The 98,667-nt window shown below is 59.5% G+C and carries 94 protein-coding genes and 1 pseudogene (1 of these 95 cut by a window edge); 48 read left to right on the forward strand and 47 right to left on the reverse strand.

Features of this window, described 5'->3' with window-relative positions; all coding sequences use genetic code 11:
- Window positions 1-960, forward strand: the 3' portion of a protein-coding gene (locus N4A58_RS03110; protein ID WP_293707745.1) for a trimethylamine methyltransferase family protein. The gene continues 585 nt to the left of window position 1, outside the view; the window shows 960 of its 1,545 coding nt (coding positions 586-1,545); its start codon lies off the left edge, out of view; it ends in the stop codon at window positions 958-960.
- On the opposite strand, the gene N4A58_RS03115 is transcribed toward N4A58_RS03110, so the two are convergent.
- Window positions 870-1,250, reverse strand: coding sequence for a DUF6477 family protein (locus tag N4A58_RS03115; protein WP_293707747.1), 381 nt, complete (start codon window positions 1,248-1,250; stop codon window positions 870-872). The two genes, N4A58_RS03110 and N4A58_RS03115, sit on opposite strands and share 91 nt — an antisense overlap.
- 230 nt (window positions 1,251-1,480) lie before the next feature.
- On the opposite strand from N4A58_RS03115, the gene N4A58_RS03120 reads away from it, so the two are divergent.
- Window positions 1,481-2,590 carry a DUF6456 domain-containing protein gene (locus N4A58_RS03120; RefSeq protein WP_293707749.1) on the forward strand — a complete coding sequence of 370 codons (1,110 nt, stop codon included), beginning with the start codon at window positions 1,481-1,483 and terminating at the stop codon, window positions 2,588-2,590.
- Here the strand turns inward: N4A58_RS03120 and N4A58_RS03125 are convergent.
- Complete coding sequence (locus N4A58_RS03125; protein ID WP_293707751.1) at window positions 2,587-3,294, reverse strand: VIT1/CCC1 transporter family protein; 708 nt, start codon at window positions 3,292-3,294, stop codon at window positions 2,587-2,589. The two genes, N4A58_RS03120 and N4A58_RS03125, sit on opposite strands and share 4 nt — an antisense overlap.
- A gap of 101 nt (window positions 3,295-3,395) precedes the next feature.
- Between N4A58_RS03125 and N4A58_RS03130 the strand changes: the two genes are divergently transcribed.
- Window positions 3,396-4,319 carry a LysR substrate-binding domain-containing protein gene (locus N4A58_RS03130; RefSeq protein WP_293707753.1) on the forward strand — a complete coding sequence of 308 codons (924 nt, stop codon included), beginning with the start codon at window positions 3,396-3,398 and terminating at the stop codon, window positions 4,317-4,319.
- Window positions 4,320-4,402: 83 nt separating this feature from the next.
- On the opposite strand, the gene N4A58_RS03135 is transcribed toward N4A58_RS03130, so the two are convergent.
- A complete protein-coding gene (locus tag N4A58_RS03135) occupies window positions 4,403-4,954 on the reverse strand; it encodes a peroxiredoxin (protein WP_072706506.1) in 552 nt (183 codons plus the stop codon).
- Window positions 4,955-5,274: 320 nt separating this feature from the next.
- Between N4A58_RS03135 and lipA the strand changes: the two genes are divergently transcribed.
- Window positions 5,275-6,225, forward strand: coding sequence for a lipoyl synthase (gene lipA, locus N4A58_RS03140; RefSeq protein WP_072706505.1), 951 nt, complete (start codon window positions 5,275-5,277; stop codon window positions 6,223-6,225).
- A gap of 58 nt (window positions 6,226-6,283) precedes the next feature.
- Here the strand turns inward: lipA and N4A58_RS03145 are convergent, their stop codons facing one another.
- From N4A58_RS03145 to hpt, 4 genes are all read right to left on the reverse strand, one after another.
- Window positions 6,284-7,159: a cytochrome c gene (locus N4A58_RS03145; RefSeq protein ID WP_293707757.1), complete on the reverse strand. Its 876-nt coding sequence runs from the start codon at window positions 7,157-7,159 to the stop codon at window positions 6,284-6,286.
- Window positions 7,160-7,165: 6 nt separating this feature from the next.
- Entirely contained in the window at window positions 7,166-7,618 is a 453-nt protein-coding gene (locus N4A58_RS03150) for a cytochrome c (protein ID WP_293707759.1), read from the reverse strand.
- 84 nt (window positions 7,619-7,702) lie between these two features.
- A complete protein-coding gene (locus tag N4A58_RS03155; RefSeq protein ID WP_293707761.1) occupies window positions 7,703-7,888 on the reverse strand; it encodes a hypothetical protein in 186 nt (61 codons plus the stop codon).
- Window positions 7,885-8,394, reverse strand: coding sequence for a hypoxanthine phosphoribosyltransferase (gene hpt / locus N4A58_RS03160; RefSeq protein WP_072706705.1), 510 nt, complete (start codon window positions 8,392-8,394; stop codon window positions 7,885-7,887). Before hpt ends, N4A58_RS03155 begins: the two co-directional genes overlap by 4 nt.
- 100 nt (window positions 8,395-8,494) lie before the next feature.
- Here hpt and N4A58_RS03165 point away from each other — a divergent pair, with 100 nt between their 5' ends.
- Window positions 8,495-8,962: a type II toxin-antitoxin system RatA family toxin gene (locus N4A58_RS03165; RefSeq protein ID WP_072706501.1), complete on the forward strand. Its 468-nt coding sequence runs from the start codon at window positions 8,495-8,497 to the stop codon at window positions 8,960-8,962.
- Here N4A58_RS03165 and N4A58_RS03170 read toward each other — a convergent pair.
- The 3 genes from N4A58_RS03170 to N4A58_RS03180 are packed head-to-tail and all read right to left on the reverse strand — an operon-like array spanning window position 8,929 to window position 11,008.
- Window positions 8,929-9,396: a CinA family protein gene (locus N4A58_RS03170; protein ID WP_293707763.1), complete on the reverse strand. Its 468-nt coding sequence runs from the start codon at window positions 9,394-9,396 to the stop codon at window positions 8,929-8,931. The genes N4A58_RS03165 and N4A58_RS03170 overlap by 34 nt on opposite strands.
- Entirely contained in the window at window positions 9,393-9,884 is a 492-nt protein-coding gene (locus N4A58_RS03175; protein ID WP_293707765.1) for a phosphatidylglycerophosphatase A, read from the reverse strand. The genes N4A58_RS03170 and N4A58_RS03175 overlap by 4 nt, the downstream gene beginning before the upstream one ends.
- Window positions 9,881-11,008 (reverse strand): bifunctional 2-C-methyl-D-erythritol 4-phosphate cytidylyltransferase/2-C-methyl-D-erythritol 2,4-cyclodiphosphate synthase, encoded by a 1,128-nt coding sequence (locus N4A58_RS03180; protein ID WP_293707767.1) that lies wholly within the window; start codon window positions 11,006-11,008, stop codon window positions 9,881-9,883. Before N4A58_RS03180 ends, N4A58_RS03175 begins: the two co-directional genes overlap by 4 nt.
- A 179-nt stretch (window positions 11,009-11,187) precedes the next feature.
- Between N4A58_RS03180 and dusB the strand changes: the two genes are divergently transcribed.
- The 9 genes from dusB to hflX all read left to right on the forward strand — a co-directional run bounded on the left by dusB (window position 11,188) and on the right by hflX (window position 23,010).
- Window positions 11,188-12,171, forward strand: a complete 984-nt coding sequence (gene dusB / locus N4A58_RS03185) for a tRNA dihydrouridine synthase DusB (protein WP_293707769.1) — start codon at window positions 11,188-11,190, stop codon at window positions 12,169-12,171.
- A complete protein-coding gene (locus N4A58_RS03190) occupies window positions 12,168-13,268 on the forward strand; it encodes an ATP-binding protein (RefSeq protein ID WP_293707771.1) in 1,101 nt (366 codons plus the stop codon). The genes dusB and N4A58_RS03190 overlap by 4 nt, the downstream gene beginning before the upstream one ends.
- 12 nt (window positions 13,269-13,280) lie before the next feature.
- Window positions 13,281-14,645: a response regulator gene (locus tag N4A58_RS03195; protein ID WP_293707773.1), complete on the forward strand. Its 1,365-nt coding sequence runs from the start codon at window positions 13,281-13,283 to the stop codon at window positions 14,643-14,645.
- Between the two features lie 99 nt (window positions 14,646-14,744).
- Entirely contained in the window at window positions 14,745-17,006 is a 2,262-nt protein-coding gene (locus N4A58_RS03200; RefSeq protein ID WP_293707775.1) for a PAS domain-containing sensor histidine kinase, read from the forward strand.
- 1 nt (window position 17,007) lies between these two features.
- The gene (locus N4A58_RS03205; protein WP_072706493.1) at window positions 17,008-18,402 is read left to right on the forward strand and encodes a sigma-54 dependent transcriptional regulator; all 1,395 of its coding nucleotides are present in this window, start codon (window positions 17,008-17,010) and stop codon (window positions 18,400-18,402) included.
- A 70-nt stretch (window positions 18,403-18,472) separates the two neighbouring features.
- Window positions 18,473-19,849, forward strand: a complete 1,377-nt coding sequence (gene trkA, locus N4A58_RS03210) for a Trk system potassium transporter TrkA (RefSeq protein ID WP_072706492.1) — start codon at window positions 18,473-18,475, stop codon at window positions 19,847-19,849.
- 4 nt (window positions 19,850-19,853) lie between these two features.
- The gene (locus tag N4A58_RS03215; protein ID WP_293707778.1) at window positions 19,854-21,371 is read left to right on the forward strand and encodes a TrkH family potassium uptake protein; all 1,518 of its coding nucleotides are present in this window, start codon (window positions 19,854-19,856) and stop codon (window positions 21,369-21,371) included.
- 128 nt (window positions 21,372-21,499) lie between these two features.
- Entirely contained in the window at window positions 21,500-21,739 is a 240-nt protein-coding gene (hfq, locus tag N4A58_RS03220; RefSeq protein WP_072706490.1) for an RNA chaperone Hfq, read from the forward strand.
- Between the two features lie 17 nt (window positions 21,740-21,756).
- The gene (gene hflX, locus N4A58_RS03225) at window positions 21,757-23,010 is read left to right on the forward strand and encodes a GTPase HflX (protein ID WP_293707915.1); all 1,254 of its coding nucleotides are present in this window, start codon (window positions 21,757-21,759) and stop codon (window positions 23,008-23,010) included.
- 27 nt (window positions 23,011-23,037) lie between these two features.
- On the opposite strand, the gene N4A58_RS03230 is transcribed toward hflX, so the two are convergent.
- The 4 genes from N4A58_RS03230 to N4A58_RS03245 all read right to left on the reverse strand — a co-directional run bounded on the left by N4A58_RS03230 (window position 23,038) and on the right by N4A58_RS03245 (window position 26,675).
- On the reverse strand, window positions 23,038-23,877 hold the full coding sequence (locus N4A58_RS03230; RefSeq protein WP_293707782.1) for an NAD(P)-dependent oxidoreductase: 840 nt from the start codon (window positions 23,875-23,877) through the stop codon (window positions 23,038-23,040).
- A complete protein-coding gene (locus tag N4A58_RS03235; protein WP_293707784.1) occupies window positions 23,874-24,710 on the reverse strand; it encodes a glycosyltransferase in 837 nt (278 codons plus the stop codon). Before N4A58_RS03235 ends, N4A58_RS03230 begins: the two co-directional genes overlap by 4 nt.
- Before the next feature lie 2 nt (window positions 24,711-24,712).
- Window positions 24,713-25,933 (reverse strand): NAD-dependent epimerase/dehydratase family protein, encoded by a 1,221-nt coding sequence (locus N4A58_RS03240; RefSeq protein WP_072706486.1) that lies wholly within the window; start codon window positions 25,931-25,933, stop codon window positions 24,713-24,715.
- 181 nt (window positions 25,934-26,114) lie between these two features.
- Entirely contained in the window at window positions 26,115-26,675 is a 561-nt protein-coding gene (locus N4A58_RS03245) for a DUF882 domain-containing protein (protein ID WP_293707787.1), read from the reverse strand.
- Between the two features lie 319 nt (window positions 26,676-26,994).
- On the opposite strand from N4A58_RS03245, the gene N4A58_RS03250 reads away from it, so the two are divergent.
- From N4A58_RS03250 to N4A58_RS03265, 4 genes are read left to right on the forward strand one after another with little or no spacing between them, the layout of a single operon-like run.
- A complete protein-coding gene (locus tag N4A58_RS03250; protein ID WP_092464402.1) occupies window positions 26,995-28,575 on the forward strand; it encodes a L,D-transpeptidase family protein in 1,581 nt (526 codons plus the stop codon).
- A gap of 32 nt (window positions 28,576-28,607) precedes the next feature.
- On the forward strand, window positions 28,608-29,702 hold the full coding sequence (locus N4A58_RS03255) for a UDP-3-O-(3-hydroxymyristoyl)glucosamine N-acyltransferase (RefSeq protein ID WP_293707789.1): 1,095 nt from the start codon (window positions 28,608-28,610) through the stop codon (window positions 29,700-29,702).
- A 32-nt stretch (window positions 29,703-29,734) separates the two neighbouring features.
- On the forward strand, window positions 29,735-29,992 hold the full coding sequence (locus tag N4A58_RS03260; protein WP_072706483.1) for an acyl carrier protein: 258 nt from the start codon (window positions 29,735-29,737) through the stop codon (window positions 29,990-29,992).
- Window positions 29,989-31,197 carry a beta-ketoacyl synthase gene (locus N4A58_RS03265; protein ID WP_293707793.1) on the forward strand — a complete coding sequence of 403 codons (1,209 nt, stop codon included), beginning with the start codon at window positions 29,989-29,991 and terminating at the stop codon, window positions 31,195-31,197. The genes N4A58_RS03260 and N4A58_RS03265 overlap by 4 nt, the downstream gene beginning before the upstream one ends.
- A 71-nt stretch (window positions 31,198-31,268) precedes the next feature.
- Here N4A58_RS03265 and N4A58_RS03270 read toward each other — a convergent pair whose 3' ends face one another.
- Window positions 31,269-31,847, reverse strand: a complete 579-nt coding sequence (locus N4A58_RS03270; RefSeq protein ID WP_072706481.1) for an invasion associated locus B family protein — start codon at window positions 31,845-31,847, stop codon at window positions 31,269-31,271.
- 422 nt (window positions 31,848-32,269) lie between these two features.
- Between N4A58_RS03270 and N4A58_RS03275 the strand changes: the two genes are divergently transcribed.
- Window positions 32,270-33,808 (forward strand): helicase HerA-like domain-containing protein, encoded by a 1,539-nt coding sequence (locus N4A58_RS03275; RefSeq protein WP_293707796.1) that lies wholly within the window; start codon window positions 32,270-32,272, stop codon window positions 33,806-33,808.
- A gap of 52 nt (window positions 33,809-33,860) precedes the next feature.
- Here N4A58_RS03275 and N4A58_RS03280 read toward each other — a convergent pair whose 3' ends face one another.
- From N4A58_RS03280 to N4A58_RS03300, 5 genes are all read right to left on the reverse strand, one after another.
- Entirely contained in the window at window positions 33,861-35,165 is a 1,305-nt protein-coding gene (locus N4A58_RS03280) for a branched-chain amino acid ABC transporter permease (protein ID WP_293707798.1), read from the reverse strand.
- Window positions 35,162-36,172 carry a branched-chain amino acid ABC transporter permease gene (locus N4A58_RS03285; protein ID WP_293707800.1) on the reverse strand — a complete coding sequence of 337 codons (1,011 nt, stop codon included), beginning with the start codon at window positions 36,170-36,172 and terminating at the stop codon, window positions 35,162-35,164. The genes N4A58_RS03280 and N4A58_RS03285 overlap by 4 nt, the downstream gene beginning before the upstream one ends.
- A gap of 1 nt (window position 36,173) precedes the next feature.
- Window positions 36,174-36,857 carry an ABC transporter ATP-binding protein gene (locus N4A58_RS03290; RefSeq protein WP_293707919.1) on the reverse strand — a complete coding sequence of 228 codons (684 nt, stop codon included), beginning with the start codon at window positions 36,855-36,857 and terminating at the stop codon, window positions 36,174-36,176.
- Window positions 36,858-36,981: 124 nt separating this feature from the next.
- Entirely contained in the window at window positions 36,982-37,764 is a 783-nt protein-coding gene (locus N4A58_RS03295) for an ABC transporter ATP-binding protein (protein ID WP_293707802.1), read from the reverse strand.
- A 98-nt stretch (window positions 37,765-37,862) separates the two neighbouring features.
- On the reverse strand, window positions 37,863-39,059 hold the full coding sequence (locus N4A58_RS03300) for an ABC transporter substrate-binding protein (protein ID WP_293707804.1): 1,197 nt from the start codon (window positions 39,057-39,059) through the stop codon (window positions 37,863-37,865).
- Window positions 39,060-39,222: 163 nt separating this feature from the next.
- On the opposite strand from N4A58_RS03300, the gene N4A58_RS03305 reads away from it, so the two are divergent.
- Window positions 39,223-40,287 carry a PQQ-dependent sugar dehydrogenase gene (locus tag N4A58_RS03305; RefSeq protein ID WP_293707806.1) on the forward strand — a complete coding sequence of 355 codons (1,065 nt, stop codon included), beginning with the start codon at window positions 39,223-39,225 and terminating at the stop codon, window positions 40,285-40,287.
- 3 nt (window positions 40,288-40,290) lie between these two features.
- On the opposite strand, the gene N4A58_RS03310 is transcribed toward N4A58_RS03305, so the two are convergent.
- The gene (locus N4A58_RS03310; protein ID WP_293707808.1) at window positions 40,291-41,316 is read right to left on the reverse strand and encodes a GlxA family transcriptional regulator; all 1,026 of its coding nucleotides are present in this window, start codon (window positions 41,314-41,316) and stop codon (window positions 40,291-40,293) included.
- A 173-nt stretch (window positions 41,317-41,489) separates the two neighbouring features.
- On the opposite strand from N4A58_RS03310, the gene N4A58_RS03315 reads away from it, so the two are divergent.
- Entirely contained in the window at window positions 41,490-42,863 is a 1,374-nt protein-coding gene (locus N4A58_RS03315) for a class II 3-deoxy-7-phosphoheptulonate synthase (protein ID WP_293707810.1), read from the forward strand.
- A 14-nt stretch (window positions 42,864-42,877) separates the two neighbouring features.
- Here the strand turns inward: N4A58_RS03315 and N4A58_RS03320 are convergent, their stop codons facing one another.
- Window positions 42,878-43,468, reverse strand: a complete 591-nt coding sequence (locus N4A58_RS03320; RefSeq protein ID WP_293707812.1) for a PAS domain-containing protein — start codon at window positions 43,466-43,468, stop codon at window positions 42,878-42,880.
- A 214-nt stretch (window positions 43,469-43,682) separates the two neighbouring features.
- Here N4A58_RS03320 and N4A58_RS03325 point away from each other — a divergent pair, with 214 nt between their 5' ends.
- From N4A58_RS03325 to phoB, 10 genes are all read left to right on the forward strand, one after another.
- A complete protein-coding gene (locus tag N4A58_RS03325; protein WP_293707814.1) occupies window positions 43,683-44,570 on the forward strand; it encodes a YicC/YloC family endoribonuclease in 888 nt (295 codons plus the stop codon).
- Window positions 44,570-45,220 carry a guanylate kinase gene (gene gmk, locus N4A58_RS03330; RefSeq protein WP_072706469.1) on the forward strand — a complete coding sequence of 217 codons (651 nt, stop codon included), beginning with the start codon at window positions 44,570-44,572 and terminating at the stop codon, window positions 45,218-45,220. Before N4A58_RS03325 ends, gmk begins: the two co-directional genes overlap by 1 nt.
- Window positions 45,217-45,741 carry a gamma carbonic anhydrase family protein gene (locus tag N4A58_RS03335; protein WP_293707817.1) on the forward strand — a complete coding sequence of 175 codons (525 nt, stop codon included), beginning with the start codon at window positions 45,217-45,219 and terminating at the stop codon, window positions 45,739-45,741. The genes gmk and N4A58_RS03335 overlap by 4 nt, the downstream gene beginning before the upstream one ends.
- A gap of 126 nt (window positions 45,742-45,867) precedes the next feature.
- Entirely contained in the window at window positions 45,868-46,908 is a 1,041-nt protein-coding gene (locus tag N4A58_RS03340) for an ATP-binding protein (RefSeq protein WP_293707819.1), read from the forward strand.
- Between the two features lie 233 nt (window positions 46,909-47,141).
- On the forward strand, window positions 47,142-48,170 hold the full coding sequence (locus N4A58_RS03345; protein WP_293707821.1) for a substrate-binding domain-containing protein: 1,029 nt from the start codon (window positions 47,142-47,144) through the stop codon (window positions 48,168-48,170).
- A gap of 96 nt (window positions 48,171-48,266) precedes the next feature.
- Window positions 48,267-49,739, forward strand: a complete 1,473-nt coding sequence (pstC, locus tag N4A58_RS03350; RefSeq protein WP_293707823.1) for a phosphate ABC transporter permease subunit PstC — start codon at window positions 48,267-48,269, stop codon at window positions 49,737-49,739.
- Window positions 49,739-51,079, forward strand: a complete 1,341-nt coding sequence (gene pstA, locus N4A58_RS03355; RefSeq protein WP_293707825.1) for a phosphate ABC transporter permease PstA — start codon at window positions 49,739-49,741, stop codon at window positions 51,077-51,079. The genes pstC and pstA overlap by 1 nt, the downstream gene beginning before the upstream one ends.
- A gap of 15 nt (window positions 51,080-51,094) precedes the next feature.
- On the forward strand, window positions 51,095-51,892 hold the full coding sequence (gene pstB / locus N4A58_RS03360; protein ID WP_072706463.1) for a phosphate ABC transporter ATP-binding protein PstB: 798 nt from the start codon (window positions 51,095-51,097) through the stop codon (window positions 51,890-51,892).
- Between the two features lie 12 nt (window positions 51,893-51,904).
- Entirely contained in the window at window positions 51,905-52,636 is a 732-nt protein-coding gene (gene phoU / locus N4A58_RS03365) for a phosphate signaling complex protein PhoU (protein WP_293707829.1), read from the forward strand.
- Window positions 52,637-52,647: 11 nt separating this feature from the next.
- Window positions 52,648-53,337, forward strand: coding sequence for a phosphate regulon transcriptional regulator PhoB (phoB, locus tag N4A58_RS03370; RefSeq protein ID WP_293707830.1), 690 nt, complete (start codon window positions 52,648-52,650; stop codon window positions 53,335-53,337).
- 165 nt (window positions 53,338-53,502) lie between these two features.
- Here phoB and N4A58_RS03375 read toward each other — a convergent pair whose 3' ends face one another.
- Window positions 53,503-54,495, reverse strand: a complete 993-nt coding sequence (locus N4A58_RS03375; RefSeq protein ID WP_092465548.1) for an IS30 family transposase — start codon at window positions 54,493-54,495, stop codon at window positions 53,503-53,505.
- A gap of 497 nt (window positions 54,496-54,992) precedes the next feature.
- Here N4A58_RS03375 and N4A58_RS03380 point away from each other — a divergent pair, with 497 nt between their 5' ends.
- A complete protein-coding gene (locus tag N4A58_RS03380; protein ID WP_293707835.1) occupies window positions 54,993-55,748 on the forward strand; it encodes a LuxR family transcriptional regulator in 756 nt (251 codons plus the stop codon).
- Between the two features lie 408 nt (window positions 55,749-56,156).
- Here the strand turns inward: N4A58_RS03380 and tsf are convergent, their stop codons facing one another.
- From tsf to N4A58_RS03395, 3 genes are all read right to left on the reverse strand, one after another.
- Window positions 56,157-57,032 (reverse strand): translation elongation factor Ts, encoded by an 876-nt coding sequence (gene tsf, locus N4A58_RS03385; protein ID WP_293707837.1) that lies wholly within the window; start codon window positions 57,030-57,032, stop codon window positions 56,157-56,159.
- 90 nt (window positions 57,033-57,122) lie between these two features.
- Window positions 57,123-57,881 carry a 30S ribosomal protein S2 gene (rpsB, locus tag N4A58_RS03390; protein ID WP_293707839.1) on the reverse strand — a complete coding sequence of 253 codons (759 nt, stop codon included), beginning with the start codon at window positions 57,879-57,881 and terminating at the stop codon, window positions 57,123-57,125.
- A gap of 189 nt (window positions 57,882-58,070) precedes the next feature.
- The gene (locus N4A58_RS03395; RefSeq protein ID WP_293707841.1) at window positions 58,071-59,222 is read right to left on the reverse strand and encodes a HupE/UreJ family protein; all 1,152 of its coding nucleotides are present in this window, start codon (window positions 59,220-59,222) and stop codon (window positions 58,071-58,073) included.
- Between N4A58_RS03395 and N4A58_RS03400 the strand changes: the two genes are divergently transcribed.
- The 4 genes from N4A58_RS03400 (at window position 59,212) to N4A58_RS03415 (ending at window position 62,692) form a co-directional block, all read left to right on the forward strand.
- The gene (locus N4A58_RS03400; RefSeq protein WP_293707843.1) at window positions 59,212-60,018 is read left to right on the forward strand and encodes a DUF4198 domain-containing protein; all 807 of its coding nucleotides are present in this window, start codon (window positions 59,212-59,214) and stop codon (window positions 60,016-60,018) included. The genes N4A58_RS03395 and N4A58_RS03400 overlap by 11 nt on opposite strands.
- Before the next feature lie 42 nt (window positions 60,019-60,060).
- The gene (locus N4A58_RS03405; RefSeq protein ID WP_293707845.1) at window positions 60,061-60,957 is read left to right on the forward strand and encodes a PfkB family carbohydrate kinase; all 897 of its coding nucleotides are present in this window, start codon (window positions 60,061-60,063) and stop codon (window positions 60,955-60,957) included.
- Window positions 60,950-61,855, forward strand: coding sequence for a pseudouridine-5'-phosphate glycosidase (locus N4A58_RS03410; protein WP_293707847.1), 906 nt, complete (start codon window positions 60,950-60,952; stop codon window positions 61,853-61,855). Before N4A58_RS03405 ends, N4A58_RS03410 begins: the two co-directional genes overlap by 8 nt.
- Before the next feature lie 93 nt (window positions 61,856-61,948).
- Window positions 61,949-62,692 carry a DUF502 domain-containing protein gene (locus tag N4A58_RS03415; RefSeq protein ID WP_072706452.1) on the forward strand — a complete coding sequence of 248 codons (744 nt, stop codon included), beginning with the start codon at window positions 61,949-61,951 and terminating at the stop codon, window positions 62,690-62,692.
- Here the strand turns inward: N4A58_RS03415 and N4A58_RS03420 are convergent.
- On the reverse strand, window positions 62,678-63,709 hold the full coding sequence (locus tag N4A58_RS03420; RefSeq protein ID WP_245780556.1) for a patatin-like phospholipase family protein: 1,032 nt from the start codon (window positions 63,707-63,709) through the stop codon (window positions 62,678-62,680). The genes N4A58_RS03415 and N4A58_RS03420 overlap by 15 nt on opposite strands.
- A gap of 111 nt (window positions 63,710-63,820) precedes the next feature.
- Window positions 63,821-64,594: a 3-hydroxybutyrate dehydrogenase gene (locus N4A58_RS03425; RefSeq protein WP_072706450.1), complete on the reverse strand. Its 774-nt coding sequence runs from the start codon at window positions 64,592-64,594 to the stop codon at window positions 63,821-63,823.
- Window positions 64,595-64,979: 385 nt separating this feature from the next.
- On the opposite strand from N4A58_RS03425, the gene N4A58_RS03430 reads away from it, so the two are divergent.
- The 3 genes from N4A58_RS03430 to N4A58_RS03440 all read left to right on the forward strand — a co-directional run bounded on the left by N4A58_RS03430 (window position 64,980) and on the right by N4A58_RS03440 (window position 67,410).
- Entirely contained in the window at window positions 64,980-66,761 is a 1,782-nt protein-coding gene (locus tag N4A58_RS03430; protein ID WP_293707921.1) for an extracellular solute-binding protein, read from the forward strand.
- An 11-nt stretch (window positions 66,762-66,772) separates the two neighbouring features.
- Window positions 66,773-66,886: an entericidin, EcnA/B family gene (locus tag N4A58_RS03435; RefSeq protein WP_072706448.1), complete on the forward strand. Its 114-nt coding sequence runs from the start codon at window positions 66,773-66,775 to the stop codon at window positions 66,884-66,886.
- A gap of 68 nt (window positions 66,887-66,954) precedes the next feature.
- Window positions 66,955-67,410, forward strand: coding sequence for an arsenate reductase ArsC (locus tag N4A58_RS03440; protein WP_293707852.1), 456 nt, complete (start codon window positions 66,955-66,957; stop codon window positions 67,408-67,410).
- Between the two features lie 3 nt (window positions 67,411-67,413).
- Here the strand turns inward: N4A58_RS03440 and N4A58_RS03445 are convergent, their stop codons facing one another.
- The gene (locus tag N4A58_RS03445) at window positions 67,414-68,037 is read right to left on the reverse strand and encodes an XRE family transcriptional regulator (protein WP_293707854.1); all 624 of its coding nucleotides are present in this window, start codon (window positions 68,035-68,037) and stop codon (window positions 67,414-67,416) included.
- Window positions 68,038-68,101: 64 nt separating this feature from the next.
- Between N4A58_RS03445 and N4A58_RS03450 the strand changes: the two genes are divergently transcribed.
- Genes N4A58_RS03450 through N4A58_RS03460 form a run of 3 tightly spaced genes read left to right on the forward strand, consistent with a single transcriptional unit; the run spans window position 68,102 to window position 71,483 of the window.
- Complete coding sequence (locus N4A58_RS03450) at window positions 68,102-69,607, forward strand: class I adenylate-forming enzyme family protein (RefSeq protein WP_293707856.1); 1,506 nt, start codon at window positions 68,102-68,104, stop codon at window positions 69,605-69,607.
- Between the two features lie 18 nt (window positions 69,608-69,625).
- On the forward strand, window positions 69,626-70,255 hold the full coding sequence (locus tag N4A58_RS03455) for a DsbA family oxidoreductase (protein WP_293707858.1): 630 nt from the start codon (window positions 69,626-69,628) through the stop codon (window positions 70,253-70,255).
- Between the two features lie 4 nt (window positions 70,256-70,259).
- On the forward strand, window positions 70,260-71,483 hold the full coding sequence (locus tag N4A58_RS03460) for a multidrug effflux MFS transporter (protein WP_293707860.1): 1,224 nt from the start codon (window positions 70,260-70,262) through the stop codon (window positions 71,481-71,483).
- Window positions 71,484-71,516: 33 nt separating this feature from the next.
- Here N4A58_RS03460 and mfd read toward each other — a convergent pair whose 3' ends face one another.
- The gene (mfd, locus tag N4A58_RS03465; protein ID WP_293707862.1) at window positions 71,517-74,999 is read right to left on the reverse strand and encodes a transcription-repair coupling factor; all 3,483 of its coding nucleotides are present in this window, start codon (window positions 74,997-74,999) and stop codon (window positions 71,517-71,519) included.
- 3 nt (window positions 75,000-75,002) lie between these two features.
- The gene (locus N4A58_RS03470) at window positions 75,003-75,527 is read right to left on the reverse strand and encodes a component of SufBCD complex (RefSeq protein WP_293707864.1); all 525 of its coding nucleotides are present in this window, start codon (window positions 75,525-75,527) and stop codon (window positions 75,003-75,005) included.
- A 117-nt stretch (window positions 75,528-75,644) separates the two neighbouring features.
- On the opposite strand from N4A58_RS03470, the gene hemB reads away from it, so the two are divergent.
- From hemB to rocF, 3 genes are all read left to right on the forward strand, one after another.
- On the forward strand, window positions 75,645-76,643 hold the full coding sequence (hemB, locus tag N4A58_RS03475) for a porphobilinogen synthase (RefSeq protein WP_293707866.1): 999 nt from the start codon (window positions 75,645-75,647) through the stop codon (window positions 76,641-76,643).
- 108 nt (window positions 76,644-76,751) lie between these two features.
- The gene (locus N4A58_RS03480) at window positions 76,752-77,312 is read left to right on the forward strand and encodes a YSC84-related protein (RefSeq protein WP_072706439.1); all 561 of its coding nucleotides are present in this window, start codon (window positions 76,752-76,754) and stop codon (window positions 77,310-77,312) included.
- Window positions 77,313-77,514: 202 nt separating this feature from the next.
- Complete coding sequence (gene rocF / locus N4A58_RS03485) at window positions 77,515-78,432, forward strand: arginase (protein WP_293707871.1); 918 nt, start codon at window positions 77,515-77,517, stop codon at window positions 78,430-78,432.
- On the opposite strand, the gene N4A58_RS03490 is transcribed toward rocF, so the two are convergent.
- The 3 genes from N4A58_RS03490 to N4A58_RS03500 form a co-directional block, all read right to left on the reverse strand.
- Window positions 78,429-79,013 (reverse strand): HNH endonuclease, encoded by a 585-nt coding sequence (locus N4A58_RS03490; RefSeq protein WP_072706437.1) that lies wholly within the window; start codon window positions 79,011-79,013, stop codon window positions 78,429-78,431. The genes rocF and N4A58_RS03490 overlap by 4 nt on opposite strands.
- 189 nt (window positions 79,014-79,202) lie before the next feature.
- Entirely contained in the window at window positions 79,203-79,868 is a 666-nt protein-coding gene (locus N4A58_RS03495; RefSeq protein WP_072706436.1) for an alpha/beta fold hydrolase, read from the reverse strand.
- On the reverse strand, window positions 79,865-80,494 hold the full coding sequence (locus N4A58_RS03500; protein ID WP_293707874.1) for a DNA-3-methyladenine glycosylase 2 family protein: 630 nt from the start codon (window positions 80,492-80,494) through the stop codon (window positions 79,865-79,867). Before N4A58_RS03500 ends, N4A58_RS03495 begins: the two co-directional genes overlap by 4 nt.
- Before the next feature lie 63 nt (window positions 80,495-80,557).
- Here N4A58_RS03500 and N4A58_RS03505 point away from each other — a divergent pair, with 63 nt between their 5' ends.
- A complete protein-coding gene (locus N4A58_RS03505) occupies window positions 80,558-81,775 on the forward strand; it encodes an MFS transporter (protein ID WP_293707876.1) in 1,218 nt (405 codons plus the stop codon).
- 17 nt (window positions 81,776-81,792) lie between these two features.
- Here the strand turns inward: N4A58_RS03505 and N4A58_RS03510 are convergent, their stop codons facing one another.
- The 3 genes from N4A58_RS03510 to cysS form a co-directional block, all read right to left on the reverse strand.
- The gene (locus N4A58_RS03510; protein WP_293707878.1) at window positions 81,793-82,533 is read right to left on the reverse strand and encodes a squalene/phytoene synthase family protein; all 741 of its coding nucleotides are present in this window, start codon (window positions 82,531-82,533) and stop codon (window positions 81,793-81,795) included.
- Window positions 82,533-84,152 carry a citramalate synthase gene (gene cimA / locus N4A58_RS03515; protein WP_293707880.1) on the reverse strand — a complete coding sequence of 540 codons (1,620 nt, stop codon included), beginning with the start codon at window positions 84,150-84,152 and terminating at the stop codon, window positions 82,533-82,535. Before cimA ends, N4A58_RS03510 begins: the two co-directional genes overlap by 1 nt.
- 90 nt (window positions 84,153-84,242) lie before the next feature.
- Window positions 84,243-85,619, reverse strand: coding sequence for a cysteine--tRNA ligase (gene cysS / locus N4A58_RS03520; protein WP_293707882.1), 1,377 nt, complete (start codon window positions 85,617-85,619; stop codon window positions 84,243-84,245).
- A gap of 218 nt (window positions 85,620-85,837) precedes the next feature.
- Between cysS and N4A58_RS03525 the strand changes: the two genes are divergently transcribed.
- Window positions 85,838-86,308 (forward strand): thioesterase family protein, encoded by a 471-nt coding sequence (locus N4A58_RS03525; RefSeq protein ID WP_293707884.1) that lies wholly within the window; start codon window positions 85,838-85,840, stop codon window positions 86,306-86,308.
- 130 nt (window positions 86,309-86,438) lie between these two features.
- On the opposite strand, the gene pgi is transcribed toward N4A58_RS03525, so the two are convergent.
- From pgi to N4A58_RS03545, 4 genes are all read right to left on the reverse strand, one after another.
- Window positions 86,439-88,037 (reverse strand): glucose-6-phosphate isomerase, encoded by a 1,599-nt coding sequence (gene pgi / locus N4A58_RS03530; RefSeq protein ID WP_293707886.1) that lies wholly within the window; start codon window positions 88,035-88,037, stop codon window positions 86,439-86,441.
- Between the two features lie 6 nt (window positions 88,038-88,043).
- Entirely contained in the window at window positions 88,044-88,715 is a 672-nt protein-coding gene (gene pgl / locus N4A58_RS03535; protein ID WP_293707888.1) for a 6-phosphogluconolactonase, read from the reverse strand.
- Window positions 88,712-90,166 (reverse strand): glucose-6-phosphate dehydrogenase, encoded by a 1,455-nt coding sequence (zwf, locus tag N4A58_RS03540; RefSeq protein WP_293707890.1) that lies wholly within the window; start codon window positions 90,164-90,166, stop codon window positions 88,712-88,714. The genes pgl and zwf overlap by 4 nt, the downstream gene beginning before the upstream one ends.
- A gap of 136 nt (window positions 90,167-90,302) precedes the next feature.
- A complete protein-coding gene (locus N4A58_RS03545; protein ID WP_293707892.1) occupies window positions 90,303-91,175 on the reverse strand; it encodes an NAD(P)-dependent oxidoreductase in 873 nt (290 codons plus the stop codon).
- 84 nt (window positions 91,176-91,259) lie between these two features.
- On the opposite strand from N4A58_RS03545, the gene N4A58_RS03550 reads away from it, so the two are divergent.
- On the forward strand, window positions 91,260-93,725 hold the full coding sequence (locus N4A58_RS03550) for a penicillin acylase family protein (protein ID WP_293707894.1): 2,466 nt from the start codon (window positions 91,260-91,262) through the stop codon (window positions 93,723-93,725).
- Window positions 93,726-93,760: 35 nt separating this feature from the next.
- On the opposite strand, the gene N4A58_RS03555 is transcribed toward N4A58_RS03550, so the two are convergent.
- The 6 genes and pseudogenes from N4A58_RS03555 to N4A58_RS03580 all read right to left on the reverse strand — a co-directional run.
- Window positions 93,761-94,801, reverse strand: coding sequence for an aldose epimerase family protein (locus N4A58_RS03555; protein WP_293707896.1), 1,041 nt, complete (start codon window positions 94,799-94,801; stop codon window positions 93,761-93,763).
- The gene (locus N4A58_RS03560) at window positions 94,794-95,720 is read right to left on the reverse strand and encodes a Gfo/Idh/MocA family oxidoreductase (protein ID WP_293707898.1); all 927 of its coding nucleotides are present in this window, start codon (window positions 95,718-95,720) and stop codon (window positions 94,794-94,796) included. The genes N4A58_RS03555 and N4A58_RS03560 overlap by 8 nt, the downstream gene beginning before the upstream one ends.
- A 22-nt stretch (window positions 95,721-95,742) precedes the next feature.
- A complete protein-coding gene (locus N4A58_RS03565) occupies window positions 95,743-96,600 on the reverse strand; it encodes an SMP-30/gluconolactonase/LRE family protein (protein ID WP_293707900.1) in 858 nt (285 codons plus the stop codon).
- A 1-nt stretch (window position 96,601) separates the two neighbouring features.
- Entirely contained in the window at window positions 96,602-97,219 is a 618-nt protein-coding gene (locus tag N4A58_RS03570; RefSeq protein ID WP_293707902.1) for a 2-dehydro-3-deoxy-6-phosphogalactonate aldolase, read from the reverse strand.
- Window positions 97,216-98,106: a 2-dehydro-3-deoxygalactonokinase gene (locus tag N4A58_RS03575; protein WP_293707904.1), complete on the reverse strand. Its 891-nt coding sequence runs from the start codon at window positions 98,104-98,106 to the stop codon at window positions 97,216-97,218. The genes N4A58_RS03570 and N4A58_RS03575 overlap by 4 nt, the downstream gene beginning before the upstream one ends.
- Before the next feature lie 5 nt (window positions 98,107-98,111).
- Window positions 98,112-98,667: pseudogene (locus tag N4A58_RS03580) on the reverse strand (aldehyde dehydrogenase (NADP(+))); the annotation flags it as partial.

Consider the following 98,667-nt stretch of genomic DNA (forward strand, 5'->3'; position numbering starts at 1 on the left):
CCGTACATGGGCTCTGTGACCGAACCCAGCCGTGCGCGCGACTCGGTCGAGATGTCGGAAATCCTGTTCGGCAAAGAGTTCGTGCAGAACAACGCTGTTATGACGTCGCTCATCAACATCAACTCGCCGATGACCTTCGACGACGTGATGATGGGTGCGCTGGAAGTCTACGCCGAAGCTGGTCAAGGCTGCATCATTTCGCCGTTCATCGTGGGCGGTGCGATGGCGCCTGTCTCCGTGGCTGGCACGCTGACACAGGTTCTGGCAGAGGTTCTGGCTGGCATCGCCTACAGCCAGTTGATCCGTCAGGGCGCCCCTGTGATCTTTGGCACTTTTGTGTCGTCGATCGACATGAACTCTGGTGCACCGACCTTCGGCACCCCCGAAGCGAGCCTGATCCTGTATGGTGCAGGCCAGTTGGCGCGCCGTCTGGGTCTGCCGTTCCGTTCGGGTGGTAGCCTTTGTGGCTCCAAGCTGCCTGATGCGCAGGCTGCGTATGAAACCGCGAACACCCTGAACGCGGCCCTGATGGGGGGCGTGAACTTCATGCTGCACTCGTGCGGTTGGCTCGAAGGCGGCCTGGTGTCATCCTACGAGAAATTCGTGATGGATGCCGACCAGCTTGGCGTGCTGCACCGCATCGCCGAGGGCGTGAAGTTCGACGAGAACGCCCAAGCGATGGACGCTATTCGCGAAGTTGGCCCGGGTGGTCACTATCTTGGGTGTGCCCACACACAGGCGAACTTCAAAGACGCGTTCTGGCGCACCAATGTTCTGGACTACAAGCCCTTCGAGACATGGTACGAAGAAGGTGCGCGTGACACCCAGACGCTCGCCAGCATCAAGGTCAAGAAGATGCTGTCCGACTATCAGCAGCCCGCGCTTGATCCCGCCATCAACGAGGCACTGGCCGCATATGTGGCCGAGAAGAAAGCCTCCATGCCGGACGCCTTTACCTGATCTTCGTCCTGCGCGGCCTCTCGTTGAGCGGCCTCGCACCTTAGGGCAATCAGCACCTCTACATGACGGGTAGCGCGATATTCCGCGTTGCCCGTTTTGCGTTGCGATTCCAGTTCTTGTTCTCGGATTAGCAACAATTTCAGAATGACCTCATGTTTTTGGGGGATATCTGCACCCAAAATTCGGGACAGATGACGACTCCGATCATACATTGCGGCCCCTGCGCGGGCGGCACGAGCCAGCAGCTTGGGGCGGCGCAGGTTCTGTAGTTCTTGCGTAATATCAGTCATTTCGCGCTCTCTTTGATGTCTGGGGTCAGATCATCACAGCACGACTTCCGAGGTGTTGCGTCACCGTACGGAGGGGCGCACGGTGCCTTTAAGACTGTTTTCCATATGGAAACAAAAAATGGCTTTGCAAAGGATTTTTAACGCATCGGTAACAGCTGTTCCAATACGTTAACCATGATCCCGCAGCCAGGTTGCCCTGCGCTCTCGACGAGACACACAAGGAGGTTCACATGCATTCGTCGCGCCCGTCCGGCTCTCTGGCCAACACGTTGCCCCAATGGGTGCCCAGTGGCGCACGTCGCTATTTGGCCCACACCGAAGAAGGGCTCTCGATCCGTGAACTGGCGCGAGCGGCGGGGTGTCATGCCTCGACCATTCTGCGCCAGGTCCAAAAGGTCGAAACGCGGCGCGACGATCCTCTGGTTGACGAAGTGCTCTTGCAGTTGGGCCATGCGCTGTCCGGCGCCAAAGACCCACACCCAGAGGAGGACACTGCCATGTCCCAAACCGCTTATCAGCCCGCTGTTCAACCAGACCCCGACACCCTGCGCCGCGAAGGCAAACGCATCCTGCGCCATCTGGCCGAGCGGGGCGCTGTGCTTGCCGTGGCAGAGGGAATGGAGAAAGCCGTCGTTGTGCGCAGCACGAATGGCGAGGCCCAGAACACCGCCGTCACTGATCGGGCGATTGCCCGCGCTCTGGCGCTCAAGGACTGGTTGGAATGCACGGATCCGGGCCGCATCTCTAAATATTGCATCACGCCCGAGGGCCGCGCCGCGCTCAAACGCATGTTGGCCGAGGACGAGAACCGTGCCAGCGGTTTTGCCGAAGCGCAGACGCCCTTTATGGCGCAGGCCGCTGGTGTTGCAGGCCCCACCGAAGGGTCCGAACGGCGCATGCGCTTTACCAGTTACGAGACGCCGTTGGCCGTGCTGGCGCGGCGCCGCGACAAAGACGGCTCGCTCTTCCTCGAAGAGGATCTGGTTCGCGCCGGTGAGCGCCTGCGAGAGGATTTCGAGCTGGCTCAGATGGGTAGGTCCGGCGATCAAAACTGGGAAAATGTTCTGAGCGGTGCAGCACAGACCTCGTACCAAGGGGACGATATGGTCGGCTACAGCCCCGAAGCGGCCCGCGCCCGCGTCGCAGCAGCCCTGCGCGATCTGGGGCCCGGCCTTGGCGATGTGGTGCTGCGCTGTTGCTGCTTGCTCGAAGGGTTGGAGAATGCCGAAAAGCAGCTCGGTTGGTCGGCTCGGTCTGGCAAAATCGTGCTTCGGATCGCGCTTCAAAGGCTCAAGCGCTATTACGAACTCTTTGAGAGCTCGGGTCAGTTGATCGGCTAGCCGCCGACGACCCAGCCCACCCCGTAAGCCACCCCTGCGCAAATGGCCCCAACGAGCACAGTCTCGCCCACCGCGCGCAGGGCAGGGTCCTCTGTCACCCGCCAACGCAGCAGCCCCAAAGCGATTAGGGCGCTCGCGGTGGTGGCCACCGACCATCCAAGTGCCGCGTCGCCCACGCCTCCCACAAAATAGGGCAGCAAGGGCAGGGAGCCGAATGCGACAAAGGCCAGGAAGGTCACTAGCCCACTGACCCAAGGGCTTTCCTGATCGGGATCGGTCATGCCGTGCTCAAAGGTCATGGCCAGATCCGCCAGTACATCAGGATGACTTTCCAGAACTTCGGTCACCTGCGCGGCATTCTGATCTGCCACACCGCGCGCCAGTAAAAACCGGCGCACTGCCGCGGCAGACCGCGTCCCTTCGAACTGGCTGCGGCGCGTACGATACATGGCGTGACGCGATCGCAGGGACAGAAATTCGCCCAAGCCCATGCTGACCGCATCCGCAAACAGGTTCGCCAAACCAAACACCAGCACGCCGATCCCGCCGATCTGTGCCGTCCCGTCCGCTTGCGCCCCCGCAAATCCCGCGACGATGGCAAAGGTTGTGACAATTCCATCGTTCCCGCCAAACACGATTTGCTTTAGAAAGTCCCGCGTCCGCGCGATGCTTCTGCTTTCTGGTTTCTGTGGCGCTGTCTGCATTCGGGCTGTCCCTTTGGATGGCCTGCCCACAGTAAACTCATCCCCTGCAACCACAAGCGCGCGCTCTGGCACACCCCGTCAAAGAGCGATAATCTGTTCCTATGAAACTTACCCTTCGACAGCTAGAATACTTCATCGCTCTGGCCGAGATGCGCCACTTTGGTCATGCAGCGGCAAAGGTCCATATCAGCCAGCCTGCCTTGTCCGTGCAGATCAAGGAACTGGAGGCGACCCTTGGCGGCCCCTTGGTAGAGCGGCACGCCCGCGACCTGACCCTGACGCCCTTCGGGCGCCTCGCGCTGGAACAAGCCAAAGAGATTGTGGCGCAGGTGCGCGCTCTGGAGCATTCTGCCCGGTGGCGCGACGGCTTAGCCGGCAAACTGGTGATTGGAATGATTCCTACCGTCGCGCCCTATCTCTTGCCCTCGGCGCTGGCAGAGCTGCGCGCGCGCGACCTGAGCCTTGATGTCCAAGTCCAAGAGGCCAAGACGGCGCGCCTTCTGACGGCGCTTCAACAGGGGGAGCTCGATGCTGCTGTGATCGCTCTCCCAGCCGAGGCGAATGGTTTGGTCGAACGACCGCTGTTCGAGGACCGATTCCTTCTCGCAGGCTCTCACGCACGGATCGCGAACCTTGGCCAAAGCCTCGAAGAGTTGCGGCCGGTCTCCCTAGACCCAGACCAACTCCTCCTGCTCGAAGACGGCCACTGCCTCACGGATCAAGCGCTCGAAGTCTGCGGCCGCTCGAACCATCAAATCAACATGGGTGCGTCATCTCTCGCGACTCTGTCCAGAATGGTGGCAGCTGGGTTTGGCCTGACGCTCTTGCCTGAAATTGCGGCTGTAACCGAATGCCGCGCCGCGCCGGACATGGCGCTCTCGCGTTTTCATGGGCCCGAGCCAAATCGAACCATCGGCCTTGTGCGTCGTGATGTGGCCGGGGACGACGGCTGGTTCACGGAACTCGGCGATATCCTGACCCGCGTGGGCGAAGAGCTGGTCCAAGACGCCCGCGCTGCCTTCTAGGCTTCTTTGTGCTTTAAAGACTCAAATGCCCTGCGCTCCGATCAGGAGCGCAGGGCGCAAACGCGAATAATCAGGAACGCCGATTACTCAGCTGCGACGGGCTTCGACGCGTTTTCCAGATAAGCCAGCAGGGTCTCGGGCGAGCTCTCGCCATAGGGATCCTCGCCAAAGTTGTCGCAACGGCCGGGCTCTTCGAACCATGCTTCGATGATGCCGTCGTTCACGACAGCGGCATAGCGCCACGAACGCATGCCAAAGCCCAGGTTCTCTTTGGCGACCAGCATGCCGATCTTGCGGGTGAATTCGCCCGAGCCATCGGGGATGACTTTGACGTTTTTGATGTCCTGCATCTGGGCCCACTTGTTCATGACAAAGCTGTCATTCACGGACATGCAGTAGATCTCATCGACACCCAGGTCCTGGAACTTGGCAAAGTTCTCTTCAAAACCGGGCAGCTGGTAGGTCGAGCAGGTGGGGGTGAACGCGCCGGGCAGCGAGAACAGGATCACGCGCTTGCCAGCGAAGTAGTCGGCAGTGGTCTTGTCTTCCCAGCGGAAGGGGTTGGGGCCACCAACAGCTTCGTCGCGCACGCGGGTGTGGAAGGTGACTTCGGGCAGACGGATGCCAGGCTTCATGTCGGTCTCTCCGTAGAGTTGGGGAAGGGAGGTATGCTGCGACGCAGTACTGCGCCTGCAGCAAGAAATAGAATCGTTCCAAGTCGGGTGCAATCCCGTCTGTGGCAATTTCGAGCCACACCCCAATTCTCACGCAAAAGCGAAGGGTTATGCCCGCGAGACTTCGGGATTTTGCCATAAAAACATGCAGCTTCGGGCAGCTATTCGCCCAACGCAAACGCGCGATGCGTCACATGCAAACCACGTGGACAGAACTGGAACTTTCATCAAACGCACACTAAAGTAGGACAACGCAACAAAACCCCGTCTGGAGTCACCCCGTGCGAGACCTCAAGATCCCCAGCCAGCGCCACCCCGAAAAGGCGCACCGCCCTGACAACGCTCAGCCCAAGAAGCCAGAGTGGATCCGCGTCAAGGCACCCACGAGCGAGGGATACCGCGAGACCCACAAAATCATGCGCGATCATGGACTGGTCACCGTCTGCGAGGAGGCGGGTTGCCCGAACGTCGGGGAATGCTGGTCTCAGGGTCACGCAACCATGATGATCATGGGTGACATCTGTACCCGTGGTTGTTCGTTCTGCAACATCGCGACAGGCCGTCCCGATGCGCTGGACGTGTTCGAACCGGGCCGCGTCGCAGATGCAGTTCAGAAGCTGGGGCTCAACCACGTGGTCATCACCTCGGTGGACCGTGACGATCTGGAAGACGGCGGGGCAGAGCATTTTGCCCAAACCATCCGCGCCGTGCGCCACCGCAGCCCGACAACCACCATCGAAATTCTAACGCCGGACTTCCTGAAATGTGATCCGTCGGTGCTCGAGGCGGTCGTTGCCGCAAAGCCCGACGTGTTCAACCACAACCTTGAAACTGTTCCCGGTCAGTACCCCACCGTGCGCCCCGGCGCGCGCTACTTCCATTCTTTGCGCCTGCTCCAACGCGTCAAAGAGATCGACCCGACTATCTTTACTAAGTCGGGCATTATGGTCGGCCTTGGCGAAACCAACGAACAGGTCCGTCAGGTCATGGATGACATGCGCGCCGCTGACGTGGATTTCCTGACCATCGGCCAGTACTTGCAGCCGACGCCCAAGCACCACGCTGTAGACCGTTTTGTGACCCCAGAGGAATTCGCAGCCTACGAGAAAGCTGCGTGGGCCAAGAACTTCCTGATGGTGTCTGCGACACCGCTGACCCGTTCAAGCTACCATGCGGGTGACGACTTTGCGCGCCTGCGCGAAAACCGCCTGAAAAAATTGGCCGAGGCCTGATTTTCAGAAAGATCGACATTCAAACGGGGCCCGCTGTGGCCCCGTTTTGCATTTCCCCTCAGGGCAAGGCCAGCAAGTAGGCAGCGATCGCGTCGCGGTCTTCGTCGGGCAACTTTGATGTGTTCTCGATCACCAAGGCCATGTGGCCGCCCGCGCTGTCATAATCAGGGGTGAAGCCAGATGACAGATAGTACGCGATATCATCTTTGCTCCAGTTCAGTATGCCGCGGGTGATGCCGGGAATTTCGCCTTTGCCCGAAGGGTTGGGTGCGCCCTGCAGCCACGCAGACCGGTCCAGCCCGCCGAACTGGTCACGCGGAGTGTGACATTCGCCGCAATGGCCCATCGCCTCGACCAGATAGCGTCCGCGCTCAATTTCACTGCCCGGGGTGTTTGTCACCACGTAACTGTCCTTGAGATACAGCTGCTTCCACAGGCCCAGACTGCGCCGAATGTTAAAGGGGAACGGCATATCGTGGTCTGCGTTTTCCTGCGCCGAGGCGGGCAGGGTGTCCATATATGCCTTGAGGTCGACGATGTCTTGCGCGACCATGTGTGTGTAGGACGTGTAGGGGAAAGCCGGATAGTAATGCTGGCCCTCTGGTGACACGCCCTTTTGCAGCGCAGTCGCGAATTCGGTTACCGTCCATCCGCCAATGCCATGCTCCGGGTCGGTCGAGATGTTCGGCACCACAAAGGATCCAAAGGGCGACGGCAATTCCATGCCGCCAGTCAAGACAGTCTTTTCCTTGGTCTCTTCGTTCATGTGGCACGAGGCGCAACCCGCGGCCAAAAAGACTTGCTCGCCATGGGTGGCGTCGCCGGTCAGGCCCTCAAAATCAGAGGGGTCGGCGTGAATTGGACGAGAGAGCCACCAAGCGGTGCCTCCCCCGAGGATGGCCAGAACTGCGGCCGTTTTGAGTAGTTTGGACATCGGTCTTTACTGCGGTGCGCGGTAGGTCTCGTGGCAGGATTTGCAGGCCCCGCCCAATGCGCCCATCGCAGGCCCCATTGCGTCGGTGCCAGTGGCGGCAGCGGTCTGCATTTGCGCCGCAGCCTCGCCAAAGGCGGCCCACTTCGCGGCAAAATCATCGGGGTTTTCCCAAATGGCGGGCAGAGCACGGGTGCCATCGACGCTCATCTCGTCGGACCCTTCGGCAAAGAGCGTGGGCTGGTGCACCATGGATATCCCCACCAGACTGTCCGCTGCGGCTTGCGCGGCGGTCGCGTCATAGTCTGTGGCGCCTTTGACCATGTCCCCCAGAACCCCGAGGTTCAAGGCCATGATCCGGAATTGGCCTTGGCGTGCCTTGAGCTGGGCCGACATGTCCTGCGCGGCGGCAGGCAAGGCGAGGGTCGCGGTGAGTGCAATCGTGGTCAGTAAAGTCTTCATGAAAATCTCCTCTTCTGACCAGAATGCTAGCACAGAGGAGCGGCAATCCGGCCCGCGAACTCTGTGATGTTTTTCACAGTCGCGTTAGAATTTTGGCGCGCCGCCCTGCAGGTTTCCGTTGGTGGTGAGCCATTCGGGCCAGCCGAAAAAAAATTCGATTCCGACAATGATCAAGCACAGGGCAATGATGCCAAGCACCAGTTTGACCCGTTGGGGCGACGGAGGGTTCCGCGCCCATTTCGACATGCGGACCAGCCAGATCAGGTTCATTCGGGGAACCTGACTTTGCCGATATACCCAAGGTTCCGGTTCCGCTGCGCGTAGTCGATCCCGTAGCCGACCACGAATTCGTCGGGGATTTCAAAGCCGATATAGTCCGCCTTGAAATCCACCTCACGTCGCGACGGCTTGTCCAAAAGGGCTATTGTTTTCAGTCGCTTGGGTTTGCGCGATTTCAGCAGAGAGATAACATGGGACAGGGTGTAGCCCGTATCCACAATATCCTCGACCACCAGCACATCGCGCCCTTCGATCTGGCCGCGCAGGTCCTTGAGGATTCGCACTTCCCGCGAGCTGACCATCTCGTTGCCATAAGAGCTGACCTCCATGAAATCGACCTCGACCGGCAGGTCCAGCTCTCGGGCTAGGTCCGCAATAAACACGAAACTGCCGCGCAACAGACCGATAACCACGACCTGTTCGGTGTCTGCGTATTCCTGTGAAATTTCCTTGGCCAGCTCTTCGATCCGGGCGGCAATCGCCTTGGCCGAGATCATTTCATCGATGACATATGGACGCGACACGGGAGATCCCCCTTGAAGTTTCGGGCGTATACTACGAAATGCTGCACCACTGTCACGAATAATCCTTGGTGCTATGCCGACCCATTCTGAAAACCGCTTTATGCCGTACACCGCCCAACAGATGTATGATCTGGTGGCGGATGTGAACAGCTATCCCAAGTTCCTGCCGTGGTGTGCCGCTGCCCGTGTGCGCAAGACCACCGAACAGGGCGAGGCGACCGTCATGGACGCCGATCTGGTGATCAGCTTCAAGGTGTTCCGCGAACGGTTCGGCAGCCGCGTGACCCTGTGGCCGAACGACAAGAAGATCGACACCGAATATCTGGATGGTCCCTTCAAGTACATGAAGTCCAACTGGTCGTTCACAGATGTCGAAGGGGGCTGCGAAGTGGCGTTCTTTGTGGATTTCGAATTCAAGAACGCCATGCTTCAGCGGATCATCGGCCTCGTGTTCAACGAAGCGATGCAGCGGATTGTCCGCGCGTTTCTAGAACGCGCAAACACCCTTTATGGCGCAGACAGCAAGAGCGCGAGCGCGTGATCCCGCGCCGCGGCACGAACCATGTCGCGGCCCAAGGCACCGAACTCAATCGTCTCGGTATGGAGATATCCAGCCTCGGTCGCGATGCCAAAGCAGACGCGGCCTTCGGGCTTATGATCTGACCCGCCAGGACCAGCAATTCCGGTGATGCTGACAGCGACCTGCGCAGCGGAATTAGCCAAGGCGCCGCTCGCCATTTCGCGCGCGACCTCCTCGGACACAGCGCCCACAGCCTCTAGCGTTGTGGCTTTCACACCCAGCATCTGCTGTTTCGCCAGATTGGTGTAGGTGACAAAGCCACGCTCGACCACAGCGCTAGACCCAGCGATGTCGGTCAGGGCGGCGCTGACCATGCCGCCCGTGCAGCTTTCGGCGGTGGCGATCATGCGCCCCTCCGCCTTGTAGCGGTCCAGAATTTCGACGGCCAAGCTCATACGCCAAGTAACCCGTGGCTGATCCCTGCGCCGATCATAACACAGATCGCTGCGATGATCCCTGCGAAAACATCGTCCAGCATCACGCCAAGCGCGTCGCCGCGGCGGTCTGCCCAACCCACAGGCCCGGGCTTCCAGATGTCAAACAGGCGGAAGCCGACAAAAGCCACAACCCAGCCCGGCCAAAGGGCCAGCATATCCGCGCCCGCATGGGTCGCGCCAAGCGATACGGGCAGCAGGGCAATCCACTGACCCGCGACTTCGTCGATGACGATCTCGCTGGGATCGTGGTTGTCGCTGCCCTTGGTCGCCGCAGAAGTCGCCCACCAGCCGATGATGAACACGGCCACAGTGGCAATGGCGAACCCGTAAAAACCAACGGTTTCATGCAGCACATAACCGACGGGCAGGGCGGCCAGAGACCCCCATGTGCCCGGTGCCTTGGGCAGGTTTCCAACGCCAAAGAAGGTTGCGATAAACTTGCTCATAGCTTCACCAATGTTGCTGTTGCGATCGAGGCGATACCCTCTTCACGGCCTGTGAAACCCAGACGCTCGCTGGTGGTCGCCTTGACCGAGATGCGGTCTTTGGCGATGCCCATGATCGCCGACAGGGCCTCCATCATGGCATCCGCGTGGGGGCCGACCTTGGGGCGCTCGCAGATCAGGGTGCAATCGACGTTGCTGATGGTGAAGCCTTTGGATGTCGCCAGATCCACTGCGTGCTTGAGGAAAATCTCTGACGCGGCCCCCTTCCACTGCGGGTCAGACGGGGGGAAGTGGCGGCCGATGTCGCCCTCGGCCAAAGCGCCATAGATCGCGTCGGTGATGGCGTGCATGCCCACATCCGCGTCCGAATGACCCTTGAGCGCCTTGGTGTGCGGCACATTCACGCCGCAGAGGATAACGTGATCGCCCTCTTCAAACGCGTGCACGTCGTAGCCATTGCCTAGTCTGATATCCATACCTGTCTCCAACAGTCGCGCCGCGCGGGCAAAGTCCTGCGGGTGCGTAATCTTGAAATTGTCTTCGGACCCTGCGGTGATCGCGACGGTCATGCCCGCGGCACGGGCGACCTCCACGTCATCGGCGGCGTCCTGTCCGTGGGCGCGATGGGCGTTCAGGATCGCATCGTAGTGAAACCCTTGGGGTGTCTGAGCGCGATATAGCCCGTCTCGGGGCTGCGTTCCGTTCACATTCCCGTCTGCGCCGATCCATAGGGCATCGACAACGGGCAGGGCGGGCGCAGCCCCCTGATGAGTGTCGAGCGCCGCGATCACATCGTCGATCACTTGATCGGTCAGCCCGGGACGCGCGATGTCGTGGATCAGCACCTTGGTCACGCCCTTGCCCGCCAGAGCCTCTAGCCCGTTCACCACCGAATCCCGACGGCTGGCGCCACCCGTGACGCAGCTCCATCCCAAGGCTTCGGCCCGCGCCAGATCATCTGGGTGCACGACCACGACCACATGCGCCACATCGGGGTGCGCCGTCAGCGTCGCGACACTGTATTCGCCCACCAGACGCGTGCCCAAAGACCGCCATTGCTTGGGAATATCGCCGCCTGCGCGGGTGCCGCGGCCTGCGGCGACAATGACTGCTGCTGTGGTCATAGCCCTCGTCCTGTAATTCCCGCCCTGCTTAGGCTGTCCAAACAGCGCTGGCAATCCACCCCTCGGTTGTGATTAAAAAATGTGCGTTCGCTCAATTGCGGGCGCTAAATCAGCATCGTGCCGTTGAAAGAAAGGCGCATGCTGGGTAACACATTACCAATTGCACAAGGATTAATCATTTGTCCATTCGCGTGGCAAACCTCTCGATCGAGCCCCCAGTTCTCTTGGCCCCGTTAGCGGGGATCACCGATTTGCCCTTCCGCAATCTGGTGTCGCGCTTTGGTGCCGGACTGGTGGTCAGTGAAATGGTCGCCAGCCAAGAGATGATCCAGTCCAAACCCGGTGTGCGGGCCAAGGCTGAATTAGGGCTTGGTGTGGACAGGACCAGTGTGCAGATTGCGGGCAAGGACGCCTACTGGATGGCCGAGGCTGCGAAGCGCGTGGCGGGTGATGGTGCGCGTGTCATCGACATCAATATGGGGTGCCCCGCCAAGAAGGTGACCAACGGCTATTCCGGCTCGGCTTTGATGCGGGATCTGGATCATGCACTGACCTTGATCGATGCTGTGGTGGCCGCCGTGGATGTGCCGGTGACGCTGAAGTGTCGCCTTGGTTGGGATGATGACTGCCTGAACGCACCGGAATTGGCGCAGCGCGCCGAAGCAGCGGGCGTGCAGATGATGACCATTCATGGCCGCACGCGCTGTCAGTTTTACAAAGGGTCTGCCGATTGGGCTGCGATTGCCAACGTCAAACAGGCGGTCAGCATTCCGGTCATAGCAAATGGCGATATTGTGGATGCGGACACGGCCCGCAAGGCGCTGGATCAGTCCGGTGCGGACGGGGTGATGATTGGACGCGGGGCACAGGGGCGCCCTTGGGTGCTGGCAGAAATTGCACATGAGCTTTTTGGAACCCCCGCACCGGACATCCCCGAGGGGCAGGCTCTCGTGGATATGGTCGCCGGACATTATGACGAAATGCTTTCTTTTTATGGCGGCGAGCTTGGCCTCAAGGTCGCACGCAAACATCTGGGTTGGTATATGGACAACGCACAAACGAACGCCGCAACACGGCGTCGCATCCTGACGGCAAAAGAGCCGTCCGCTGTTTTCGAGCATCTGGAAGAGGCGCTGCTGAACCCGTTGGGAGAGGCTGCATGACCCTCGATACCCTGTGGAATTCATTGCCAGTTCCCGGCTTGTTGGTCGATGAAGAGAGCAAGATTTGTGACATGAATCCTGCGGCTGAGGGGTTCCTGAACCACTCGACCCGTTCGATGATCGGCTATCCGGTATTCGACGTTTTGGCCGTGGACGCGCCGATCGAAGAAGCGTTTGGCCGCGCCCGCAAAGATAACTCGGTCCTGATCGTCAATGATGTGGATATCGGGACGGGCGACCGAGCGCCGTTGCAGTGCACATTGCAAATCGCGCCGCTGATCGGATCGCCGGGCAAGTTCCTGTTTCTGCTGTCGACTCGCGAGTTTGCGGGCCGGATCACCCAAGGGCAAACCGTTAAGTCTGCGGCGAAATCCGCAATTGGCATGGCGCAAATGCTGGCGCACGAGATTAAGAACCCGCTCGCAGGGATCGCAGGCGCAGCGCAGCTCTTGTCTATGAGCCTGCCCAAGCAGGACCTAGAACTGACCGATTTGATCGTTGGCGAAACCCGCCGGATCGCGGCGCTCTTGGATCAGGTCGAACAGTTCGGCAACCAGCGCCCGCCCAAGCTGGCGGCGGTGAATTTGCACGACATTCTGGACCGTGCGCGCCGTTCGGCCATCCTAGGCTTTGGCGCGAACATGACCTTTGTCGAGGATTTCGACCCCTCGCTGCCCGAGGCATGGGTGGATGCGGACCAGCTGCTTCAGGTGATCCTGAACTTGCTGAAAAACGCTTCGCAAGCTGCGGGCAATGGGGGCGGCACGATCAAGATGCGCACCTACTACGAATACTCGCTGCGTCTGCGTCGCAAGGATGGGGGCGGCAAGGCGCTGCCCCTGCAGATCGAGATTCAGGATGACGGTCCCGGCCTGCCGCCGGAAATCGCCGATGATGTGTTCGATCCTTTCGTCTCGGGTCGGGAGAACGGGACTGGACTGGGGCTCGCCTTGGTCAGCAAGATTATCTCGGAACATGACGGCTGGATTTCGGTGGACTCGGTCCCCGGCAAGACAACTTTTCGCATTTCGCTGCCCCAGGTGCCCCGTGCTGTGCGCCAAGAGATGAAGGCAGCCCAAGAACAGAATTCGCAGTAAGGAGAACGGGTTATGGACGGAACTGTATTGGTCGCAGATGATGATCGCACCATTCGCACGGTGTTGACCCAAGCCCTGACCCGCGCTGGCTGCAAAGTCCACGCGACCAGCTCGCTCACCACGCTGATGCGTTGGGTCAGCGAGGGCAAGGGCGACGTGGTGATCAGCGACGTGATGATGCCTGACGGCAATGGTCTGGAGATGCTGCCGAAGATCGGCGAAGAGCGTCCGAACCTGCCTGTCATTGTGATCTCGGCCCAGAATACCATCATGACCGCCATTCAGGCGGCTGAAGCCAAGGCCTATGATTACCTGCCCAAACCGTTCGATCTGCCTGATTTGATGAAGCGGACTGCGCGTGCATTGGAAAGCAGTGCCCGCAGTGCGCCCCGTGCGATCGAAGAGCCCGAGCGTCCAGACGAGTTGCCCCTCGTAGGCCGCACCCCCGCGATGCAAGCGCTGTATCGTCTGGTGGCACGTGTCATGAACACCGAGCTTCCTGTCCTGATTTCCGGTGAAAGTGGGTCTGGTAAGTCTCTGATCGCCAAGGCTATTCACGACTTCAGTGACCGCCGGACGCTGCCGTTCGTGACCGTGAATTCCAACGACCTGGAGACACTGGAGGGCCCGGCGCAGGCACTGGCCAAGGCGCGTGGCGGCTCGCTCTTGTTCGACGAGGTCGGTGATCTGAGCGCCGAGGCGCAGGCCCGTGTGGTTCGGATGCTCGATAGCCTGACCGACAACGCGCCACGGATAATGGCGACCAGCCAGACCGATCTGACCAATCGCATGGAAGCCGGTGAATTCCGTCAAGATCTGTTCTACCGCCTTGGCGGTGTGACGATCCAAGTGCCTGCTTTGCGGGAGCGCGTGGACGATATTCCGCTGCTCGCAGCGCACTTCCTGTCCAAATCCGAGCAAGACGGCGCCCCCGCGCGACAGCTCTCGGAAGAGGCGGAGAAGATGGTGCGCGCCTACAGCTGGCCCGGCAACGTGCGCCAGCTGGAAAACGCGATGAAGCGTCTGGTGGTGACCTCTCGCGAGCCGAGCATCACCCAGACCGAGGTGGAATCCGTGCTTGGCAACCAGCCCAGCATCGAACCCATGGTCAGCGGCGCGCCCCAAGAAAAGCTCTCGGCCGCCGTGGCCCGCCACCTGCGCCGTTACTTTGACCTACACGGTGGCGTCTTGCCGCCCCCCGGCCTGTATCAGCGGATCCTGCACGAGATTGAGCTGCCTTTGATAGAGATTGCGCTGGATGCGACGGGTGGCAATCAGGCCAAATGCGCGGATTTGTTGGGGATCAACCGGAATACGTTGCGGAAAAAAATCACCGATCTCGATATTCAGGTGACACGGCGCCGCAAGTTGATGTAATTACGCAACAGTAGGCTGGCATTTCGGGATCAGTTCTGGTGTATTGCGGCCTATATTGCGTCGGTGGCCATCATGGCCCCCATCACTTGAGGTAGGTCCGTGGTAACAGGGGCACAGCGGCTTGGCCGCGCTCTGACTTGGGAACGCGTCAATCAGCTGCGTTTCCAGCGAAAGGTCCAGAATGTCGCCGCCCTTGGGTTGGTGATCCTGGGGCCGTTGTTGGCGCTTGCGACCTTCCTTGTGCTGGGTCCGCTGGATCAGGGCATGTCATCGACCCATTTGCGCGGCGTGCTCTTGGCAGACTTTGTCTATGTCCTGCTGGTGGCTGCATTGGTCTTGGGCCGCGTTGCGCAGATGATTGCAGCGCGCCGCGCGCGGTCCGCTGGGTCGCGATTGCACCTGCGTCTGACCGGCGTGTTCGTGATGCTGGCGCTGGTGCCGACCGTGTGCGTGGCCGTATTCGCGACGCTAACCGTGAATTTCGGTCTTGAAGGCTGGTTCTCTGATCGTGTTCAGCGCGTATTGGGCAGCTCGCTCGCGGCGGCGCAGGCGTATGAGCAAGAGCATCGTCAAGACTTGTCCGAGGATGCCCGCGCTCTGGCCAGCTTCTTGGAACTCAATCGCCGTGCCGCAGGCTATCTGACTGACGGGGATGTGCGCAAACTGTTGGCCGAAGGGCAAAGCCAAATCCAGCGCGGCCTTAGCGAGGCGTTCGTTGTGAACTCCGCGGGTGAGATCAAGGCGCGGGGGGAAAGCTCTTACCTCTTTAACTACGAGGCGCCTTCGACTGAACAGCTGGATGCGGCCCGTTTGAATGGGCTCGAGGTGATCGAAGACTGGGATCTGGATGAATTCCGCGCCCTCGTGAACCTGCCCGGATTTGTGGACCGGTTCTTGTATGTCAGTCGCCGCGTGGATGGCGATATTCTGCGGCTCTTGGATGACACGCAGCAGACCGTAAAGCTCTACCAGCAATTGGAAAATGATCGCGGCAAGCTCTTGTTCGAGTTCGGGCTGCTCTACTTGGGCTTTGCGCTGATCCTGATTTTGGCTGCGATCTGGCTTGGGTTGTATTTCGCCGAGCGTCTGGCGCGGCCGATTGGGCGATTGGCTGGCGCGGCGCAGCGTGTGGGTTCTGGCGATCTGAACATCCAAGTCCGCGAGGAAAAGGGCGATGACGAGATCGCCATGCTGGGGCGCTACTTTAACCAGATGACACGGCAGCTCAAGGTGCAGCGCGACACCTTGCTGGACAATACGGATCAGATCGAGCGTCGGCGCCGACTGTTTGACTCGATCCTGAGTTCCGTGACCTCTGCGGTGGTCGCGCTTGACCGCGAAGGGCAGATCACGCTTGCGAACCGCTCCGCCATGTCTCTGCTTGGGCTGGAGGGCGACGAAGAAGGCCAAGCGCTGAGCCTGATCGTCCCCGAATTCATCCCAGTGTTCGAACGCCTGAGCCATGATCCCAATGATGCGGCCCAAGAGCAGGTGCGCCTGACCCGTGATGGGCGGACAGAAACCCTGCTGGTGCGTATGTCGGCGCGGATGAACCACGAAGGCATGCTCGAAGGATACGTGCTGGCCTTTGACGATGTCAGCGATCTGGTCTCTGCGCAGCGTATGGCAGCATGGGGCGACGTGGCGCGCCGGATCGCCCATGAGATCAAAAACCCGCTGACGCCGATCCGGCTGTCCGCAGAACGCATTCGCCGAAAGTTCGTCAAGGTGGCGGGGGACGACGCCGAAAAGCTAGAGCAGCTCACCGATGTGATCGTCCGCCAGACCGAAGATCTGCGCCGGATTGTGGATGAATTCTCCAAGTTCGCACGGATGCCGCAGCCCCAACGCCGCCCCGTGGATCTGTCCAAAATCCTGCGCGATGCAGTTGTTTTGCAGGACATCGGCCAGACCGGTGTACGTTTTGACGCGCATATTCCGGAAGAGGAAGTCACCTCGCTTCTGGACGAAACCATGATTTCCCAAGCGCTGATAAATTTGATCAAGAACGCAGGGGAAGCTATTGAAAGTTTGCAGGAAAATGGTGTTCCAGATGGGTTTAAGCCCGAAATCAGGATCGCCATGACCCATGATGACACCCGCGCACGGATCACAATCTCGGACAACGGGATCGGACTACCCGAGGATCGCGCGCGCTTGTTTGAACCGTATGTGACCACCCGCGACAAAGGCACCGGCCTTGGTCTGCCGATTGTTAAAAAGATTATCGAAGAACATGGCGGTCTTCTGACCCTAGAGGACGCCGAACCTTTTGCCCCCGGGGCACATCGCGGCGCCCGCGCCGAGATTGTTCTGCCGCTGGACGAAGGTAAAACGCCAAAAAACGAGGCTTCTGAGTAAGATGAGCGACATTCTTATCGTTGACGACGAGCGCGACATCCGAGAGCTGATCGGAGACATTCTGGAAGACGAGGGATATGCCGTCCGTCTTGCGGGGTCTTCGGACGAATGTATGCAGCAGCTGAATGCCACGCCGCCAGCGCTGATGATCCTCGATATCTGGCTCAAGGACAGCCAGATGGATGGGATCGACATTCTGAAAGTCGTGAAGCGCGACAATCCTGGCATTCCGGTGGTGATCATCTCGGGGCATGGGAACATCGAGATTGCGGTCGCTGCGATCAAGCAGGGCGCTTACGACTTCATCGAAAAGCCGTTTAACATCGACCAGCTTTTGGTGGTGATCCGCCGCGCGATGGAAACAAGCCTCTTGCGCCGTGAAAACCAGAGCCTGAAGCGGGTGGACCAGAAGCCGCTGGTCATGCTGGGAGAGAGCGCCGTGTTCCGCGCGCTGATCGGGCAACTCGACAAAGTCACGCGCTCGAATGGACGGGTGATGCTGACGGGCCCCGCAGGAAGCGGCAAGGAAGTGGCGGCCCGTTATATTCACCAGCATTCGAACCGCGCAACGGCGCCGTTTGTGACCGTGAGTTGTGCCTCGATCCAGCCCGACCAAATGGAGACGGTTCTGTTTGGCCGCGAAAACGCAGAGCGCGGCGTCGAGAAGGGCATGCTGGAACAAGCGAACGGTGGCATCCTTTATCTGGACGAAGTTGCCGACATGCCGCTCGGCACCCAGTCTAAGATGCTGCGCGTGCTGGTGGATCAGACGTTTCAAAGGGTTGGCGGCACTGACAAGGTGCGCGTTGATCTGCGCGTGATTTCGTCAACGGGGCGCGATTTGAAAGACGAGATTGCACAAGGCAATTTCCGCGAAGAGCTGTACCACCGCCTGAACGTGGTACCCGTGGCAGTGCCCGCGCTGTCGGACCGCCGCGAGGATCTGCCGCTGCTGGTGGACCATTTCATTGACGAGTTGCACACGCAGCAGGGCCTGCCCAAGCGAACCCTGAGCGAAGAGGCGGCGGCTGTGCTGCAGTCTCATGTTTGGCCGGGCAACGTGCGTCAGTTGCGCAATCTGATTGAGCGCGTCTTGATCCTTGGGGACGGAGACGGTCCGATCACCGCTGCTGAAGTGTCTGGAACAGATACGCCATCAGACGCGGGCGGCGATCGCGTGGTTCTGTCCGGCGCTTTGGCTGCGCTGCCCCTGCGCGAGGCCCGCGAGGCGTTCGAGCGGGAATACCTGATGACGCAGATCAATCGCTTTGGCGGGAACATTAGCCGGACGGCACAGTTTGTTGGCATGGAGCGCAGCGCGCTGCATAGAAAACTGAAATCTCTGGGAATTGGTGCCAAAACAGGCAGCAAGTCCGACGGCAGCGAAGAAGAGTGATCGTGCCCCCGATTGACGGGGCACTGACAAACTGCCAAGGAAAAGGCCCAAGAGCAGGAGGCTTCCGGCGATGAAAGTGATCATCTGCGGTGCAGGTCAGGTCGGCTGGCAGATTGCCCGGCACCTGTCCGGCGAGTTGAACGATGTGACGGTCGTGGACAGCAACCCCGAATTGGTGCGCCGTGCGACGGACTCGTTGGATGTTCAGGGGATCGCGGGCTTTGCCAGCTATCCAGACGTGCTGGAACGGGCAGGGGCGCGAGACGCCGATATGATCATCGCGGCGACCTATTCCGACGAGGTGAACATGGTCACCTGTCAGGTCGCGCACTCGGTTTTCGACATTCCGCGCAAGATCGCGCGCCTTCGGGCCCAGAGTTATCTGACCGCTATTTATTCGGACCTGTATCGCCGCGAACACTTGCCGATTGACGTGGTGATCAGCCCCGAACGCGAGGTGGCCGCGGCCGCTTTGCAGCGACTGTCAGCCCCTGATGCCTTTGACACGGATGTGTTTTTTGACGGGCGTGGGCGTTTGCTTGGGATCGTAGCCGAAGAAGACTGCCCCGTTCTGAACACACCGCTGCGTCAGTTGACCGACCTGTTCTCGACCCTGCGGGCGACTGTAGTGGGCATCCGCCGCGAGGGGACCTTGTATGCCCCCGAGGCAGGCGACCAGATATTCGCGGGTGACCAGATTTACCTCTTTGCCTACGAAGAGGACGTGAATCGCTGCATGGAGATTTTCGGTAAGAACCCCCGCAAACAAGAGCGGGTGGTGCTGGTCGGTGGCGGGAACGTCGGTTTGGCGGTGGCCAAAGAATTGGAAAGCCAGAAAAACCGCGTGCGCCTGAAGGTGATCGAAAAGAACCGCAAGGTCGCCGAGAAGGCTGCCGATGCGCTGGAGCGGACGATCGTTCTGCACGGCGATGGTCTGGACGCCGAAATTCTGCAAGAAGCGAACATCCAGCGCGCTGACGCCGTCCTTTGCGTGACGGACGACGATAAAACGAACATGCTGGCCGCGACCCGCGCGAAGTCGTTGGGGTGCCCGATGTCGATTGCCTTGATCAACGACCCGACGCTGCTGCCCATGATTGAACCGCTGGGCATCGATGCCTTCATCAATCCGCGCGCCACAACGGTGAGTTCGATCCTGCGCCACATCCGCCATGGCCGTGTGCGCAATGTCTACTCCATTGGCGATGCCGAGGCTGAGGTGATCGAAGCGCAGGTCCTATCCACCAGCCCGATGTCCGGCACCGCGGTCGGGGACATCGACTTCCCCGAAGGTGTGCTGCTTGGCGGGATCATGCGCGATGACAAATTCATTCGGCCCCGTGGCAAAACAATCGTCGAAGAAGGCGATATCGTTGCCCTCTTTGCCCTGACCAAAGACGTCCCCGAAGTCGAGCGCCTGCTTCAGGTCTCGATCGATTACTTCTAGGCCGATGCTCAGCGCGCTCGCCAAACTGCCGCTTCTGTTGCACCTGTGCTTGATCGCAGGGGCGGCCATGCTGGTGCCTGCGGCCCATGCCTTGGTTATCGAAGAATTCCACGTGGCGCGCACCTTCTTTTACGCGGGCATTCTGGTGTTCGTGATCACCACCTTTATCGGGATCGCCATCTCTGGACGGACCAAGCATTACAGCCAGCGCGACCAACTGCTGACCCTTGTGGTGTCCTTTGTCTTCTTGCCCGTGATCATGGCGGTGCCATTCCAAGAGGCCACGCGCACCATCGGATTTCTGAGCGCGTATTTCGAGATGGTCTCAAGCTTTACGACGACCGGAGCGACCCTGTTTGACAAGGCAGGCAGCCTATCGCCAAGCCTGCATTTGTGGCGCTCGATTGTTGGGTGGATGGGCGGTCTGCTGATCTGGATTGTCGCGGCGGCGACCCTCGCGCCGATGAACTTGGGCGGGTTTGAAATCACCGGCGCGGGTACGGTGAGTGGCGATCAATCCGTGGTCCATCGCGGCATGGGGAAAAAGACCCAAGCTGGCCGGGTATGGCAAACCGCCGGTGTGTTGGCCCCGCTCTATGCCGCGCTCACGCTCGGTCTTTGGGTGCTGTTGCTTATCGCCGGGGACCGCCCCTTGGTCGCGCTGTGCCACGCGATGGGTGTGCTATCGACCTCTGGCATTTCACCGGTCGGAGGCACCGAGTACGCGTCGAGCGGTGTTGGCGGCGAGGTTGTGCTGTTCCTGTTCCTGATTCCCGCCTTGTCGCGCATGACCTTCTCGCGCGAGGTGCTGCTGAACCCAGAGCGCGTCTTGATCGACCCAGAATTCAAGGTCGGCATGCTGATTGTGGTGTGCGTTCCGTCGCTGCTTTTCCTGCGCCATTGGATTGGTGCGATCGAGGTGAACGAACAGGCCAACTGGGTCGCGGGCATCAATGCCTTCTGGGGCTCGATGTTTACTGTGATGTCGTTCCTGACGACAACTGGGTACGAGTCGATGCACTGGGAGGCCGCGCGCGGATGGTCTGGGCTGCCCGCGCCGGGTGTGGTGCTGATCGGGCTCGCGATTATCGGGGGCGGCGTGGCGACGACAACCGGCGGTGTGAAATTGCTGCGGGTCTACGCGCTCTATATGCATGGCCTACGCGAGATGGAAAAGCTGGTCCACCCGTCCTCGGTCCGCGCGATCGGCGGCCCGGGTCGGCGGATCCACCAGCAGGGTGCCTATCTGGCGTGGCTGTTTTTTATGATCTTCGCCCTGTCGATTGCGGCGATTATGGCGATGCTAACGGCTGTCGGCGTCACCTTCGAAGAGGCGATGGTGGTTGCGGTTGCGGCGCTTTCGACCACGGGTCCGCTGGCCCATGCAGCGGCCGAGACGTCTTTTAGCTATGCCGCTTTGGGACCTGGGGCCAAGCTGATCTTGTGTTTCGCGATGGTTCTTGGCCGGTTAGAGGCGCTTGCGCTTATCGCGGTCTTCAACCCAAATTTCTGGCGAAACTGACACATCTTTGCCGATTTTCGCCCACTCAATCAAAATTCGGACTGGAAACTCATAATTTCCGTCTCCATACTGCATGAGCAGCGCGGGGTTTCCCGAGCAGCATTGGCAAGAATAAAGGCAAAAATACAATGGCTTCCGATAAGCAAAACCTGCAGGACGCATTTTTAAACCACGTCCGGAAGACCAAGATCCCGGTCACGATTTTCCTGATCAACGGGGTTAAATTGCAGGGCGTAATTACTTGGTTCGACAATTTCTGTGTGCTTCTGCGCCGCGATGGCCAATCTCAGCTTGTGTACAAGCATGCGATTTCGACGATCATGCCGGCGCAACCGCTGAATCTCTATGACGGTGACGGCGACAATTGACCGAAACAAAAACCGAACTGACTCGCGCGTTAGTTCTGCATCCGGACATCCGTAGCGATAGTCAACGGCGCGACGCTGGTCCCGCCCTAGAAGAGGCAGTATCACTGGCCGCAGCCCTGCCGCATCTCGAGGTGGTGGGGTCATCTGTTGTGCGCTTGCCGCGCCCGCATCCCGGGATGTTGTTCGGCTCTGGCAAAATCCAAGAGCTGAAAGAGCAGATCCATGACATGGAAGCAGAGCTGGTGCTGATCGACGGCCCAGTGAGCCCGATCCAACAGCGCAACCTTGAAAAAGAGTGGAAATGCAAGGTCTTGGACCGGACAGGTCTGATCCTTGAAATCTTCTCTGACCGAGCTGCCACCCGCGAAGGTGTGCTGCAGGTCGAGATGGCGGCACTGTCTTATCAGCGGACGCGACTGGTGCGGGCTTGGACCCACCTTGAACGTCAGCGGGGCGGATTGGGCTTTGTCGGCGGTCCCGGCGAAACCCAGATCGAGGCTGACCGCCGCGCCATTGATGAACAACTGGTGCGCCTACGTCGCCAGTTGGAAAAGGTCGTAAAGACCCGCAACCTGCACCGCGCTGCACGGGCCAAGGTCCCATTTCCGATCGTGGCGCTGGTTGGCTACACAAATGCTGGCAAATCAACCCTGTTTAATCGCCTGACCGGCGCGGACGTTTTGGCCAAAGACATGCTCTTTGCGACGCTCGATCCGACCATGCGCGGGGTGAAGCTGCCGGACGGCCCAGAGGTCATTCTATCTGATACCGTGGGTTTCATCAGCGATCTGCCTACGGAACTTGTTGCGGCCTTCCGCGCCACCTTGGAAGAGGTGCTGAGCGCCAATTTGATCCTGCACGTGCGGGACATCAGCCACGCCGAAACCAAAGAGCAAGCCGCCGACGTGCGCGAGATTTTGGAAACCTTGGGCGTGAACGATTCGACGCCAATGATCGAGGTTTGGAACAAAATCGACCGCGTGGACGAGGAAAGCCGGATCGCGCTGGAAAATATGGCAGACCGGTCTGACGACGTAATGGTCCTGTCCGCGCTCGAAGGCACGGGGATGGATCAGCTATTGGAACTGGTCTCCGATCGGCTCGAAGGCGGACGCTGGGAAGAAACACTTTACCTGACCTTTGCCCAAGGCAAAGAGCGGGCTTGGCTGTTCCAGCGCGGGGTTGTTCTGGAGGAAACGCAAACAGACACCGGATACGATATTGATGTCCGGTGGAGCGCCAAAGACGCCAAACGGTTCCGAGAAATCTAGGAAAGCGCCCTGCGGGGCACTTTGTCGTTAAAGGCTCTGTAAAAAGGCCGTCAGCCGTTCGCGCCCGCCGGGGCGCCAACCAAGTTCCTTGAGGACGTCACATGTCATGACGTTCGGCGAGGACGCGGCAGCATTGGGCAGGGACCGATTGGCACTGCGCAAGGCCGCATACTCTGCCAGCAAATCGCGCCGATCCAGTAGGATGTCCGAGACATTTGCAATCTGTGGCGGCTTCGCAGCGCCTAGGATCAGGTTCACCGCATCGGCGAAATCCTCGCCATGGACCTCGGTGCCTTGGCGCGGGGGCAACTCTGCGCCTTGCTCGAATTCCTCGAAGAGTCCGCGCCATTTGTGCCAGCCTTGGGGATACGCTGCACCGTAAATCCCCGTCGCACGCAGGGTGGTTGGATGAAACCCAGCGTCAGCCAGCGCAAGAAGAGCGACCTCCGCCTCCCATTTGACCTGCCCATAGAGCGTGTCGGGCGCACAGGGGGTGTGTTCCGCAAGCGTCATACCATTGGGGTGCGTCCCATAGACGGCCCGAGACGACAGGAAAATCAGACGGTTGATGCCTTGGGCCTTGGCTGCCTTGAACAGGGTGATCGACCCGTCCACGTTCAGCATGCGGAAACCCTCGGGATCGTCCCCTTCGCCGCCACGGTATTTCCCGTGGACGTGACTGAAGGCACAGTGTACCACGGCATCAACGCCAGCCATGTCGGGCGCATCACCCAATTGGTACTCTACATGGTCATGAGAGGCACAAGGCTGGCGGCTCAGTGCCAATACATCGTGTCCCGCGCGCTTTAGGCCGTTCATCACAAAGTGACCAAGGTAGCCAGAAGCGCCGGTGACAGCTATTTTCATGCGGGGTTCTCCAAAACATCCAGATCAGGCGCCGCCTTGCCGTCCAGATACCGGTGCCACAGAGTGATGAGTGGCGCCAGTTCCGCGGCTTTGGGGTGCGGGTCCTGCCATGGCTTTTCATACTGGTAATGCAACACCTTGACCGAAGACCAGCGCCAGAGTTGCGGCATATTAAACCACACATATTGGAGCATGTTGTAAGTCACTGGTAAACCATGCCAATCGGGAAAGTAATGTTCCAGAAATGTCTGGTCTGTGCGGCGCCAAAAGACATCAGGTTGGTCGAGTTGGGTCAGCATAGAGTCGTAGGTTTGCAGCGATGGCCGCGCGGTAAAGACGCCGCTGTTCATGCGGTGAAAATCGCCGAGGCTTTCGTAGACATTCGGGGCCGCGCAGAATTGGGGATAGTCGAACAGCGTGTCGATGTTGCGCAAAACCAGCGTATCCGCGTCCAGAAAGACGACCGAACCGTAGTCAACCATCTGCCAGAGACGAAGTTTGGCAAAGTTGTCCAAAGGCGTATGAAAGCTGGGTTTTTCGCCCTTGGCAAACGGGGCCGCGCCATGCAGGTTTCGCCGCGCGTGCCGTTCGTTGAAAGCGTCGGACGTCGGTAACAGTGCGACTTGGATCAGCCGCGCTCCAAGCGCTTTGAGCGGTTTAAGGTCCTCGGGTGCGACCCCGCCGGTGTACATGACCACCAGATCGGCCTGCGTTCCGGTCCAAACCAGAGACTTCATCAAAGCCGTCGCGCCCATGGCGTAGTCAGCGTTCGTCACCAGTGTTACATACGCTGTTTGCGCGCGGGCAGGGCGCGAGGCCGTCAGTCCTTCCATTCTCAGCCGACCGACTTCAACGCTTTGCCTTCGGGATCGTGGTTTACCGTCGGGGCAATGTCCTTGGTCCATGCGGAAACCGCGGGCACGCGGCTGCGGTCGATCCTATGGGCGTACTTCTTGGCCACCTCAACGACTTCGGCCAACAGACCGTTTTCGAGGGTGGTCGGGTTCAAGCCCAGCGCGAGGAACTGCTCGTTCTTCACGATGAGATCATTCTCGGCAGCCTCTTTGCGTGGGTTTGGCAGGTTCATGACCTCGGCGCCGGTCAGCTTCGAGATCAGCGCGGCCAGATCGCGGACGCGGTGTGTCTCTGTCATTTGATTGAAAATTTTGACCCTGTCGCCGCGTTCGGGGGCGTCTGACAATGCCAGCTCGATGCAACGCACGGAGTCCTGAATGTGGATAAAGGCGCGGGTTTGCCCGCCCGTGCCATGGACGGTCAGCGGATATCCAATGGCCGCTTGGATTAGGAACCGGTTGAGAACCGTGCCGTAATCGCCGTCGTAGTCAAAGCGATTGATCAATTGCTCGTCGCGGCGCGTCTGTTCGGTGTGTGTGCCCCAGACGATGCCCTGATGCAGGTCGGTAATCCGCAGCCCGTCATTCTGCGCGTAGAACTGAAACAGGATCTGATCGAGCGACTTCGTCATGTGATAGACTGAGCCGGGCTTCGTCGGATACAGGATTTCCAGTTCCTTTTTCTCGCCCTCTAGGTTCTCGATCTCGACGTCCAGATACCCCTCGGGGATTGCGGCGCCGACACTCGAATAGCCGTACACACCCATGGTGCCAAGGTGAACGATATGTGGGTCTATTCCGGATTCTACAACTGCCGCCAATAGGTTATGGGTTGCGCTTACGTTATTGTTGACCGTGTAGACCTTGTGACGATCGGTTTTCATCGAATAGGGTGCGGCGCGCTGTTCGGCAAAGTGGATGATCGCGTCAGGCTTGTTTTCGACCAGCCAGGATTTCAGGCGCTCGTATTCTTTGGCCAGATCCAGAAGGTGGAAGCGCAGAGTCTTGCCTGTGACTTCTTTCCAAATCCGGCAGCGCTCTTGGATCGAGTCCATGGGTGTCAGCGACTGGACCCCGAGCTCTGTGTCGATCCAGCGGCGCGACAGGTTGTCGATGATGTGCACTTCGTGCCCCAAATCGGACAGATGCAGCACTGTGGGCCATCCTACGAAACCGTCTCCGCCTAGAACCGCGATTTTCATATGAACCTCATTTCGGACGTAATTATCAGATTTCAAATCATTATCTGAGGTAAGCCTAGCATTTGTGACGCAAAGACAAAGCTATTGTGACAGTGCAAAAGAGAGGGTCACAGAAAAATGAAAAAAGCCGCCTCAAAGGGCGGCTTCATCTCTTGGCAGAGTCTTGATTTGAGAGGCGCGATTAGCTGCCCCAGCTGCGCACTTGACCGCAATCCATGTGAACGAAGTTGGAGCGGCTGTATTTGCCAACACCGCCTGCATTACAGGCTGCCGCAGCTTTGGCCATCTGGCTGACCGAGCGCGAGGCAAGACGCAGGTCAGCAGCCTGACCGCGCATGTGCAGCGAATTTTTTGCCACGCCAGAGGAGCGCGACCGCAGCATGTTGTTGGTCTTCGGGCTGCGGTAGCCCGACAGCATCATGTAGGGCTCGCTCACGTCCATCAGACGGTGCGCCGCAGACATGATGTCTACTGTACGTGCATCGATGGTCTTGACCTGATTGGTCCGCCAATCGCGCATGAAATAGTTAATCTCGTCGAGGGCTTCGGGAATATACTCCCCATCGACCCAGTAGATCGTATTGATCTTCTCGCCAGTGCGGCCAGAATACATTTGAACACGACGTACGTCGCCCGACCCACGAAGGAAGCCGAAAGCGTTAGAGTAGGTAGGGGCGGCGGCCACAGCAGTCGCAGCGAAAGCCTGTAGCAACCCACGTCGAGTCACATTCGTGATCGTCATTATGCCTGTCCCATTCGTCTTGTTCCGCAGTTTCGCGGATTTTTGATCCATCCCCAGATGTGCGCACTTTATGACATATCTGCCGAAACACACCAAGGCTCGAATCCAATTGGTTCCATACTGATATCACCAATTGGCATTTTTCCGCTCAACACCCCCCGATTGTGACCCAAAGTATACAAAGCTTGGTTAATTCCATTCCCCAGTATTGATTGGTTCTTTTGTGAATGGACAAAGCCTGTCAGGACACGATGATTGATGTGAACATTTTCAGAACTGCAAAGGACGTGCCATGCTTTCCTTAATGGCTAAAAAACTAATGCGGATACAGCTTATCGTTGTTGTGATCGCTTTTGTCTTTGCGAGTGTCGGGGCACCTGCGCAGGCGCAGAGTGCAGCAATAAAACAAGCTATTGCCGAGGCCTCTGTCGGGGACGAGGACATCGCATCCTTTTATCGTGAAACGGATTTTGAGCCGATCTGGCTTGGCCGTGGTAAGAACAAGCGCCGGCTTCAGGCTCTGTTCGAAGCGCTGGAAACCAGTGGGAACCACGGGCTCCCGACTGCCAGCTATAAAGTTGATGCGCTGCGCAACGACATCGCCAATGCGACGACTGCGCGGCAAGCAGGTGCGGTCGAAGTCGCAATCAGCGAGACGTTTTTGAAGTATGCGCGCGATCTGCAGACCGGTGTTCTGGTCCCGCAGCGGATCGATTCCCTGATTGTGCGGGAAATCCCGTACCGCGCGCGCGTGTCATACCTGACCTCGCTGGTGAAATCGTCGCCGCGTCCGTTCTTCCGCGCTTTGGCGCCTCAAACCCAAGAGTATAACCGCTTGTTCGGTGTCAAAGCCGATCTGGAGCGTCAGGTGGGCTTGGGCGATTGGGGCCAGAAGGTCCCTGGCGCGCTGAAACCGGGCGCGACTGGCAACAGCGTGGCCATCCTGCGCAACCGTCTGCAAGCCATGGGCTATTTGGGGCGCAGCGCGACCAGCACCTATGATCCCTCCATTCAGCAGGCGGTTCAGGTGTTCCAAATGGATCATGGCTTGACCGCTGACGGTGTGGCAGGACCCGCCACCATCGAAGAGATTAACAAGTCAGCTGCAGAGCGTTTGGCCTCGGTCATCGTTGCGATGGAGCGAGAGCGTTGGCTGAACAAAGAACGCGGCAAACGCCATGTTCTGGTGAACCTGACTGACTTCACGGCCAAGATCATCGACAACGACAAAATCACGTTCGAGACCCGCTCGGTGATCGGTGCGAAATCCCTTGACCGCCGGACGCCCGAGTTCAGCGATGTGATGGAGCATATGGTCATCAATCCGACCTGGAACGTGCCGCGCTCGATCACAGTCAAAGAATACCTGCCGATGCTGCAGAAGAACCCCAACGCCGTCGGTCACCTGAACCTGATCGACAGCCGCGGCCGCGTTGTTCCGCGCTCGGCGGTGAACTTTGCCCAGTACTCGGGCAAGACCTTTCCCTTCCGCTTGAAAGAGCCGCCGAGCCAAGGCAACGCGCTGGGTTTGGTGAAATTCATGTTCCCGAACCCCTATAATATCTATCTTCATGATACTCCGGCCAAGAGCCTGTTTGGGCGCGAAGTGCGGGCCTATTCCCATGGCTGCGTGCGTCTGCACAAGCCCTTTGACTTCGCCTACGCCTTGCTGGCCAAGCAGGAAGCCGACCCGCAGGGCTACTTCCAGAGCGTTCTGAGCACGGGCCGCGAGACCACGGTTCCGTTGAAGGAACCTGTGCCGGTACACATTATATACAGGACCGCATTCACGTCGGCCAAAGGACACGTGCAATACCGCCGCGATGTCTATGGGCGTGACGCCGCGATCTGGCGCGCGTTGGAGCAGCGGGGGGTGGTACTGCGCGGCATTCAGGGCTAGATCAAATCCCGGACTAGGCCGGGAGGCACTGAATGACGACCTTTACTCTTGCCGAAATCGCCGCCGCCTTGGGCGTGGATGCTCAGGGCGACGGCTCTTTGACCATTACGCGGGTTGCCGAACCTGCGTCGGCCACGAGCGCTGATCTGGCGTTGGCCATGAAACCCGAATTTGCGGATCAGATATCAGCGGGCGCTGCTCAGGCGGCGTTGCTGTGGCAAGGTGCAGATTGGCAAAGCTATGGTCTGAAGGGCGCGATCCTCATGGACCGACCGCGCTATGGCATGTCCAAGCTGTCCGCCATGATGGACGCGGGGCAGGGCTATGCACCCGGCATTCACCACACAGCCATCATTGACCCGACTGCACAGATCGGCGCGGATGCCAGCGTGGGGCCGTTCTCTATTATTGGTGCGGGTTCGGTGATCGGCGACAACGCCGTCATCGCCAGCCACGTAACCATTGCACCGCGTGTGTCGATCGGAGCTGACGCCCTGATCCATCCCGGTGTCCGCATCATGGCCGATACGCGGATCGGCGAACGTGTGATCCTGCACGGGAACGTGGTGATCGGGGGCGACGGCTTCTCCTTTGTCACGCCCGAGAAGTCGGCGGTCGAACAGGTTCGCGATACCCTTGGCGACAGCAGTGGGACCCGAGCGCAGGCGTGGGCGCGGATCCATTCCCTTGGTGGGGTCGAAATCGGCGACGACGTTGAGGTTGGCGCGAACTCGACCATCGACCAAGGGTCCGTGCGGGCAACCCGCGTGGGCAGCGGTACCAAGATCGATAACCTTGTTCAGGTGGGCCACAACGTCGTCATTGGCACAGACTGTCTGCTCTGCGCGCAGGCAGCGGTGGCGGGGTCGACCGTGATCGGGAACAACTGTGTGCTTGGCGGCAAATCCGGCGTCGCGGACAACATCAAGATCGGCGACAACGTGGTGATCGGCGCGGCTTCGGCAGTTTTGTCGAACGTTCCTGCGGGTCGTGCTATGCTCGGCTATCCGGCGGTCAAGATGGACACCCATGTCGAGACATACAAAGCCCTGCGTAGATTGCCGCGCCTCTTGCGCGAATTTGCAGAGCTTAAGAAAACTGTTTCAAAAGACGGGTTAAGTGGCTAAATCGCCATAATGCCAACGAGAAGGGTAAACCCATGACCGTGAAGGATAAAGTTATCGCAATCATCGCCGAGCAGGCCGTTTTGGAGCCGTCGGACGTGACCATGGATAGCACCCTAGAGGACCTTGGGATCGACAGCATGGGTCTGGTCGAGAGCATTTTTGCCATCGAAGAAGCCTTTGATATCTCGGTTCCGTTCAACGCCAACGATCCCTCGGAAAGCGACTTTGACATCAGTTCTGTCCAGGCAATCGTGGACGCAGTTGAAAAATTGGTTGCGGAGCAGTCGTGAGACGCGTCGTCATCACCGGCGCGGGCACGATTAACCCGCTTGGCGCGGACGTGCCCAAGACTATGGAAGCCATGCGCGAAGGCCAGTGTGGCATCGCAGAGCTGGACATCCGCGATCTGGATCGGCTGGCCATCCGCATTGGCGGCCAAATTTTAGACTACCACCCCGAGGATCGCTGGAACCGCCAGCAGATCGCGCTGTACGACCGCTACACCCAATTCGCGATGATCGCGGCGGAAGAGGCGCTGAAGCAGTCAGGTCTGACCTTTACCGGTGATCTGGCCGCGCGATCTGGCGTGGTGCTAGGGACGGCAGGCGGCGGCTTGCAGACTTCGGACGAGAATTACCGCACCGTCTACGAAGAGGGCAAAAACCGCGTTCACCCCTTTGTCGTGCCCAAGTTGATGAACAATGCTGCGGCCAGCCACATTTCGATGGCCCATAACCTAAAGGGTCCGTCTTACACCGTGGCGACTGCCTGTGCGAGTTCGAACCACGCCATGGGCCAAGCCTTTCACATGGTGCGCGCAGGGATGTCGGATGTGATGATCACAGGCGGCTCGGAATCGATGTTGTGCTTTGGTGGCCTGAAGGCGTGGGAAGGGCTGCGTGTCATGTCCAAAGACGCTTGCCGCCCGTTCTCTGCAAACCGCAATGGCATGGTTCAGGGCGAAGGTGCAGCGATCTTTGTGTTCGAAGAATACGAACATGCGAAGAAAAGAGGCGCGGATATTCTGTGTGAAGTCAGTGGCTTTGCGATGACCTCTGACGCGGGCGATATCGTGATGCCGTCCAAGCAGGGTGCAGCACGAGCGATTTCTGGGGCTCTGGCGGATGGCAAAATAGACAAATCGCAGGTCGGTTACATCAACGCGCACGGCACTGGCACAGCAGCGAATGACAAAACCGAATGCGCGGCAGTTGCGGATGTTTTTGGCCATCACGCGGACGAATTGATGATCTCTTCGACCAAATCCATGCATGGGCACCTGATTGGCGGCACCGGCGCGGTGGAGCTCTTGGCGTGCATCATGGCGCTGCGGGATGGCATCATTGCGCCGACCATAGGCTACGAGGAGCCCGATCCGGAATGTGCGCTCGACGTCGTTCCGAACGAGTCCCGCGAGGCCAACGTTGACGTGGTCCTGTCAAACGCCTTCGCCTTCGGAGGATTGAATGCCGTGTTGGCGCTGCGCAAGCACTGAGCCGGAGACAACGCTCAACAAAAAAGGCCGCCGAAATGAGGCGGCCTTTTTGTTTGCGTGAGACTGTCAAATCAGCGCGCGGGGATCGCGTCAAAGGCGCTGGTGAAGCCCGACAGCGACATGGTCAAGGTGACCTGCTGGTCCGGTGCAACACGGGGCACGATGACGAGGCTGGCTTCTTTACCCTTTTTGAAAGCGTCCAGTTCCGCTGCAGTAAAGCCGATCTGCGCAAAGCAGCCTTGCTGGGTGCAGAAGCGGAAGGGGTATTTCTTGGCTGCGCCGCCATCGACCGAGATCATCAATTGCTCGGTTAGCAACGTCTCAAGCGGCGTCGCGATGGTTGCGCCAGCGGCCGCGGCCTGACCTTCGGGAAGCTTGAACAGGCTGACTTCGGCCACGGTGTTGCCCTCGCCATCGTCGAGCATCTGGTTCATTTCACAGGGATCTTGCTCTTGCTCGGTCCGCAGGCAGCGCACAATCCAGTCACCGCTGGTTTCGGCGTCGTAGGTTGTTCCCAGAGCGTTGCCCTGCTCTGCGACCTCGGTGCCCAGATCGACATCAGCCGCAGGGGCTGCGTCGTCCTGCGCCAGTGCAGGCGTTCCCAGAGCGAGAATGGTGGCAAGAGTTAGGCTCAGATAGTGCTTGGGCATTTGTTTCCCCAGTGTCTCAAATTTCTTTGGCAAATGCCTAACACGGGTTGGCGTCTGATGGCAGTCCGGATTCTATGAAAATAATCGTGAAGGCAGGATGTTGCGGGCAATTAAAGATGACCCTGTCGTGCAGAAAATAAGAAAGGAGACCGTAGGCCTCCTTTCATTTTTTGCTCCCTGTCGGACTGGCCGACTTAGTAATTGACCGAACGCTACGAAGTCCTCTCGGGATCGTCAACAGATAAACTTCAGTTATCTTCAACAATCTTTTTCTTGATATCAAAACGCGAAAAAAGCCGCGCCTTTTCAAGGGCGCGGCCAGTTCAACAGGGAGGAAATGTGCCCTTCATCACGACACAACCCAATGCTGGCACCAGTTGGTTAACGCTGTATTGTCGGACCGTACCCAAGGGAGTTTCGGCATGTTGGATGGCATTTTTGTTGGTGGTGGTGGTTTAGAATACGGTGAGGCGCAACAACTTGTGCTGAAATATGCAAATAGGCACGGGCTTATCGCCGGCGCGACAGGCACGGGCAAGACTGTGACCGTGCAGATTCTGGCGCAGGCCTTTTCTGATGCCGGTGTTCCGGTCTTTGTGTCGGACGTCAAAGGCGATCTGTCCGGCCTTGGCGCGGCGGGGGCGGAAACGCACAAATTGCATGCACCGTTTATGGAACGCGCGCAGAAAATCGGGCTCGACCTGACCTACAGCGCGGCACCCGTCACATTCTGGGATCTGTGGGGGCAGCAAGGTCACCCCGTGCGCGCAACCGTGGCCGAGATGGGCCCATTGCTCTTGTCGCGGATGCTTGACTTGACCGAGGTGCAAGAGGGCGTGCTGAACATCGCGTTCCGAATTGCAGACGAGCAAGGGTTGCCGCTGCTAGACTTGGACGATCTGCGGACGATGCTGGTTTGGCTAGGGGACAACCGGTCAGAGATTTCCATGCGGTACGGCAACATCTCTCCGGCGAGTGTGGGCGCGATCCAGCGGTCTATTCTGATGCTCGAGAATGAGGGAGCGTCTGGCTTCTTCGGCGAGCCTGCGCTGGAACTGGCTGATCTGATGCGCATGGATAACACGGGGCGCGGAGCGGTGAATATTCTGGCCTCTGACCGCTTGATGCAGGCACCGCGCCTCTATGCGACGTTCCTGTTCTGGCTATTGTCGGAACTCTTCGAAGAGTTGCCAGAGGTCGGCGATCCGGACAAGCCAAAGCTGGTGTTCTTTTTCGACGAGGCGCATCTTCTGTTCGACGGCACGCCCAAAGCCCTGGTGGACAAGGTCGAGCAGGTGGCGCGGCTGATCCGGTCCAAAGGTGTTGGCGTTTACTTTATCACGCAGCATCCGGCCGACATCCCCGAGGATATTCTGGGCCAGCTTGGCAACCGGATCCAGCACGCCCTGAGGGCCTTTACCGCGCGGGACAAAAAGAACCTAAAGCTGGCCGCCGAGACCTATCGCGAGAACCCAGCCTTTAGCGTCGAAGAAGCGATCCGCGAGGTCGGAGTCGGCGAGGCGGTGACTTCGTTTTTGGAGAAAAAGGGCGTGCCGGGGATGTCAGAGCGAACGTTGATCCGTCCGCCGTCTTCGCGCATCGGACCCTTGACCGTGGCGGAGCGAGGCGCGCTGATAGCCGCGTCACCCATGTCGGCCAAATACGATCAAGCCGTGGACCGCGAGAGCGCCCATGAAATCCTGACCAAGCGGGCGGACGCCGCGGCGGCGGCTGCAGCACAGGCCGAGGCCCAAGAAGATCAGGTCGAAGCTCAAGAGCGGGAATACCGCACTGCGCGGCGCTATACGGGATCGCGGGTCAGCCGGTCGACTTCCAAGCGCATGAGCCGCGATGATAGCTTTAGTGGCGCGCTGACAGAGGCGTTGGTCAAAGAACTGAAGGGCACCACGGGGCGGCGGATTGTCCGCGGTATCCTTGGCGGGCTGTTCAAAGCCCGCTAGACCGCAGGTCCTGAAAAGAGAAAGGGCGCTCTGATCAGAGCGCCCTTGTACCTTATTTCTCAGGCAGCAAGCCGCGCGGGCTAAACCTGAGCATCACCAGCATCACAAGCCCCATGGTCAGCAAACGCATATGCGCAGCGGATGCCAGCAGGTGCTCGCGCAGAGCATTGCCAGGCTCCATGCCAGCGGTCACGAGCTCCATCAGCCAGCGGCCAAAGGGTTCGACCTGCACCCAAAGGAACCAGATCAGGAACCCCCCGAGCACCGCGCCCAGGTTGTTGCCCGACCCGCCCACGATCACCATCACCCAAATCAGGAAGGTGTAGCGCAGGGGCTGATAGGTGCCCGGTGTCAACTGTCCGTCCAGCGTGGTCATCATCGCACCCGCCAGGCCGCAGATCGCAGAGCCGAGGATGAAGATTTGCAAATGGCGACGGGTCACGTTTTTGCCCATCGCGCGGGCGGCGTCTTCGTTATCGCGGATCGCGCGCATCATCCGTCCCCAAGGGCTGTGCAGCGAGCGCTGCATCAGGAACAGGATGATCAGCAGTACGATGGTGAACAGAACGCTATACCCCAGCTTGACGTAGAGCGTTGACGCGGTCACTGGGTCCAGCCCGAACGACGCTGCCTTTTCCACAAAGGACGGATCGGCTTGCAGATCAATCTCGTAGGGCAGCGGACGCGGCAGACCGTTTACGTTTTTCACACCGCGCGCCAGCCAGTCTTCGTTCTTCATGATCGCGATCATGATCTCGGCAATGCCAAGGGTCGCGATGGCCAGATAGTCGCTGCGCAGACCCAAAGCGGTTTTGCCGATAATCCACGCGGCGCCCGCAGCCAGCAAACCGCCCACAGGCCACGCCAACAGAACGGGCAGGCCAAGGCCGCCGAGGTATCCCTCTAGGGCGGGGTTCACCTTTTCGATGGCGTCGCGCGCAGGATCAAACAGACTGCGGTAGATGGCAAATCCTGCGATCAGCAGAACCCAAGTCACGACAGCGCGCAGGTTGCCTTGGGGCATGCGCGAGCGCACCAAGATCACAGCTGCCAAAGAAAGCGCCCCAACCAGAAGTGCGACCCAAATGTTGACGCCTCCAGCCGCCCAAGCGGCCGGTACGGGCGGCATGGACACGAGCACAGTCGCCAGACCGCCAAGCCCGACAAATCCCATGATCCCGACGTTAAACAGGCCCGCAAAGCCCCATTGCAGGTTCACGCCCATCGCCATGATCGCACTGATCAGACCCATGTTCAGAATGCCAAGCGCCGAGTTCCAGCTTTGGAAAAAGCCGGTGCCAAGGATCAGCACCGCCACCAGACCGAACAGCGCGGTTGTTTTCACGGTGTCGTTCATACCGATTTCCCCTTGAACAGGCCGGTGGGCTTGAACAGCAACACCACCACCAGAATGACAAAGCTGACAGCGAATTTGTAATCGACCGCCAAGAGCTGCATCAGCCCATCGGGCGCCAGCGATTCAGGCAGCATGTAACCCGCGGCCTTTTTCCATGCATAGGTGATGGTCACCTCGGAGAAGGCGATGACAAAACCACCCGCGATTGCGCCCAAAGGACTGCCCAAGCCGCCCACAATGGCAGAAGCAAAAATCGGCAGCAGGAGCTGGAAATACGTGAAGGGTTTGAAGCTCTTGTCGAGGCCATAGAGCACACCTGCGACCGTGGCCAAAGCCGCCACGAGGATCCACGTCACAGCAACCACCCGCTCGGGGTTGATCCCTGACAGCAATGCCAGATCTTCGTTGTCCGAATAGGCGCGCATGGATTTGCCGGTGCGTGTGTGGTTCAGGAACCAGAACAGAGCGGCTACGACCAACACTGCGGTCACGACCGTCAGTCCTTGGGAGGTTTTGATCGCCAAGCCTTCGTCCAGACCGGTCATCTTCTTGAAATCTCGCGCGCCGATGATGAAGCGTTCGCCATCCGCAAACCGCTGGTCATCGGGCCCGATGATAAAACGCACCAGACCGTTCATCACAAACATCACGCCCATGGACACGATCACCAGAATGACCGGTTTGGCCTTTTGTTTGCGATAGAATTTGTAAACCACGCGGTCCGTCCACAGCACCAGCGCCGCCGTCACCGCAATACTAAAGGGCAGGGCCAGCAGCGCCGTGGGCAGCGGCCCAAGCGAGACACCCCAGCTCTGCAGAAGCCACGTCACCAGCACCGTCACCATCGTGCCAAAGGCCATGGTGTCCCCGTGGGCAAAGTTCGAGAACCGTAGGATGCCATAGATCAGCGTGACCCCCAGCGCCCCGAGCGCCAACTGACTGCCATAGGCAATGGCGGGCACGAACACGAAGTTCGCAAGCAGGACGAGTGTATTCAGGATGTCCATCTCAGCCCCCCAAGAAAGATTTGCGGACTTGCGGATCGGCCAGCAATTCCTTGCCCGTACCGGTATGGGCATTCGCGCCCTGCACCAGAACATAGCCTTTGTCCGCGATTTCAAGTGCTTGTCGGGCGTTCTGTTCCACCATCAAAATGGAAATACCCGTGCGCGCCACCTCAATAATCCGGTCAAAAAGCTCGTCCATCACGATGGGGCTCACACCTGCCGTCGGCTCGTCCAGCATCAAAAGCTTGGGTTGGGTCATAAGCGCGCGGCCCACGGCCACCTGCTGACGCTGACCGCCGGACAGCTCGCCCGCATGCTGGTTGCGCTTCTCTTTCAGGATCGGGAACAGATCATAGACCTGCTCCATGGTGTCCGCGAAATCATCTTTGCGCAGAAAAGCTCCCATCTCGAGGTTCTCTTCCACGCTCATGGAGGTAAAGATGTTGTGCGTCTGCGGGACAAAGCCCATGCCCTTGGCCACGCGGGCCTGCGGGCTCAGGGTGCGAATATCCTCACCATCAAACATCACCGAACCGGAATGCACGTTCAGCATGCCGAACACAGCCTTCATCGCGGTCGATTTGCCTGCGCCGTTCGGGCCCACGATCACAGCAATCTCGCCGCGATCCACCTCAATCGACACACCATGCAAAATGTCCGGCCCGCGCCCGTAGCCACCAACCATGTCGGTTGCACTCAAAAAGGACGAAGTCACAACGCGCCCCTTTCATCTTTGTCAAAATACCCTCGGGGGGAGTCGATGCCGCGCATCGACGGGGGGCAGACGGCCCCCCAGCTACGCAAGCCGCTCATGCGCCCACCTGATCTTTGTTCTTCAGGCCCGTGCCCAGATAGGCCTCGATCACCTGTTCATTGGACTTGATCTCTTCGATCGTGCCCTCGGCCAGCTTCTTGCCCTCGGCCATGATAATTACGGGGTCACACAGGCGCCCGATGAAATCCATGTCATGTTCAATCACGCAGAAGGTATAGCCCTTTTCCTGGTTTAACCGGATAATCGCGTCGCCGATGGTGTTCAAGAGCGTGCGGTTCACGCCCGCGCCGACCTCGTCCAGAAACACGATCTTGGCGTCCACCATCATAGTGCGGCCGAGTTCGAGCAGCTTTTTCTGACCGCCCGACAGGTTACCGGCCTTTTCGTCAGCCACGTGGGTGATGGTCAGAAACTCCAGAACCTCGTCCGCTTTGCGGCGCAGGGCTTCTTCTTCGCGGGCAATCTTGCCGCGCTGGAACCAGCTGTTCCACAGGTTTTCGCCCGTTTGCGCAGGGGGAACCATCATCAGGTTTTCGCGCACGGTCATTGAACTAAACTCGTGGGCAATCTGGAACGTCCGAAGCAGCCCCTTGGCGAACAGCTCATGGGGCGGCAGGCCTGTAATGTCCTCGCCATCCAAGTAAACTTTACCCGACGTTGGGGGCAACGCGCCCGCAATCACATTGAACAAGGTGGACTTGCCCGCGCCGTTCGGCCCGACCAATCCCGTAATTGACCCTTTGGCAATCTCGAGCGAGGCCCCATCCACCGCGCGGAATCCGCCAAAATGTCTGTGCAGGTTTTCAACCCGTATCACGGTGTGTTTTCTCCGTGCTTATTTTCCAAGCGTTGGCGCTTTGTCATAAAAGCACAGCCCGGACAAGCCGGGCTGCACTAAGTAACGTTAGGTAACGATTAGCGAATGTTCTCGGTCTCGTAGGCGCCACCAGTGATCACGTATTCACGGTAGGTGCCAGCCGCTTCGCCGGGGCCGATGAGTTCGACGTTGGTTGCGCCGACGTAGTCGATGTCGCCGCCATTCGCCAGGATCTCCAGCGCTTTGCCCAGTTCGCCGGGCAGGATGGGCTCGCCAGGTGCGTTCGCCACTTCCAGCAGCTTGGACGCTGCTGCAGCCGAGGTTGCCTCGCCGCCTGCTGCCATCGCCAGAGCGATCAGCGCCGCTGCGTCATAGCTTTCGCGGGTGTAGGCGCCTTCGGGGTTGATGTCCGCGTCAACCGCCATAGCGGCAAAGGCTGTTGTGCCTTCGCCTTCGGACCACGGAACCGCACCGAACGAGCCTTCCATGTCGTCACCCAGATCAGCAACCAGCTGGTCGCCGTACATGCCGTCACCCAGCATGAAGGTGTCGAATGCACCGGTGTCGAGCGCGCCTTGGATCACGCCGCGGCCGCCTTGGTCGGTGTAGCCCAGCACGACCAGAACGTCGCCACCCGCCGAGGCCAGCGCGCCAACTTCGGCCGAGTAGTCGGCTTTGCCGTCTTCGTGGGGTGCGTTGATGGTGACGGTGCCGCCGGCTTCTTCGTAGGCTGCGATAAAGCTATCGCTCAGGCCCTTGCCGTAGTCGTTGTTGGTGTAGGTGACGGCGACTTCCTTGATGTCCTTGTCCATCAGGATGTCCGACAGAACAACGCCCTGACGCGCATCCGACGGAGCAGTACGGAAGAACAGGCCGTTATCTTCGACAGTCGACAGGCCGGGGCTGGTGGCCGAGGGCGAGACCATGACGATGCCGTTGGGCACAGCCACGTTGGTCAGGATCGCGCCTGTCACGCCCGAGCAGTCCGCGCCCATGATCGCGGCCACACCATCCGAGGTGATCAGGCGTTCAGCGGCTGCGGTTGCGCCTGCGGCGTCAACACAGGTCGAATCTGCGCGCACAGCTTCGAGCATCTTGCCACCCAGCAGACCGCCAGCGTCGTTGATTTCTTTCATCGCGAGTTCGGCCGAGTCTGCCATCGCGGGGGTCAGGGATTCGATAGGCCCGGTAAAGCCCAGAATAACGCCCATTTTGACAGTTTCGCCGTGGCCTTCGGCCATCGCCGCACCTGCGGTCAGAGCGGTGGCCGCAGTGGCCAGCAGAAGCTTTTTCATTGATTTTTCTCCCAGTTGGAACGCGTTGTCCGGTGCGAAGCCTAGGACGGCTTTATGGAAAAAGAAAGAGGTGAAGCGACGGCACCTCCTGACCCTTTGATACACGCAATCGTCAGCCCAGAGACCGTTCAGCCATGCTAGGTCTTACGTAAAGGAGGACACTATGCGCCGATCCATTTTAGCTTTGACGATTTGCCTAGCGGGGGCCGCCCATGCGGCGCCCGAGATTACACCCGTGGCGCGCGGTTTTGATGCGCCGTGGGCTGTGGGTTTTCTGCCCGATGGTGGCATTCTAATAACCGAAAAGGCAGGAGATTTGATCCTGCTGTCGGATGGCACCGCCACGCGCATCGGCGGATTGCCCCAAATCCGCGAGATCGGGCAGGGCGGACTCTTGGATGTCATGGTGCCGCGGGACTTTGCTGACAGCCGAGAGATTTTTCTGAGCTACGCCAAGAATTTATCAAGCGGTCAAGGAACGGCGCTGGCGCGCGGTATTCTGGCCGATGGCGCGACGGAATTGACGGACGTGAAGGACCTGTTCGTCATGACCGCAGGCAGCAGCGGTGGGAACCACTTTGGCAGTCGGATCGTCGAAGCCACCGATGGGACGCTGTTCTTGACGATTGGCGAACGTGGCGATGCGGACTTGGCGCAGGATTTGAACCGTCACAACGGTAGCGTCATTCGGATCAATCGGGATGGCTCGGTTCCAGAGGACAACCCCTTCGTCGGGCAATCGGGCGTGCAGCCGGAAATCTACAGTTACGGACATCGCAATCCGCAGGGCGCGGCGCTGGATGCCCAAGGCAATCTGTGGGTGGACGAACACGGCGCACGGGGTGGCGACGAGATTAACCGGATCAAGCGCGGTGCAAACTACGGTTGGCCGGTCATTTCCTATGGCCGCCACTATAGCGGGGCCAGAATCGGCGAGGGCACTGCCAAAGACGGCATGGAGCAGCCCGAGTTCTACTGGGACCCCTCTATCGCACCCAGCGGGATGGCGATTTACAGCGGTACACTGAATGACGAATGGAAGGGGGACTTCCTCGTCGGGTCGCTTAAGTTCGACATGATCGCCCGCGTTGATGCAGACACGATGCAAGAGGTCGAGCGCATCCAGACCCCCGAAACCATGCGCGTGCGCGACGTGGTCGAGGGGCCGGATGGCGCGATCTATTTCTTGTCAGAGATTAACGGGACACTCTATCGGCTTGAACCGTAGAGGTTATTCCAGATCCGCAGGCTCCTCGTTGCGGCGCGTGCCTTGGCTGCCGCGCTCGCGATAGGGCGTGGTTTCATAATGCGCGCGATAGCACTTGGAAAAATGCGAGGGGCTGGCAAAGCCGCAGGCCAGCGCCACGTTAATCACGCTCATGTCGGTCTGCATCAACAGGTTACGGGCCTTGGACAGTCGCAGTTCCATGTAATAGCGCTTGGGGCTGCGGTTCAGATAGCGGCGGAACAGTCGTTCCAGCTGGCGCGTGGACATCCCCACATCCTTGGCCAAAATGGCGGGGCTGATGGGCTCCTCGATGTTCTTTTCCATCATCTGGATGACTTGCGACAGCTTCGGGTGGCGCACGCCGATGCGGGTGGGGATCGATAGGCGCTGGGTGTCGCGGTCCGTCCGGATCGAGCTGTAGATCAGCTGGTCGGCCACCGCGTTCGACAAATCTTCGCCGTGATCGTCTGCAATAATTTTCAGCATCAAGTCGATCGAGGCAGTGCCACCAGCCGCTGTGATCCGGTTTCCATCCACCACAAAGACCGATTTGGTCAGATCAACCTCGTCAAACTCCTCGGTGAAGCTGTCCTGATTCTCCCAGTGAATGGTCGCGCGCTTGCCATCCAGCAGGCCCGCCTTGGCCAGAACGTAAGAGGCCGTACAAAGCCCGCCGACGGGGGCACCGCGGCGGGCTTCTTTCCGCAACCAGCTCAGCAAGCGCTTGGTCGTCGACTTCTGAACTTCGACGCCGCCACACACCAGAATGGTGGAATCGCGGGGCAGGTCCTCGAGGTCGGAATCCAGCTTGAACTCAACTCCAGCAGAGCTGGTAACGGTACCACCGCCTTCGCCAACCAGAGTCCACGTATAGATTTGCTTGTCCGCCATACGGTTGGCAATGCGCAGACCTTCGACCACCGAAGTGAAGGCCATCAGCGTAAACCGGTCGAGCAGGGCAAAGACAAAATGTCTGGGTTTGTTGCCCGCATTTTCGATCGGGATAACGAGTCTTTCCGTCTGGGCCATGCCAGCGCTCCGTCATAGGCGTGGGGCGGACGTGACATCCGCCAAATTTTAAGGGGCCATTTCGACCAGTCTGAAACCCGACGTCAAGGGTCTTTGGCAAAACGGTTATGGCCATCGCTTTTCTGGTTATGTATAGCGGTTGCACTTTTCACATCTCATAAGCGGAGAGAGAGATGACCGAGTGGAGCAAATCGACCTGGCGCAACCTGCCCCGAGTGCAGATGCCTGAGTATACCGATTCTGCCGCCCTGGCGGCTGCAGAGGCCAAACTCTCTTCGTATCCACCCTTGGTTTTTGCCGGAGAGGCCCGCAAGCTGAAGGCCGAGCTGGCCAAAGCAGGTCGCGGCGAAGCGTTCCTGCTGCAGGGTGGCGATTGCGCAGAGAGCTTCCAGCAGTTCAGCGCGGACCTGATCCGTGACACCTTCAAGGTGATGCTGCAGATGGCGATGGTTCTGACTTACGGCGCCAAGGTGCCCGTGGTCAAAGTTGGCCGCATGGCGGGCCAGTTTGCGAAGCCGCGCTCGGCCCCGACCGAGGTCAAGGATGGCGTGGAGTTGCCCAGCTACCGTGGCGACATCATCAACGATCTGGATTTCACGCCGGAATCGCGCATCCCGAACCCGAACAAGATGCTTGAGGCCTACACTCAGGCGGCGGCGACGCTGAACCTGCTGCGCGCGTTCTCGAGCGGCGGTTACGCCGACGTAAACGAAGTGCACAGCTGGACCCTTGGTTTTACAGAAGGCGAGAAGGCCGAGAAATACCGCGCCATGGCGACCCGCATCAGCGACGCGCTGGACTTCATGAAGGCCGCAGGCGTGGACAGCAGCCAGCAGCACACCCTGCAGAGTGTGGATTTCTACACCAGCCACGAGAGCCTGCTGCTTGAGTACGAAGAAGCGCTGACCCGCGTGGATTCGACCAGCGGCAAATGGCTGGCTGGTTCCGGCCACATGCTGTGGATCGGCGACCGTACCCGTCAGCCTGACGGGGCGCATGTGGAATTCTTGCGCGGCGTTCAGAACCCGATCGGCCTAAAGTGCGGCCCGACCACGACTGCCGAAGATCTGAAGGTCCTGCTGAACAAGCTGAACCCCCAGAACGAAGCGGGCCGTCTGACTCTGATCGCACGTTTTGGCGCCGGCGCCGTTGGTGATCACCTGCCGCGTCTGATCAAGGCCGTTCAGGAAGAGGGGGCAAACGTCGTTTGGTCCTGTGACCCGATGCACGGAAACACCACCAAATCGTCGACCGGCTACAAGACCCGCGCCTTCAACAGCGTGTTGAACGAGGTCAAAGAGTTCTTCGCGATCCACAAAGCCGAGGGCACCATCCCCGGCGGCGTGCATTTCGAGATGACCGGCGCAGACGTGACTGAGTGTACCGGCGGTGTTCGCGCTGTCACCGACGAGGATCTGTCGGATCGCTACCACACCGCTTGCGACCCGCGCCTGAACGCATCGCAATCGCTGGAGCTCGCGTTCCTCGTGGCCGAAGAGCTGTCGAAGCGCAACGCAGAGCAGGCAGCCGCCGCGCTGGCCAGCTAAAGGCCATGGGGCGGTTAGTCCGCCCCACCGTCGATCAATTCGAAGCCGGTCCCGAGCGGGGCCGGTTTTTCTATTTTTGGGGGGTGCACCGCGCCGCACAACGCATCGGTCGAGGCATGATCCAGCCGGAACCGTTTGGTTGGGCCGCTGCCATCATCGGCGACAAGACAGCCTAAGATACGGCTCGCATCGCCCAAATCCGACAGCATCGGCCATAGGTTCATGCGGTAGTTACCCGTGGCGGACCATCCGGCAGACAGCCGCATCTGCAGGATCGCAGGGCGCTGAAAACATTCTTCAATCAATCCGCTCAGCTGGTTACGATAGGGCATCTCGAACAGGGCAGACAGGGGCATTCCCCGCAGGTCCATGCCAAGAACGTCGCACAAGACACTGCCACACAACCGAAATCGGACGTGGCCCGTACCGATCCGCTCTAGCAAGAAGACCTTGTCCAGATGGTCAGCCATATCCTTGGGTCGCAGATCACTACGTTTCGGCAGAGCGCCGTCCACGCGCAAACTTTGCCAGTATGCGCCGACGTCCTGCAGGGCGCTCGGTGGGGCCCCTTTGATGAAATCGGCCAAGCTCAGCACCACTCCCATAGTGCAGCCTCCTGTTTTTCAATTCGTTTGATGCAAAGGAGCCGAAAACTCGTTTGGAAGTTTCGGGGGATTTCCATCGCTTACGAGGGGAATTTGACAGAGTTTCTCTTTAAAATCCCGCCAAACCTGAAGAACCGGTTAACGCGCGGGCGGGGCTGCCTCTTGCACGCGGGGCCGTGGCAGGCATAGTGGGCGCCAGAATAAAGGAACGAGCATGAAATCACTTACCGGATATGCCAGCCTCGAAAACCAAGGCGAAGGGCTGCGCTGGCAATGGGAGTTGCGCAGCGTCAATGGCAAGGGTCTGGACCTACGCATCCGGATGCCTGACTGGTGTTCCGCACTAGAAGCTGAGATGCGCAAACGCGTAGGCGCGGCCATCGCGCGGGGCAATGTCACCATCGGCCTGCGCATTTATGCAGATGGCAGCGCAGCAGTTACGTCAATTGATACAGAGCATCTGGACCGTACGCTTGATCTGTTGGCGCTGGTCCAAGAGCGTGCTGCGCACCGTGGTTTGGCCTTTGGGGCAACCTCGGCTGCGGATGTGCTTGGGATGCGTGGTGTCCTGTCCGAAGACGCACGCAATGACGGGATGACAGATGCCTTGGGTGCGCTCTTGCTCAGTGATTTTGACTTTGCGCTCAAGGCGTTTGTCGACAGCCGTGCCGCCGAAGGGGCCGCTCTGTCTGCGGTGATTACCCGCCATCTCGATGCCGTTGCAGAGCAGCTGACCTCAATCCGTGCCATTCTGCCGGCGCGCGCAGAAGCGCAGGCCGAAGTCTTGCGCGCAGGGATGGCGCGTCTGCTGGAGACAGAGCAACTGGATGCAGGCCGCTTGCACCAAGAGGCCGCCGTGCTGGCCGTCAAATCCGATGTGACCGAGGAACTGGACCGTCTGGATGCGCACGTCGCCGCCGCGCGCCAGTTGGTTGCCAGTGATGTACCGATTGGCCGGAAGTTCGACTTCCTTTGTCAGGAGTTCAACCGCGAAGCCAACACGCTTTGCTCGAAATCGCAACACAGCGGTCTGACCGAACTGGGGCTTGAGATGAAAGTCACCATCGACCAGATGCGCGAACAAATTCAGAACGTAGAATAATGCCCCACGATACCCGCCGCGGCCTTCTTGTTATCCTGTCCTCGCCTTCGGGAGCGGGCAAATCGACCTTGGCCAAGCGCCTGATGGCGTGGGATCCGACGCTGTCCTTTTCGGTCTCTGCGACCACGCGCAAACCCCGTCCCGGTGAAGTGGACGGCAAGGACTACCAGTTCGTCAGCGAATCCGACTTCAAACACATGGTCAGCGATGACGAGATGCTGGAGCACGCCCACGTCTTTGGGAATTTCTACGGCTCGCCCAAGGGGCCGGTGCAGGCTGCGATCGACGATGGCAATGATGTGCTGTTCGACATCGATTGGCAGGGCGCGCAGCAAATTCGAAATTCGGCGCTCGGGCAGCACACGCTGTCGATCTTTATCCTGCCGCCGTCGATCCCCGAATTGCACCGCCGCCTGATCAGCCGCAATCAGGATGACGAAGACACTATTACCAAGCGCATGAAGAAAAGCTGGGACGAGATCAGCCACTGGGGCAGCTATGATTATGTGCTGGTGAACGACGATCTGGATAAGACCGAAGAAATGCTGAAGTCGATCCTGACCGCCACCCGCCTGCGCCGCTTGCAACAGCCCGGTCTGGTCAAGCACGTCCGCGCCCTTCAGGACCAATTCGAGGAGCTCGACATTTGACACTATACGCACTGGACGGAATTTCACCCGAGATTGCCGAAGACACGTGGATCGCCCCCGACGCCAACCTGATTGGCAAGATCGTGGTTGAACCGGGTGGGTCGGTTTGGTTCGGTTGCACCTTGCGCGGCGATAACGAGGAAATCCGCGTGGGCGCAGGCAGCAACGTGCAGGAAAACTGCGTGCTGCACACCGACATGGGGTACCCACTAATGATTGGGAAAGGATGCACCATTGGCCACAAGGCGATGCTGCACGGCTGCACCATTGGGGACAACACCCTGATTGGCATGGGCGCGACCATTCTGAACGGCGCCAAGATCGGGAATAACTGCCTGATCGGGGCAGGGGCTTTGGTCACCGAGGGCAAAGAGATCCCCGATGGGTCGCTTGTGATGGGCGCGCCGGGGAAAGTCGTGCGCGAACTGAGCGAGGAGGCCATCGAAGGTCTGCGCAAATCTGCCATCGGCTACCAAGAAAACATGCGCCGGTTCCGTGCTGGACTGACCAAGATCGACTGATCTGGACGGGGTGTGCGGCTACGACCGTACACACCAGCGCCGCTGTCCGAGGCCGCAGTGTAGCAAAACTGTTACATTCTCGTGACAAGCAGCGGCGATTATTTTCGGAAAATGAGGAGCGTTCGCATGGACCTTATGCCCATCAAGACCATTGTCGATGGTCTGCCTCTGGCTGCAATGGTGGTTGACCAGAGTCGCCGACTGGTCTGTTTGAACACTCTGGCCGAAGAGATTTGGGGCACCGGACTTGCCAACCGCCATTACGAAGTGGCTCTGCGCAATCCGGTCTTGACCGGTGCGATCGCCGAGTGCTTTCGCGATCGCAAAACCTTTCAGACGCGGATCAGCACGATCATTGGCAGCCGAGAGAGCACGTTCTCGTTGAAGGTAGCAGCGATTGAGGGCGAGGCCTTCCAAGGGGTCCTTGCCACCTTCGAAGATGTGAGCCCGCTGGAAGATGTCGGTCAGATGCGCCGCGATTTCGTGGCAAACGTGAGCCATGAACTGCGCACACCGTTGACTGCGCTGCTTGGCTTCATCGAGACATTGCGCGGCCCTGCCAAAGATGACGCACGTGCACGGGATCGCTTCCTTGGCATCATGGAGACGGAGGCCAGCCGGATGAACCGCTTGGTCCGCGATCTGCTGTCCCTAAGCCGCGTCGAGAGCGAAGAGCGCATTCGACCAGGCCAGCAGCTTGATCTGCTTGGGACGGTCCAGAGTACGGTGAAGGCATTGGAGCCCATTGCCGAGGACAAGGGGATCAGGGTAAACCTGACCGCGCCGAACGCCGAGGTGATGGTGAACGGTGATAGCGACCAGTTGAACCAGGTCTTTACCAACCTCATCGAGAACGCGATCAAGTATGGGGGCAACGGCGGTGATGTGAGCGTCACCGTCACGGTCTTGGACCGCGATCCTACGGTCCGTGGCCCGGCTGTGCGGGTCGAGGTCACGGATCAAGGGCAGGGGATCGATCCGATTCACATCCCGCGCCTGACCGAACGGTTCTACCGCGTCGATTCACACCGTTCGCGGGAAATGGGTGGGACTGGATTGGGCCTTGCGATTGTAAAACACATTATCAATCGCCATCGCGGCCGGATGCAGATCGCCAGCGCGCTGGGGCAAGGCTCCACATTTACTGTTACATTACCGCGACTTTGACGATTTCGTAGGGTCGGCGCACTGTACGACCCTGAAAAAATTCGTTTGCAGAACGAATTAAAATATACCATTAAAACAATGCTCTAACTGTGTGATCGCCTAAAAAACGCACGAAATCTCTATGTGTCATAAACCTGTTACATAACTGTCGCAAAAGCGTTGTCAGCAACGTTTAGCACCCGCCCCAAGGTCCACAACGACTGGGACCGTTTGAGTTTAACAGGAGCTACCCTATGTCCTTCGTGAAACTGACCGCCTCGACTCTGGCGATCGCCGCTGTTTCCGCCACCGCCGCTGCTGCACGTGACAACGTGCAGGTTGCTGGTTCGTCGACCGTTCTGCCCTATGCTTCGATTGTTGCCGAAGCCTTTGGCGAAAACTTCGACTTCCCGACCCCCGTTGTTGAATCGGGCGGTTCGTCGGCAGGCCTAAAGCGCTTCTGTGAAGGCGTTGGCGAGAACACCATCGACGTTGCAAACGCATCGCGCAAAATCAAAGACAAAGAGATCGCAGCCTGCGCAGACGCTGGCGTGACCGACATCATCGAAGTCCGCATCGGTTATGATGGCATCGTGTTCGCTTCGCAGATCGACGGCCCCGCGTTCACCGCGTTCGAGCCCGCAGACTGGTACAACGCGCTGGCCGCTGAGAAGCCCGTTGACGGCGCAATGGTTGCCAACACCGCGGCAACTTGGGCCGACGCAAACGCTGACCTGCCCGCAGTACAAATCGCTGCCTTCATCCCCGGCACCAAGCACGGCACCCGCGAAGTCTTCGAAGAGAAAGTACTGCTGCAGGGCTGTGAAGACACCGGCGCCGCAGCGGCTATGACCGAAATGGGCATGGACGAAGACGCAGTTGAAGCCGCGTGTATGGCTGTCCGCACCGATGGCGCATCGGTCGACATCGACGGCGACTACACCGAGACTCTGGCCCGCATCGACAGCAACACCAACGGTGTTGGCGTCTTTGGTCTGGCCTTCTACGAGAACAACACCGACAAGCTGAAAGTGGCGACCATGTCGGGCGTCGTTCCCTCGACTGACTCGATCGCAACTGGCGAATACCCTGTGTCGCGTCCGCTGTACTTCTACGTGAAGAAGGCGCACATCGGCGTCATCCCCGGTCTGAAAGAATACGCAGAGTTCTTCGTCGCTGACGAAATCGCAGGCCCCGATGGCCCGCTGTCCGAGTACGGTCTGGTCTCGGATCCCGAGCTGACCGCAACTCAGGAAGCTGTTGCGAACGAAGAAACCATGTAATTGGTGAAAGACGCCCAACGGGACGTCTGATACGAACAGGGAGCGCCGCCGACGGGTCGGCGCTCCTTTCCGATTTTTGGACCGCACGGAGCCGATATGCCCCCTCTTTGGTTAGTGATGTTCGTACTGGCGCTTGGTGTCGTCGGCTACGTTCTTGGCCGACAAAAGGCCATGACGAGTGCTGATGGTGACTCCCGTCATCTGCATTCCCTCCCTGTCTATTATGGAACGAACGTTAGCCTGTTTGTGGTTCTTCCGGCGCTGCTGGTGATGGTCTGCTGGCTGATCGTCCAACCTATTTTGATCAACAACTCGGTCGCAGGCCAAATCCCGGCAAGCGCGATCCCCGACTCCGGTACCCTTGGTCTGGTCATGAGCGACGTGCGCCGCGTGGCGGACGGTCTGGATCTGGCCGTGTCCCAAGGCGTGATGACCAGCGCCGAGGCAGGGGCCCTGCAGGCAGGCGCTTCTGATGTTCGCGAATTGCTGGCAGATGTGGGCGTGGCTCTGGGCTCTGATGTGACCGAGACCACTCTGAATGCGGCGCAATCCTTCCGCGCTAAGGCGGCGACCGGCAATCTGGCCATGACCGTTGTGGTTCTGGCGCTCGCGATTGCGGGCTTTGTCTATTCCTACGGCCGCACGAACAAGGACTTCCGCGCGCGCAACGTCGTCGAAAAGGTGATCCGCGGTATCCTCATTCTGGCGGCGTCGATTGCGATCCTGACCACTGTGGGCATCGTGCTGTCGCTGGTGTTCAACACCATCGAGTTCTTCAAACTCTACCCCGCGATGGACTTTTTCTTTGGCACCACATGGAGCCCCAGCTTTGGTGGTGGCTCTGAACTAGGTGTCCTACCGCTGCTATGGGGTACGCTCTACATCTCGATCATCGCGCTGGCGGTTGCTGTTCCGATCGGGCTCTTTGCTGCGATCTATCTGTCGGAATACGCAGGCCCCAAGGCACGCGGCATCGCCAAGCCCCTGATCGAGGTTCTGGCCGGTATCCCTACCATCGTTTACGGTCTGTTTGCGCTGCTGACCGTTGGTCCGCTGCTCGTGAATACCTTCGGGCAGGGCGGCGCGCTGGGGGTCGACTGGATGTCCGGTGCGTCCTCGGTGACGACTGCGGGTCTGGTCATGGGCATCATGCTGATCCCCTTTGTCAGCTCGTTGTCTGACGACATCATCAACGCGGTGCCCCAATCCATGCGCGACGGGTCTCTGGGCCTCGGCGCAACCAAATCCGAAACCGTCAAACAAGTGGTTCTGCCCGCTGCGCTGCCCGGCATCGTGGGTGCGATCCTGCTGGCTGCCAGCCGCGCAATTGGTGAGACCATGATCGTGGTTCTGGGGGCAGGGGCCGCGGCCCGCCTGTCCGTGAACCCGCTCGAGGCGATGACCACCGTCACCGCCAAGATCGTCAGCCAGCTGACCGGCGACGCGGACTTTGCAAGCCCCGAAGCGCTTGTTGCCTTTGCCCTCGGCATGACCCTGTTTGTCATGACGCTCGGCCTCAATGTCCTCGCGCTGTATATCGTGCGCAAATATCGGGAGCAGTACGAGTAATGACCGACGCGACCAACAACACGCCGAAATCTTCGCTTCTGACCGTCAGTCCGCGCGTCAAGCAGCGCAACGCGGCCGAAGCCCGCTTCAAGATGTACGGCATTGCCGCCGTCCTGACCGGTCTGGTGTTCCTGATCATCCTGCTGTCGACCATCCTGTTTAATGGTGTCGGCGCGTTCCAGCAGACCTTTATCCAAGTGCCCGTCTATCTGGACGAAGCCAAGCTGGACAAAAACGGCAACCGCGACCCTGAAGAGATCAAGAAAGTCTCGACCTTTGGCTACAACCCTCTGATCCAGCAGGCCATCTACGACAGTATCTCTGCTGAGATGGGGGAAAACCCGCTACCCAAGGCGAGCGCGACCAAAGCGCTGATCTCGGCCAGCGCCGCCGCACAGATCCGTGATGTGGTCATTGCTGACCCCGACTTGATCGGCCAGACCGTGACCTTCCGCATTCTGGCAGCGAGCCGCGTGGACGGTTACCTAAAAGACCGCGTGACCCGCGAGAGTATCGCACGCGACAAGAATATCGACGCTGTTCACCTTGATATCGTCGACGAACTGCGCGCCAAGGGGATCGTAAAGCGCGAGTTTAACTGGTCCTTCATCACCGGTGCAGATGCCTCCGAAAGCCGCCCCGAGCAGGCAGGCATGGGGGTGTCGATGCTGGGCTCTCTGTTCATGATGCTGGTGGTTCTGGTTCTGTCGCTGCCCATCGGTGTTGCGGCTTCAATCTACCTCGAAGAGTTCGCTCCCCAGAACAAATGGACCGACCTGATTGAGGTGAATATCTCGAACCTCGCAGCTGTCCCGTCGATCGTGTTCGGTATTCTGGGTCTGGCTGTGTTCATCCAGTTCGCAGGTCTGCCGCAGTCCGCGCCCTTGGTGGGTGGTCTGGTTCTAACGCTGATGACTCTGCCGACGATCATCATCTCGACCCGCGCCTCGCTGAAGTCGGTGCCGCCGTCGATCCGTGATGCGGCGCTTGGTCTTGGCGCGTCGAAGATGCAGTCGGTGTTCCACCACGTGCTGCCTCTGGCAATGCCCGGTATTCTGACTGGCACCATCATCGGTCTGGCGCAGGCCCTTGGTGAAACCGCACCGCTGCTGCTTATCGGTATGGTGGGCTACATCGCCTCAAACTATCCCACGGGGCCGATCGCTGGCTTCATGGACCCGAACTCGGCCATGCCCGCACAGATTTATGAATGGGCCAAGCGTGCTGACCCCGCATATTACGAACGTGCTTGGGGCGGCATTATCATTCTGCTGGTGTTCCTGATCACGATGAACATCATTGCCATCATTCTTCGCCGACGTTTCGAGCGCCGCTGGTAAAGATAGGATACGATTATGTACGACAACCCGAATCTGGAGCGTAATGTGGCTCAGCAAGACACCAAAATTTCGGCCCGCAACGTCCAAGTCTTTTACGGCGACACCCACGCCATCAAGGACGTGAACATCGAAATTCCGGCGCGCACGGTCACCGCATTCATCGGCCCGTCAGGCTGCGGTAAGTCAACATTTTTGCGCTGCTTGAACCGCATGAATGACACGATCGATATTTGTCGCGTCGAAGGTGACATCAATCTGGACGGTGAAAACATCTACGACAAGCGTGTCGATCCCGTGCAGCTGCGCGCCAAGGTCGGCATGGTGTTCCAAAAGCCGAACCCGTTCCCCAAATCGATCTACGACAATATCGCCTATGGTCCCCGTATCCACGGTCTGGCCAAGAACAAGGCCGATCTGGACGAGATCGTAGAAAAGGCGTTGCGCCGTGGCGCCATCTGGAACGAGGTCAAGGATCGTCTGCACGCACCAGGCACCGGTCTGTCGGGTGGTCAGCAGCAGCGTCTGTGCATCGCGCGCGCCGTTGCGACTGAACCTGAAGTGCTGCTGATGGACGAGCCGTGCTCGGCGCTGGACCCCATTGCGACCAGCCAAGTCGAAGAGCTGATTGACGAGCTGCGCGACCAGTACTCGGTCGTGATCGTCACGCACTCGATGCAACAGGCGGCGCGTGTCAGCCAGAAGACCGCGTTCTTCCACCTTGGGAACCTGGTCGAGTTTGGCGACACCGGCCAAATCTTTACCAACCCGCAGGACAGCCGCACCGAGTCCTACATCACCGGCCGTATCGGATAAGGGTCTGAAAACATGAATGATTCACAACACATTGTCTCGTCCTACGACCGAGACCTCGAAGGCGTTCAGGCCCTGATCATCAAGATGGGCGGCCTTGTTGAAACGGCGATCCTTGATTGCGCCAAAGCGCTCGAGATGCGCGACGAAGAACTCGCAGACAAGGTCCGCAAGGGCGACAAAGCCATCGACGCCATGATGGAGCAGATCAATGAAGAGACCGCTTTTGTGATCGCGCGTCGCGCGCCTGCAGCCAGCGATCTGCGCGTTGTTCTGTCCGTTATGAAGATGAGCAACAACCTCGAACGTATTGGCGATTATGCAAAAAACATCGCCAAGCGGGCAGGGGTCTTGCTTCAGATGACCCCGATTGAGGGCTCGTCCGGCGCGGTCCGCCGCATGGCACGTGAGGTCGAATTGATGCTCAAGGATGCTCTGGATTCCTATATCCAGCGTGACCCAGAACTTGCTCAGGTCGTCATCAATCGCGACAAAGAAGTCGACCAGATGTACAACGCACTGTTCCGCGAATTCCTGACCTTTATGATGGAAGACCCGCGTAACATCACGGCCTGCATGCACCTGCATTTCATCGCCAAGAACATCGAGCGCATGGGCGACCACGTGACCGCATTGGCGGAACAGGTGATCTACGTGAGCACCGGCAAATACCCCGAAGAAGACCGTCCCAAAGCCGATAGCACGCCATACGAAGTGCACGGTGATCCTATGGCGAACAACGACTGAGGGTCAGAGAAATGAGTGCTGAACAACCCACTGTGCTGGTCGTTGAAGACGAACCGGCACAGCGCGAAGTCCTGACCTATAATCTGGAGGCCGAAGGCTTTCGCGTGATCCGAGCCGAAAACGGCGAAGAAGGCTTGATAATGGTGGACGAGGATCGTCCGGACCTGATCGTCTTGGATTGGATGATGCCAAACGTTTCTGGCATCGAGGTGTGCCGCCGCCTGAAATCCCGCGGAGACACGCGTAGCATTCCGGTGATCATGCTGTCCGCACGTTCCGAAGAAGTGGACCGTGTCCGCGGACTAGAGACTGGCGCCGATGACTACGTGATCAAGCCGTACTCTGTGGTCGAGTTGATGGCCCGTGTGCGCACTCAGCTGCGCCGGACGCGTCCCGCGACCGTCGGCGTGAAGCTGGAGTATGAAGACATCGTTCTGGACGCCGAAACGCACAAAGTCTTTCGCAACGAGAAATCCCTGAAGTTGGGGCCAACCGAGTTCCGACTGCTAACCACGTTTATGGAAAAGCCAGGACGTGTCTGGAGCCGCGAGCAGCTCTTGGACCGTGTCTGGGGGCGCGACATCTACGTGGACACGCGGACAGTCGACGTGCACATCGGGCGACTGCGCAAGGCGCTGTGTCAGCACGGCGGCGAAGATCCGGTGCGGACGGTGCGCGGCGCGGGCTACGCCTTGGGCTGAAAAAATTACTTTAACGCGTAACAGCAGGCGGCCATTGGTCGCCTGGTTTGTTTCTTAGTCTTTTCCAATCAGAGAGACTCCTAGTGATCGGCCACAATGTACGTTCGTATACACTGTAGGGCTGTATCAGCACTGTTGGCTCAAGGGTCGTTGCGACAACTTCTCCTATCTTAGCTTCATCATTTCTTCTCTGAAGGCTTCGGTGGGCGTGCGCCAGCCTAGACACTTCCTGGGGGTTCCGTTCAAGCGGTCGGCAATCGCCTTCATTTGGCGACTGGAGAGCGCAGCAAGTTCAGTGTCGCGGGGGAGATACCGACGCGCACGCTTGTTCATGTTTTCGACAGAGCCTTTCTGCCACGGTGCCTGCGGATCGCAGAACCAGCTCTCTGTGCCAATCCCTGACATCAGTTTGCGCCATTCTCGGAACTCGAAGCCGCGGTCAAAAGTGATCGATCTCCGGGCTGGCTGGGGCAGGGGTTCCATCACATTCATCAGCTTGTTCATCAGGTGCGTGGAGCTGCGGTCATTGTTGCGGAATAGCACGGCAAAGCGGGTTTTCCGCTCAACCAGGGAGGCGACGTTCATCTTGCCATGAGACCTCTCGAAGATCATCAGATCGCCCTCCCATTCGCCGAAGGTCTCTCGGGTTTTCACATATTCCGGACGTTGGTGAATGGACCGATCCGGTGGAAATATCTGGCCTCTGGGCCGCCTTGCATAGCGCGGCCTGCGTTTCTTGTGCCGGCCGGGAAGGTGTCGGGCGAGCTCTTCTGATTGGCCTTCGGGGCTATAGATATAGGCATAAATCGTCTCGTGGCTGACGCGCAGGGGCTGCCCATCGAAACCGAGCCGGCCTGCGATTTGCTCCGGCGTCCAGCCGACCTTCAGTCGAGCGACGACATGGGCGCGCAATGCTTCAAGGCGGATCAATTTACGCCGCCGCACGCGGCGCTTTGATGCCTCGCGCTGTGCAGTCATGCCGTAGTAACCGTTCAGATACGGCAGTTCTGCGTCGGCGAAAGAATTCCGTTTGATCTCGCGGTAAATGGTCGCGCGATGCCTGCCGATTTCCGCTGCGATCCTGCTTATCGGCATCTTCGCATTCAGCATATCTTCGATCGCGCGTCTTTCGTGTAAATCCAGTTCTGTGTGGGCCATGTCCGGTCTCCTTGCTTTTCAGCAAGATAGAGAGTTTGTCGCAACCCATTCTAGAATGTGCCCCACCGTGTGCGGTATTTCTTATAATCAGGATTATGTTAATATAGAGAATGCCGACTTAGCACTAAAGTCGTACAAACATCACACAGCCTTAAAATAAACGCTCGAAACGTCGCTTTCGCGCGCACCATTTCCGCTAACAGCCTTGATCTCGGGGTTTTGACGTCGGTACAAGATGCGTGGGATTGTGTCCCGCGAGCATCTGCGAACAGTCGCTTTTTGATTTTTACGTCGCGCGTTTATGGATTTTCACGAGATATAATCTGGGGTTACGTCTGTTGTTAGTCAGATCTCAACACGATGCTGGCCTTAATCGAGAACTTAGAATTCACGGCTGGACCGGAGGCGATCACCGTTTGCATTATTTACGGCGAATGGTTTGCATTGTGCACAGGAACGGCCCGTATTGTAGTTAAGGTAAGGTCGACAAGATGATGATGTCCATCTCATCCCACCTCGAGGCGATTACAGACGCTCCTACGCTCGAGGAACTGTGGAAGCGGCACGCGGAACGAATGCAAGCCTATGGCTTTGACCGTCTGATTTACGGCCTGACGCACTACCGCAGCGGCTACTCCTTGGGAGACCCGAACGATTTCCTGATCCTCACCACGCACAAACCCGAGTATATCGAGCCCTTTATCAACGACGGCTTCTATTTTCATGCGCCGATGGTGAAATGGGCGCTGGAGCACGAAGGCGCTTGCAGCTGGCGTATGATGGCCGAGATGGTCGAAAGTGGTACGATGACGAATGCCGAGATGAAAGTTGTGGATTTCAATCGGCGTATGGGCGTTACAGCGGGCTATACGATTTCCTTTAAGTCTGTGTCCCAACGGTCCAAGGGCGCGGCAGCGTTGACGGCGCGCGAAGGACTGAGCCAAGACGACGTCGATGCGATCTGGGAGGAGCACGGCCGCGATATCGTTCTGGCCAACAACGTTGCGCACCTCAAGATCTCTAGCCTGCCCTACACGCCGCCCACGCGCAGCCTGACCAAACGCCAACGCGAGGCGCTTCAGTGGGTCGGCGATGGCAAGACGACTCAGGATATTGCCATCTTGATGGGGCTGACACCCGCGACGGTGGAAAAGCATCTCAGACTTGCTCGAGAATCTCTCAATGTGGAAACAACTGCACAGGCTGTACTCAAAGCAGCCTTTCAGAACCAAATGTTTATCGTAGAGCAGTAATAAGAGGTAAGGTCATGAATTCGCTACCTTAAACGCGAATTTTGGCCGCTAGGTACGGAATACCTGACTTACCTGACGCAAGGGAAATCTGGCATCAAAAGTATGTTCCGTGAGTGGTGGCTTTGGCCAGGGAACACTGGGTAGAGATGCTAGAGATTGCTAGCCAGCCTACTTGGGTGGTCGTTTAGACCTGTCGGTGAAAGAGGAATTTTCTACTTTTTCGCCGGCTTCTACGCCTCGTACATCCCCATCCCTCGGGGCGTTTTTCTTAGGGCACCGGACTTGTTCCGGTGCCTCTTTTTTTGCCCAAAATCAAGTGTGACAGCAGAGCTGCCAAACAACGTTTCACGCAAAGGAAAAGGGGGCGCATATGCACCCCCTGCCCCATAATTCGCGATGTGTCGCGGCTTAGCCGTTGGCCAGCTTCGCAACTTCGGCAGCGTAGTCTTCTTCGACTTTCTCGATGCCTTCGCCAACTTCCATGCGCACGTATGCGACGATGGTTGCGCCAGCTTCTTTGGCCGCTGCTTCGACGGTCAGATCGGGGTTCACAACGAACGCCTGACCCAGCAGAGTGTTTTCCGCGAGGAACTTCTTCATGCGGCCTTCGATCATCTTTTCGATGACCTGCTCGGGCTTGCCCGACTCGCGCGCGATGTCGATCTGAACCTGACGCTCTTTTTCAACGAAAGCTGCGTCCAGCGCGTCTTCGTTCAGAGCTGCGGGGTTCGCTGCTGCGATGTGCATTGCAACCTGACGGCCGAATGCTTCGTCGCCGCCGTTCATGGCAACCAGAACACCGATTTTGCCCATGCCGTCTGCAGCTGCGTTGTGCACGTAGGACACGACGTTTTCTGCTTCGACCGACGCCATGCGGCGCAGGGTCATGTTCTCGCCGATTTTGGCGATCTTGTCGGTGATCAGGGTTTCAACGGTTTTGCCATCGACGTCGGCTGCTTTCAGCGCGTCAACGTCGGAAACGTTGATGGCGGCGCCCGCGATGTCGGTAACCATTGCCTGGAATTCTGCGTTTTTCGCAACAAAGTCAGTCTCGGCGTTGACTTCAACAGCCACACCTTTGCCGCCTTCGACTTTCACAGCGACCAGACCTTCCGCAGCGGTACGGCCCGATTTCTTGGCAGCTTTCGCCAGACCTTTTGTGCGCAACCAGTCAACAGCGGCGTCCATGTCGCCGTCGGTTTCGGTCAGCGCTTTTTTGGCATCCATCATGCCTGCGCCGGTCATCTCGCGCAGTTCTTTTACCTGTGCTGCAGTGATCGCCATGATAAGGCTCCTCTCAATGTCGGGGTCAACGCCCTGAATAAAGGGCTTGGGCGCGGACTTAACCGCGCCCGATGTCAGTTTTGTAAACGCTTATGCGTTTTCGCCGAGCTCTTCCTCGAGGCCAGCTTCCAGCTCGCCGAGGTCAACGCCAGCAGCACCCAGCTGAGCGGTCATGCCGTCCAGAGCAGCGCGCGACACCAGATCGGTGTACAGTGCGATTGCACGGGCCGCGTCGTCGTTGCCGGGGATGATGTAGTCGATGCCTGCAGGGTTGCAGTTGGTGTCGACGACAGCAACAACAGGGATACCCAGCTTGTTGGCTTCCTGGATGGCCAGCTGCTCTTTTTTCACGTCGATGACGAACAGCAGGTCAGGAACGCCGCCCATCTCGCGGATACCACCGAGCGACGCTTGCAGTTTGGTCTGCTCGCGTTCCATCTGCAGGCGCTCTTTCTTGGTCAGACCTTCGGCGCCGCCTTCCATGGCTTCGTCGATGTTCTTCAGACGCTGGATCGACTGCGAAACAGTTTTCCAGTTGGTCAGAGTGCCGCCGAGCCAGCGGTGGTTCATGTAGTACTGTGCGCACTTTTCTGCAGCGTCTGCAACGGGCTGAGCAGCCTGACGCTTGGTGCCAACGAACAGAACGCGGCCGCCTTTGGCGACGGTATCACGGACGCCCTTCAGGGCCTGGTCCAGCATGGGAACAGTCTGGGTCAGGTCGAGAATGTGGATGCCGTTACGCGCACCGTAGATAAACTCGCCCATACGGGGGTTCCAGCGCTGGGTCTGGTGGCCAAAGTGTACGCCTGCTTCAAGCAGTTGGCGCATGGAGAACTCAGGAAGAGCCATGTCCTATATCCTTTCCGGTTTCATGCCTCGGCTGGGGTGAGGGACCATATGGTCCAACCGGCGGACATATGAGGATTTCTCCCTCATAGGCCCAAAACCCAGCCAGCGGATTTCAGTGCGCGTGCGTTTAAAGGCAAAGGGCCTGATTGACAAGCCCCCTGCCCGATTTAATTGGCTGAACGCTTCAGATCAGGCCAAAACAGTCCGCTCAAGGAACCAATAGGCCCCGATCAGGCCGATCACGGCGCTCGCAGGGATCGCGATATACGCCCGATACCACGGCTTGGATCCAAACCACAGCCCCACAGCAAGGAACGCAATGGCGATCACGGTCAGCTGTCCGACCTCGACCCCGACGTTAAAGCCGATAAGCGCGGGAATGAACTGATCCTGTGGCAGGCCAAACTCGCCAAGCACCGAGGCAAAGCCAAGCCCGTGCAGCAGGCCAAAAACGAACACCACCGCGGGACGCCACGGGCTGAACCCCTTGGACAAGATGTTTTCGACCGCGACAAAGGTGATGGAGGCGGCAATAAGCGGCTCTACGATGCTACCGGGGACAGACACCAGCCCCAGCGCGCCAAGCGCCAAGGTGACCGTGTGTGCCAGCGTAAAGGCCGAGATTTGCCAAAGGAGCGGCCCTATGCGGGTAGACAAGAAGAAGAGCCCCAAGACGAATAGAATATGGTCGAGACCTTTGGGCAGGATATGGTCAAAGCCAACCGGAATATAGCTCAGGAACGCTTGCAGGCCGGTTTGCGCTTGGCCGCCTGCGATCTCGATCGGTTCGCTCGGCGTGCCATCGGTCAGATAGCCGGTATAGGGGTTCTCGACCCCTTGTTGCCTCACGACCAGTGCGCCGTAGGTCGCTGGCCAGTCGATTTGCACGTTGGTGGCATTGGCAGGCAGGTTGGCGGTGATGTGCAGAGTGCTGGGGCGTGGCAGGTCCAGATCGGGTGTATCCTCTACCGTAACATCTATCAGCTCTTTATTGGCGGGCCCCTGATCGGTCATGATCCGCAGATCTTCGGCAAAGCTCGGCCAGACGCGGCGCATCTGATCCACCAACTCTGCAGGCGGCAAGGCGCGCAGCCGATCATACTCGCCAGCCTCAGAAGAGTCATTCGTGTCTTCGAGCGAGGTCAGGTCGATGCCCGCGATGAACGCTTCGAGATTGGCGCGAATGTCCAACGTCGCCTGACCTTCGATTACAACCAGGTCCGCAATCGAGGGCGTAACCTCGTGGGCTTGGGCGCCAGCCGACAGGACAACACTTGACACCGCCGCGGTAAGCCACACCCTGAGATAGCCCAACATACTGGACCCGATTATGCGCTTCATTCCCATCTCCTCAATCTGTTTTTGCCTGCTGTCTCAAGCTGCAACTGCCCATGAGACGTGGCTCGAACCTCGTGAGTTTCAAATCACTTCTGGGCAGACCCTAGAGGCAGATATCCGGAACGGCGAGGACTTTTCTGGATTTCGTTTGGCCTATATGCCCGCCAAGCAACAGCGGCTGGATTTGGTTGTGGAGGGTGACGTTATGCCTGTCGACGGGCGGCTCGGGGATATCCCCGCAGTTTCCTTGACAGCGCAGGACGACGGCTTGGCAGTTTTGGCCTATGTCTCGACCCAGAACCGACTGACATACACCGATGCCGAGAAGTTCGAGGCCTTTTGTACGCACAAGGATTTTCCCGAAGTTCTGGAACAGCACGTGGCGCGCGGCCTGCCTGAAACGGGATTTCGCGAGGGCTATCTGCGCTATGCCAAAGCGCTCGTGGCGATCGGGGATGGCGCGGGATCTGACACCGATCTGGGCATGGAAACCGAGTTTGTGGCGCTCGATAACCCCTATGTCCCAGACTTCGACGGCGTGATGGATGTGGAATTGCTCTACCAAGGGGAGCCTCGCGCAGATGCCCAGATCGAAGTGTTTGAACGTGCGCCCGACGGCACCGTCGCAATCACGACAACACGCACGGACGCAAACGGCATTGGCGCGGTCGCGGTGAAACCAGCGCATACCTATCTGTTCGACGCCGTCGTGATGCGCGAACCGGATGCCGCCACTGCAGAAGCGGACGGAATAGTCTGGCAGAGCCTCTGGGCCGCACTCACCTTTACCGTTCGGTAAAAAATCCTTGCGCCGCGCGGCGTGTACCGGCAAGAGGCCGTTATGACTTCGACACCTGAGATCCTGTGCATCGGCTCCGTGCTGTGGGACATCATCGGCCGGTCCTCTAGCCACATGCGGCAGGGCAGCGATGTGCCGGGCCGTATCATCCGCGTGCCGGGGGGCGTGGCGCTGAATATCGCGATGACTTTGCGCCGTCAGGGCATGATCCCTGCCCTGCTCTCTGCTGTCGGAAATGACCCTGCGGGCCAAGAGCTGCTGGCCGATTGCCGCCGCCGCGGGCTGATTACCGATCACATCTACCTGTCCGAGGATCTGCCCACAGATATTTATATGGCGGTCGAAGGCGCAAACGGCCTGATCGCCGCCATCGCGGACGCCCATTCGTTAGAAGAGGCTGGTGATAAAATCCTGCGCGCCCTGACGGACGGCACATTGGGCAGCGCTGGCGCGCCGTATAAAGGGTTCATCGCCCTTGATGGCAATCTGACAGAGGCGCTTTTGGCTCAGATCGCGGTCGATCCGGTCTTTCAGCAGGCCGATCTGCGGGTTGCGCCCGCCTCACCGGGCAAGGCAACACGGCTTTTGCCCTTGGTCGAGGCTGGCAACGCAACCCTGTATGTGAACCTCGAAGAGGCCGGTTTGCTGTGCCAGACCGAATTTCCTGATGCCGCATCCGCCGCAGATGGCATGGTGACACGCGGCGCGAAACGCGCGCTGGTCACAGACGGCGGGCGCGCGTCCGCAGACGGCAGTGCCGAGGGCATCATCACCCGTCAACCGCCCGAAGTCTTGGTGACACGCGTCACCGGCGCGGGCGACAGTTTCATGGCTGCGCACATCGTGGCCGAAGCGCGGGGCGCGCACCGAGAGGCGGCGCTTATGGCCGCTCAGGCCGCCGCCGCCGCGCACGTTTCCGGAGAGACCCCCTATGATTGACATCACCTTTTCGCCCGAAGTCGCTGCGGCCAAAGCGGAAAACCGCCCCATCGTCGCGCTGGAAAGCACGATCATCACCCACGGGATGCCCTATCCTCAGAATGTGGAAACCGCGCGCAAGGTCGAGGAAACCATCCGCGAGGCCGGTGCCGTGCCTGCAACCATCGCTGTGATTGGCGGACGCATCCACGCGGGTCTGACGGACGCGCAACTCGAAGATCTGGGACAGACCACAGACTGCGCCAAGCTGTCCCGCGCAGACATCGCGGCCTGTATCGCCACAGGCGGAACCGGCGCAACCACAGTGGCTGCGACCATGATTTGCGCGCACCTTGCGGGGATCGGTGTCTTTGCGACGGGCGGCATTGGCGGCGTACACCGCGGCGCTGAAACCAGCTTTGACATCTCGGCAGACCTGAATGAACTGGCGCACACCCCCGTAACCGTCGTCGCGGCGGGCGCCAAAGCCATCCTCGATCTGCCCAAAACGCTCGAGGTGCTGGAAACCAACGGTGTGCCGGTGATCGCATATGGCCAAGACGACTTTCCCGCCTTCTGGTCGCGCAGCAGCGGCATGACTGCGCCCTTGCGCATGGACACCGCCAAAGACATTGCCAACGCGCAGAAAACGCGGATCGCCATGGGTCTGCCAGGCGGGCAACTGGTCGCGAACCCGATCCCCGTCTCTGACGAAATCGGAGCCGAGGAGTTGGCTCCCATTATCAGCGCGGCTCTGTCCGAAGCCGAGGACGAAGGTATCATCGGCAAAGCCGTTACGCCCTTTTTGTTGCAGCGGATTTTTGAATTGACCGAAGGCCGCTCTCTCGAGGCGAACATCGCGCTTGTGCTCAACAATGCGCGTTTGGCCGCCGCGATTGCCCGCTCTCTGACAGCCTAATGCGGCTTTTTGAGCGCGAAGCTCATTCAGACGTTGTGAAGCCGCGGACCAATACATAAGTTCGCGGTAACACGCCGACGGAACATCAAAGACATGACGACGCCTTTCGACGAAGACCACCCGACGCATCGCAAGCCGGGCATGTTTGCCCGTCTCAGATCGAACTTTTTCACCGGGATCGTCGTGATCGCGCCGATTGGTCTGACCGTTTGGCTGATTTGGACTGTGATCGGATGGGTCGACAGCTTTGTCATGCCGTTTGTGCCGCGCGCTTACCATCCCGAAGAATTCTTTCAGCATTGGTTCGGCGAAGACACCTCGATCAACATTCGCGGTGTCGGCGTCATTTTCTTTCTTCTGTTCACCATTCTGACCGGCTGGATCGCCAAGGGTCTGATTGGTCGGTCGTTTATCCGCTGGTCCGAACGCCAAGTGGACCGGATGCCAGTGGTGCGGTCCATCTACTCGGGCCTGAAGCAGTTGGCCGAGACCGTCTTTGCCCAGTCGGAGCGTAGCTTTGAGAAGGCCTGCCTGATCGAGTATCCGCGCCGCGGGATTTGGGCGGTCGGCTTCATCTCGACCGATGCAAAGGGCGAGATCTCGCGCCGCCCGGATACGATGGAGAAACTCATCAGCGTGTTCGTGCCCACGACGCCGAACCCGACATCAGGATTCTTGCTTTTCTTTCCGGAATCCGAGGTGATCGAACTGGATATGTCGATCGAGGACGCGGCCAAACTGGTGATCTCAGCTGGTCTGGTTTATCCGCCAGAGGATAAAGCGGTGCCCACGCCCATCGAAGAAGCGCGGGCACACCGTAAATTAGGCAAACATTGAGGGCAGATCGACGCTGCCCTTCATGTTCAGCTTGTCTTTGTGTTCGACCAAGAACTGCTCGGCAGCATCGCGGCCTGCATCGCGCAACTCCTGAATGACATATGGCGTCGGCACCAGTTTAGTCGCCACTGACAGATTGTTCATCATCTGATCATCGGCAATCATGTGCACGTAGACGTCCTTCATCTGGTTGGTCGTGATGGCGCCATCTTCGATCAATTCTTGGACAAATGAGATCGCCCTAAGTTCGCGCAAGAGTGAAGCGTTGAAGCTTATCTCGTTGATTCGGTTCTGAATTTCTTGGGGCGTCTTGGGGATTTCGTCGCGGTGGATCGGGTTGATATTCACGATCACAATGTCCTGCGGCAGATGAGGTTCGAACATCGGGAATAGCGCTGGGTTGCCAGTGTAGCCGCCATCCCAATAAGCCTCCGTCTCGCCTGTGGCGGGGTCCTCAATCTCGACGGCTTGGAACAGTGTGGGCAGGCAAGCCGAGGCTAGGATCACGTCGCTGCTCAGCTCTTCGCCGCTGAAGACCTTTACCTTGCCCGAGCGGACGTTGGTGGCGCAGATAAACACCTCGGGCCCTGCATCGGCACAGACGCAGTCGAAGTCAAAGGACTCGACGATTTTTTGCAGCGGGTTCTGGTAGAACGGCCCCCACGCATAGGGCGTCATCATCCGTGACACGAGGTCGGCCCACACATACGGCGCGCTCATCTCAATGGTTTTCGACAGCTGGCCAGGCGTCAAGACGTAACCGGTCATCCAACTCGGGAGGCGGAAATCCTCGATCCCCGCAATCTGGCCCCAGAGAAAGGCCAGCATATCCCGCGCGCCTTGGCGCCCGTTCTTGATCAGGCCTGCCTTGACCGCCGCCGCATTCATTGCCCCGGCAGAGGTGCCAGACATGGACGCGATTTCAATGTCGTCATGTTCAAGGATTTTATCAAGCACGCCCCAAGTGTAGGCGCCGTGTGCGCCCCCACCTTGGAGCGCGAGGTTAATGCGTTTCATATTGGGGCTTTTGGATCTAGGTGCCATAAAAAATCAGCCTTTCGCTGCAATGGATATGTCCCCTCCCTAGGCCGTCAACGGGCGCGCTCGAATGGCGCGCCCGGTCTTTGATCAAAGCGCCGTCCAGCCGCCGTCCACGCTGATGGTGGTGCCGGTGATCTGCTTGGCCGCGTCCGAACATAGGAACACGGCTGTGCCTCCCAGCTCTTCGACGGTGGCAAATTCCTTAGACGGCTGGCGCTCGAGCATGACGTTCTTGATCACGTCCTCGCGGCTCATGTCGTATTTTTCCATGGTGTCGGGGATTTGTGCCTCGACCAGCGGGGTCAGCACGTAGCCCGGACAGATCGCATTGGCGGTGATGGGCTCTTGCGCCGTCTCCAGCGCGGTCACTTTCGTCAGACCCACAACACCGTGCTTGGCGGCCACATAGGCCGATTTATAGGGGCTCGCGGTCAAGCCGTGCGCCGACGCGATGTTCACAATGCGGCCCCATCCAGCCTCGCGCATTTTTGGCAGCGCAGCAGCGGTGGTATGGAACGCCGAGCTGAGGTTGATCGCGATGATCGCGTCCCACTTCTCGACGGGAAACTCATCAATGCCTTTGACGAACTGGATGCCCGCGTTGTTCACGAGGATATCGCACTTGCCAGCCTTGTCGATCAGGGCGCGGCATTCGTCGGCCTTGGACATGTCGGCCTTAATGTAAGTTACAGATACGCCGAATTCCTCAGACATATCAGAGGCCAGCTTGTGGTCTTCTTCGTTGTCGGTGAACGAATTCAGGACGACATCTGCGCCAGCTTTGGCCAGCTCGCGCGCCACGCCCAAACCAATCCCCGAGTTCGAGCCGGTCACGACAGCGGTTTTGCCCTTCAAAGTCATAAATTCCCCCTTATGAAATGACGACGATTGTGCGCATTGTCCGTGCAGGCGCAGAATCGATTCCTATCACTGCATTAAGTTCATTGGGGCGGCTTCAGTTCCACAGATACTTCGCGTCCGGCGGCAAAAAACCGCGTTATGTCAATGATGTGACAGCGAAAAAAAACGCCGGCACAAGGCCGGCGCAAGTATTGAGGCAGGTTTCATACAGGCAAGAAACCTATCGAGCAGTGACTTCTGTATAAGCAATTGCGCGCCACTGTCCAAGCTAAAAGTTTGAAAAGACACAGAACGGTGTCTAGGATTTTACCTGATTGATCCGCATAGCACCCGAGGAGAGGCGTACGTGGCATTGTTTTTAAGGAAGAAACCGGCATTCACGACCATGGTGGGCGCACTGGCCCTATTGGCGCAAACGGCATGGGCCGAACCGATGCACGGGATTGCCATGTACGGCGCACCTGCCCTGCCAGAGGGATTCGAATCTCTGCCTTACGTAAACCCCGAGGCCCCGAAGGGTGGCCGGGTGGTCATGGGCGAGACCGGAAGCTTTGACAGTTTGAACCCTCATCAAGCCAAAGGAAGCGTGCCGTGGCAGTTACGTTTCGTGGCCTACGAAAGCTTGATGGGACGTAATTGGGCCGAACCTTTCGGTCTGTATGGGCTGATCGCCGAAACAATCGAAACCGCAAAAGATCGCAGCTGGGTCGAATTCACTTTGCGCGACAATGTCACCTTTAGCGACGGGACGCCCCTGACCGTTGAGGATGTGATGTGGTCCTATGAGACGCTCGGCACTGTGGGCCACCCGCGCTACCTTGGCGTCTGGTCCAAGGTCGAAAGCATGGAGCAAACCGGCGAGCGCAAGATCAAGTTCACCTTCAACGATGACAACCCAGAATTGGCGCTGCTGATCGGGATGCGCCCCATTCTGAAGAAGGCGCAGTTTGATGAGGTCAGCTTTGAGGATGCGGGGGTGAACGTGGTGCCGATCACCACCGCGCCCTACGTGATCGAGGACTACGAGACAGGCCGGTATGTCAGCCTCAAGCGCGACGAGGACTATTGGGGGAATGATCTGCCCTTCCGCCGCGGGACCAACAACATCGACGAATTTCGTATGGAGTTTTATGGCGATGGCTCGGTCATGTTCGAGGCGTTCAAGGCGGGCGAACTCAATGCCTTCCGTGAAACGAGCGGGCAGAAGTGGGACACCGTCTATGACTTCCCAGCGGTTCAACGCGGTGACGTGGTGAAATCGGAAATCCCGCACCAGCGCCCCAGCGGGATCACTGGTCTGGCTATGAACACCCGCGAAGCGCCGTTTGACGATTGGCGCGTCCGCGAAGCGATGATGCAGGCGTTTAACTTCGAATTCATCAATCAGGCGCTGAACGGTGGCAAGCAGCAGCGCATCACCTCGTACTTCTCGAACTCGCTTCTGTCGATGGACCACGGCCCCGCCGAAGGCCGCGTTCTAGAGTATCTGAACCAGTATCAGGACGCCCTGCTGCCCGGCGCGATCGAAGGCTACGACCTGCCCGTCTCAGATGGATCAGAGCGCAACCGCCGCAACCTGCGCACTGCGGTTGGCCTGCTCGAAGAGGCTGGCTGGACTGTGGACAGCGATGGCGTGCTCAAAGATGCCGAAGGTCAGCCCTTTGAATTCGAAATCCTGCTCCGTCAGGGCAGCAGCGAAGTCCAAAGCATCAGCGATATCTTCGTCAAACATCTCGAAAGCCTTGGGATTACTGCGACCATCAATGTGGTGGACGCCGCGCAGTACCGCGAGCGGACCGATGCCTTTGACTATCATATGACCTACTACCGCCGCGGTGTGTCCCTGAGCCCAGGCAACGAACAGTACCTCTATTGGGGCTCTGACGCTGCGGGCACCCAAGGCAGCTACAACATGATCGGGATTGAGAATGCCGCCGTGGACGGTCTGATCGGTGATATCCTCTCGGCCCAAAGCACCGAGGATTTCGTCGCCGCGACCAAGGCGCTGGACCGTGTCCTGACCACGGGGCGGTATGTCATTCCTTTCTACAATTGGAATGTCAGCTGGATCGCCCATGATCGTCACCTGAAATATCCAGAAACTTTGCCGATCTATGGCGATTGGCTGGATTTCATGCCAGACGTCTGGTGGTACGAAGAAGACTAAGGACATCCGCTATGAAGACCATCGTCCTGTTGGCCCTGCTCGCCAGTTTGACCGCCTGTAACACGGTCGAAGGCGTGGGCCTTGATATCGCAGACAGTGCCCGCGCCGTGCGCGGTTTGTTCTGATATAATTCCTCTAGGCAGAACTGGCGGACAGGCGTACTGTCCCGCCAGTTTTTGTCTTCGGGAAACAAATGAATATTCTCGTGTTATGTGTGGGCAACGATGCCCGCTCGATCCTACTGGAATCGATCCTAAACGACCTATCTCCTCAACGCATGACAGCTTATTCCGCCGGACCAGCCCCTGCTGAGTCGGTACCGCGAGCTGTTCTCAGCCTGCTGGAGGCGCAGGACCAAGCCACCGCTGATTTAGCGCCAAAGAGTTGGGACGCGTTCACGGGTGTGGATGCGGTCCCCGTGGATCTGGTGATCAGCTTGTGTGATTTGTCTGCGTACAAAGCGCCCAAATGGCCTGCGGGCACCCCGCGCGGCGTTTGGCTGACCCCCGATCCGATGACCGAAGAGGCCCCGCTGGATCAGGTCTACGAAACCCTCCTGCGTCGCGCCAAAGCCTTTCTCAAGCATAGCTTCGAGATCATGGACGAGGGCGAGGCCAACGCCGCCCTCAAGCGCATCGGAAAGCTGTAACTGTCAGACCAGCGATGTGACCCACAGGATCGTGGCGTCCTCTGCGCTGGTCGAGACCACGTTATGCCCCATGGTCCCATCGTAATAGGCGCTATCACCACGCTTCATTTCGATGGGCTCGTAGAATTCGGTGAACAGCTTGATGGTGCCGGTCAGGACATAGAGGAATTCCTCGCCGTCGTGGCGCACCCAGCCGTCGAATTCGTCCATAGACCGCGCGCGGATGCGGGCGCGGTAGGGCAGCATCGTTTTCTTGGTCAGGCTCTCGGCCAAGAGTTCATGCTCGTAGGTCGCTGTGGTGATCGCCGCGCCCTCGCCCGACTTGGTAGAGGTCATGCGCCCGTTCACCTGAGATTTGTGCGGCGGCGTGAACAGTTGCGGCACGCTAATCCCCAACCCCACGGCCAGCTTTTTCAGCGCCTCGTAGGTCGGGGACATCTGGCCATTCTCGATCTTGGACAGGGTCGAGCGGGCCAATCCGGCTTTCTGGGCGGCTTGCTCTAGCGTCCAGTTTCCCTCTTTGCGCAATTCGCGCACACGGGCCCCAAGGTCCAAAGGCACGGCGTGCACGTCCTCTTCGGAGTCGCGGGCAACACGGATCAGCTGTCTGGGGTCTTTGTTTGTCATGAAGGTTCTGTAATCGCGTGCCCTAACTCTTGCAACTGGGCCTGCGCGGCCTTAGCCAAGAGCCATGCAATCACTCACGACGCCGACGCCCCAAGCGCCCTGCCCCGACCCATTCAATATGGCCGCCTACGTCCTGAACGGCAGCGGCGCCCCAGATGACAAGATCGCCCTTGCAGTGCTGGCCTTGTCCGGTGCGGAACGCTGGAGTTATGGCAAACTGCGCAGTGCTGCCTTGGGCACGGGCACGGGGCTGTTGAACGCTGGATTGAAACCCGGCGACCGCGTGATGCTGCGGCTGGGAAATACCGTCGATTTTCCGCTGGCCTTCCTGGGCGCGATTGCGGCGGGCCTGATCCCCGTGCCGACCAGCAGCCAACTGACCGCGCCAGAGGCGGGCAAGCTCGCGCAGATCATCCAGCCCGCTGCGATCCTGCAATCCCCTGACGTTCCGGCGCCCGAGGGCGATTGGCGCTCGATCCCCCAAGCGGATCTGCGCGTGATGCGCGATCTGGAGCCGGTGACGCCAGAGATGGGTGATCCGGACCGGATGGCCTACATCATCTTCACCTCTGGTACATCGGGGACGCCCCGTGCTGTGTGCCACGCGCACCGCGTTGTCTGGGCTCGGCGTATGATGTGGGCGGGATGGTATGACCTACAGCCCACGGATCGTTTGCTGCATGCAGGCGCGTTCAACTGGTCGTTTACGTTGGGCACGGGCATGATGGACCCTTGGGCCTGCGGGGCGACCGCGCTGATCCGTGCGGATGGGACGGACCCCAAGGCCCTGCCCTTGCTGCTCAAACGCCACGACGCCACGCTGCTGGCCGCAGCCCCCGGCGTTTATCGCAAATTCCTGAAAGACCACCCCAGCCTGAGCCTGCCCAAACTGCGCCACGGCCTCTGCGCAGGTGAGAAACTGCCCGAAGCCCTGCGCACCGCTTGGGCCGAGGCCACAGGCACCGGCCTCTATGAGGCCTACGGGCAGACCGAGATTTCGACCTTTATCTCCGGCAATCCAGTGCGGCCCTCGGCCACTGGTACCCTCGGTGCGCCGCAGGACGGTCGTCTGGTGGCGATTGTAGATGAAACCGGCCAGCCCGTGCCCCGCGGCACCGCTGGGACGATCGCCATTGACCACCGCGATCCGGGCCTCATGCTGGGCTATCTAGACGCGCCAGAAGCCACGGCGGAAAAGAGGTGCGGCGATTGGTTTCTGACTGGCGATCAGGGGATCATGGACGAAAACGGCTTCATCACCTATCAAGGGCGCGATGATGACCTGATGAACGCGGGCGGCTTCCGCGTCTCTCCGCTCGAGGTCGAGGCGACGCTCTCTCATATCGAGGGCATCCACGAGGTCGCCGTGACCGATGTCGAGATCAAGCCTGACGTGCGTGTGATTGCGGCGTTTTACACCGCCGATGCCGACCTCGACGAGGCCGCGCTGGCCTCCTATGCCGAGGCCAATCTGGCCCGTTACAAGCAGCCCCGTCTGTGGGTGCATTTGACTGAACTGCCGCGCAACCCGAACGGCAAGCTGCGCCGCAAGGAATTGAAACAACCCTAAGGCCCCGAAAGGCACCCGATGGTTAAATTGAATTTGTTCTCCGACCCGATCTGCCCTTGGTGCTACATCGGCTACACCGAATTGACCCGCGCATTGGCGGAACGCCCCAAGCATCCCTTTGATCTGGAATGGTTGCCATTCCAACTAAATCCCGAGATGCCAGCGGAGGGAGTCGATAGACGCGCTTACCTAGAGGCGAAATTCGGCGGCAAGGAAGGCGCCGTCAAAGCATACGGGCAAGTCTCTGAACGCGCAGAAGAAATCGGGCTTGATTTGGATTTATCCTCTATTTCTCGCACACCTAATACGCTCGACGCGCACAGACTAATTCACTGGTCTGGGGTCGAAGGCCGCCAGACCCCGGTTGCCACGGCTCTGTTTCGGGCATACTTCAATGAGGGTCGGGATATCTCGGAACATGAAGTTCTGGCCGACATTGCCGACGGTGCCGGTATGGACGCAGCATTGATCCTGCGCCTTTTAGCGAGTGACGCCGACAAAGACGAAATTTTGCAGAAAGACGCCATGGCCCGCGAGATGGGGGTTCAGGCGGTGCCGACCTTTGTGGTGGCCGGTCAACATGCCGTGCCCGGAGCGCAGCCGTCAGACCTATGGGTCAAGGTGATAGATGAACTAGTAGGAGCCTAAGCGCATGTTCAAAGCCCCCACGAAGCCACTCAAGTTTCCGGAATTCGTGGGGATGCTGGCAATGCTCTTTGCCACGCTTGCCTTCTCCATCGACTCCATGCTGCCTGCCATCCCGCGGATCGCGCAGGAAATGACCCCCGACGACGTCAACCGTGCCCAGTTGATCATCACCAGCTTTGTTCTGGGAATGGGCATCGGGACGTTCTTTGCCGGACCTCTGTCTGACTGGTTCGGACGCAAGATCACTGTGGCCGTGGGCCTCGGGATCTACATGCTGGCCTCACTTTATGCGGCTGGCACCAATGATATGGAGCACCTATTGGCCTCGCGTTTCGTGATGGGCCTTGGGGCATCGGCGCCGCGTGTGGTTAGCCTTGCCATGGTGCGCGACCTCTACAAAGGCCGCGAGATGGCGCGGATCATGTCCTTTGTCATGACCGTGTTTATCTTGGTGCCTGCGATGGCGCCCTCGATCGGCGCCGTCATCATCGCGTATTCCAGCTGGCGTGGTGTTTTCGTCGCGTTTGTGTTTTTTGCGCTGTTCTCGGGCGGCTGGCTGATGCTGCGCCAACCCGAAACGCTGGACAAAGCGAACCGCCGTCCCCTGCGCCTGAGCGCGATCCGCTACGCGCTGGGAGAGGTTTTGGGCAACCGCGTGGTCGTGATGTACATCGCCGCCCTGTCGTTGGGCTTTGGCCAGATGTTCTCGTTTATCTCGAGCGCGCCGCAGCTGTTCACGGACACTTACGAGCGTGGTGATACGTTCCCGATCTGGTTTGCCGGTGTGGCGGCCTTTGCCGCGATTGCGTCCTTTACCAACGCCCGTTTGGTGATGACGCTTGGCATGCGCCTGTTGTCGACGACCGCTCTGGGAGTGCAATGCGCTGCCTCGATCATCGCGATGATCCTGCTGGAAAGCGGCTTCGTCGCACCGGAATACCAGTTCTATGTTTTCGTCGGTTATATGGCGATTTCGTTCTTCATGATCGGTCTGGTTTTTGGCAACATCAACGCGCTGGCGATGGAACCCTTGGGCCACGTTGCAGGCTTTGCTGCTGCGATCATTGGCGCGATCTCGACTGTTCTGGCGGTGCTGATTGCGGTGCCTGTGGGCTATTCCTATGACGGCACGCCGATGCCGCTGTTGATCGGTGTCGCCCTGTGTTCGGGCTTTGCCTACCTGATCATGCGGATTTCCCGCCGGTACGAGGCTGTTGCGACCGTCTGATCGGGCCGCTCACTGAAAGGACCAAAGGCCGCCTTACTTGGCGGCCTTTTTCTGTTTCTGAACTTCGACAACTTTTTCGGCCAGTGCTTTGGCGATGTTGAATGCGCCCTTGATCTTGTCCGCCTCGGTCGACCAGTCCCGCAGGATGACGATCTTGTTGTCCTTGATCTTGGCTTTGCCCTTTTCGGCCTGCACGAACTCTACCAGACCTTGGGGTGAGGCGAATTTGTCGTTGTGGAACTGGATCGTCGCGCCCTTGGGGCCGCCATCCAGTTTCGCGATCCCTGCCCGTTTGCACATGGCTTTGATCCGAACGATCAGCAGCAGCGTGTTCACCTCTTTGGGCAGCTTGCCGAAACGGTCGATTAGTTCGGCGGCAAAGCCTTCCAACTCGACCTTCTTGGTCAGTTCGGACAGGCGACGATAGAGGCCAAGGCGTACGTCCAGATCGGGCACATAATCCTCGGGGATCAGGACGGGCACACCCAGATTGATCTGCGGCGCCCACTGATCGTCTGTGTCGTCCAGAAGCCCTTCCATCTGGCCGGATTTGATCTTGGCGATCGCCTCTTCCAGCATGGATTGATAGAGCTCGTAGCCCACGTCCTTCATCTGGCCGGACTGTTCTTCACCGAGCAGGTTGCCCGCTCCGCGAATGTCCAGATCCTGAGAGGCCAGCGTAAAGCCCGCACCCAAGGTATCCAGCGACCCCAACACGCGCAGACGCTTTTCCGCGGTCGCGGTCAGTTTCGCCCGCGGTTTGGTGGTCAGGTAAGCATAGGCGCGGGTTTTCGAGCGGCCCACACGGCCACGGATCTGATAGAGCTGCGCCAGACCAAACATGTCTGCGCGGTGCACGACCATGGTGTTCGCGGTGGGAATATCGAGGCCCGACTCCACAATCGTTGTCGCCAACAGCACATCGTATTTCCCGTCGTAGAAGGCGTTCATCCGGTCGTCGAGCTCGCCCGCCGCCATCTGTCCGTGGGCGACGATATAGCTGACTTCAGGGACCTGCTCTTTCAGGAATTCCTCGATCTCGGCCAGATCGGTGATGCGCGGTACGACAAAGAAGGACTGCCCGCCGCGATAGTGTTCTCGCAGTAGCGCCTCTCGGATGGTCACCTTGTCGAACTCGGAGACGTAGGTCCGGATCGATAGGCGGTCGACGGGAGGCGTGCCGATGATCGATAGATCACGCACGCCGGTCAGCGACAATTGCAAAGTGCGTGGGATCGGCGTCGCGGTCAGGGTCAACACGTGGATGTTCGAGCGCAGCTGTTTCAGGCGCTCTTTATGGTTCACGCCGAAATGCTGTTCTTCGTCGATGATCAGCAAACCCAGACGGTCGAATTTAATGGTCTTGGCCAGAACCGCATGGGTGCCGACAACGATATCGACAGTGCCATCCGCCAACCCCTTGCGGGTTTCGGACGCCTGTTTGGCGCTGACGAAACGGGACAGCTGGCGGACCTCCAGCGGGAAGCCGCGGAAGCGTTCTTGGAAGCCTTTGGCGTGCTGACGGGCCAAGAGCGTGGTCGGCGCGATGACCGCCACCTGTACGCCGGACATGGCCGCGATAAAGGCCGCGCGCATGGCAACCTCGGTCTTGCCAAAGCCAACATCCCCGCAGATCAGGCGGTCCATTGGGGTACCGCTGGTCAGATCCTCGACCACGTCGTTGATTGCGCGCAACTGGTCGTCGGTTTCCTGATAGGGGAAGCGCGCGCAGAACTCTTCCCACGCGTGGGCTGGCGGCTCCAGCATCTGGCCTTTGCGAAGGGCGCGTTCGGCCGCGACGCGGATCAGCTTGTCCGCCATCTCGCGGATGCGCTCTTTCAGGCGGGCTTTCTTGGCCTGCCATGCGCCGCCACCCAGACGGTCCAACAGCCCTTCGTCATGTCCATAGCGGGACAGAAGTTCGATGTTCTCAACAGGCAGATAAAGACGCGCCGCCTCGGCGTATTCCAGCACGATGCATTCATGCGCCGCACCTGCTGCTGTCACGACCTCCAGCCCTTGATAGCGGCCGATGCCGTGGTCTACGTGCACCACCAGATCGCCCGGCGTCAGTGAAGTCGCTTCGGTCAGGAAGTTCTCGGCCTTGCGACGTTTCTTGGGCTGGCGGATCAGGCGATCCCCCAGAACGTCCTGTTCCGAGATCACCGTGAGGGCTTTGTCGCCCATGGGCGCTTCGAACCCGTGCTCCAGCGACCAGACCGCCAGATGCAGGCCGGTTTTGCCGATACGGGTGCCGTCCATGATTGGGATCGCTTCGGCCAGACCTTCGTCCTCGATCAGGCCGGTCAGACGCTCACGCGCGCCTTCGGAATAGCTGGCGATGACCACGGGGCCTTTGGCGAGCTTCTTCTTGATGTGGTCGGCAAGGGCACCAAACAGGCTGACGCTTTCTTGCTGACGCTCTGGGCTAAAGTTCCGCCCGATCCGCCCGCCCGCGTCGGTCACATTGGGGCCGGTCGCTTGGGGCAAGGGGTTAAACTGGATCACACGGCGGCTGTTCACCGTCTCGTTCCACGCCTCATCAGTCAGATAGAGCAGTTCAGGCGGCGCGGGTTTGTAGGGGGTGTCGCCCTTTTTGCTGGTTTGCAGGGCGTGCTGGCGGGTTTCGTACTGGTCCGCGATGCCCTCCCAACGGGACAGACGGGCGGCGGTCATCGCCTCGTCCAGGGTAATCACCGCATCGGGGGCAAAGTCGAACAGGGTTTCCAGCCGCTCGTGGAAGAACGGGAGCCAATGCTCCATGCCCTGCTGTTTGCGGCCCGCGCTGACAGCCTCGTACAGAGGGTCGTCGCTGCCCGCCGCGCCAAATTCGATGCGGTAGTTCTGGCGGAAACGGGTGATGGCGGTGTCTTCGAGAATGACCTCTGACACAGGGGCAAGTTCGATGATGTCGAGCTTGTCCGTAGTCCGCTGGCTGACCGGATCGAACCGGCGGATACCATCGAGCGTGTCGCCAAAGAAGTCCAGACGGACAGGCCCCGTATCACCGGGCGGGAAGATGTCGATGATGCCGCCGCGGATGGCGTAGTCGCCGGGCTCCATCACCGTGGGGCTCTGGCTGAAGCCCATCCGCACAAGGAAATTCCGCAGCTCTTTTTCGTCCACGCGGCTGCCGACTGACGCGATAAACGACGCGCCACGCAGGGTATCTCGCGCAGGCACCCGCTGGGTCGCAGCGTTCAACGTTGTCAGCAGAACGTACTTTTCAGGCATCCCGTGGACCAGCGCGGCCAGCAAGGCCATGCGCGCAGCGGTGATGTCGGGGTTCGGTGACACGCGGTCAAACGGCAGACAGTCCCACCCCGGAAACGTAAAGACAGGCATATCGGGCGCAAAGAATTTCAGTGCGTCCCGCATGGCCTGCATGCGTTTGTCGTCGCGGGCCACGTGCAGGACGGGCGCTTTGCTGCGCTCCATCTCGGACAGGATGAGGCGGGCGTCATAGCCTTCGGGCGCGCCGCCCACGGTCAGGTGTTGAGCGTTCCAAGTTACCATGGCTTAACCGAATACTCCGAGGCTGAGGTTCTGGTACATGCCCCAGAGCGAGGTCACGAATACCGAGATCATCCCAATCAGTTGGGTGTAGAACCGGTTGCGGGTGATGGCATCGCACAGGGCGGTGCCTTGGATCGTGTTGTCGATGATCCGACCGGCGAATTGCATCCGCAGAAACGTGACGATCATCGCGGGGGCCATCAGCAGGAAAACCGCCTGCGCAAACTCCAGTCCGAACCAGAAGCCCAGAAACAGCAGCATACTGAGCGTAAAGGACAAACCTGCCACAATCCATGTACCTGCACGGTCATAGACCATCAGCATGCGCCGCGCCTTGATGTGGACCAGAGCGTTCAGATCGGCCATTTCCTGTCCGGCATTCTTCCGTGCCCGTCCGACCATGTCATAGGGCACACCGAGCACAAAATGGCTCAGGGACGACCACATGGCCGCCAGCACAATCCAGTACCACAGATTGGAGAATGACCGCATGTCGATCAGTTCAAAGATACGCCCGCCAAGGTCCAAGGCACTCTCCTGAAAATGATGTCAGGAACGGGACATAGCGCGGTTGAACCGTAATGCCCAGACTTGAGGTGACTGCAAATCCGTGGCACCCATCAAAAAACCTTTGGAGGTCCGATCATGCCCTATGCTCCTGCTGCTTTTCCTGCCGGCCGTCCGCGCCGCGTGCGCCGTACCCCTGCCCTGCGCGGTTTGGTCCGCGAGAACAACCTGAGCGTGGATGACCTGATCTGGCCGGTCTTTGTTCGCGATGGCCAAGGGGTCGAAGAGCCCGTGCCCTCGATGCCCGGTGTGTACCGCCGCAGCGTGGACAATATCGTCGAGGCCGCCAAAGAGGCGTTTGATCTGGGCGTGAGCACAATCTGTCTGTTCCCCTATACCGATCCGGCCAAGAAAACGCTGGACTGCGCCGAGGCATGGAACCCCGACAACCTGTCCAACACTGCCACCCGCGCGATCAAGGCGGCACTGCCGGACATGGCCGTCATGACCGACGTGGCACTGGACCCCTACAACATCACGGGTCAGGACGGGTTCCTGGTCGATGGCTATGTGGTGAATGACGAAACGGTCGAAGCGCTGGTCAAACAGGCGCTGTCACAGGCCGAAGCTGGCGCGGACATCATTGGGCCGTCGGATATGATGGACGGGCGGATCGGTGACATGCGTCAGGCGCTGGAACATGCGGGCCACATCAACGTCGCGATCCTGAGCTACAGCGCCAAATACGCCAGCGCCTTTTACGGGCCGTTCCGGGACGCGGTCGGTGCCTCTGGCGTTCTGAAGGGTGATAAGAAGACCTACCAGCTTGATCCGGCCAATACGGATGAGGCCATGCGCTGCATCGCCCGCGATCTGGACGAAGGCGCGGATATGGTCATGGTCAAGCCCGGCATGCCCTATCTGGACATCTGCCGCCGCGCGCAGGACGAATTCGGTGTGCCTGTCTACGCCTATCAGGTCAGCGGCGAATACGCGATGATGCAGGCCGCGGCCCAGAACGGCTGGATCGACGGCGAACGCGCCATGATGGAGAGCCTGATGTGCTTCAAGCGCGCGGGCTGTAATGGCGTTCTGACCTACTTTGCCCCCGCTGCGGCCAAGATCATCGGCGCCTAAGGTCCCATTTCAGGGCAAACACGCGCTTGTCGGGTGACATAATCGGTCGACAAGCCTATAGTTGCGCCATAACAACCGGGAATACCCCGTTAGAGGACAGGCAAAACCATGACAGACATTAGCCGTCGTTTCTTTACCGTCGCCGGTTTGGGCGCGCTTCCGCTGGTCGCTGCGTGCGGCAATGGCGTGAATTCGCAGGGCGCTCAGATCATCGACGCCCGCGTCGACAGCACATTGAGCTACATGTTCAACAATTACCCCGGCACCCGCGAGCTGGCCGATAAATCGGTTGGTATGCTGGTCATGCCGCTGGTGACCGAAGCCGGCCTTGGCTTTGGCGGGGCCTATGGCCGCGGCGCCCTGCGCATCAACAACGCGACCGTCGATTATTATGCCTCGACCAAGGGCACTGTCGGTTTCCAGATCGGCGCGCAGCAGTATGCGCACGTTCTGTTCTTCATGACCCCCGATGCACTGGCGGATTTCCGTCGCTCCAGCGGTTGGGCTGCGGGCGCGAACGTCGAATATGCTCTGGCCGACAAAGGCGAGAAGATCCGCGCCGAGACAACAACATCGCTGGCGCCCGTCGTCGCTGTTGTCTTTGGCCAGACCGGTCTGCGCGTTGGGGCCACCCTCGAAGGGTCCAAGTACACCCGCATCATCCCCTGATTGCGGCTGCATCGGCGGAATTCAGAGATCCCGGTGATGGCAACATCATCGGGATTTTCTTTTGCATCAGGGTGACTTCGCGCGGGTTGTTGCCAGCGGACCTGCCCCGTTCGTACAGTTGGTCTTGCGAATCCGGCGCGGCGGCCCACCTCCTGTTAGGACGGCCCCGCTGGCCGGAATTGGACCAAAAGGATTTGAGCGCATGGATATCGAACTGATCGGAGCCCCCGTCGACAGCGGCAAAAAAGGCAAAGGCTGCCTCATGGGCCCCGATGCGTATCGCACAGCCAATCTGGCGCGCGCGCTGCGGCGGCTTGGCCATAGCGTGACCGATGTGGGCAATCTGACGCCCGATATGGTGGCCGATCCAGACTGCGCCAATCCCGCTGTACATTCGTTGGCCGAAACCGTCGGATGGACCCAGTCCCTGCACCGCGCGGGACGCAACGCCATGCAAGCAGGACGCTTGCCGATCTTTTTGGGCGGCGATCACAGCCTGTCACTGGGCTCGGTCACTGGCGTCGCTACCGCAACCGACAAGCCCCAGTTCGTTCTTTGGCTTGATGCCCATTCCGATTTCCACACGCTGATGACCACCGAGAGCGGGAACCTACACGGCACGCCTCTGGCCTACATCACAGGCCGCGACGGGTTCGAGGGCTTCCCCGCTGTTCCCAATCCCGTTCCCGAACAGAACATTTGCATCATCGGCCTGCGCTCTGTGGACGAGGCCGAGCGCGGGATGCTCGAAGACAGCGACATTCGCTACCACGATATGCGCGAGATTGATGAAAACGGCATTTCTGTGCTGCTGCGACGCTTTCTCAAGGATGTGGCGGACGCTGGCGGCAATCTACACGTGTCGCTGGATGTGGACTTCCTAGACCCCTCTGCAGCGCCTGCGGTCGGCACGACCGTTCCCGGCGGCGCGACAGTGCGCGAAGGGCACCTGTGCATGGAGCTGATCGCAGACAGTGGGCTCATGACCTCGCTCGATCTGGTCGAGCTGAACCCGTTCCTAGATGAACGCGGACGCACCGCGCAATTGATGGTGGACCTTGCGGCGTCTGCGCTGGGGCGCCGTGTGTTCGATCGTCCGACGCGCGCCTATAGCAGTTAAGCCTGCAATTCAGCGTCCCAGTACAGGTAGTCCATCCAGCTGACGTGCAGATGATTTGGGGGGAACTTACGCCCCACCGATTGCAACTCTTCGGCTGAGGGCTGCTTTGGCGGTTTGCGCAGGTGCATGTTGGCTTGGCGCAAGGATTTGGACCCCTTGCGCAGATTGCAGCGTGAACAGGCTGCCACGACATTTTCCCAACTGGTTATGCCGCCTCGTGCGCGCGGGATCACGTGATCAAAGGTCAGATCGCCCCGTCCGCCGCAGTATTGGCAGCAAAATTCGTCCCGTAGAAAAAGATTAAAGCGCGTGAAGGCCACGCGCTTTTGAGGTTTTACAAAATCTTTGAGGACAACGACCGAAGGTATCCGGACTTCCATTTTCTGGCTTCGGACCGTGGTGTCGTATTCGGCAACGATGTCGACTCTATCGAGCCAGACCGCCTTGATCGCCTCCTGCCAAGGCCAAAGCGACAAGGGATAGTAGGACAATGGACGATAGTCCGCATTTAGCACCAGCGCCGGGTGATGTTTCAATGCGCCAGGTTCTCTTACGAATTCAGTCCTAAAGTCACCGTCCATGGAAAAAGCCTCTTTGCCCCGTCTGTCTAACTGACCCGAGGCGGGACAACCCGCCCCGTATACCTAACACTATATATCGCGGCTTACCTCTGGCAAGCCTCTTGATATGGCGTGTTGTTCACGGTTTTAGTCAGATTTCGTGACAGATTGGTGACGGGGCGGACTGCCCCGCATCCAAATCGGGCAGGCTTACATCCCCAGCTTGTCGCGCATGAACGCCAAGGCAACACCAAGGCCCTCTGGCGAAATGCCGTGCGCGGTGCCTTTCATAACGTGGGCGTAAACCTCTTTGAAATCAGCCGCTTGCAGTGCCTCGACGGCTTCGGGAAGGCTTTGCGGCGGCACCACGTCGTCCTGATCGCCGTGCAGCAGCAGGATCGACGGATAGGATTTCGCCTCGTCTTTCAGCAGTTCGGGAACCAGCAAACGGCCCGAGAACCCGATCACGCCTCCGATCGCCTCTTCGAAACGGGGCGCGACGTGGAGTGCCATCATCGTGCCCTGAGAGAAACCGATCAGCACAAGTTGTTCGGGCAGAATGTCTTCGTCGTCCAGAATGCCCATCAAATAGGCGTTCAGGTCTTCAACAGCGGCGCGCATCCCGCGCTCTGCCTCTTCCTCAGACGAATTGTCGATCCACGGGATCGGGAACCACTGATAGCCCATCGGTGCGCCAGCGCAATTTTCAGGGGCGTCGGGCGCATAGAACGTGGTGTCAGGCAGATGTTCGGCCAGCGGATCGGCCAAACCCATCAAGTCCGCGCCATTCGCGCCGTAGCCATGCAAAAATACGATTACCGAGCGGGTTTGCCCCGAGGCCGCCTCGCGGCGGTCCGACTGTAGAACGCGAGTCATCTGATCCCTTCCCTGTCCTTTGCCACATGGTAGTAAGCCCACAGAAGCCGCGCCGCAACAGCCCGCCACGGGCTCCAGTCTTCGGCCATCAAGCGCAGGGCTTTTTCTTTGGGCCGTTCGGGCAGATCAAACAGAATGCGGGCGCCTTCTTGGAGGGCCAGATCACCGGGGGCAAAGACATCCGCGCGCCCCAGACTGAACATTGCGTAAATCTCGGCGGTCCAGACGCCAATGCCGCTGACTTGCGTCAGGGTCGCAACAACCTGATCTGTCGAAGCGTCGCGCAGCGCCTTGAAATCAATTCGCGCCTCGGCCAAGGCTTTGGCGTACTTGATCTTCTGTCGCGACATACCGCAAGCGCGCAACTCTTCTTCGGTCGCCCACATGACTTTTCGCGGGCCGGTCAGTTTCGCAGCGCGCAACCGATTCCAGATCGCATTCGCGGCTGCGACGCTGACTTGCTGGCTGACGATTGCGCTCAGCAACTGTTCAAAACCGTCCTTGCGCCGGCGCAGGGGCAACGGACCGGTTGCCTCCAAAGCGGCTGCAAATCTTGGGTCTGTCGTTGCCAGCCAAGCCGCGCCTTCGGCGACGCAGGCGTCGCTGATGATGATCCGTTCGTCCATGGTCGCACAGTGCGTCACAAGTGCTCTGGACGCAATCGCAACAAAGTTCTACGCCTAGCGCCTATGACGACCGCATATGATCACAAACGCGCCAAGCGCAATGTCGCTGTCCTGTCCGCCGCTCAGGCGATCCTTGGCAGCCAGATGAGTATGATATTCGTGATCGGCGGTCTCGCCGGTCAACAACTGGCGCCGAACCCCTGCTTTGCCACACTGCCAATCTCGATGATTGTTTTTGGCTCCATGACCACTGCCCCATGGCTGTCAAACGTAATGCAGCGCTATGGGCGCAAAGCGGGGTTCATTCTGGGTGCCGCTGGCGGTCTCCTTGGAAGCTTCACCGCCGTGACCGCGCTGATCTACGCGAATTTCTGGCTCTTCCTTCTGGGCAGCTACCTGACCGGTATCTATATGTGTGCGCAGGGTTTTTACCGTTTTGCCGCCGCCGATACCGCGTCCGAAGAGTTCCGTCCCAAGGCAATTTCCTATGTGCTGGCTGGTGGCCTTGCCTCGGCCATCATCGGCCCGCAACTGGTGAAATGGACCGTTGATTATTCAGTGATCCCGTTCATCGGGACCTATATGGCCGTGATCGCCATCAACGTGTTGGGGATGCTACTGTTTTTGGCGCTCGACATCCCACGCCCACCTGTTCCGGCCGAGGATGCCCCCGCCGCACGCTCGCGCCGCGAGATTCTGCGCGAGCCCCGCGTGGTGGTGGCAATCATCTGTGGCATGGTGAGCTATGCGCTGATGAATTTGGTCATGACATCGACCCCATTGGCCGTCGTTGGTTGTGGCTACGAAAAAGCAGATGCTGCCGATATCGTGATGGGCCACGTGCTGGCGATGTTTGTTCCATCCTTTTTCACCGGCCATTTGATCGCAAAATTCGGTGTCGAAAAAGTCGTCTCCTTGGGTCTCTTGATCCTCGCTGTAGCGGGTGTTGTCGCGTTGCAGGGGGTCGAAATCGAGAACTTCTTTATCGCTCTGGTCCTCCTTGGGATCGGCTGGAACTTTGGCTTCATCGGCGCGACCACTATGCTGGCAAGCGCCCACCGCCCCGAAGAGCGCGGCGTTGTGCAGGGCATGAACGATATGCTGGTGTTCGGTGGTGTGACCTTGGCCTCGCTGGCCTCGGGCGGTTTGATGAATTGCTCCGGCGGGACGGCCGTCGAAGGCTGGACCGCCGTCAACATGGCTATGGCGCCGTTCCTGATGCTGGCCGGCGGTGCGCTGATCTGGCTGGTGCTGAAGCCAAAAGAAAACCCCGCCAACTAAGGCGGGGTTCGACAAGCTCATCCAAAAGCAGATTGTTTCATCAATAACAACCGCTTGCGGATGGGACTTAATCCCAGAGCGCCATCCCCAACCCTTAGCGGATTGTCCAGCGCCTGTTGCAAGATGTCCCTCGTCTGAAATCCAATGAGCGTTGCCGGACGCGCCGCCTTGTCGATCTTCCCCTCTGCCAACGCAGTTAACGCCTTGCGCGCCAGTCCTTTCAGACCCTCAGGCCGCCCATCGAGCAAGGGGATACGATTGCGCGCTGCCAGTTCGGGCACGGCCACCAGCCAATTGGCAACCCCTGCCGCATATCCGCGCTTGCGCACGGCGGCCTCTTCGGTCGAGCCCAGAGCCCGCGCTGCCACCCACATCAAGGTCGCCGAGGTCTCTTCAATATAGCTGTCGAAGTGCTCTTCATCCTCGAACGGGTCGGTGTAGATGTCCCAACGCCGCATCTCGCAACATCCGTCCAGCAGGCGCGCGCCTTCGGCATCCAGCACCTCTCCGAGCGCATCGACAACCTCGTGGCGCCGACCGCGTCCTTCGGCCACCTCGGCCAAAGCGTCACGCCACCACTGCACCCGCATTTCAGCGATCATCGTCTCCTTGGTGACCCAAGGGGCACGGCTGATCTCGACATTGAACGCATAGAGCGGAAACAGCACCCGCCGCGCCGAGACAGGCGCGGCCATGATCGCCAGAAAGCGGTCAGGATCTGCGTCATGTACGATCTTGGCACAGGCGTTGATGCTCATCAGGCTTTGGCCCCATCGCGGATCAACTTCCAAACGATCGCATCCAGCAGCGCCTCGAAACTCGCATCCACGATGTTCGCGCTGACCCCAACTGTGGACCAGCGGCGTCCTTTACCATCCTCGCTGTCGATGATGACACGGGTCACGGCTTCGGTGCCCCCCTGTGTGATCCGAACCTTGAAATCGACCAGCTTCATATCTTCGATCAGGTCGCTATACCGGCCCAAATCTTTGGCCAAAGCTTTCGCCAGGGCGTTCACAGGACCGCGGTCTGTGCCGCATGCGTCCATGCTTTCGCTGACTGACAGTTTCTTTTCACCGTCCACTTTCACGACCACAACGGCCTCGGACAAGCTGACCATCTGATTGTGCTTGTTCTTGCGGCGCTCGATAGTGACGCGATAGCGCTTCACTTCAAAGAATTCGGGACACTGCCCCATGGCTCGCCGCGCGAGCAGTTCAAAGCTCGCCTGCGCGCCGTCATAGGAATAGCCCTGCGATTCCCGCGCCTTCACATCCTCTAGTATCTGTCCCAGCACGGGATCACCGGCCTCGATCTTCAGCCCCGCCTCGGTCAAGCGCTTGCGCAGGTTCGACTGGCCCGCCTGATTGGACATGGGAATAATGCGCGCATTGCCGACCTTGGACGGCTCAATATGCTCGTAGGTGGTCGGGTCCTTCAGGATCGCGCTGGCGTGCAATCCGGCCTTGTGAGCAAAGGCGCTGGCCCCCACATAGGGCGCCTGACGGAACGGCACGCGGTTCAAGATATCGTCCAGCATCCGGCTGATCGACAGCATCCCTTCAAGCGCCTCATCACTCACGCCAGTCTCGAACTGGCTGGCAAAAGGCTCTTTCAGCTTCAACGTCGGGATCAACGTGGTCAGGTTGGCGTTGCCACAGCGCTCACCAAGGCCATTCAACGTCCCCTGAATCTGACGAGCGCCTGCTAGCACAGCTGCCAAAGACCCTGCGACCGCTTGTTCGGTGTCGTTGTGGCAATGGATGCCCAAATGATCACCAGGTATGCCAGCAGCAATGACCGCTCGAACAACATCCGCAATGACAGTCGGCTGCGCGCCGCCATTGGTATCACACAGGACCACCCAGCGCGCGCCCGCCTCATAAGCCGCCTTCACGGCCTCCAACGCGTACGCAGGGTTCGCCCGATACCCGTCAAAGAAATGTTCGGCATCAAACAGCGCCTCGCGCCCCTGCGCCACGATATGCGCCACAGACTCGCGGATATTCTCGAGGTTCTCTTCCAGCGTGATGCCGAGCGCACAGGTCACGTGGAAATCATGTGTCTTGCCCACCAGACAGACCGCAGGCGTGTCCGCATTCAGAACCGCCGCCAAAACTTCGTCATTCGCGGCAGAGCGCCCTGCCCGCTTGGTCATCCCAAAGGCGGTAAACACAGCCTTGGTCTCGGGCACCTCCTCGAAAAAGGCGGAGTCCGTCGGGTTTGCGCCCGGCCACCCGCCCTCAATGTAATCCACCCCCAACCGGTCCAAAGCGTCTGCGATCTGGTGCTTCTCAGGCGTCGAAAACTGAACGCCCTGCGTCTGCTGCCCATCGCGCAGTGTGGTGTCATACAGGTACAGCTTTTCTTTCATCACACCACCTGTCCTTCATCTTGGTCCAAATACCCTCGGGGGGCGCGGGGGGCAGACAGCCCCCCGTCCGTCAGTTGCCACAGGCGCATTGCGTTACAGGCCTTCCAACTTGGCCGCATCGAACCCGTCCTTGGACGAGAGTTCAACACCAGCTTTCGACATGCGCACTTCGACACCGGCGTCCAGTAGCGCGGTCTTCAACCGATCCACTTCGCTGAAATCCTTGGTCTCCATCGCTGTTGCACGCACCGCCGCCAGCTTCTCGGCCAAAGGCGCAAGCAGGTCCGCTCCTGCTTCGGGTTCATCCGCCCAAGTGCCCATCTCGGGCGTCAGCAGCCCCAAGAACTGAGCCGACGCGAGCAAAGCGCCCGCATCACCAGCACTCGCCAGCTTGTGAAGCTCGGCCACCGCGCCCGCGCTGTTCAGGTCGCTCGCCACGGCCTCGACAACCGCAGTGGAAACGTCGCCAGCAATAACGCCATCGGTCATCTTGCGCCACTTCTTCAGCGTATCGCGTGCAGCGCTCGCTTTGGCTTCGGTCCAGTCCATCGGCTTTCGGTAATGGGTCTGCAGGAAGACCAAACGGATCACCTCGCCCGGCCAGCCCTGCTGGAACAGGTCCTGCACGGTAAAGAAGTTGCCCAAGGACTTGGACATCTTCTTGCCCTCGACCTGCAGCATTTCGTTGTGCAGCCAAACCTTGGCAAAGCCACCTTCGGGGTTCGCGCAGCAGCTTTGGGCAATCTCGTTCTCGTGGTGCGGGAACATCAGATCGTTGCCGCCCCCGTGGATGTCAAAGGATGCGCCAAGAAGCGCATCGCTCATGGCCGAGCATTCGATGTGCCAACCAGGACGACCGCGGCCCCAAGGGCTGTCCCAGCCGGGCAGATCATCGCCGGATGGCTTCCACAGCACAAAATCCATCGGGTTGCGCTTGTAGGGCGCCACTTCAACGCGGGCACCGGCGATCATGTCATCGACCGAACGGCCCGAAAGCTTGCCGTAACCCTCTTTCCAGCTGTCCACCGCAAACAGAACGTGCCCTTCGGCGGCATAGGCGTGGCCGCGGGAAATCAGCCCTTCGATCATGGCGATCATCTCGCCGATGTACTCCGTGGCGCGGGGGGCCTGCGTCGGCTCCATCGCGCCCAAGGCGCCCATGTCATCAAGGAACCACTGAATCGTCTCGTCGGTGATCTCGCGGATATCGCGACCGGTTTCAGCGGCGCGGGCGTTGATCTTGTCATCGACGTCAGTAAAGTTCCGCACATAGGTGACGTGATCGGCGCCATACACATGGCGCAGCAGGCGGAACAGCAGGTCAAAAACCACCACCGGCCGCGCGTTCCCAAGATGCGCGCGGTCGTAGACGGTCGGTCCACAGACATACATCCGCACGTTCTTGGGGTCGATTGGCTGAAAAATCTCCCGCTGCCGCGACATCGTGTTGTGGAGTGTAATCTGGGTCATGCCTGGTCCTCGCCCCAAGGTGTCTTGAATGGGTCGCGGCGGGAATAGCATTACGGGTTTTCGGAAGAAAGCGCGAAACGGCCCGCCGGACAGTGTCTCAGCAGATCGAACAAATAATAGTAATGATTGCGCTCTGTTTCATGGGGCCGAGTTACCATGCGTCACATCCCATGCCAAGCATATTGCGAGGGACGGCATTGGGTTTTACCACTGTGCGTATGACATTGATTTATCACACTCCTCTCATGCGCGAGGATTTGCGCGCGCAAAATGTGCCGGACTCTTGGCCCTTTGGCATCGCGGATCGCGTGCACTACGGCGATCTGGATACCAACAGCCACGTGAACAACGCGGTCTATCTGAAGTGGTTCGAGAATATTCGCGTCCAGTATTTTCAGGCTTGGGACATCTTGAAGTTTCAGGCTGGCGAGCCGCGCGTGGTGCTGAAATCACTGGCGGTCGAGTACCACAAAGAAATGTTCATGAACGAAGACTATGTGGTGGCCGCACGAACCGCGTCGTTCCGAAATACGAGTTTCAGGCAGGAATATGCGGTGTATTCGGGCGATCTGCGGGTGACAGGGCAAGCAGTCATCGTCATGCTCCAGCCCGATGCGCCAGAGAAAATGGCCTTGCCCGACGCATTGAAGCAACGGTTCATCGAGGTTGACGGCGCGACTGCGGGCTGAGGCGGAATGGGGGCTGTCTGCCCCCGCTTGGCGCGGGGCGCCAATTCACCCCCGAGGGTAATTTCGCCAAGATGAAAGCAAAAAGGCACGCCGGTCGAGGGCGTGCCTTTGATGATTTTATGGGTTCGGCTTAGGCGTTCTGGACGTAGTTCACGAGGCCGAGGGTCGAGCCGTCTTTGCCTGCGCCGTCCTGATCGCCCGAGAGAATGGGTTCGAGCGCGAGCGCCAGCTCTTTGCCCAGTTCCACGCCCCACTGGTCGTAGGAGTTGATGCCGAGGATCGTGCCTTCGACAAAGACGCGGTGCTCGTAGAGCGCGATGATCTGGCCGAGGACGTAAGGCGTCATTTTAGGGTAGATCAGCGTGGTCGACGGGCGGTTGCCCGAGAAAACGCGGTGACGCGCTTGGCGTTCCAGCTCTTCGCCGGTCAGACCCTTGGCGGCCATCCGTTCGCGGCATTCATCCAGCGAGCGGCCGCGCAGCAGCGCTTCGGATTGAGCGAAGCAGTTGGCGACCAGCAGTTTGTGGTGGTGCGCCAGATCCTCTTCGTGGCCTTTGGCGGCGACCATGAATTCCACGGGGACCACTTGGGTGCCCTGATGGATCAGCTGGTAGAAAGCGTGCTGGCCGTTGGTGCCGGGTTCGCCCCAAACAATGGGACCGGCTTGGTTGGTCAGGTCAGAGCCGTCCATGGACACCGATTTGCCGTTCGACTCCATTTCCAGCTGTTGGAAATACGCGGGCAGTCGACCCAGACGGTTGTCATAGGGCAGAACCGCGCGGGTGCCGTGACCGTTTAATTGGTGGTGCCAGATGCCGACCAGAGCCAGCAGGACGGGCAGATTTTCCGAGAAATCGGCGGTCAGGAAATGCGTATCCATCGCGTCGCCGCCCTGAAGGAAGGCGCGGAAATCGTCTGCTCCGATTGCGATCATGACCGACAGTCCGATAGGGCCCCACATGGAGTAGCGGCCACCAACCCAGTCTTCGAAGCCGAAAACGCGCTCTGCGGCGATGCCCCACTCGGCGGCCTTGTCATCAGCCGAACTGAGGGCCGCGAATTGTGCGCCGGTGTCCGAGACCTGCTCTGCCATCCACTTGCGGGCGGTTTCAGCGTTGGTCATCGTCTCGATGGTGGTGAAAGTTTTGGACGCCACGATCACCAGCGTGGTGGTCGGATCGCACTTCTTCAGAACCTCGTGGATGTCCGCGCCGTCCACGTTCGACACGTAGTGGCAGGCAGGACCATCGGCGTAGGGCGATAGCGCGCGGTAGGCCATCGCAGGCCCAAGGTCCGAGCCGCCGATGCCGATGTTGATCACGTCGGTGATCTTGCCGCCCTGTGCAGAGTAGCTGCCGTCGCGGACTGCGGTGGCGAAGGCTTCCATGCGGCTCAGAGTGTCCAGAACCTCTGGCATGACGTCCTGACCGTCGACCTCGACCTTGCGACCGTTCAGGTTGCGCAGAGCGGTGTGCAGAACAGAGCGGCCCTCGGTTTCGTTGATCTTTTCGCCTGCGAACATGGCGTCACGGCGGGTCGCAACGCCTGCGGTTTCCGCCAGCGCGATCAGGGATGCGCGGGTTTCCGCGTCAATGTTGGTCTTCGAGTAGTCAAACAGCATGTCCCCGAGCGCCGCCGAGAAATCGCCGAAACGATCGCCCTCGGCAAACAGGTCCAAGATGTTGCGGCCCTCGGTGCGGGCGTAATGCGCCTTGAGGTCAGTCCACATATAAAATTACTCCGTCCAATGAATTTGGGCCCGATCAAGGACAGATGCGACGGGCGCTTCCATCGGCTCGAGCGAACGGGCTTTTTCTAGTGCCTCGCGCTTTTCCGCGCCAGTGATCACGATGTGAAGGTTTGTTGAATCCTGCAGCACGCGGGCCGACAGTGTGATGCGCGGCTCTGGCGCGCCGGGCGCACGCATGGGCAGCAGGATCGGGGCGTCGGGCGACAGCGCCTCTTCCAAACGATCCGCGCCGGGGAACAGCGACGCCGTGTGCATGTCTGAGCCCATGCCAAGCAAACACACCGACAGGGGCAGCGACGGTTCGATCCCAGCGGCCAGCGCTTCCATCGACTCCTCGGGCGTTTCGGTCGGCGCATAAAGGGGGACGTATTTCGCCGCCGCAGCCTTGTTGATCAGCAAGCGCTGGCGCAACAGGCGGGTGTTCGAGCGGTCGTGATCTTCGGGCACCCAACGTTCGTCGTTCAGCAGAACGTCGACACGGTCCCAGTCCAGTGCGACTTCGTTCAGGGCGTCAAAGATCGGGCCGGGCGTGGTGCCACCGGGCACACAAAGCGAGGCACGATCACCGGTGCGCAGGGACTCGCCCAGTTCACCGGCGATGATGTTCGCGAGATCGATCATCATCATCTCGCGGTCGGGATATTCGTTAAAGTTCATTCCTTGATCTCTCTCCAGCGGCGGCCGTCGCGGTGCATCAGCATCAACGCATCATCCGGTCCGGCGCTGCCAGTATCGTAGGGTTTGGGAACGTCATTGCGGTTGGTCCACCCGTTGATGATCGGGTCGGTCCAAGCCCACGCGGCCTCGACTTCGTCGCCGCGCATAAACAGGGTCTGGTTGCCGCGGATCACGTCCATGATCAGGCGTTCATATGCGTCGGGCACCTCCTCTGCGTCCGGCCCCAGAGCCTCGGCAAAGGTCATGTCCAGAGGCACGTCCACCAAACGCATACCGCCCGGCCCCGGTTCCTTGATCGTCACGCCAAGGGTCATGCCCTCGTTCGGTTGCAGGCGAATGGTCAGCACATTGCGGTGCACGCCTGCTTCGGCGCCAAAGATCGAGTGCGGCGCATCCTTGAAGACCACAGCGATTTCACTGGTGCGGGCTTTAAGGCGTTTGCCGGTGCGCATGTAGAACGGGGTCCCGGCCCAACGCCAGTTCGAGATTTCGCAGCGCATGGCGACAAAGCTCTCGGTGAAAGAGCGAGGATTTTCGACGTCTTCGCGATAACTCGCGGATTTTTCCGAGGCACTGTACTGGCCGCGCACAATATGGTGCGGTTCGACCGGATCCAGCGCGCGGATGACTTTGAGCTTCTCGTCGCGAACGGCGTCAGGATCAAACTTGGCGGGCGGTTCCATCGCGATCAGGCACAAGAGCTGCATCAGATGGTTCTGCACCATGTCCCGCATCGCACCCGAGGTGTCGTAATAGCTGCCACGCCCACCAACGCCCACCGTCTCGGCCACGGTGATCTGGATGTGGTCGACATACTGGCTGTTCCAGAGGGGTTCGAACAGCATGTTGCCAAAGCGCACAGCCATCAGGTTCTGGACGGTTTCCTTACCCAAGTAGTGGTCGATACGGTAGATCTGACCTTCGTGGAAGTGCTCTGCCAGCGATTTATTCAGCGCGCGAGCAGTTTCCAAATCCTTGCCGAACGGTTTTTCCACAACGATGCGCGCATCGTCATCGGCAAGGCCAAATGTCTTCAGACGCTCTGCGATGGTGCCGAACAGGCTGGGTGCAACCGAGAAATAGAAGGCGCGGATCATGTCGGGGCGCAGCAAATCCCCCAACTCTTTCCACCCGCCGTCGCCCATGGCATCGACAGCCACGTAGAAAACGCGTTCCAAGAACTTCTCAAGGTTTTCGGTATCTTTGGCCGACTTGGGATCAAATTCTTCTACGGCCTCTTTGACCATGGTGCGGAACTCGTCGCAGGTCATGTCAGAACGGGCCGCGCCGATGATCCGGCCTTCGTCGGGCATCTGGCCGCTGGCATAGCGGCGGAAGAGGCCGGGCAGGATTTTGCGGCGGGCCAGATCGCCGGTGCCGCCAAAAATGACGAGATCGAAAGAATCGACCGGAATAACGCGTGAAACCATGTTTCCCTCCTCGGGTCTGACGAGCCTTGGGCTTGTTAGCGCTAACTTTGCCGCCCGTTTAAACGACATGGGGGCGGAAGTCTACCGCTACGTAGATCATCGCCCCCATAAGGTAACACTAAAATGTTGTTTTCTTTCAACCCAGCTTGCGCAAACGGGCCATCAAAGACGACGTATCCCAACGCCCGCCGCCCATGGCTTGGACATCTTTGTAATACTGGTCGATCAAGGCTGTGCCCGGCAGGCTGGCACCCAGCTCTTCGCCGGTGCGCAGGCAGATATCGAGGTCCTTGCGCATCCAGTCCACTGCAAAGCCAAAGTCATATTCGTCCTTAGCCATTGTCTGGTGGCGGTTGGCCATCTGCCAGCTGCCTGCCGCGCCTTGGCTGATCACTTCGACGACAGCTTCGATATCAAGGCCTGCTTTGCCCGCAAAATTCAGCCCTTCGGCCAGACCTTGGACAAGGCCCGCGATACAGATTTGGTTAACCATCTTGGTCATCTGGCCTGCACCGCTGTCGCCCAAGCGGCGGCAGATTTTGGAATAGGCGTCGATCACAGGCTCGGCCTTGGCATAGGCGTCTTCGTCGCCACCACACATCACGGACAAAACGCCATTTTCAGCGCCCGCCTGTCCGCCACTAATCGGGGCGTCGATAAAGCTCAGGCCCTTTTCTTTGGCGATTGCATAGAGTTCAGATGTGACGGCAGCGGAAACGGTGGTGTGGTCCACGAGGATCGCGCCCGCGTCCATGCCCGCGAACGCGCCGTTTTCGCCTGCGCAAACCTGACGCAAATCGTCGTCGTTGCCCACGCAGGTCATCACAAATTCGGCACCCTTGGCCGCTTCGGCGGGAGTGGCCGCGAACGCGCCGCCAAATTCCTCGGCCCATTTTTCCGCTTTGGCGGTGGTGCGGTTATAGACAGTTACGCTATGACCAGCCTTGGCAAGGTGGCCAGCCATTGGATACCCCATGACCCCGAGACCCAGAAACGCGACTTTTGCCATGATGAATACCCCCTTGCGTCTTTTCCATTGGCGTCACACACCTTCCTAAGCCGGATAGCGCGCCGGTCAACCAAAGAGGTATCGATGAAGAGAGTATTTAAGTGGCTTTTGCGCTTGACCGTCGCGTCCGTTGTGGCCGCGACATTGGCTGTTCTCGCGATCTACTATCTGGCCGCACGGTCCCTGCCCGACTATAGCCGCGACATACAACTCTCTGGTGCCAAAGGGGAAATTGAAATCGTTCGCGATACGGCGGCCGTCCCGCACATTTTTGCAGACGACGATTTCGACGTGTTTTTCGGCCTTGGTTATGCACAAGCGCAAGACCGCCTCTGGCAGATTGTCATGATGCGCCGCACGGCCCAAGGGCGCCTGTCCGAACTCTTTGGTGAACGCACGCTACCCATCGACAGACTGATGCGGCAACTCGATCTCTATAACCTTGCCGCCCGTTCGGTCGAAGTGCAGACCGCCGAAGCACGGATTGCACTGGACGGTTATGCGGCAGGCGTGAATGCCCGCCTGCGCGAAATCAACGAAAAGGCTTTGGGCCGCGGCGCGCCCGAGATGTTCCTGTTCCCCGCGCAAATCGCCCCTTGGACCCCTGCGGACTCCTTGGCGATCCTGAAACTGATGTCCGTCCAGCTTTCGGGTCATCTAGAGGCGGAAGTCTTGCGCGCCCAAGCCTCGATGATGCTGACGCCAGAGCGGGTCAAAGACATCCTTCCCGATGTCCCTGGCGAAGGGATTGCCGCGCTGCCCGAGTATGCTTCTCTCTTTGATGCGCCCCTGCCCGCACTGGCCCGCGCCGATCAGGTCAAGGACCCGCTTTCGCCCTTTCCCGAGATGGACTTTGCTGGGGCGTCGAACGCGTTTGTCGCCAGTGATGCGCGGTCCGCAGCCGGTGGCGCGCTCTTGGCGAACGATCCGCATTTGGGATTCAGTGCCCCAACCATCTGGTATCTCGCACGGCTGGAACTGCAATCGGGAGGCGTCATCGGCGGCACCATTCCCGGTATTCCGTTGGTCCTGTCAGGCCGGAGCGAGAAGCTGGGCTGGGGGCTGACCTCCTCTTACCTCGACGATCAGGACCTGTTTATCGAGGAAGTAAACCCCGACAATCCGGACGAATACCGTGTGACAGACGGTTACGCGCCGTTCACCAAACGCCCGTCGATCATCAATATCAAAGGTCAAAGCCCCCAGACGTTCATGCTGCGTTGGACACGGAATGGCCCCGTGATGCCGCCAGAGCATTACAATCTGGGCTCGATCACGCCGCGCGGTCATGTGGCTGCACTGTCATGGACCATGCTGACTCCGAACGACACCTCGTTCAGCGCAGCCTTTGACATCATGCAAGCACAGTCCGTGCCCGCCGCGATCAACGCAGCCGAGGACTTTATCGCCCCCTCTCAGAACCTTTCGCTGGCCGATGCCCAAGGGAACATCGGCCTCAAGCTGATTGGTGCGATGCCCCGACGCCTGTCCAACCATCAGAGCAAAGGCCGCATGCCAAGCCCCGGCTGGCTGAACCGCAACCGTTGGCGCGGGCGTTTGGACTACCACACGTCGAACCCCGAATTTCTGAACCCCGAAGGCGGTATTCTGGGCAATACCAATAACAAGATCGTGGATCGCCCCTTTCCCGAACATGTGTCGTTTGAATGGGGCGACACAGAGCGCGTGCAACGCTTCCGCCGTCTGATGCAGGCGCGCAAGGTCCACACACGAGAAAGCTTTATCGAGGCGCAGCTCGACACGGTGTCAATCACCGCGCGGACCCTTTTGCCGCTGATCGGGGCTGATCTGTGGTTTACAGGCGAGGCCGCCGCAGAAGGCACGCCGGAACGCACACGACAACTGGCGTTGGAGATGCTGGCCGGCTGGAACGGCGAAATGAACGAACACATGCCGGAACCGCTGATCTACGCCGCGTGGCTGCGCGAGCTCCAAGACCGCTTGATCCGGGATGAGTTGGGCCCACTGGCGGGCAAGTTCACTCATGTGGAGCCCTTGTTCATCGAGCGCGTGTACCGCGACATCGATGGAGCCGCCGAGTGGTGCAACGTCCGCCAATCCGCCAAAGAGGAAACCTGCGCCGAGATGGCGCGTCTGGCGCTGGACGACGCGCTGATCTGGATTTCTGAAACTTACGGCACCAAGCTGCAAAGCTTGCGTTGGGGTGACGCCCACCAAGCGACCCACGATCATCAGGTCCTTGGCGAGTTGCCGGTGCTGCGGTACTTTGTCAACATCCGGCAGTCCACCAGCGGCGGAGATGATACGCTCTTGCGGGGCTTGACCAAAGGGTCGGGTCCGGACCCCTTCCTGAACGTGCACGGCGCGGGATATCGTGGGGTCTATGACTTCGCGGATCCAGAAAGCTCTGTCTTTGTGACGTCGACTGGCCAGTCTGGCCACTTCTTGTCGCGGCATTACGACGATCTTGGGGTGCGCTGGCGTTTGGGGGAATACGTGCCGATGGCGCTGGACCCAGAGCTGGCCCGCGCCGCCAATCTGGGGATCACGACGATCACACCGCAATGACGCGATCAGGCCCGCCACGCGCGGGCCTTTTGCTGTCAGATCGTGTCGAAATCCAGAGTGATCACTGAGCGATAGGTGTCGCTGGGTCGCAAAATAACATCGCAAGGACATTGATCCCCAGCCATGTTCACCGCATTCGGCCAGGCCTGCGGCTCTAGACAGATCGCGTCATAGGGCTGATAGAACACCCCCGATTTCCCTGCGATACTGCCGTCCAACGCATTGCTGGTGTAGACCTGCAAGCCCTGCTGATTGGTGGTCAAGCGCATGCGCCGCCCCGATACGGGGTCCGCCAAAGTGGCGCGGCCTACGTCAAGGCACAGGCAATGATCATATCCCTCCAACGCACCCGCACGGATCGCAGAGGCGCACCGCCGCCCCTCGCGGAAATCAAAGGGCGTCGCCCCAACCGGCGCAGGCCCCAGAGGGATTTGGTGCTCATCGGTCGGCAAATAGCGGCTTGCTGGCACTTCAAGATCGTATTCAAGCGCCGACGACGGACGGTCCCTCAGCCTCCCGTGTCCCGCGAGCGCGAAATAGCTGTGATGGGTCATCGCCAAGGGCGTCGGTGCGGTGGTTTCGCCCTTATAGGTGATCCCAAGGCGCACGCCGCCTTCTCGTTCCTGCAGCTCGTAGCGGGTTCGGACCGTCAGAGCACCCGGAAACCCTTGATCCCCGTCGGGGCTGGTCAGTTCCAGCGTGACACTGGCCGACGTCAGATCGACGATCCGCCAGTTGCGCCTGTCAAACCCCTCTGGCCCGCCGTGCAGGGTGTTTTGACCGTTGTTCTGCGGCAGCTGGTAGGTCTGCCCGTCGAGCGTGAACTGACCCTTTGCGATCCGGTTCGCCACGCGCCCCACGGTCGCGCCAAAATTCTTGCGATGCGCGACATAACCCGACAAGTCGTCATGCCCCAGAACGACATCATCCAGATGCCCTGCCCGATCCGGCAACACCAAACTTTGGAGCGCCGCGCCAAAGGTGATCACCCGCGCCTCGGCCACGCCGGCGCGCAAGGTGACAACCTCGACCGGCGTTCCGTCCGGCAACTGGCCAAAGGGCGTAGGCTCAGTCATGGAACGGATCGGTGTCGCGCTTGTCCGCCAACAAGAACGCATCCGCCACCAGTTGCATGGGCGCCAGATCGACCTCGCTTTGGCCCGCAGCGATCAATTCGCCGAACCGTTTGTAGAGTCGCCGATATTCTTCGTCTTGGGCCGCAATCAGGCAGGTGTCCCCTTGGTGCAGAGTCGCGCCGCCATCCCGCAAGGTAATCGTGCAAGTTTCGGTCTCAACCTCGATATCCCACGTTTGCGGGCCGGTCTGACGCCAATCGAACACGGCGTGGACAGGCGCGCCCTTGGCCGAGCGCATCTCTAGTTCCGCCCCGATCGGCGCTTGTTTGTTTGAGGGCACCTCAAGCATCGCCGCGTGCACATGCACCGGATCAGGCATGATCCGCGTCAGGATCGACAGCGCGTTGATGCCGGGGTCAAACACCCCAAGGCCACCCGATTGCCAAATCCATTCTTGGCCCGGATGCCAATGGCGGACGTCTTCGCGCCATGAAATCTTGACCGACGTGATTACAGTGTCCGACAGCATCTCGCGGGCTTTTTCGACGGCCGCAGCCTCGCGCGAGTGCCATGTGGCGAACAGGGTCACGCCCTTTGCCTCAGCCAAGCGCGCCAGCGCCTGCACCTCTGACACGGTCGCACCCGGCGGTTTTTCCAGCATCAGGTGGCGGCCCGCTTCTATCGTCGCGACCGCTTGTTCAAACCGGCCTTGGGGTGGCGTGCACAGGGAAACCGCCGCAATATCAGACCCTTCGAGCATCGCGTGAATGTCCTGAAAACACAGAACTCCGTCCAGAGATGCGTTCCGGCTGGCGATGGCGGTCAATTCCAGCGCAGGCGTGTCTGCCAGCGACGGCAAGTGTTGGTTGCGGGCGATGGTCCCAAGGCCCACGAGCCCCAGAGAAATCGGTTTGGTCATAGCTGGCTCCGCATGAGGGTCGTTAGGACAAAGGAAAGGCAGGCTCGGGCCGCCCCGCAGGCGCGCCCTCAATCACGAAGGTGGCGCCGGACAAGGGGGCATCCGTCAGGTCGTCCGCGCTAAGCCCTTCGGTCGCAGACGTGCAGAACATCCGCGTAAAATCCGCGCCGCCCATGGCAGGGCATGTCACATGGGGCGCAGGCATCGGAAACCGCCCTTGGAATTCGCCTTCAGGGGTCAACACATGCACGGCACTGTCGCCCCAGCAAGCCACCGCGATCCGGCCATCCGCCAGAACCACCGCCCCGTCGAGATTCAAGCCAAGGTCACGCACATCGGCCAAGACATCGGGCGCGCCAGTCGGCCAGCCCGCGCTATCCACCGCAACGCGCCAAAGCAGTCCGGTTGGTGTGTCCGTAAAGTAGGCGCATCCGCGCTCTGCATCAAAACAGATAGCATTCGGGATCGAGATATCAGGAAACAACTGGCGCAGTTCTCCTTGGGCAAAGCGGTAGATCGCGCCTGCACCCGTTTCGGCGGATTTCCCCATGGTCCCAATCCAGAACCCGCCCCAAGGGTCGCAGCGCCCATCATTGGACCGCGTCACCGCATTCTCAGCCTCAAGCGGCGCGAGCAATGCTCGGCTGCCTGTCTCAAGCTCAAAGGTCCAGAGGCCCGTTTCAGACGCAACAAGCAGCCGTTCCTGATCAATCCAAGCCGCAGCAGAGTGCATTTCTGGCAGTTCCCACTGACGCAGATCGTCCGCGCCACGCGCATAAAGACGGCGGCCGGTAATATCGAACCAGAACAGCTCTTGGCGCTCGGGGTGCCAAAGTGGCCCTTCGCCAAGCTCGCATAAGGTTGTGTCGAAAGTGGTCATGTTAGTCCTCCGCCCCGCGAGCGGCATCGTAGGCAGCCACGATCTGCGCGGCACGCGCAGCGATCTCTGGGACCGCCAAGCCTGGCGTATAAAGGGCTGTGCCGATCCCAAATCCGTCCGCACCCGCTGTCAGCCAAGCGCCAAAATTATCGGGTCCAGCGCCGCCTACGGCATAGACCAACGTCCCCTTTGGCAGCACCGCGCGCATCGCCTTTAGCCCGCTGGGGCCAGCCAACGCACCGGGGAATAATTTCAAGCCCGTCGCGCCGCTGCGCAGCGCCGTAAAGGCTTCGGTCGGTGTATAAAAGCCCGGCCAGCTTTGCATATCCATCGCGCGCGTGGCGCGGATGACCTCGGCGTTGCAGTCCGGTGATACGACCAGAGTGCCCCCGGCTTCGGACACACGGGCCACGTCGGCGGTGGTCAAGACCGTGCCCGCGCCGACGGTCGCGCGGTCTCCGACCGCTTCGTTCATCGCGGCAATAGAGTCGAACGGATCCGGCGAGTTCAGTGGCACCTCCAGCGTTGTAATGCCTGCTGTCACCAAAGCTTCTGCCGCTGAGGCAGCGTCCGAAGGCGTGATGCCCCGCAAAATCGCGATAATGTTCCGAGCGCTCATGCTTGCTCCGTCAAATAGAGTTTTGTTAGTCCGGCCCGCACCAAGTCACCCCCGTCGCGGGCCGCAGCATCCACCCCGATCTGAACGAGCGCCGCAAGATAAAGGTCGCACAAGGCCCCGCTTCCGATCACCATAGTAGGGCGCTTGGGATCCAGATCCGACAGCTCCGCACCGATCAACATGCCAGACAGCTTGCTGCGCGCGGCGACCGGATCGCTTTGCCCCACAAGCTCTTCGGCGCGGATCGAAAACAACCGTTTCAGCGCGTTCCCCGCGTGGCCAATCTGCACACCATCGGCAAAGGCCATGGGATCATGGGCCCCTTTGGCAATAGAATGCTTTAGGATCGAATGAGCGCAAATCAGATTGAAATGCTCGCCCGTCATGTGGGTCGCAAAGCGCTGCACTTGCCCGTCTACCAATTCCACATGCTTGGAATGCGTGCCGGGCAGCAAAAGGACACCTTCGAAATCGGGCTGCTGGCTCAGAAACCCCGCAATTTGAACCTCTTCGCCGCGCATCACGTCTGCTGGCACTGCCTGCGACAACCCCGCGATGATCCTGACATCCAGCCTTGGGTCCTGCGTTTCCACCTTTGTGGTGTCCCCGGCGGCCACGGGCGCACAGGGGACAGCGCGGTACGGCGCTTCTTGCCAGCCTTGGCGCGCGCCCACCATGCCGCACGCAAGAACGGTGGTCAGCCCATCGCCAAGCCAGCCCGAGACGAGGCTGATCAAAGCAGGCTCGAAACTGTCTTGGGTCAATCTCCCCATCCCGTCGTCCGAGGATGCCTCGGCAAGGACCTGATCCCCATCCATTGCCCAAGCCCGCAGCCGACTGGTTCCCCAGTCGACCGCAATCCATTCAGCAATGACTGCGTCCGCCATCGTGGTTACCCCAAATCGTCCGGCAGGATCGACGCGGGGATATTCTGGTAGCACACGGGGCGCAAGAAGCGGCGGATGGACAGGGTACCGACGGATGTCGCGCCAAAGTTCGTCGACGCCGGATAGGGTCCGCCGTGAACCATGCTGTCGCAAACCTCGACCCCCGTGGGGAAGCCGTTGGCCAGAACCCGGCCTGCCTTGCGCTCCAGCACCGGCAGCAGACGGCGCGCTAGGCCAGCATCACCGTCGTCCATGTGCAGGGTCGCGGTCAGCTGGCCGACAAAGGACTTGGCGACCTCAATCATCTGGGCCTCGTCCTTGGCCACGACCACCAGACCGAGCGGGCCAAAGACCTCTTCGCTCAGGGCGTGGTTGCCGATCCAGTCATCGGCAGAAACGCGGAACAGGAACGGCTTGGCCTCGCGGGTGTCGCACATTGACGTCAGCATGTCCTGAACCCCAGCCGCGCCCTGCATCTTGGCCGCACCATCGCGATAGGCCGCCGCAATTCCGTCGGTCAGCATGACCTGCGCACCGCTCTCGGACAGGGCTGCACGGGCC

Source organism: Donghicola sp. (genome assembly GCF_025210255.1).
GTDB lineage: Bacteria > Pseudomonadota > Alphaproteobacteria > Rhodobacterales > Rhodobacteraceae > Donghicola > Donghicola eburneus.

Bases quoted from the DNA above. Each gene is read 5' to 3' on its own strand.
- N4A58_RS03380 (WP_293707835.1), top strand. From the start codon at position 54,993: ATGTCCATCTCATCCCACCTCGAGGCGATTACAGACGCTCCTACGCTC.
- rpsB (WP_293707839.1), bottom strand. From the start codon at position 57,881: ATGGCTCTTCCTGAGTTCTCCATGCGCCAACTGCTTGAAGCAGGCGTA.
- N4A58_RS03195 (WP_293707773.1), top strand. From the start codon at position 13,281: ATGGACGGAACTGTATTGGTCGCAGATGATGATCGCACCATTCGCACG.
- zwf (WP_293707890.1), bottom strand. From the start codon at position 90,166: ATGGTTTCACGCGTTATTCCGGTCGATTCTTTCGATCTCGTCATTTTT.
- N4A58_RS03560 (WP_293707898.1), bottom strand. From the start codon at position 95,720: ATGACCAAACCGATTTCTCTGGGGCTCGTGGGCCTTGGGACCATCGCC.
- N4A58_RS03545 (WP_293707892.1), bottom strand. From the start codon at position 91,175: ATGGCAAAAGTCGCGTTTCTGGGTCTCGGGGTCATGGGGTATCCAATG.
- N4A58_RS03230 (WP_293707782.1), bottom strand. From the start codon at position 23,877: ATGAAAATAGCTGTCACCGGCGCTTCTGGCTACCTTGGTCACTTTGTG.
- N4A58_RS03510 (WP_293707878.1), bottom strand. From the start codon at position 82,533: ATGAGCATCAACGCCTGTGCCAAGATCGTACATGACGCAGATCCTGAC.
- N4A58_RS03550 (WP_293707894.1), top strand. From the start codon at position 91,260: ATGAAGAGAGTATTTAAGTGGCTTTTGCGCTTGACCGTCGCGTCCGTT.
- N4A58_RS03450 (WP_293707856.1), top strand. From the start codon at position 68,102: ATGCAATCACTCACGACGCCGACGCCCCAAGCGCCCTGCCCCGACCCA.
- cysS (WP_293707882.1), bottom strand. From the start codon at position 85,619: ATGACCCAGATTACACTCCACAACACGATGTCGCGGCAGCGGGAGATT.
- N4A58_RS03345 (WP_293707821.1), top strand. From the start codon at position 47,142: ATGTCCTTCGTGAAACTGACCGCCTCGACTCTGGCGATCGCCGCTGTT.
- N4A58_RS03190 (WP_293707771.1), top strand. From the start codon at position 12,168: ATGACCCTCGATACCCTGTGGAATTCATTGCCAGTTCCCGGCTTGTTG.
- N4A58_RS03555 (WP_293707896.1), bottom strand. From the start codon at position 94,801: ATGACTGAGCCTACGCCCTTTGGCCAGTTGCCGGACGGAACGCCGGTC.
- N4A58_RS03170 (WP_293707763.1), bottom strand. From the start codon at position 9,396: ATGAGCTTGGCCGTCGAAATTCTGGACCGCTACAAGGCGGAGGGGCGC.
- tsf (WP_293707837.1), bottom strand. From the start codon at position 57,032: ATGGCGATCACTGCAGCACAGGTAAAAGAACTGCGCGAGATGACCGGC.
- N4A58_RS03145 (WP_293707757.1), bottom strand. From the start codon at position 7,159: ATGTCCAAACTACTCAAAACGGCCGCAGTTCTGGCCATCCTCGGGGGA.
- N4A58_RS03525 (WP_293707884.1), top strand. From the start codon at position 85,838: ATGACATTGATTTATCACACTCCTCTCATGCGCGAGGATTTGCGCGCG.
- N4A58_RS03130 (WP_293707753.1), top strand. From the start codon at position 3,396: ATGAAACTTACCCTTCGACAGCTAGAATACTTCATCGCTCTGGCCGAG.
- N4A58_RS03315 (WP_293707810.1), top strand. From the start codon at position 41,490: ATGACCGAGTGGAGCAAATCGACCTGGCGCAACCTGCCCCGAGTGCAG.
- N4A58_RS03325 (WP_293707814.1), top strand. From the start codon at position 43,683: ATGAAATCACTTACCGGATATGCCAGCCTCGAAAACCAAGGCGAAGGG.
- rocF (WP_293707871.1), top strand. From the start codon at position 77,515: ATGGATATCGAACTGATCGGAGCCCCCGTCGACAGCGGCAAAAAAGGC.
- hpt (WP_072706705.1), bottom strand. From the start codon at position 8,394: ATGATCTCGGCCAAGGCGATTGCCGCCCGGATCGAAGAGCTGGCCAAG.
- N4A58_RS03310 (WP_293707808.1), bottom strand. From the start codon at position 41,316: ATGGCCCAGACGGAAAGACTCGTTATCCCGATCGAAAATGCGGGCAAC.
- N4A58_RS03400 (WP_293707843.1), top strand. From the start codon at position 59,212: ATGCGCTTCATTCCCATCTCCTCAATCTGTTTTTGCCTGCTGTCTCAA.
- N4A58_RS03120 (WP_293707749.1), top strand. From the start codon at position 1,481: ATGCATTCGTCGCGCCCGTCCGGCTCTCTGGCCAACACGTTGCCCCAA.
- N4A58_RS03455 (WP_293707858.1), top strand. From the start codon at position 69,626: ATGGTTAAATTGAATTTGTTCTCCGACCCGATCTGCCCTTGGTGCTAC.
- N4A58_RS03215 (WP_293707778.1), top strand. From the start codon at position 19,854: ATGCTCAGCGCGCTCGCCAAACTGCCGCTTCTGTTGCACCTGTGCTTG.
- N4A58_RS03340 (WP_293707819.1), top strand. From the start codon at position 45,868: ATGGACCTTATGCCCATCAAGACCATTGTCGATGGTCTGCCTCTGGCT.
- N4A58_RS03505 (WP_293707876.1), top strand. From the start codon at position 80,558: ATGACGACCGCATATGATCACAAACGCGCCAAGCGCAATGTCGCTGTC.
- hfq (WP_072706490.1), top strand. From the start codon at position 21,500: ATGGCTTCCGATAAGCAAAACCTGCAGGACGCATTTTTAAACCACGTC.
- N4A58_RS03430 (WP_293707921.1), top strand. From the start codon at position 64,980: ATGGTGGGCGCACTGGCCCTATTGGCGCAAACGGCATGGGCCGAACCG.
- N4A58_RS03260 (WP_072706483.1), top strand. From the start codon at position 29,735: ATGACCGTGAAGGATAAAGTTATCGCAATCATCGCCGAGCAGGCCGTT.
- trkA (WP_072706492.1), top strand. From the start codon at position 18,473: ATGAAAGTGATCATCTGCGGTGCAGGTCAGGTCGGCTGGCAGATTGCC.
- pstA (WP_293707825.1), top strand. From the start codon at position 49,739: ATGACCGACGCGACCAACAACACGCCGAAATCTTCGCTTCTGACCGTC.
- pstC (WP_293707823.1), top strand. From the start codon at position 48,267: ATGCCCCCTCTTTGGTTAGTGATGTTCGTACTGGCGCTTGGTGTCGTC.
- N4A58_RS03460 (WP_293707860.1), top strand. From the start codon at position 70,260: ATGTTCAAAGCCCCCACGAAGCCACTCAAGTTTCCGGAATTCGTGGGG.
- phoB (WP_293707830.1), top strand. From the start codon at position 52,648: ATGAGTGCTGAACAACCCACTGTGCTGGTCGTTGAAGACGAACCGGCA.
- N4A58_RS03495 (WP_072706436.1), bottom strand. From the start codon at position 79,868: ATGACTCGCGTTCTACAGTCGGACCGCCGCGAGGCGGCCTCGGGGCAA.
- N4A58_RS03575 (WP_293707904.1), bottom strand. From the start codon at position 98,106: ATGGCGGACGCAGTCATTGCTGAATGGATTGCGGTCGACTGGGGAACC.
- N4A58_RS03235 (WP_293707784.1), bottom strand. From the start codon at position 24,710: ATGGAAGGACTGACGGCCTCGCGCCCTGCCCGCGCGCAAACAGCGTAT.
- pstB (WP_072706463.1), top strand. From the start codon at position 51,095: ATGTACGACAACCCGAATCTGGAGCGTAATGTGGCTCAGCAAGACACC.
- N4A58_RS03440 (WP_293707852.1), top strand. From the start codon at position 66,955: ATGAATATTCTCGTGTTATGTGTGGGCAACGATGCCCGCTCGATCCTA.
- N4A58_RS03175 (WP_293707765.1), bottom strand. From the start codon at position 9,884: ATGAGCAAGTTTATCGCAACCTTCTTTGGCGTTGGAAACCTGCCCAAG.
- N4A58_RS03415 (WP_072706452.1), top strand. From the start codon at position 61,949: ATGACGACGCCTTTCGACGAAGACCACCCGACGCATCGCAAGCCGGGC.
- hemB (WP_293707866.1), top strand. From the start codon at position 75,645: ATGCCCTATGCTCCTGCTGCTTTTCCTGCCGGCCGTCCGCGCCGCGTG.
- N4A58_RS03245 (WP_293707787.1), bottom strand. From the start codon at position 26,675: ATGACGATCACGAATGTGACTCGACGTGGGTTGCTACAGGCTTTCGCT.
- N4A58_RS03570 (WP_293707902.1), bottom strand. From the start codon at position 97,219: ATGAGCGCTCGGAACATTATCGCGATTTTGCGGGGCATCACGCCTTCG.
- mfd (WP_293707862.1), bottom strand. From the start codon at position 74,999: ATGGTAACTTGGAACGCTCAACACCTGACCGTGGGCGGCGCGCCCGAA.
- N4A58_RS03435 (WP_072706448.1), top strand. From the start codon at position 66,773: ATGAAGACCATCGTCCTGTTGGCCCTGCTCGCCAGTTTGACCGCCTGT.
- N4A58_RS03305 (WP_293707806.1), top strand. From the start codon at position 39,223: ATGCGCCGATCCATTTTAGCTTTGACGATTTGCCTAGCGGGGGCCGCC.
- N4A58_RS03205 (WP_072706493.1), top strand. From the start codon at position 17,008: ATGAGCGACATTCTTATCGTTGACGACGAGCGCGACATCCGAGAGCTG.
- N4A58_RS03490 (WP_072706437.1), bottom strand. From the start codon at position 79,013: ATGGACGGTGACTTTAGGACTGAATTCGTAAGAGAACCTGGCGCATTG.
- N4A58_RS03420 (WP_245780556.1), bottom strand. From the start codon at position 63,709: ATGAAACGCATTAACCTCGCGCTCCAAGGTGGGGGCGCACACGGCGCC.
- gmk (WP_072706469.1), top strand. From the start codon at position 44,570: ATGCCCCACGATACCCGCCGCGGCCTTCTTGTTATCCTGTCCTCGCCT.
- pgl (WP_293707888.1), bottom strand. From the start codon at position 88,715: ATGAACTTTAACGAATATCCCGACCGCGAGATGATGATGATCGATCTC.
- N4A58_RS03395 (WP_293707841.1), bottom strand. From the start codon at position 59,222: ATGAAGCGCATAATCGGGTCCAGTATGTTGGGCTATCTCAGGGTGTGG.
- N4A58_RS03290 (WP_293707919.1), bottom strand. From the start codon at position 36,857: ATGGTTGGTGGCTACGGGCGCGGGCCGGACATTTTGCATGGTGTGTCG.
- N4A58_RS03150 (WP_293707759.1), bottom strand. From the start codon at position 7,618: ATGAAGACTTTACTGACCACGATTGCACTCACCGCGACCCTCGCCTTG.
- pgi (WP_293707886.1), bottom strand. From the start codon at position 88,037: ATGTGGACTGACCTCAAGGCGCATTACGCCCGCACCGAGGGCCGCAAC.
- N4A58_RS03445 (WP_293707854.1), bottom strand. From the start codon at position 68,037: ATGACAAACAAAGACCCCAGACAGCTGATCCGTGTTGCCCGCGACTCC.
- N4A58_RS03375 (WP_092465548.1), bottom strand. From the start codon at position 54,495: ATGGCCCACACAGAACTGGATTTACACGAAAGACGCGCGATCGAAGAT.
- N4A58_RS03565 (WP_293707900.1), bottom strand. From the start codon at position 96,600: ATGACCACTTTCGACACAACCTTATGCGAGCTTGGCGAAGGGCCACTT.
- N4A58_RS03250 (WP_092464402.1), top strand. From the start codon at position 26,995: ATGCGGATACAGCTTATCGTTGTTGTGATCGCTTTTGTCTTTGCGAGT.
- N4A58_RS03280 (WP_293707798.1), bottom strand. From the start codon at position 35,165: ATGAACGACACCGTGAAAACAACCGCGCTGTTCGGTCTGGTGGCGGTG.
- N4A58_RS03125 (WP_293707751.1), bottom strand. From the start codon at position 3,294: ATGCAGACAGCGCCACAGAAACCAGAAAGCAGAAGCATCGCGCGGACG.
- N4A58_RS03180 (WP_293707767.1), bottom strand. From the start codon at position 11,008: ATGACCACAGCAGCAGTCATTGTCGCCGCAGGCCGCGGCACCCGCGCA.
- N4A58_RS03270 (WP_072706481.1), bottom strand. From the start codon at position 31,847: ATGCCCAAGCACTATCTGAGCCTAACTCTTGCCACCATTCTCGCTCTG.
- N4A58_RS03285 (WP_293707800.1), bottom strand. From the start codon at position 36,172: ATGGACATCCTGAATACACTCGTCCTGCTTGCGAACTTCGTGTTCGTG.
- N4A58_RS03275 (WP_293707796.1), top strand. From the start codon at position 32,270: ATGTTGGATGGCATTTTTGTTGGTGGTGGTGGTTTAGAATACGGTGAG.
- N4A58_RS03115 (WP_293707747.1), bottom strand. From the start codon at position 1,250: ATGACTGATATTACGCAAGAACTACAGAACCTGCGCCGCCCCAAGCTG.
- N4A58_RS03255 (WP_293707789.1), top strand. From the start codon at position 28,608: ATGACGACCTTTACTCTTGCCGAAATCGCCGCCGCCTTGGGCGTGGAT.
- N4A58_RS03240 (WP_072706486.1), bottom strand. From the start codon at position 25,933: ATGAAAATCGCGGTTCTAGGCGGAGACGGTTTCGTAGGATGGCCCACA.
- N4A58_RS03405 (WP_293707845.1), top strand. From the start codon at position 60,061: ATGACTTCGACACCTGAGATCCTGTGCATCGGCTCCGTGCTGTGGGAC.
- N4A58_RS03410 (WP_293707847.1), top strand. From the start codon at position 60,950: ATGATTGACATCACCTTTTCGCCCGAAGTCGCTGCGGCCAAAGCGGAA.
- N4A58_RS03425 (WP_072706450.1), bottom strand. From the start codon at position 64,594: ATGACTTTGAAGGGCAAAACCGCTGTCGTGACCGGCTCGAACTCGGGG.
- N4A58_RS03135 (WP_072706506.1), bottom strand. From the start codon at position 4,954: ATGAAGCCTGGCATCCGTCTGCCCGAAGTCACCTTCCACACCCGCGTG.
- N4A58_RS03320 (WP_293707812.1), bottom strand. From the start codon at position 43,468: ATGGGAGTGGTGCTGAGCTTGGCCGATTTCATCAAAGGGGCCCCACCG.
- N4A58_RS03165 (WP_072706501.1), top strand. From the start codon at position 8,495: ATGCCGACCCATTCTGAAAACCGCTTTATGCCGTACACCGCCCAACAG.
- N4A58_RS03300 (WP_293707804.1), bottom strand. From the start codon at position 39,059: ATGAAAAAGCTTCTGCTGGCCACTGCGGCCACCGCTCTGACCGCAGGT.
- phoU (WP_293707829.1), top strand. From the start codon at position 51,905: ATGAATGATTCACAACACATTGTCTCGTCCTACGACCGAGACCTCGAA.
- N4A58_RS03500 (WP_293707874.1), bottom strand. From the start codon at position 80,494: ATGGACGAACGGATCATCATCAGCGACGCCTGCGTCGCCGAAGGCGCG.
- N4A58_RS03155 (WP_293707761.1), bottom strand. From the start codon at position 7,888: ATGAACCTGATCTGGCTGGTCCGCATGTCGAAATGGGCGCGGAACCCT.
- N4A58_RS03480 (WP_072706439.1), top strand. From the start codon at position 76,752: ATGACAGACATTAGCCGTCGTTTCTTTACCGTCGCCGGTTTGGGCGCG.